Genomic DNA, 115,343 nt, shown 5'->3' with positions numbered 1-115,343 from the left:
CATGCAAACCCGTGAGCAACATATCCGCCGAGAAAAGGCCAATTCCAATATCTGTACCGCTCAGGTACTGCTGGCGAATATGTCGAGCTTTTATGCGGTATATCATGGGCCCGAGGGGCTTAAGCGCATTGCTACCCGCGTGCATCGCCTCACCGATATTCTGGCAGAGGGGCTAACTCAGCAGGGCATGACGCTGCGCCACGACACGTGGTTTGACACCATAACGGTGCAAGTCAGCGAACAAGACAAAGACGCTATTATCGCTCGAGCATTAGCACAAGGCGTGAACCTGCGCACCGATGTTAGTGATGCATTAGGCGTGTCATTGTCGGAAACTACCACTCGTGACGATGTGTCTGAGCTGTTCGATATTTTCTTAGAGCAAGGCCATGGCCTTGACGTAGAGCAGTTGGATATTAAGGCAACACAAAGCAGTCATTCTATTCCTCAAGAGCTAGTGCGAGATAGTGCAGTCTTAAGCCACGAGGTGTTTAACCGCTACCACTCAGAAACTGAGATGCTGCGCTATATCCATAAGCTAGAAATGAAAGACATGGCGCTTAATTACAGCATGATTGCGCTAGGTTCGTGCACCATGAAGCTAAATGCGACTGCCGAAATGATGGCTATTAGTTGGCCCGAGCTGGCACAACTGCATCCCTTTGCTCCATTGAGCCAGACTCAGGGCTACCAGCAAATTATTGCCGAGTTAGAAAGTTGGCTGGTTAAAATTACCGGTTACGATGCCATTTGTATTCAGCCCAACTCGGGCGCGCAAGGTGAATACGCCGGTTTGTTGGCCATTAAGAAGTACCATGAATCCCGTGATGATCATCATCGAGATATTTGCCTGATCCCAAGCTCTGCCCACGGCACTAACCCTGCATCTGCACAAATGGCCAACATGAAAGTGATTGTGGTGGCGTGCGATAAACTGGGCAATATCGACATGGTTGATCTTAAGTCTAAGGCGCAAGAGGCGGGTGATAACTTGTCTTGCGTCATGGTCACTTACCCCTCGACTCACGGCGTGTATGAAGAAAACATTCGAGAAGTGTGTGAAGTCATCCACAGTCACGGCGGCCAAGTGTACATGGATGGTGCCAATATGAATGCGCAGGTGGGGATCACCTCTCCTGGCTTTATTGGCGGAGATGTTTCTCATCTTAATTTACACAAAACCTTTGCTATTCCCCACGGTGGTGGTGGCCCTGGCATGGGACCTATCGGCGTTAAGGCACACTTGGCCCCGTTTGTGGCCGGCCATGCGGTGATAAAAACCGACAAGCCCAGCCGCGATAACGGTGCCGTGTCGGCTGCGCCATTTGGCTCAGCCAGTATCTTGCCCATCAGCTGGATGTATACCGCATTACTGGGAGATGAAGGGCTAAAGCGGGCCAGTCAGGTGGCGATACTTAACGCCAACTATCTGATGAAGAGCTTGGCAGATGACTATCCCATTTTGTATACCGGGCGTAATGGTCGCGTCGCTCACGAATGCATCGTGGACTTGCGGCCATTAAAAGAGAGCAGTGGCATTAGCGAAATGGACATTGCCAAGCGCCTTAATGACTATGGCTTTCATGCGCCGACCATGAGTTTTCCGGTGGCGGGCACTTTAATGATAGAACCCACCGAGTCGGAGTCTAAAGTTGAAATTGACCGCTTTATTGCGGCCATGAAACAGATCCGTGAAGAAATTCGTCATGTAGAAAATGGCATTTGGACACGGGAAGACAACCCACTGGTGCATGCACCCCATACGCAAGATGACATTATGGATGCACAGTGGAACCGCGCCTATAGCCGAGAGCTGGCGGCCTTTCCTACCGCTGAGGTGCGACGCGCTAAATTTTGGCCGACCGTTAATCGAATTGATGATGTTTATGGCGACCGTAATTTATTCTGCAGCTGTTTACCTACCTCAGCCTATGAATAAATAGTACTAAGCGCCCAGCGCCAAGCTAGATATAAAGCAGCTCTTAACTCCTAACACTCGTTAGGAATTAAGGGCTGCTTTTTAGTTTCTGGCAGCGATGAGTTATACCTATCGGAGAACGTAACTGATCTATTTAGCCTCCTGTAAAAGCCGAATAAAGGGGCCACTCCATCGACACGCTGCAAGCACACCCTTGTGGTGCTCAAACACATAGGTCACAACACAAAGCTAAAGATTCTCTTGCCACGGAATACACGGAAGAACACGGCAAAATAGAGAGCAGATCTGAACGGGATCTTGATGGTAACAGCGGAGATTAGACCTAAGAAAAAGTGACAGACGAAAAAGAGGCTGAATATGTAGGTTGCTTTGGGTATTGTCTTTAAATCGGTGAAGAGGAAAGGGGCGGGCGAGCTTATACACACCAATCACTTAACTCATCACCGACAGAAATAGTCTTAACGACGCGTTGTTTTATCGTTGAATGCTGGCCAAAACGGCAGTTAGTAGATATGGTAAATAGGCTATATTCAACATTAAGCGGTTTTACTACTTAATTATCAGGAGGCGCTATGAGCCAGAAATATGAAGCAGAACGAGCGGTACTACTGGAAGATGTAAAGCAGGTACTTAAAGATGCGGAATCGCTCTATAAGGCAGCGGTTGACGATGGCACTAAAGAAGGTAAGGCGTTAAAGGAAAAGCTGAAAGCCCAATTAGGCAAGGCACAGCAGCAGTATGCCGAGTTGGAAGGCACTGTAATAGAGCGCACCCGCCAAGCTGCCGCTAGCACCAACGATCTAGTTCATGAAAAGCCTTATCATGCCATTGGTATTGCTGCCGTGGTTGGCCTGATCTTAGGTGCATTTTTAAGCCGTTGCGGCCGCTAAGGGCGGTGTGTTACCAGAGCACCGCGTTAACGTTGTGGCGCTCTGGGTAATGGTTAACGCGTATTATAAAGCTTTACTCTCTGTCGGGTTGCGGTCACGCCAATGCCCGACAGCACTTTTATGCAAAGGACGGTTTATTAATGAGTAGCCAAATCAATTCGTTGAAGGAGTTGCTGCATACCGTTACCGAGCTGCTATTTGTACGCTTTAAAATGGCCCGTATCGAGTTTGTTGCACAAAAAGAGCGCATGGTGCGGCTGGGCATACTGGCATTTATGGCGGTAATGTTATTTTTAATGTCTTACATTAGTTTGTTGTTTGGTTTGAACGTGGTGTTGTCGCCCGTTGCTAAAGTGTGGGTGTTTTTTACTTTGTCTGCGGTATTGTTATTGCTGATGATATGGGCATTTTGGTCTATTAGTCGCAATTTAGCGGGGCAACGGCGATTTTTGGCGAATACACTACATGAACTGCAAGAAGATGTAGCTTATGTGCAAGGCAAAAAGACCATGGCCGATTGGTCGTTAAAGGAGTAGCCCATGCACAAGTCATTAAAAGAAGAGCAGCAATTATTACAACTACAAGCCGAAGCACTTCGGCTTAAGTTATTGACCAATCAACTACGTCGTCAGCAAGAGAATGCAGGGGCTGGTTTACTGGATCTTGCCAGCCAACTCCCCAAGGCCGGTTTAGTGTGGCGGCTGGCTAACAAGCCGCGTAAGCTTAGAAGTAAGCTACTACTGGGTGCCGGCCTGCTAGCGGTACTATATCTGCGTTTTTAACCGTTAAAAAGTACGTGAAGCGCGATGGGTAAAGGGTGAAGGGTGAAGAGGACAACACAACAGCTAAACACCCTTCACTTAAGTTAGCTTCGATAATCCCCTATATCGGGCCTGCGGCTGGGGCCATTTAGGGCAATATCTACGGGATGGAAGGCTTTAATGGCTTCAAAGCAAAAATCACCAACCGCCCGGTGCAAAGCTTGAGGGTCATGATTGGTGATAATAATGACACTTTTTGCTAAGTTTCGACGCCGACGTAACAAATGCCCCAAAAAGCTCGACTGACTTTCAGGAAGCCGTGCGCGGTTAGCCGCTACTTCATCGATAATAAGTAAGTCCACTTCTTCTAATGCTCGACGATATTGATTACGCGTTTCTTGTTCTTCAAGTACCCCAAAAAACAATCTATCGACTACCGAAGCCCATTGCTGAAAAATAACCGACTTTTGATGTTGGTAAATAAGGTCGTGGGCGATGGCGCCGGCGAGTGTTGACTTACCTGTGCCGAAGTCACCATAAATGAGAATGGCGGCCCCACCTTTTTCTTTCCAATGGTCAAAGGCATTAATAAAATGGTGAGCGGTATCAATATGGTGACCTAACGCTGGGTCGTCCCGGTCCATATTGTCGAACACCCACTCAGAATTAAGATCGGCCTGAGCTAGCAGTCGCTCGGTGCGTTGCTGTTTCGCTTGAGCCTGTGCTTGTTGCACATCAATATTTGCTTGTTGCTCATATTGGCGTTTAAGTTCGAAGTAATCGTACTCGGGCAGGGTTCCACCGGCGCGTAACTTCTGTAGATGGCTAAGCACCTGCTTTACTTCACCACCGGCAGCGGCTGGGGTGGTGTCTTTTTGTGGTTTAGGGCGACGACGGCGACGAGCAATGTCATTTAGGTCGGCGGCAATTTCTTCAGCTGTCTTTTTCATCAGATCCGCAGTCCTCTTGCTTATTAACGTGTGGAGTGTCGGCGTTAAGGCGCAAGGCCTCCGCCATCATTTGTTGAGCCCGCTTACTGGGGCCTGAGTCGGTTTTGACTGGCAACTGTTGGTAACCTGCATCCGGTTGAGGGGCAGAAACTCGCTTGATGCTGCGTTGGTTCTTTAGCTTGCGAACTAATTTCAACATCCATTGATGCTGGTTTTCAAACACTTCGGGCCGGCCCAGCCAATAAGCAATAAACTCACCTAATTCGGTTTCGTCTATATGGCTATCCAGTAAACCACATAATCGCGCCAAGCCGTCGAACTGTTCATCTGGTCGCCATTGCGGGTGCATAGCAAACTGGCGAGAAGGCAGTGCAACTAAGCCCTGAAGTCGTTTTAGCGGCAATGAAAATACGGCACCATGGTAATGCTGAGGGTGCGGGTTTTCTAGCAAACTTAACAAACCGACTGCCAGCAACTCATCAATGAGCTCGGTCAGTGTAGCGGGCGTGACACGATAACGATATCCCCCATCACCTTGCACCGCCAATGCTTTACCTAACACCGGGTAATCTAGTGCTTGAGTTTGGTCACCACGGGCCTGATGTTGTAGATACAACTGATACAGGCTGCGCGCTGGGTGCGATAACTTAGGGGAGGTCAGCGCCTGATATTCTGCCGGTGTCATTGTATGTTACGACTCCAATAGTAAACGACTGCCACTGCTCTGTTACGTCTTTGTTGTTTAATGGAGCTATTAATAGCTAAGCTGCTTTAAATAGCTGCGAAAACTTTCGCCTAGCTCGGGATGGCGTAAGCCAAACTCAACATTTGCCATCATCAGACCCAGCTTATTGCCACAGTCATGGCTTTTACCCGTAATGTGATGGGCGGCTACCGATTGTTGCTCCATCAACATAGCGATGGTGTCCGTTAACTGAACCTCATCGCCTTTGCCTTGTGGAGTTTTGCTTAATAGTGGCCATATATCTGCAGATAATACATAACGACCCACTACCGCTAAGTTAGAGGGCGCCTCTTCGCGTAGTGGCTTTTCTACCATGGCTTTAATGGACGCTGATTCGCCTTGCGCCAAGGTGCGAGCGCCAATATCTACGATACCAAACTGGTCGACTTGTTCTTCGGCCACCGGCTCCACTAAAATTTGGCTGTGACCGCTGTTCTTAAAAGCGTCGATCATGGCGGCAAGGTTGTCCTGTTGTAAATTACAACTGGCATCATCAATCAGTACGTCGGGCAGCAGAATGGCAAACGGCTCATCGCCGACTAGCGGGCGGGCACACAAAATAGCATGACCGAGGCCTTTGGCTTCCCCTTGACGCACATGCATGATGGTTACGTCGGGTGGACAGATGCGCTTTACCTCATCAAGTAATTGGCGCTTTACCCGCTTTTCTAGGGTGGCTTCTAATTCAAAGCTGGTATCAAAATGGTTTTCAATCGAGTTTTTACTGGCATGAGTAACTAGCACAATTTCTTTGATGCCGGCTTTTACCGCTTCGTTAACCACATATTGGATTAATGGCTTATCAACTACCGGTAACATTTCTTTAGGAATGGCCTTGGTGGCCGGCAGCATACGAGTACCTAATCCCGCAACCGGGATCACGGCTTTACGGATCAAAGGCAATGCTGTGGTCGTTTTCTGAAAGCTGTCATCAGTGAGATTTGCAGAGGTAGCTGAAGGCTTGGTCGAGGGCATAATAGTCATCACAATAAACAAGAATGGCTTATGATAACCAATAGCGACCCTCCCGACTATATTGGGAGGGTCAGATTGGCCGATCTGTTTAGTTTGACGAGCTACTCTGTGAGTAAGTGTCGGTTTTTTTCTACCGTAGCGGGGCCAATACCACTGACCTTCGCTAAGTCATCTACCGAGTCAAAAGGGCCATTCTCCTCGCGATATTCAACAATGGCCTTGGCTTTAGCCGCACCCACACCTGTTAACATAGCGAGTTGTTCTACATTGGCATCATTAATGTTAATGCTGGTAATAACTGCATCTTGAGCGGGTGGGGAGGTAGTTTCTTGAGCCAAGGTTGGCGTTGAAACGGCTAATAGTGCGACCAACATGGTCGACAGTAATGTCCTATTCATACCATCACTCCTTAATGAGAATGTGCTTATTTTTTGTCCAGTGGACACTGTTAAGCCTTGACCATAAGTAGCATTACCGCTAGTGATTGTTTAAAAAACAACCAGTGAAGGTAGGGGCAGAGCAGGGAAGGGGTAGAAAGGGGGGATAAAAAAACCGGCCGCAGCCGGTTAAATTAAGGTAAGACTTTTTTGAAAGGTTTAACGATAACAGACTCATATACGCCAGCTGCCACATAAGGGTCAGCATCTGCCCACGCTTGGGCGGCACTTAAAGAGCTAAACTCAGCAATCACAGTGCTGCCACTAAAACCCGCCTCGCCCGGATCTTCGGCATCAATGGCAGGGTTTGGGCCTGCTACTAATAAACGACCTTCTTCAGCTAATGCCTGCAAACGGCCTAAGTGAGCGGGGCGCGCCTCTTTACGTAACGGCAAGCTGTTTGCTTTATCCTGAGCAAAAATAACATACCACATGATGTGTTTTCCTTGTTGTGGGGTGAAAAAACGGGTTAACAATAAAAATAGAAGGTCACTTAAGTAACCTTCTATTGATTGCAACACCAATAAACGTGAGCAGAGTTATTTCTCTATAGTTTGCTGGTGGCGATACAGATAAATGACGGTGGCAAAGGTGAACAGCAGCGTCAAGCCCAACAAGCCAAACACTTTAAAGTTAACCCACACCTCTTGCGACAGGCTGAAAGCCACATACACATTGAGTGCACCGCATACGGCAAAAAACAGCGCCCAAGCAACGTTGGCTTTATCCCAGATATTGTCGGGCAGCGTCATTTCTTTGCCCAACATTTGCTTGATCAAATTTCTGCCAAAACCGTAACGGCTTACTAACAGCCCGATGGCAAACAGGCCATTAACGGCGGTTACCTTCCATTTAATAAAGGCATCGTTTTGGAAGAACATGGTCAGGCCGCCAAAAAATATCACCAGCACTAAAGTAATCAGGTGCATTTTTTCGAGCTTTTTATGCTTAAACCAAAAAAACAGCATCTGAATGCAAGTAGTGGCCATTAGAGCACCGGTTGCGGCATAGATATCTACGGTTTTATAAACCGCGAAAAAAATGATCAGGGGGATAAATTCGACAAGCTGTTTCATTAGAGGTAATCCAAGCCAAGCTACAAATATAACGACAGTTTACCTATCGCACACACTGCTGGCAAAGCATTGCTTGTTTAGAGCTAAGGAGAAGCACACTGCACAGCTGAAGGCTTGTCCGCTACCCGGTGTGGCCGTCGAGCCTTACCTGTTACAGATAAAGTGTTAAAAATATATGCTCGAAGCGTCAACCCAATTGGTACTATCTGTAGTGTCAGCTTTTTTTAAGGTTTTATAATGGATATTTACCCTGTATTTTGCCGAAATATGAGTGAGTTACCACCCAAGGCGTCGCTGGTGGTGGGGTTTAGCGGCGGGCTAGACTCTACCGTACTGCTGGCGTTGGCTGCTCGTTTAGCAAAAGACGGGGGCATAGCTGTTAGGGCGCTGCACATTGCTCATGGCTTGCAGTCGGCTGCAACAGCTTGGCCGGCGCACTGTATTCAAGTAGCCGAGCGGCTTGGCATCGCCTGCCAAACAATTAGGGTTCAGGTGAAGTTAGGGCCAAGAGTGAGTGTGGAGGCGGCCGCTCGGGATGCACGCTACCTCGCACTGGCTGATGCGATGCAGCCCAACGAGATATTATTAACGGGGCACCACCAAGATGATCAGGCCGAAACATTATTGCTGGCGCTAAAGCGGGGGGCTGGCATAGCAGGGCTTGCTGCCATGCCAAAACAAAAGCCCTTTGGGCCAGGTCAGCAATGGCGGCCATTATTAAGCTGCTCGCGCTTATCATTGGAGGCGTACGCGCAAGAACAAAATTTGAGCTGGGTAGAAGACCCCAGTAATAGCGATAATGCGTTTGATCGTAATTTTTTGCGTAATTGCGTTTTGCCCCGTTTGTTGGCGCAATGGCCCTCATTTAATGAAACGCTGTCTCGTAGTACAGAGTTATGTGCCGAGCAAATGAGTTTGGCGCAAGAGGTAGCGGAGCAAGACTTACCCGCGTTGCTGAATACGGCGGGCGGCCTCGTTATTAACGGCTTACAAGCATTAAGCTCGGCGCGGCGCGCAAACGTGTTACGCCACTGGTTACAGTTGCATCATGTTCATCCGAGTCGTAGCCAGTTGCAGGCCATCTGGCAAGAAGTTGCGCAGGCACGGATTGACGCCAATCCTGAAGTCCGTTTGGGAGAGTCTAAAATATGCCGTTATCAAGGTGCTCTTTATGTACCTATGCCAATGGCTGAGCCTCAGCCCTTAGCTAGCCTTATGGCTGACCAGTGGCAGTCTTGCGGTGTTGGTCAACTAAAGTTGAGTGCCGTTAGTCAGGGGGCCGATTTAAATGCTGAGTTGGATCCGGGGCATATGCGCATTGAGTTTCAGATACCTGGTCTGCGCGCCCAGCCGGTTGGCCGCGTGGGCTCTCGGCCACTAAAAAAACTCTGGCAAGAGTACGGCGTTCCGCCTTGGCAACGTGCCCACATTCCGCTGCTGATGCAGGGGGATGCACTGGTGGCAGCCCTCGGCCTGTTTGTGTGCCAAGAGTACAGCACCAGCCCTGCAGAAGCCGGCTGGCGGATGGAATGGAAAGAAAGCCGTAGGCTTTAAGCCAGAAGCTGTAAGTTAAAAGCTAACCTCGAACCTAGAACCTGCAGAATCGATGCTCTGACCGTCATCCAGACAGACTCTGTGAAGGGTAAAGAGTTAAGGATGAAGCGAACAAGCCACCGAGCCAAACAAAGGGCCCCAAGACTTTTTCGCCACGGAATCCACGGATCCCACGGAAAAATAGAGACAAATCTGAAAAACACTTTATTAGTAAGATCTTATAAAATCCAAGTCTCTTAATCGTTTTTCGATCTTATCTCATCTTGATTTTTCCGTGTTCTTCCGTAGATTCCGTGGCAAATATATAGTTTTGGTGTTTATGCCGTTCTCTTCACACTTTCCGCTTCACCCTTCACTGGGTTTTATTTAAACGTCGCCCAAATTGGCGCGTGATCGGACGGTTTTTCAATACCGCGTAGCTCATAATCGATGCCCGTTTCAACTAACTGCTCGACTAACGGCTGGGTGGCCAGCACTAAGTCGATACGCAGGCCGCGATTGTCGTCGAAACCGCGGCTGCGATAATCAAACCACGAATATTGAGCTGTGGTGTCGGGGTTTTGTAAGCGCCAAGTGTCGGTTAAGCCCCAGCTAAGCAGGCGTTCCATCCATTCCCGCTCTTCTGGCAAGAATGAACACTTACCATCGCGTAACCAACGCTTGCGGTTTGGCTCGCCAATGCCGATATCGAGATCGGTGTGCGAAATATTCACATCCCCCATCACAATGACCGCTTCATCGGGCTGATGATATTCGGTGAGATACGCTTGTAGATCTTCATAAAAACGCGCTTTAGCGGGAAATTTAGTCTCGTGCTTGCGGTTTTCACCTTGTGGAAAATAGCCGTTTAATATGGTGACTTCGCTGCCGTCAGGCCGAGCAAAGCGACCCATGATCATGCGTCGTTGGGCATCTTCTTCATCACCAGGAAAGCCCTTACGAATTTCTAGCGGTGTCTGTTTGCTCAGTAAGGCCACACCATAGTGGGCTTTTTGACCATGAAAGTGCACCTGATAACCCATGGCTTCTACCGCTTCCACCGGAAACACTTCGTCGTGCACTTTGATTTCTTGCAGGCCGATGACATCCGGCTGATGTTTATCGATAATCGCCTGCAACTGATGCAAACGAGCTCTAAGTCCATTGATATTAAAGGAGATAACTTTCATAGCGACACCTGATACAAAAATATGGCGCTATGCTAGCAAAAAACAGCGTCTTCAGCGAAACATTGGCGGTGAAGGGTGAAGTCATTTTGTAGGCGCTGCTTCAGCTGCGCAATGCCGCGCAGCGGTATCTTTGCTCCGGTATTTCATATATCGCCATATCACTTTTAATCCGAGCACCAGATCCTGCTGCGCAGGATTTAGCAGCTAAAGCAGCTAAAGCAGCTACTACAGGGGGCTTTTCTTTTGACTGGGCGCCGGGCGCTGGGTTTCAGCCACACTTTGTTACATTTAGCGGCTTGCTGACATAGTCTGGCGTGGGGAAACAGGTAAACTAAGCCAAGCTTAGGGTCTGTTGACCCTTTGAGACGCGAAAGGTCAACAGACCCTGGTATAAGGAATAAAAAAAACATGCTTGATAACAAATTTTCTGGATGGCTAGGAGCGGGTCTATTGGCGTTGGTAGTGCTGGCACCGGCCACCGCATTGGCGCAGCGTAGCTCTGTGGTGACCACGGTACGGGTGACTGAACAACCGATTTCCGCAAATATAGAACTGATAGGTACCTTGAAGGCAAACCAGCAGGTGGCCATTGCTCCGCAGGTGAGTGCGCGAGTGACACAAGTGCACTTTGTGCCGGGCCAGGTGGTTAAGAAAGATCAGCTGTTATTAAGCCTGGACGACCGGGCGGCACAGGCGGCGGTGCGTGAAGCCCGCTCCGTGCTCATGGATGCACAACGTATTTCCAAAAACTATCAAACCCTGTTCAAGCGCAAGGCGGTTACCCAAACCGAGGTGGACGGCCAACAGGCCGCCGTCGCCATGGCCGAAGCCAAGCTGGCCGCCGCCCGAGTAGCAGCGGATTATTTAACGCTGCGTGCCCCTTTTGCCGGCGTGATGGGGTTAACCGATGTGGCGCCCGGCATGTTGCTGGCGGCTAATACGCCTGTGGCCGAGTTGCTGGATATCAGTAGCCTGAAGCTCGATCTGGCGGTGCCCGAAAAATACTTTGGCAAGCTGAGCGTGGGCGAACAACTGACCGCTTACACCCAGGCCTATGGCGAGCAGGTATTTATTGGTGAACTGGCGGTGATTGCCCCCAGCGTGAACAGCGATACCCTGAATGCCGAGGTGCGACTGGTGTTTGATAACAGCGACGGGCTCTTGGTGCCCGGCATGTTAATGCGGGTGCAATTGGTCATTGCCAATAACACTCAGATGGCGATACCTGCCCAGAGCCTGCTGTATGCCGGCCAGCAGCGTTATGTGTACGTGGTGGATGATCAAGGTAAAGTCAGCCGCCGTAACGTGAGCACTGGCCTTAATTTAGGAGACATGGTTACCATTGCCAATGGGCTTGAAGTGGGCGAGCAGGTGATCCGCGAAGGCACGGTTAAGGTGCGCGAAGGCAGCCAGGTAGAGGTGATCAATGAAGCTCTCTGATCTGTCTATTGCGCGGCCGGTGCTGGCCACCGTATTCAGCTTGATGCTGTGTGTGTTTGGCATTATTTCCTTTTTCGAATTGCCGCTGCGAGAAATGCCCGACACCACCTCGCCGGTGGTGACGGTACGCACCAACTATACCGGTGCCAGCGCCAGCGTATTAGAAACCCAGGTGACCAAACGCCTGGAAGACGAGCTGTCGGGCATTAGCGATGTTAAATATATCAGCTCCAGCACCAGCGATGGTAGCTCCAGCATCACCATTGAATTCGATCCATCCCGCAACCTGGATAATGCCGCCAGCGACGTGCGTGAAGCAGTCGCCCGAGCCTCTCGTAGCCTGCCTGACGAGGCCGACGCCCCCATAGTGACCAAAGACACGGGCCGCAACGACGTGATCTTGTGGGTGACGCTGCGCTCGACGGGCATGTCGCCGCTGGCGCTGGGCGATTATGCCCAAAACGTGCTGGCCGATCGTTTCAGCTTGCTCGACGGTGTCAGCTCGGTATGGGTGGGCGGGCGCAAAGAGCGGGTGATGAATGTTCGGCTGGATCCCATCGCCATGGCGGCGCGTGGCGTTACCGTGGCGGATATTCGTGCCGCGCTTCACTTGCAAAACGTTGAGCTGCCAGCCGGCACCCTGGAGAACAGCCAGCAGAATTTTGCCGCCCGCATTCAGCGGGGCTATGACCAGTCCGCCGATTTTAACAGCCTGAGTATTCGTCGTATCGACTCGGGCAGCCGCGTTTATCTAAGTGATGTGGCCGATATATGGGAGGGTGAAAAACCCGAAGACACCCTGTTTCGCTCTAATGGTCAAAACGTGGTGGGGCTGGGCATCGTAAAGCAAACCCAGGCCAATACCTTGGAAGTGGTGGAAAAGGTCAAGCAGGCCATAGTGGCGCAACAGCCTTTCTTGCCCGAAGGTGCCGAGCTGACCTGGACGTACGACAGCTCGGTATTTATCGACAGCGCCATTAGTGAGGTGTATCAAACCTTGCTGATCACCGTGGGACTGGTGGTATTGGTAATTTACATCTTTCTGGGGCAGGTGCGCGCTACCCTGATCCCCGCCGTGACCGTCCCCGTCTCGCTGATCAGCGCCTTTATACTGGCCTATGCGCTGGGTTATTCGGTCAATCTGATCACTCTGATGGCGCTCATTATGGCCATCGGCCTAGTGGTCGATGATGCCATAGTGGTGCTCGAGAATATTTACCATCATCTGGAGCGGGGGCGCTCGCCGCTGGCGGCGGCTTATCATGGCGCCCGTGAAGTGGGGTTTGCGGTGATTGCCACCACCTTGACGCTGGTGGCAGTATTCTTACCCATCGTCTTTATGGGCGGCATTATTGGCCGAATATTTACCGAATTTGCGGTGCTATTGGCAGGCGCCGTTATTTTTTCCTCTTTGGTGGCATTAACGCTCACCCCGGTAATGAGCAGCAAGATATTAACGGCCAACCAAGCGCCCAGCTGGCTGGCCACGCGTTTTAATGCGGGTTTTGCCCGGTTGGAGCAAAGCTATCGCCGTCTGTTGGGCGCTAACCTGAAGCGACCCTGGTGGGCACCATTAATCATGGTGCTGGCGCTGGGCGGGATGACACTACTGTTTAAGGAAGTGCCACAAAGTCTGACCCCCAAAGAAGACAGAGGCGTGGTGTTTGTCATGGTCAAGGGCGCCGAAGGGGCCAGCTTCGAGCGCATGAGTCGTGTCATGGGTGAAGTGGAGCAAAGACTCATCCCCTTGCAGGAAGAAGGCCTTGTTACCAGTTTAACGGTGCGCACCCCCGGCTTTGGCGGTGGCGTGAACAGCGGCATGGTCATTGCCAGCCTGGAAACCTGGAGTGAACGCGAACAGTCGGCCGAGACCATAGTCGGGCGTATTCGCGGCCTGACCAAAGACGTGGCCGATGTGTTGGTGATCCCTATTTTACCTTCGTCCATTCGAGGCGGATCCAGCTCGCCGGTGGAGTTTGTGCTGGGCGGTGCCGATTTTGATGAGCTGTACGACTGGGCCGAGCAATTACGCGTGATTGCCCGAGACAACCCGGGCCTGAGCGATCTGGACCTGGATTATGCGCAAACCAAACCCGAGCTGTTGGTGGAAGTGGATCAGCAACGCGCCGGCCTGCTGGGCATTTCGGTGACCGATGTGGCCGATAGCCTGAACGTGATGCTGGGCGGGCAGGCGATTACCACCTACGAGCGGCAGGGAGAGGAATACGATGTGTACCTGAAAGGGCAACAAGATGCCTTTCGCCAGCTGAGTGATATCAGCAGCATTTATCTGCGCGGTGGCAATGGTGACCTGATCTCGCTGGATAACCTCGTCACTTTGAACGAGCAGGGCGCCTCGCCTTCTCTTAACCACTACAACCGTAAAAAAGCCATTACCCTGAGCGCCAACCTAGTCGGCAGTTATAGCCTGGGCGAGGCGCTGGATTATCTGGATCAGCAGGTCCGCGATAATCTGCCCGATTATGCCATTGTCGACTATAAGGGCGAGTCACTGGAATACAAGAGCAACCAAAGTGATGTAGCCTTTGTTTTTGGGCTGGCGCTGGTGGTGGTGTTCCTGATTTTGGCGGCACAGTTTGAAAGCTTTATTCATCCCTTTATCGTGTTGTTGACCGTGCCTCTGGGATTGGTAGGCGGCTTGCTGGGGCTGTATTTTGCGGGCATGACGCTGAATGCCTATAGCCAGATTGCTATGGTAATGTTGATAGGGCTGGTGACCAAAAACGGCATCTTGATTGTGGAGTTTTCCAACCAGCTGCGCGATCGCGGTTACGCCTTTAACGAGGCCGTAGTAGAAGCGGCGGTACGTCGCTTACGGCCGATTTTAATGACCGCCTTTACCACTATTATTGGTTCTATCCCGCTGATTTTAGCCAGCGGCGCAGGTGCCGAAAGCCGCCAAGCAGTCGGTATAGTGGTGTTTGCCGGAGTGTCGTTAGCGACACTCCTGACGCTGTTTATTGTGCCCGCCATGTATCGACTGTTGGCCCGTGGCACTAAATCGCCCGAGCACCAGCAACGGTTACTGCAAGCCGCGCTTGAAGAGCAGACGGAAGCGCCTAGCGCCTAGCGCCGAGCACCAAGCTAAACACAAACATGCCCACATCCATGCATCTGCGTGGATGTGTTTTTTGGTTTATGCCGTCATCCTGACGAAAGTCAGAATCTCGCTTTAGGTTTAGAGCCTTCAAAAGACAAAGCTAGATACCGGAGCAAGTCCGGTATGACGGTATAAGAGCGGCGTGTCTTGTGGTTTGGTCGTCATCCTGATGAACATCAGGATCTCGCTTCGGTTTATAGCCTTCAAAAGACAAAGCTAGATACTGAAGCAGGTCCGGTATGACGGTATAAGGACAGGGGCGGTGTTGTTCGCGAGTTTTGGTGTCTTGCCGTTCCCTTCACACGTTACGCTTCACTCATCACAGATTTCAGGAGGCATAAAAAAAGCCAGTGCTATGCACTGGCTTTTAAATAGATGGTGGAGGAGGCTGGATTCGAACCAGCGAAGGCTGAGCCGTCAGATTTACAGTCTGATCCCTTTAGCCACTCGGGAACTCCTCCACAAATTAACTTTTAATCGGTTTAGCTTTAAGTGTGTAATTAACACTCCAACCGTGTACTGCTTACTTAATGTTGTAATTAGAATATTTATTAATTTACAATTAACAAATATTCTAATTACTAACACCAAGTTACAAATAGATGGTGGAGGAGGCTGGATTCGAACCAGCGAAGGCTGAGCCGTCAGATTTACAGTCTGATCCCTTTAGCCACTCGGGAACTCCTCCACACTTTGTGCTGCGCATATTACCAAAAAGATCTGACTTGTGAACCCCTAAAGTGTAATTATTTTCTAATTAAATAGGGTTTGCTGCCGATAACTAATCAAACGCCTACTTTTTACACTTTTATATGCTGACAGAACTCAATAACACACTGCTCGTTAACGACAGCCAACTTGGAGACCACCTTAATCAGGCGGTCCAGGAAGGCCGTCGTAGCGATTTTGGTTTGTTGTTGGCGTTGCTGTCAGAAGATGCCCGTGACTTACCACGCATTGAAGAAACAAAAAATGAGCAGGGTCAGACTGATTGGCGCGAATACTTTGCATTGCCCGAACAAAACCCGCTGTATGCCGAACAGCAAGACGAAATACGTGCCCCACAGTTATCGGCTTTGGCGAGCGGTTTACATCAAGATAGCCTGCGCATGATGCTCGCCATGCGTGCAGAGCCACTGCGGGTGAGCAATGATATGTTACCAAATGACGTAAGCAGTAACCTTGATCCCCGTACTAAAGCGAGATTGGCCGGTGCGTATATGGCCAGCCACATCCCCCAAGATCCCAGCCGCATCCTCTCGGTGTTAGAAGCGTTGAAAGTCTAAAAAAAGCCGGAAGCTTGAAGCTGAGAGCTGGAAGAAAGACACCAGGTTTGTAGATGCGTTGTTTGGTTTAACTTCCAGCTTATCGCTTATCGCTTCAAGCTTTCTTGGCAGCCTTTTATGGCTGGGGCCAACAGCTCTAGTGCCGTGTGTTCACAAGGGGGCAGGGTGGCATTGGACTGTTTAAGCGGTGTTACGCGCTCGCCCCAGCGAATAACGGCGGCACCCCAAGTGAGCCCTGCACCAAAAGCGGCGGTTAATAGTAAATCACCGGGTTTTACGCGGCCTTGCTCAAGAGCCTCGCACAAAGCAATGGGCACGGTGGCGGCCGAGGTATTACCGTATTGTTCAATGTTGATCATCACCTTATCGATGGGTAAATCCATCTTTTTGGCTAAGGTCTCAATGATGCGAATATTGGCTTGATGGGGCAGCAAAAGGTTGATGTCTTGTTTAGTTAAGCTGGCTTGTTCTAGCACATTGGCGGCGGCTTCACCCATGCCTTTTACGGCGCGCTTAAAAATTTCTTTACCGTCAAAGTTTACTTCAAACAAGCCATCGGTATGGGCAAAGCGTTCGCGGCTCGTACCCGAATTAGGCACCGCCAAAATACCGTTAGCCTCGGCGTCACAGCCCAGTTTATCGGCAATTAATCCCAATGGCTGCTCGCAAGCTTCTAATACTACGGCACCTGCACCATCGCCAAATAATACGGCGGTATCGCGTTTGGTCCAGTCTAAATAATGGGTTAAACGCTCGGCACCAATCACCAACACTCGATTCATGGTGCCGGCTTTAATTAAGGCACTGCCGACACTTAAACCATAAATAAAACCCGTGCAGGCGGCGTTAATATCAAACACGGCGGCACTGCCTGCCCCTAAATTGCGCTGTACGGCAGAGGCGGCGCTGGGCACTAAGGTGTCGGGGCTGGCCGTGGCTAAAATAATACAGTCGATATCACAGGCCTCAAGTCCTGCGGCAGCCAGAGCGTGCTGTGCGGCAACGGTAGCTAGTTCGGAGGTGTTTACATGGGCGATACGACGAAAACGAATACCCGTACGGCTGTGGATCCAGTCGTCGGAGGTTTCTAAAAAGGTACTCAGGTCATCATTACTTAATGCGGCGGGGGGTAAGCATTTTCCCCAACCGGTAATATTGGCGTAGCGCATAAATAAGCCCTGCTAGTGTCAAAGTCTGTTATTGGTTATGCCCCAGCCATGTTTTGGTGTCAAATTTAAGTCATTCTGTGCAGAGTGAAGGGTAAAGAGTGAAGAGAGCGGTAAAGTAGCTAGAAGCGTGAAGCTGAGTGCTGGAAGACAGCCCAAAAACCAGTGATAGGGAGTCATGTTTTGTATAAAGATCATTCGACCGTTTTCAAGCCGTTCCGCTGTTTTGGTCCAATGAATTGGACCCTACAAAACATCAAAACCAACATCCTAAAGCGGCACCCTACAAAAAACGCCCTATGCCGTCATGTCGAGCTAGCCCCGGTATCTTGTTTTGTCTTTTGTAAACACTAAAACCAAGATCCTGACATGCGTCAGGATGACGGCAAGACATCCATTATGCGAACTCGGGTGGCTTGTTCGCTTTACTCTTCACTCTTGTACTTAAATTCGGCCTTGTCGTTGCAGGCGCCGCTCTACCCAAGTGCGATATATCCAAGATAAACAAGGCCGCACTATCGGCAGGCCAATAAACCAAGCCAACAATTTAAGCCTAGGCACACGGCGCATTAATAAGATGTAAGCGTCGATTTCTGACAGCACTTCACCGTCACTTGTTTGTACGTGCAACTCGCGCAATACCTTATGTGGCGTTAGGCCAAGGCTTAATAGTGTGTCTTCTTGGCCGGTAATGTCGAACCAGTAAATGTCGTTGCCACCTTCGCCAGCCCAACGTTCGTAGTTGGCGCGATCTTTAATGCAGCCTTCGCAGCTACCATCATAAAACACCACCAGCTGATGGTGAGCTTCTTTGTTATCCATCTAACCCTCCTAACCAAACCCCTTCGGGTAGCGGTAAGCGATCAGCTAAGGATAAAACTAGAGCTTAAAACCTAAACTTACAGATTAAAGACTTTTTTGCCACGGAATCCACAGAATCCACGGAAAAATAGAGCGGGGCATCTGAAAAGCCTTTTATTCGTAAGATCTAAGAGACAGCTCTCAGTTGCCCGAAGTGTTTGCTCTTACCAATAAGATCCCTTAGCACTTTTCGCTTTTATCTCATGTTAATTTTTCCGTGCGTTCTGTGTTCTTCCGTGGCAAAAGTAGTTTTAAGCTTTTTCTTTTAGCTCTCAGCTTCCAGCAGTGTCTTATCCCAAATACCGTTGCTGTAAGTGCTGTTTAAAGGCGCTTTCGTTTAATGGCTGGCCGCAGGCTTGTTCTATAAGAGTGTCTGTGTCGAGTAAGCTTGCGTGCTGCCAAATATTGTGTTGCAGCCAGTCGAAAATGCTGGGTAATTGTTGTTCAATAAGTTGCTCTAACGACCCTTGTTGTTGCTGCATCGCCGACGCTTGTTGGGCGGCATACATAGCACCCAGAGTATAGCTAGGGAAATAACCAAAGCTACCGTCAGTCCAATGAATGTCTTGCATGCAACCGTCTTTATAGTTGCCTTGAGTGCTTAAGCCTAAATAGCGCTGCATCAGTTGGTCCCAACGCTCGGGCAAGTCTTTGGCTTCTAGCTTACCTTCAATGAGATCCCGTTCAATTTCGTAGCGCAGCATAATGTGCGCCGGATAAGTGACTTCATCGGCATCGACTCGAATAAAGCCAGGCTTAACGCGGGTGTAAAGTTTGGCCAAATTGTCGGGGGCAAACGCGGGCTGAGTACCAAAATGACGCTCCAATAAGGGACTAAGTTGGGCAATAAAGGCGGGGTGTCTTGCTAGCTGCATTTCAAAAAATAGGCTTTGTGATTCATGTACGCCCATTGAACGAGCTTGGCCTACTGGCAGCTTGCGCCATTGTGCGGGTAGCCCTTGTTCGTAGCGAGCATGACCGGTTTCATGGATGACGCCCATTAATGCCTGCGCCACATCGTGTTCGTCATAACGAGTGGTTAGGCGCACGTCTTCGCTAACGCCGCCACAAAAAGGATGCACGCTTACATCTAATCGACCGTGATTAAAATCAAACCCCAATAACGCCATTACGTCTAATCCTAAAGCGCGTTGTTGCTCGATGGCAAACGGGCCTTGAGGTTGTAATACTATTTCGCTGCCTTGTTTATCTTGTACTTCTTTAATCAGTGCGGGCAGCCATTGTTTTACGCCGTTAAATACGCTGTCGAGGGTGGCGCTACGCATTCCGGGTTCAAACTGCTCGAGCAAGCTGTCGTAGCGAGACAAACCCAATACATCGGCGCGGGCTGCTGCAACTTGGCGTGATAAGTTTAAGACTTCTGCAAATAGCGGTAAAAAGCCAGCCCAGTCGTTAGCGGGGCGTAAGCTGCGCCATGCGTGCTCACAACGCGATCCCGCAAGGGATAGTGCTCCTACTAAGTCACTGGGTAACATGGTGGCATCTCGCCACTGGCGGTGCATCTCGGCCAGACTTACTTTTTGATCAGACGCTAATGAAGCTTGGTTTGCAGAGGCAAACCAATCTGCGAGCTTAGGGTCTTGTAATTGTTGATGGCTTAATACCGCCAGTGCACTCATGGCTTCGGCACGAGCTTGGTTGCCGCCTGATGGCATCATGGTCGCTTGATCCCACCCACAAATAGCCCCTAAATGCTGTAAATGGTGCTGCTGTTCAAAATGATGAGTTAGGGCAGAATAAGACATAGGTGGCTCCATAACGTTGAAATATGTTACGCCGCCAATAACTTAAAGCTCGAGTGAGCAAAGAAATAAGAATAAACAGAGCGGGCGGCGCGATAGTGTTGTTGGCCGCAGTATAAGCAAGTTAATGAGCAAGAGGAAACGCCAAGCCCCGGGGAGGAGGAGTAAGGGCGTGGCGTTTTAAACAGTGAGGGATTATTCGTTTGGCTGAGAGGTGCGCACTTTATAAACAAAGTAGCAGCCCAAAAAGCTGATAATAATTGTGGTACAAATAATCACCATCATCGACATAAAACCAACGTCGCTACCAAACATTAAATCAAGCCAAAAAGCCATAGTCGTCTCCCTTCGTGTGCGCTATGGAAGTATCTTAGCGATTGGAGACAATGCAATGCTGATCTCGATCAATAAAGCGACGTTCAACACATTTATCGGCTTTTAAGTAACTTTACGTAGCCTCTTGTAAAGGGTGAAGAGCAAAGAGTGAAGGGTGAAGAAAAAGAATACGACATGACACCGAGCCTGTGAATTCGGTGTTATTTTAACCATTTAACCGGGCTCGTCACGGTATTAATACTCATGGTTGTATTCTCGAGCCTGATAATTACAATCTATTACGTTATAGTTGGCAACAGTACGCTAAATTATTTAACGCTAAAGTAACGTTGTCGGGTGCTTACATTTCTACAGGCAGCCATAATTTGGCCGTTTACTCGATACGTTCAACAATTATCCGCGCTGACTCAATCGAAGAGATTGGGAGTGCATCAACCTGGTTCTTGCTTTTTTTAATCTTAGTGGCCGACTAACAAGTGGCTGATGGTAGCTGTTACCTTTATGTTCTAAGCACGCTGTTTATAGCAACACTGAGCTTTGTTGCGCTTTTTAGCATGGTAGGAGCGTATCTTCAGTCGCTGAAAACGCCACTTGGCTGCCAACGCGAGTGCCAATAACAACATTCAGGAACTATCGATGCAGAAACGCTCAAAACTCGATCCTTATGTCTTCTGGCCCGCCATCGCCGTATTACTGGTTGTTACGGCGCTACTGGTTAGCTTTCAAGACACCGTCGCGCCCCTGATTACGCAGGCGCTGAGCCTCATCACCTACCAAATGGACTGGGTCTTCGAATTTCTGACTTTTGGTATCTTTATCATGCTGCTGTGGTTTGCCGCGGGACGCTATGGAAATATCCGGTTTGGCAATCAGGATGAACTTCCGGCATTCGGAAATTTCAGCTATGGTGCCATGCTATTCTGCGCCGGGATGGGGACCAGTATCATGTTCTGGTCCATCATCGAGCCAATGTATTATTACCAGTACCCGCCTTTTCAGATCGAGGGACAAAGTGCCGCTGCCGCTGAGTGGGCACTAACCTACGGGCTTTTCCATTGGGGCGTTTCTGCCTGGAGCATTTATACGATGCCGACCATAGTGATTGCCTATTCGCTTTATAACAAAGGCAACCGGTCACTCAAAATTTCCCAGGCCTGCAAGGGCGTGCTCGGCAGCAAGGCAGATGGCTGGCTCGGCCGCGTTATTGATATTTTTGTGATCTGGTCGCTAGTTGGCGGGTTGGGCACGTCGCTGGGACTCGGCGTGCCGATGCTCGCCGCTGGCATTGGGGATCTGTTCGGTATTGAACAGTCAACACAGCTCAGTATCGGCATCATCTTTATTTGGTCGGTTATCTACCTGACAAGCGCCACACTAGGGCTAGAAAAGGGCATCAGTAAGCTCAGTAATATCAACGTTTATCTGGCGATTACGCTGGCGTTGTTTGTACTGGTTGTTGGGCCAACGAGCTTTCTGTTTTCCTATTTCACCGACAGCTTCGGTAATATGGCGCAGAATTTTATGCGCATGAGCTTCTACACAGATCCGATTCATAAAAGCGGTTTCCCGCAAGACTGGACCGTTTTCTACTGGGTCTGGTTTGCCTGCACGGCGCCTTTTCTTGGTCTATTTGTGGCGAGAATTTCCAAAGGACGCACGATCAAGTCCGTCATCGTTAACATGCTCGCCTGGGGAACCCTCGGCGGCTGGCTGTATTTCGCCGTTATGGGCGGCTATGCCATGCACCTGCAGCTCACCGATGTGTTCAATGTGGTGCAAAGCATGACGGATAATGGCAATGCCCAAACCATTATTAACGTGCTCAACACACTGCCAATGGGTAAGATTGTGGTCTTATTCTTCGTTATTCTCGGCTTTATCTTCCTGGCCACCTCGCTGGATTCGGCATCCTTCGTGCTTGCCTCTACGGCGTCCAAAAGTGCGGGTGACGGCGAAGAGCCGGCGGTTTGGCATACGATTATCTGGGGGCTCATCATGGCAGTGCTGGCGATATCCCTGTTATTGATTGGGGGATTGAAGGTGGTACAGTCATCCACCGTCATCGTTGCGGTTCCGGTACTCATCATCTATTTACTGCTGATCATTTCCATTCTGCGCTGGCTGCGCCAAGATCACGATTTAAAGGAGCAACATTAATGGGTGTTTTCGATGTGGATTACAGCATGATCCGCGAACGTACAGATCTGCCTTATACGGTCAGGACTATCGAGCATACGCCAATACCGCTGGCAGACGGCACTGTGCTTTCAGCCAAACTGTGGTTGCCCGAAGGCCTTGCCACAGCGCGGGGCGTGATACTGGAATATCTGCCCTATCGCAAAGATGAGTTTACCGCCTTGCGTGATGAAATTCGCCATGGCTACTTTGCGGGTTGCGGCTATGCCTCCGTGCGGGTAGATATCCGCGGCACCGGCGACTCCGGTGGGATCATCCAGGATGAATATCCCCTTGAGGAGCAAAAAGATTGTCTGGAAGTATTCGACTGGATTGTTGCACAGGAATGGTCAGCAGGTAATATTGCCATGATCGGCAAGTCTTGGGGCGGCTTCAATGGCCTGCAGATGGCTACGCACCATCATCCAGCGCTAAAGACCATTATCAGCCTGTGCTCCACAGACGATCGCTACGCCGACGATGTTCACTATCGTGGCGGCACGCTGATGGGCTCAGACATGTTGTGGTGGGCCTCAACCATGTTTGCCTACAACGCTCGCCCACCTTTCCCACGTTTCGTGGGAGATAAGTGGCGTGACATGTGGCTGGAACGCCTGGAAAAAACGCCCCCCTTTGTCGAGGCTTGGCTTGAACACCAAGAGCGCGATGCCTACTGGGAGCAGGGCTCAATTTGTGAGGACTACAGCGCCGTGCGTATTCCGGTGCTGACCATGAGCGGCTGGGCGGATGGCTACACCGACGCTGTATTTCGGCTGATGGACAATCTCGATGTGCCCAAGCGCGCCATCATAGGCCCTTGGGCCCATGAATTTCCCGATCTTGCCATTCCGGGCCCGCAGATTGGTTATTTGCAGGAGTGCGTCAGCTGGTTCGATCGTTGGCTAGCCACGGATGCCACCAGCGAACCCCATGAAGACAGTTTTGTGGTTTATTTGCAGGACAGCGTAGAACCGCAGACAACCTACGATTATCGGGAGGGTCAGTGGGTGGATTTGCTGGCGACGGATATCTCTAGCATTGATGTGATGGCCCCTCTTTCTGGGCAGCATGCGCTTATCAACCGTCAGCATCACGGCATGTATTCTGGGGTGTTTTGTCCCTTCGGCCAAGAGGGCGATCTGCCCGATGACCAGACCATCGACAATGCCCTGGCTACCACCTGGACGTTGCCAGTGGCGGAAGAACCGCTCAATTTTCTCGGCAATCCTCGGGTCAGCCTGCGCCTGAAAAGCGATCAACCTACGGGCAACGTGCATGCGCGTTTAACGGACGTATCACCCGCAGGTGAGAAAACATATATCACCGCCGGTCAGTTTAACCTGACCCATCGTCATTCCCACGCTCATCCCCAGGCACTACCGCTGGATGAATGGTTCGACGTCAGCTTCACATTGGATGCCATCGGCTACCAACTGCCGGTAGGACACCGGTTGGAAATCAGCCTGAGCCCAACCTATTGGCCACAAATATGGCCCTCAGTTACTCTGGCCAAACTCGTGGTGGATCTCGATCATAGCCAGATTTTGGTGCCCCAGTCAGCCACACCCGTGCCCACCGAACTGCCGTTTACCCAGGCGGAAACCGCTAAACCGTTGGCCAAGACCATTCTTCGCGAAGGCAGCCGTACTCGTCAGGTGATCAAATCACTGACCACTCACGAGTGGGTACTGGATGACTTCTCTGATGAAGGGTTGCGCCGACTGGATCACAACGGTATTACCTACGGCACCAAGAACCACAATATCTGGCGCATCCGTGAGAACGATCCACTGAGCGCCGTGACGGAGTCGAACTGGGAAGTTGATCTGAGCGATGCAGATATCAGCATTCACGTGGAGACACAGAGTCGCATGTCTTGCGATGCGGAAAACTTCTACGTGGTGAACAGTTTGCAGGCCTACGAGGAAGGCAAAGAAATCTATCGCAATAGCTGGAAGAAAACGATCGCTCGTCGTTTCTGTTAAGCCAGAACTATCCGACCCCGGCGTATATTGCGCCGGGGTCGGTGTCTAATCAAACCCGCCTTGAGTAAGGTTTTATATTTCCCTTCGCTATTTACGCTTTCCCCCCCGCATGACCTTTTTGGAGCTAAAATAGTTCTTAATAATACCAATCTGGAAAACTAACGGATCAGATTTTTATGCCCTCAGTAGATACTCTGTTGGGTGTCAAGGTCCCACGTTAGTTTTGTAGGTTGGTCTCTTTTAGGGCGTGCCACCATTATTGTGCGAATAAATTCGCCCCTACAAAAAACAAGGAGCCATCCTGATCGTAGGGTCGATTTCAATCGACCAAAAACCATAGCACGGCCTAAAGAGGTCGAGTACTCCTTGCCTAAATAAGGCGACCTTCCGCTCGGGGTAGATTGGTATAACCGCGGCTTCAATGCAGCTCTCATCGGCCTATCCCCGACGAATGTCGGGATCTAGGTTTGTATTTTTTTAGCGTGCCGCTTCAGCTGGCACTCCCGTCTCAGCGGGACTTTTATTCATGTGACGACAGATGCGTACGAATAAGATCGGCTAACTGGCGCGCTGGTTCGGAAGGCCTGCCCACCGAGCGGTGCAGCGCGATTTCAACCGACTGCAAGGCGGGCATACCACTGCGTTCGTCAATGACCCGTAACTGGCTGGTCAGCATGTTACGGGTGACCACGACCACCGCTAAACCTGCCACGACTATCGGCATTAGCCCCGTCATCGACTGGCTGGAGTAAGCTATTCTCCAGTCGCGGCCGGCACTGGCTAGCGCCTGCTCTGCAACGTCGCGAAACACATCGGCACCGGGAGAATAAAGCGCCAAAGGGATCGGGTCGGCAAGAGATGGTTGTGCTTTAGCCCCTACTGCCCAAACTAGTGGCTCGCGACGGATCACTTCACCACCGGGGGAGCGGACCTGGCGGGTGACCACCGCCAAATCCAGGCTGCTGTCCTGCACTTGATTGATCAGTTTGTCGCTGGAACGACACACGACCTGCAGTTTTATGGCCGGAAACAGTTGGCTGAAATGCGACAGCACCGAGGTCAGCAAAAATGCATAATCCTCCGGAATTCCCAAGCTCAGTTCACCCGAAACCTGTCGTTGCTGCAGATCGTTAATCGCCTCCGTATTAATGGCCAGCATTTTTCTGGCATAACCGACCAGCTTTTGTCCCTCGGCGGTAAAGCGCATGCGGCGGCCATCACGTTCATGTAAGACCACACCCAGTGACGACTCAAGGCGGCTTAATTGCATGCTCACAGTGGATTGAGTGTAAGCAAGGCGCTCTGCTGCACCTGTGACCGTACCGGTATCAGCTACCACCACTAAAGTGTGCAGCGTGTTTAGATCAAGTATTTGGCGCCTCAATTCATCAATCCTTGTGATTATAAACATCAAGTAATGTTGATTTTGTGATGTTTTTAAAGTGTATAGAGTAGACGCTTAACTCGCAATACACCCACAAAAGGAGTAACGACGATGAGCAGCTTGACGATCCCATCACAGCATTCGATTTTTATCAGCGTATTTTCGGCACTGGTCGCCGTTATTCTATGGGCCATCGCACCTTTGCTGGTGGATGCAGCTGGCGTGGTTCCCCCTCTGCGGCTAGCAACCATAGCGTTGTTCAGTGGGGCAATGGCTGCACTGCCCGTGGCGTTGCGCCGTCGCCGTGAGCATAAAGAGTTAGCAGGCATTTCTGCCAAATGGAAGCTGGTTATTTATGGTCTGGTGCCGGCGTTAATGTTTGGTGCCGTCGGTAGTTATCTGGCGGGTATTGGTAAAGCACCGACGGCCGAGGCGGCATTAATTAGCTACACTTGGCCGGTGATATTTATTGTGATCAGTCACTGGATGCTCTACCGCCGCATATCCTTACCGGTGGTGCTGGGGGCGCTGACGGCTTTCTCTGGTGCGGCTGTTTTACTGTCGCCGGAATCATTGAGCTCAGGACTTTCTGGCCACGGTGCAGGCTACGCATTGGCGCTGCTGGCTGCTTGTTGCTGGGCGTTGTATTCCTGGGTATGCCAGGTTGCGCCGGTGCCGATAGCTCCCATGATGCCGACCTTGTTTCTGATTGCTACCGGCGGCGCCGCTTTGGCCGATACGCTGTCGGGCAATGCCTCAGGAATGCCGTCTGGTACCGCGTTAGCCGCGGGTGTCGCTTTGGGGCTTGGTCCTTACGGACTTGCCATGGTGGCGTGGGATCTGGCGCTGCGCAGCGGGCCGGCGGCATTAGTTGGCAGTCTGGCCTACGCGGTGCCTGTACTGGCGGCAGCATTTCTGGTGGTGGCGGGCATAGCCGCGCCCGATTGGAGGTTACCGGTGGCAGCATTACTGGTGGTGGTTGGAGCGGTTATTGCCTCGATGAAATGGAGCAATAAAGGCACCCCCGTTATCGTATGACTAGTGCGAGTGGTCATCTTTGCTCTGATACAGGAAACCAGGTCTCCTAACATCCCTGGTTTCTGTTCGTGGTTTTCAATAACTATCAGCGCTAGACTGAACGCAACTTAATTAATAAGGAACGTCAACATGATACAGCAAGGCCAAACCTTACCCTCTGCCACCTTGGGTCAGCTCACAACAGATGGGATGGTGAATCACCAAACAGACGAGTTGTTCGCTAATAAGAAAGTCGTATTGTTTGCTGTGCCCGGAGCTTTTACACCTACCTGCTCGGCATCTCATTTGCCCGGTTTCATTGTTCTTGCAGACCAAATCAAGGCAAAAGGCGTAGACATTATCGCCTGCGTTTCAGTTAACGATGCATTTGTAATGAAAGCATGGGGTGAAGCACAAAATGCTTGTGAGATCATGATGTTGGCTGATGGAGACGCCAGTTTTACAAAAGCGCTGGGATTAGAGATGGATACCGCTACTTTTGGCGGCATTCGCTCAAAAAGGTACGCTATGATTATTGAAAATGGCGTCGTTAAACAACTAAACGTAGAAGCGCCTAAACAATTTGAAGTCAGCTCTGCTGAAGCCATTCTAGCTAGTTTGTAATCAAGCTTTCTATAGATGAAACCGGAAGTTGGACTTCCGGTTTATTACTTAGCAGTCGATATAATACCAAACTGAGTAAGTCACAGGTCTATTTGGCTGATCTGTAAATGCCGAACTATTTAAGGGTTAATCTTATTAACCTCGTACCCCGCTTGCTGTAAGAGCTCAAGTAATCCGTATTCCCCGTATAAATGCAACGCGCCTACCACGATTAATGCGTGTTGTGGGGCCTGGTGCTTTAGGTTTTTTAGCCACAGTTGATTGCGCGCTAACAGTAATTCTTGCTCGATAAAGGCGCTTAACTCTGGCGACTGTTCGTCATGCAATAACGCCAACAGGGCTTGTTCATCACCACTTTGCCAAGTGCTCAATAATAATTCGAGCTGCTGGGCCAAATCATCCTGCTCAGCTAAGGTATGGCGAACAAAGTCTTGCTCAAGCTGGCGCTCAGAGAGTGAAGCCAACAGCTTAAATACTAATGTGGGTGGCTCTAAACCTCTCACGGGTATGTGTTGCTGCTGTGCTAAATGTAGCAGCTGCATATCGACGCCTTGGTGACTTGAAAAGCCCAAACGCTGCGCATTAACTTGGCTCAGTTGCATGACGGCAAACCAGGGGGGCAATGGTTTTAACTGTGGTAGTCCCATCTCATCAATCAGTTGCTCCAGTTGGGTGGTGAGAGATTCACCTAACCGGTCTTGCCAAGTCTCGTTAGCCGGTAGCGCTAAATAAGGAGCCAGCACTGCTGGAGTGACAGTGTCGGGATCCACTTCCAAATACAGCAGCTCACTTTGCGCCAATTGGCGCAATAACGGCTCGGGCAAGGTAGCCAGACGACTATCAGCGACGTGAATAGAGCCATACAACCATAATTTTTGCTCGCCTTTGGTGGCAGACCATAAGGCGGGAGCGGCTAGGCTGTAGCTGCTGTAACCCCACAGTAATAGCAAAGAGAAAAGTTTGAACACGGGCGATCAGCCTCCGGCTTTAGGGTCTGTTGACCTTTCGCGGTTAAATTTTGTTCGAGTTAAACGCGTTTTTATCGAGGCGAGCGGGTTGTAGCCTAGTCATTCTAAGCAAAGCCCGCTCAACGAAGAGAAAAACGCGTTTAGCCGAACCCAAAGGGCAGCGCTTGTGGCGCCTTTCTACTGTGTTAGCGCTTATTGATGGAGAATAGCTACATGGCATAAGCACTGCCTTGTATAAAGACGCCACAAACTGCTGCAAAAATCATCTCGAAAGGTCAATAGACCCTAAGTAGTAGTTTGTCTAATGCCCGCGCACTTAGCAGGCGACGCAGCCAGCTCATCATGATAGTAGGGCGGGTAATGGGGTAGCGAATTTTGGGCTTAGTACTAGTAAGGGCATGTAGCAACGGCGCCATACAGGCTTCGGGCTCCAGGCTATAACGCGAGCTGGGGCCGGGTCGTTGCAGTCGGTCTAGCGTTTGCTGATAACCCGCGTGATGGCGACTGGCATCAGTATTAATATGGCGTAAGAAAGCGATTTTTGAGTTTTCTCTAAAGCGCGTTTCAATGGGGCCCGGCTCTATCAGACTAACCGCAACACCAGTGCCATTCAGCTCTAAACGAAGTGTGTCGGTGTAGCCTTCTAGCGCAAACTTAGAGGCGTTATAGGCACCGCGAAAGGGTAAGGCTACCAAGCCTAAAATAGAGCTGTTTTGTACAATACGACCTTCACCTGCGGCCAACATAGTTGGCAATATTAGGCGAGTGAGATGGTGGAGACCAAATAGATTACTTTCAAACTGCTCACGCAATGCCTGAGTCGGTAAATCTTCTAGCGCTCCCGGCTGGCCGTAAGCCCCGTTATTAAATAAACCATAAAGACGACCGCCAGTGAGTTGCAGTGTGTAAGCAACCGCAGCCTCAATGCTGCCCTCATCGGCTAAGTCTAATAATACCGCAGTTAAACCCGCTTGCTGCAAGGCATCTACATCTTCTTGCCGCCTAGCCGAGGCAATCACTTGAAAGCCTTGTTGCCGTAAAAAATGCGCGGAACATAAGCCTATGCCCGATGAGCAGCCGGTAATTAACACACTTTTCGCAGCCGGATCAGATTTATTCATAGACATCGCCATAGAGAGTTATAAGCCCTGAGTCAGCTAAAACCCAAATCAGTTGAGAATAGATACTTACTCTGCCTGTTGTTGCGTAGTACGGCAAGCTGACAATGAACTGGTGTTGTATTATCAGCCCAAACTGGTGGCTCCGGCTGGGCCACTGACGGGAATGGAAGCCTTAATACGCTGGCAAAGTCCCAAACACGGCTTTTTAACACCGGACCGCTTCTTGCCGTAGGCCGAAAAATCTGGCTTGATAGTCCCTATTGGTAACTGGGTCATTAATGAGGCTTGCCGGCAGATGAAGGTCTGGGTCGAACAGGGGCATAGCGACTGGAGTGTCGCCGTGAATTTATCTGCCGTGCAGCTGGAGCATATCAGCTTGGTGGATGTGGTTCGCACCGCGTTAGAGACACATGAATTGTCGCCCACGCATCTGGTGCTTGAAGTGACCGAATCGACTGCCATGCACGATGCCGAGGCCAGCCTCAAAGTGCTGAATAAGCTGTCTGCTTTGGGCCTGTCCATTTCCATTGATGACTTTGGTACGGGTTATTCCAGCTTGCTCTATCTCAAGCACTTACCGGCCAATGAGCTAAAAATCGACCGCGGCTTTATTACCGAACTGGCGCAGGGTAATGATGATGAAGCCATTATTCAGGCGATTATTGCGCTGGGCAAAACATTGGGCATGAAAATTGTGGCTGAAGGTGTAGAAACGCCAGAGCAGCAAGAGCTATTAACCCGACTGGGCTGCGACACCTTACAGGGATACCTGCTGGGCAGACCTGGCCCTGCAGATGCTCAGACTAAGAAGGTGGAGCATCCTGAGAAAAAACCGGAATTAGCGCCGGCTTTTCAGTAAGATTTTCTTTCTAACCGCCTCTGAGCCCTTAATCGGGCTCAGGGGCGGTTTTGTATTTGCTGCAGATTCAAGCTGAAATAACACGATTTTTACCATTTCGCTTTGCTTCATACAAAGCCCCATCTGCACGTTTCAGAGTATCTTCATATGAGCGATCTGTTGGCGCCATCGTTGCTACGCCAATACTGACGGTCACGGCAATGCCATCAACAGAACAATGACTCAGTGCCAGATTGAAACGCGCACGCAGCCGTTCGGCAAATTGCGCCGCATGCACCAAATTAGTATTAGGCAATACAATCACAAATTCATCCCCTCCAAAGCGGCAGGCAACATCCGTTTTTCTAAGCTCAGCTCGACAAATATCGGCTACCGTTAAGATGGCTTTATCACCGGCGTGATGACCTTGAGTGTCATTAATCTGCTTTAGATGATCAAGATCGAATATCAGCATTGATATTGGCATGGCATGTCGCTCAAAAGTTTCATAATGAACGGCAAGATCGGCCTCAAGCTTTCTGCGATTGAATAACTTAGTTAGTTGGTCAGTATCACTGAGCTCGCGTAGTTTTACTTCTAGTTCGTGTCGCTGGGTAATATTGCTTGCGACCCAAAGCACCACTTCTTCATCGTCAACCAAAAAGTCTAGAGCTTGAATACGACCTTCGAACCAGATGGGTTGGTCGGGGCCTTCATCGGATAAGCCTTTTACATCTTTGTTGCTCAGCTCATACTCTTTGATCAACAAAGCCCCAGATTCCAGCGCCAATTCGATCTGTTCAATAAACCAGTTAGCTTTTTCGGTTTTTACTATGTCGCTAATATATAAACCAATCAGCCCATTACCGTCGTGATAATAGCGAGCATCGCGACCACCAAACACCGCCGAATATTTTCCACTGCGTGACAGGATAAAGGCAGGATCAGGCAATGCTCTCAGCACGGAGGCCATTTTTTCAATATTGATCATAAAAGCGCTCTATATAGTGGTTCTAGACATTCGATTGGTAGCCATTAGCTCAGCGCAATTTTCAGTCTAGCTGAGTTTCATCTGTCTCTCACCTAAAACGTCAGAGCGGCGAGATAGGGTCTATAAACGTAGCAACAGAGTCGTAGACTATAGGGAATTCGCGTATTTTTCAGATCTTTGTAGGCTAAATATGGCTCATTTAAGGAAGCATATAGAGGGAGGGCACTGCTAAAGTTGGCTGTAAGATTTTGATTTTAAAGGGAAATGGCGCTCCCACCAGGACTCGAACCTGGATCGACCGCTTAGGAGGCAGCTGTTCTATCCTGTTGAACTATGGGAGCACGGGGCGATTATATATAATTCGGCGTCTATTGAGAACCCATAGTCCATGTAAGTGGATATAAAAGCGGCTGTTGCTGGATCAGGCTACTTGCTCAGGTGTTTTATTAAAACGCTCGAGTCCATTTTTGATAAGCATAACGGCAATCACAATAGCGCCGCCCACTAAGGCTTGTTGGCTTGGGTGTTCGCTTAAGAACAACCAGACTAAGAGAGTGCCGAACAGGGTTTCTAACAACAGCAGCAGGCTGACTTCTGCCGAGGGCAAGTACTGCGGCCCTTGCTGAATGAGGGTAAAACCGACGGGCAGCACCACTAGGCACAATAACACTAACCATCCCATATCTGTCGCATCGGGTAGGGCGATGGTACCACTCCAGGCTAATGCCAGACCCGCGGTGATTATGCCACTCAGGGCGAGCATGGGGCTCATGTCGATATGGGGTTGGCTGCGCGCTAGGGTGAAATTGCCGGCTAACCCCAGTGCCGCTATCAAGGCAAAGGCGCTGCCTAGCCAAGAGCCTGAACCCAGATCATCCAGCACAATCAGGCTGATGCCGAACATACAACCGCCAATGGCAAGCCAGGTGCGCAGGGGAAGGCGTTCTTGCAAAAAGAAGCGACTCAGCAGGGCGGCGATTAGGGGAGCGGTGGCTAAAATAACCAGCACGTTACCGGCTTTGGTAAAGTGGTTGCCTAGTATAAAACCTATGGTGCTCAGACTGAATAGTAGGGCACAGCCGATTCCGGCGCGGCCACAGACCAGATAAGCCCGCCACCATTGACTGCGATAACGCAGGATCACGATCAGCAAGAAGCCGACTATATTAAGTAGGCCACGCCACAGCACGACTTGCTCTGCTGGTAGGGTGATCAAGCGCAATAATAAAGCATCAGGAGCAATTATTAGCACGCCTAACCCAGTAAGCAAGAGTCCTTTCTTGTGATTATCCATGACAGTTCATTTGGTGAAGTGTTATCCCATGCTAGCACACAAGCGCCAGGAGCCAAGTCGTGAAGGGGGGAGGTAGCGCCCGGCGCCAAGCACCCAGCTAAACAAAGATCGATGTTTGGTTTAATGCTGTTATCCTGACGAATGTCAGGATCTAGGTTTTGTTTTTGAGTGCCAAGAGCGAGATACCGGAACATATAAAGCGGTAAGCTTGTAGCTGAGAGCTGGAAGAAAAACACCGGACTTATAGGTATTTTAACATCCGGCTTCTAGCCTATCACTTAGTCACAACTCTGTTCTGTGTTCAGAGACAGCTGGGTAGCCTCATCCGACACGCTGCAAGCACATCCTTGTGGCGCTCAGCACATGACATCCCTGTCATGTGATGGTCGGTTGAGGCAATCCCAGCAGTCTCTTCCTTGGTATCGGAGTCATGTCGACCACATTGACAGGCGGCTTCGTGTTCATGGGAGGGTAGAGGACGTCTGCTCCGTCGACCCTCCGCGCCAGGGAGGGCGCGGCGGAGCCCCCAAGGATGGGTTTACGGCGAGTCGAGCGGAGTAGTGGCCTCTGCCCGACTTACACCATCAACGTCAACAAAAACTTGTGACTAAGTGTTCCTGCTTCAGGCTTATGGTTTTGTTAGCGCTTGGCTACTGTCTCTGATCACCAGTTCGGGGGTGAGGGTGAGTACGCACCGTGGGCTGTCTGGGTTTTTAATGCGGGTGAGCAGGGTATCTACGGCCAGCGCCCCCATACCTGCCTTGGGTTGTTCGACACTAGTCAGTGCCGGCACCAGATAATGCGCAAGTTCGATATTGTCGTAGCCGACAATCGACATTTGCTCTGGCACCGCAACGTTGGCATCGGCCAAGGCGCGTAAAGCCCCCATAGCCATCATATCGTTGGCAATAAATACCGCCGAGGGGCGCTCGGGTAAGGACAGCAAGGCACTCATGGCGCTGTTGCCACCGGCTAGCTCAAAATCACCTTCACAGATCCATTCATTTCGCACCGTTAAACCGGCCTGGCTCATGGCCGTTTTAAAGCCCGCCAGTCGTTCGTCTGCAGCCCGCTGGCCCACCGGCCCAGTAATACAGCCAATATGGCGATGCCCCAAGCTAACTAAATGCTCGGTGGCCAATTGACCACCAAGCTGACCACCATCCTGAATAATATCGGCGGCCATATCTTGTGGGCCCCAGTCGGCCAACACCAGAGGGACGTTAGGGTAGCGGTCAAAGATACCGGCACCTAACTCAAGCTGAGTGCACATTAAAATAATGCCGTCGACACGCTTTTGCAGCAGCATTTCCATGTTGCTGTTTAAGCGCGATTTATCACCTTGGGTGTTACACAAGGCCAAGCTGTAGCCCTGCTCGAAACAGCGTTGCTCTACCCCCTGTACTACTTCGGCAAAAAAGGGATTAGCACTACTGGTCACCAGCATGCCTAAAGTGCGGGTTTCTTTAACCTTTAGGCTACGCGCCAGAGCAGAGGGCGCGTAGTGCAGATCTTTAATGACTTGCTCTACCCGCAAGGTAATCTCTGGACTAACAAAGCGGGTTTTATTCAGCACATGACTCACCGTTGAGGTAGACACCTGAGCCGCACGGGCGACATCTTTAATGGTGGCCATTAATTGGATTCCGGCATTAGTTAGCGTCCAATAATGCCTGAATTTCGGCGTGATACGGAATTGAGGTTTGAGCACCCGTTCGGGTCACCGACAAGGCCGCCGCCGCTTGTGCAAACCGTACTGCGGTCATTAATGGCTGGCCTTGTTGCAAGGCCGCCAGCAAGGCGCCGTTGAAGGTGTCGCCTGCCGCCGTAGTATCAATGGCGTTCACCTTAAAGCCCGGTATTAATTGGCCGGCCTTGCCGCGTTCGCTTAGCCAGACGCCTCTGGCTCCCAAGGTGATAATAACGGTGGCGATGCCCTTGGCGTGCAGTGCTGCTGCCGCCTGCGCGGCACCTAGGTCATTATTTACCGCCATACCGGTTAGCCGTTCGGCTTCGGTTTCATTGGGGGTAATCATATCCACTAACGACAAAAACGCATCGGGCAAGGCTTGCGCCGGGGCTGGGTTGAGCACGACTTTTGCCCCCTGTGCCTTGGCTTGAGTAGCGGCGGCAATATTAGTATCAAGCGGAATTTCCAGCTGCAGCAGCAGTTGTTTGCAGGCAAGCCCTGCACTATGGCGTTGCAATTGCTCGGGCGTTAACCGGCCGTTGGCGCCGGCGGCCAGTGCAATGGTGTTTTCACCCTCACTATTTACCTGAATGAGCGCTACGCCAGTATTCACGCCGCGTATCGACTCAATGGCCTCGGTATTCATGCCATCGGTGGCAAAGCCCTCGACCAAGGTGCTAGCCAGAGCATCGTCACCTACGCAGGCAATAAAACGCGTGCGGGCACCGGCACGCACCGCTGCCACCGCCTGATTAGCCCCTTTGCCGCCGGGCACAATTTGATAATCACTACCGGTTAGGGTTTCGCCTGGACGCGGAAACTGCGCCAGGCGAATAACGTGATCGATATTAATACTGCCTACTACGGTTAATGTCATGGTGTGAACCTTACTTGCTGATCACTTGCAGTGGCACGGGAATATGCTGTTCTACAGTTTCGCCTTTAAGGATCTTGTCGGCGGTTTCTACTGCAATGGCGCCAATGGCGTCAGGCTGCTGGGCGATGGTGGCCGACAAGCGTCCGCCCTGTACCGCTTTTATGCCGTCTTGAGTGCCATCAAAACCGACAATGAGCACGTCTTTTTTATTGGCGGCTTGCAGGGCACGCAGGGCACCCAGTGCCATTTCGTCGTTTTGGGCAAATACCGCTTGCACGCCTGCATTACCGGCCAACAGGTTTTCCATTACGTTTAAACCTTTGGTGCGATCAAAGTCTGCGGGCTGGCTGGCCAATAGTTCAAAACCATGCTTAGCAATCGACTGTTTAAAGCCTTCGCCACGCTCACGGGCAGCACTGGTGCCGGCAATGCCTTCCAGTTGGATTACCTTGGCGTTTTCACCGACTTGCTGGGCAATAAAATCACCGGCCATCAGGCCGCCGGCTACGTTGTCGGAGGCAATGTGTGAAACTACGTCACCGCGGCTGGCAGCCCGATCCAAGGTTATCACCGGCAGCTTGGCGCGATTGGCCAGACGAATAGCATTAGTCACCGCATCCGAGTCGGTAGGGTTGATCAGCAACACTTTGGCGCCGCGTACACTTAAGTCTTCTACGTTCGACAGCTCTTTGGCGGGATCATTTTGTGAGTCCAGCACGATCAGGTTGTAACCCAGCTCGGCGGCTTTTTTCTCGGCACCTTCTTTCATGGTGACAAAGAACGGGTTATTTAGAGTAGAAATAACCAGTGCTAAGGTATCTTTGGCATAGGCGCCGCTACTCATGGTGGCGCCAAGCAGAGCAACAGAAAGCAGTGTGGTCAGTTTTTTCATGATGCGTTTCCTTAATAATAACGGCTTAAAGTGAGCCTGAATGTTACTTGTGTTTGTTGTCGACCAATACGGCCAGCAAAATAACGGTCGCCTTGGCAATCATCTGGTAATAAGACGATACGTCCAGCAGGTTAAGGGCATTATTCAAAAATCCGATAATCAGGGCGCCAATCAAGGTGCCCATAATGGCTCCTTTACCGCCAGCTAGGCTGGTGCCACCTAATACAACGGCAGCGATGGCGTCTAGTTCATAGGTGGTACCGGCGGTAGGCTGGGCCGAAGACAAGCGGCTGGTCACAATAATGGCAGCCAGTGCCGACAGCATGCCACAAATGGCATACACGCCAATTTTTACCCGAGCCACGTTAATGCCCGACAAGCGAGCGGCGGCTTCGTTACCGCCCACCGCATAAATATAGCGGCCAAAACGAGTATGGTTTAGCAGATACCAAGCACCGAGAAAGGTCATGGCCATCAACCACACCGGCACCGGTATGCCAAATACATAGCCGGTACCAAACCAAGCAAAAATATCGCCGGCATCGGTAAAGCCTGTCGAAATAGGGCGGCCTTCGGTATACACCATGGTTACACCGCGCAGCAGCGTCATGGTCACCAAAGTAGCAATAAATGCCTGCACCCGGCCTTTGGCCACAATTAGGCCACTTAAACTACCCAGGGCAAAGCCTGCCAGTAATATTGCCGGCAGAGTGATGAAAATAGACAACTCCATCGACACCATACTGGCGGCAAAAGCACCACACAACGCCAACACCGAGCCGACACTTAAGTCTATGCCGGCGGTGAGAATGACCAAGGTCATGCCTACGGCAATAATGGCGTTAACCGACGTTTGGCGCAAAATGTTGAGCAGATTGTCGACGGTAAAAAAATACGGATTTAATGCCGACACCACGGCAATCAGCACGATAAGTGCAATCAGTGATTTTTGGGCAATCAGCCACTCTTTGCTGAACCAACGGCGGTTATTGGCGGTCGTCATCATGCTTGTTCCTTTTGGTGGGTATTACCGACGGCCGCGGCCAGCAGTTGTTCTTGAGTAGCGGTGGTGGCGTTAAATTCACCGTTAATACGCCCTTGGTGCATGACCATAATGCGATCACTCATGCCTAATACTTCTGGCATGTCGGATGACACTAAAATAATGGCCATGCCTTCTTGTTTAAAGCGGTTGATCAGCTGATAGATTTCTTTTTTAGCACCCACATCGACACCGCGAGTGGGCTCGTCGAGGATCAGCACCTTGGGGCGGGTCATCAGGCCTTTGGCAATGGCCACTTTTTGCTGATTGCCCCCCGATAAATTACCAATCAGTTGCTCGCGACCCGGGGTTCTAATCTTAAACAGATCAATGAAGTCGTCTACGGCGCTGCGTTCGGCTGCGTGATCCAGCTGGGGGCCACTGCTAAACTCGGCCAATGCCGACAGACTCATGTTAATTTTGACCGATAAGCCTAAGATTAGACCATCACCTTTGCGGTCTTCTGAAATATAAGCAATGCCGGCGGCCAAGCCCTGTTGCGGATGATTGGCGGCATAGGGTTTGCCCGATAACCACACCTGACCTTTGGTGCGTGGCTCGGCACCATACAGTGCTTTAACCAGTTCGGTACGACCCGCCCCCATTAGGCCGGAAAACCCGAGTATTTCACCCTGATGCAAACTAAAGCTCACATCACGAATGCCCGGCGCACTCAGGTGGTCTACTTTAAGTACTTCTAAGCCCTGAGGCACCTGCATCCGCGGGTATTGCTCGTCTAATTTGCGACCGACCATCATCTCAATGAGTTGATCTTCATCGATGTCGCTTACGGCGGCTTCGGCGATCCATTTGCCATCGCGCAACACGGTAACACGGTCGCAAATATCAAAAATTTCCTGCAGCCGGTGCGAGATATACACCATGGCGCAACCGTCGGCCCGTAGCTCTTCAATAACGCGGAATAATGCTTGGGTTTCGGTGTCGGTTAGCGCATCGGTCGGTTCATCCATAATGATGACATCGGCCTTAAACGACAGCGCCTTAGCAATTTCCACCATTTGTTGGGCACCAATACTCAAATTGCCCAAGCGGGTGTTAGGAGATTGGCGAATTTGCAGTCGGTCGAGCAACACCTGAGCATCCGCATACAGCTGAGTCCAGTTGATTTTGCCAAAGGCATTCACTGGCTCTCTGCCGAGAAAAATATTTTCGGCGATGGTCAGCTCATCCAGCAGATTCAGCTCTTGGTGAATAATACCAATGCCCGCTTGCTGCGAATCTCGTGGGCCTTTAAAACGACAAGGCTGGCCACGGTAGACAATGCTGCCTGCGTCCGGCTGATAAATACCGGTGAGTACCTTCATCATGGTGGACTTACCGGCGCCGTTTTCGCCCATTAGTGCCATCACTTGGCCTGGATACACGTTCAGGCCGGCTTGATCTAGCGCCTTAACGCCAGGAAATGCCTTTTCTATGCCAGTTAGGGACAGTATAGGTTCCATGTTCACCTCAAAAAGGCACGCCGCAGCGCAAGATCAGGTTGGCGTAGGGAGTGCATTCGCCGGTGCGTACTACTGCCTTGGCCTGAGTAGTATCTTGTTTGAATTGCTCATGGTTAATGTAGCTCACCGTAATCTCTTTGCCTTGATCGATGGCGGCCTCGGCTATTTTAGCCAATAGCTGTTGATGCAATTCGGGACTTGCGGTGATGATTTCTTGTGCCAAGGTAACGCTTTCTAGCTGCAGCTCGGTTAATAAGGCGCTTAATACCGCCAACAACCCCGGCAATCCTGGGCTAACGGCCAAGTCGATACGCTGGGGGCCACCAGGTATGGGCAAGCCTGCATCGGCTAGAACTATGCCATCAGTATGGCCGACACTGGCGACCAGCGCCGATAAATGGCTGTTAAGTAAGGTGGTTTTTTTCACAAGATTCGCCTTGTTCTGGGGCGCTGAGGCCCGAGCGGTTTAACCAGATACGACAAGCGAAACGGTTACGCAATCGATTCGATTGGCGATTGTAGACAAAAAATATATTTATTGTGCGTTTGTAATGATAAAAATGAGATCTGGATCAACAAAGTGCTCAGCAATTTTAGAGTAAGAGAAGCCAGCCGCAGTTAATGATAAAATAGCGCACAACATCGATTTTGCCACTAGTCTCATATAGGTATTTATGCTGCATTCACACTCTTTGCCGCCAGAGTTTGGCGCTTTGCTGGCTCCCATCTATGCATTTTTGCGTTGTGAGACCCCCGACGCTTGGCTCGAAGAAGCACAGAAGCCGGAAAACTTATCCATTATTTTACGGGATCATTTGCTCTGTGAGTTAAAAGCCGCGCAAAGTGCCATGTTTTTGCTTAAACGCTATGCCCTAACAGAAGAGGGCATTAGTGACATATCAAAGATGATTGAGCCTTATGAACAATTTGCTTATACAAGAGTGGGTAGTCTTAGCACCTTAAAAGGTAAGAACGTCTTGTCTAAGTTAATTAAAGCGCGTCCTGACTGCGCTTATGGGCAAGATATGATTGATAAGATGGTACTGCTGATCAGGGAAGAGCTGCACCACTTCTATCAAGTGCTAGAAATTCTCGAAGACAACCAGATCAAGTACGACCCCATACCGGCTTCACGATATGCCAAGATGATGCTGAAAAAAGTTCGAACCTTTGAACCAGAGGCGCTAGTAGATAAACTTATTATTTGTGCATTTATAGAAGCGCGTTCTTGTGAGCGGTTTGCCAAGTTGGCACCCCATCTACCGCCTAAAATCGGCAAATTCTATGTGTCGTTGCTGCGATCTGAAGCTCGTCATTACCAAGATTACTTGGCGTTGGCTGAACAGATAACTGGCGAAGATATCTCCGATAGAGTGGCGCTTTTTCGAGAAATTGAAGCAGACTTGATCCTATCACCGGATGCTAACTTTAAGTTCCATTCGGGAAGCCCTAGCCCTTTCGGGCAGCTTTAAGCCGCCAGTTATACGTTTTACGCCATACGTGTTACGCCTTACGTTAAAGACAAACACCGTCCTTCTTTAACGTATAGCGTAAGGCGTACAGCGTATAACTGCCTTTACCTTTTATTGTGATGCCACCGATATTCGTTATTGTAGTTTTGTAGTAGGCGTAAGCCTTGTTCGCTTTGCGGAGTGGTTAGCACCTTGTGGGTGGGGCCGGCTTCTACTATGTGGCCGTCGTGCATTAAAATTACGTGGTCGCTGATGTGGCGTACCACGCCAAGATCGTTGGCGACTAATACGTAAGATAATCCCAGCCGGGTTTGTAGGCTCAGCAGCAGGTTAATAATTTGCGAGCGCACCGAAATATCCAGATTAGAAATAGCCTCATCGGCGACAATTATATTGGGTGATAAAATTAACGCTCGGGCCAGCGCTACTCGCTGCTTTTGGCCGGTTGAGATCATTTGCGGATAAAAGTGATAATGATCAGGTAGCAAACCCACCATGCGCAAGGTTTCCAACACCAGCTCGTGGCGTTGCGTGGCATCTAGGCTGGTGTTTAAGCTGAGCGGCATTTCTAGAATCTTACCAATACTACTGCGTGGATTAAGCGCGGTGTTGGGGTCTTGAAAAATCATGCGCAGTAGCTGGCAGCGTTTTTTATCATCTCCTGGCTCAATTTTCTCGCCGTTGATATAAATATTGCCCTGAGTGGGTGGCATCACGCCGGCCAGCACCTTCGCCAAGGTGCTTTTCCCCGATCCCGAGTCGCCCATAATGGCCAGCGTTTGGCCGCGCTCAAGAGTAAAAGATAACGGATGAAACGCGGTTTTGGTTACCTTGCGAAAAAATCGCGTATGGGTGACAAACCCTTTGCTGAGATTATCGACCTTAAGTAGCGGCACCTGACTCATGACTTAGGCTTACCTTTTGGCATATTAAGCGGAAAGTGACAGTAATAGCTTTGCCCCTTGTACTTGGCCAACGGTGGGGTGATGACACACTGTTTTTGGGCGTTAGGGCAACGTGGTCCTAACCGGCAGCCAATGGGCAGGCTTTGTAGGGGCGGTATGGCACCGGGCAGTATATTCAGTCGCGATTTATGAGGCAGACTGCCATCTAAATCCGGCATCATCTGTAATAAAGCAGCGGTATAAGGGTGATGTGGTTTGGTGAGCAATTGCTCGCGGGTGCCTGACTCTACCGCCTGACCGCAATACATCACGGTAATATTGTCCGTTAACTGCGCAAACGTTGTTAAGTCGTTGCTGATCAGCAAAATGGTGGTGCCGGAGAGTTTATTTACCTTCTCGAGTAGGCGTAATATTTGTGCCTGATTAGAGGCCTCCATCGCATTAGTAGGCTCATCGGCCACCAATAACTTGGGCTGATTGGCAATGGCCATGGCGATCATCACCTTTTGGCATACTCCCTCCGACAGCTCAAAGGGATAGGAACTCATCACCGCTTTCGAATTGCGAATACCCACGCGGTGTAACAGAGATACTGCCTGAGTGTAGCGCCAGTTCCAGTGCTGCCACCATGCACCTTTTATTTTTTGTGCTGGCATGGCTTCTTTTAACTGAGCGCCAATGGTTTCTGACGGGTCTAGGCAGCTAGAGGGCTCTTGAAATACCATGGCAATGTCTCGACCCATGATGCGCCGGCGCTCTTTAGGCGATAGGGCAAGCAAGTCGATATTGTCGAAGTGCATGCGGTCGGCCGTTACATGCCAAGTATCTTTGGCAATGCCGACGATGGTTTCGGCGACCAGACTTTTTCCTGACCCCGACTCGCCTACCAAGCCGCGAATTTCGCCATCGGCGAGTGTGAGACTAAATTTATCGACCGCCTTCACGAGTCCTTGAGGGGTCTCAATTTCGATGGTGAGGTTGCGAATGTCCAGCTGTGGCATTAGTCCATTACCTCATTAATTGCTTGGAGTAGTCCTTCTCCGACCATATTGATCACCAATACAGATAACAGAATTGCCAGCCCAGGTAATGCCACTGTCCACGGAGCAAGAAACACTAACTCCATGGCATCCGCCAGCATGGTGCCCCATTCAGGCTTAGGGGGTTGAGCGCCTAACCCTAAAAAACCCACGGCGGTAATGTCCAAAATGGCGGACGATAAACCACGGGTTGTTTGGCTTACTATGGCGTCACTTAAGTTAGGCAGCACGCCATAACGCAGCATGTGCCAGCGGGTGCCGCCATCCAGACGCAGGGCGGTCAGGTACTCTTTTTGCATCTCATCTGACACCGCGTTATAGATGGCGCGGGTAAACTGTGGCGTTAGCGCTAGCGTAATGGCAATCAGTGTATTAAAAAGACCGGGTCCCAGTATGGCGACAAAGATAATGGCCAATAGCAAAGAGGGAATGGACAGCAGCGTATCTAAAAAATGATTAAGAATACTGGCCTTAAAGCCTTTGCTCATGCCACCAATAATACCAATACCGCCGCCTACCAGTAGTGCAATTAACACCGCCAGTACGCCATTACCAAAGGTAAGGCGTGCGCCAAATATTAGCCGCGACAGCATATCGCGCCCTAAGTCATCGGTGCCAAAAAAGAAGTCGACATTACCATCGTCAGCCCAAGAGGGCGGCATCAGCAAGAGGTGAGAAAATTGCTCATTAGCGGCATAAGGTGCCAGCCACGGCGCGAGCAGTGTTAATAGTGACAACAACCCTAAGCCCCATAAGCCTGTCATGGCCAGCATATTACGCCTAAATACTATCCAGGTTTGTTCGCGTGGCGAACGCACATGCACTTCTGGATAAATATTACCCCTGCTTGGCATAAATGGCCTTCCTTCTGGCTGGGTAAATTAAGGTGGACATCACTTCTACTGCGGCACTAGCTACTATGGTGAAGGTGGCAATGGCCAACGTGCCGCCTTTAATCGCGGCATAGTCTTGCAAGGCAATGCTGGTTACCAACCAGCGACCTAGGCCTGGCCAGTCGAAGACAATTTCGGTCATAATTGCTGAGGTCAGCACGGTGCCAAACTGTAACCCTAGGGTAGGAATAGCCATGGGAAAGGCGTTGCGCAGGCCGTGGCGTAAAATGACATGTCTGTCGCTTAACCCTTTGGTGAGAACGGCGCGAATGTAGTTTTGCTTAAGTACGTCGAGCAGAGCGCTGCGAATTTGGCGGATAACCTCGGTGGTGGGCACGATGGCTAGCACCAGAGCAGGCAACACCAAATGACGCAATGCGTCTAAAAAGGCCGGCCATCGATACTGATTATCGGTAAGCAGGGTGTCTATGGTCATAATGCCGGTGACTTGTTTCACTTCATATAGCAGGCTGAGTTGTCCTGACACCGGTAGCCAGCCTAAATTAAGCGAGAAAAACATCACCAGTAATAATCCTAACCAAAACACCGGCACCGAATAACCAATGAGGGTACCGGTGAGGATCACGGTGTCTTGCCAGCGGCCTAATCGTAAGGCCGCTAAGGTGCCTGCGGGTATCCCCACTACTAGCGACACAATAAACGCGGCGAGGCACAGCTCTAAGGTGGCGGGAAAATACTGGCTGAGTGCGCCCAGCACTGGCAGACCTGAGACGCTAGATATCCCAAAATCACCGGCCAGCAGTTGATGCGTAAAGGCGAGATAACCGCTAAAAAAATCAGGCGAATGGTCGCTCATTAGCTGAAATTCCAGCACATAAGCGATAAGCGTGAGCATAATGAGCGTACTGAGCAATAGCGTGAGGCGGCGCAACAAATAAAGCAGCATGATTACTCCTTGTAGGCCCGATGAAAGGCAACTCCGCCATAAGGCAGCAATTGTAGCCCCTTTACTTGACGACGATAAGACAACAATCGCTGACTGTGTATTAGAGGGATCACGGCCATATCCTGATAAGCCAGCATTTGGCCGAGTTGATAATGCTTACGACGCTTGTCTTGTGAAGACTCTGTGAGCGCTAAATCTAATTGCTGTTCGAATAAAGGCTGGCACCAGCGGCTGGCATTAGTGCCAGCGGCAATGGCCCGACAACTCAACAGGTTGCGTAATATATTATCTGGATTAGGGGTGTCGGCAGACCAGCCAGTGAGCACCGCATCGTGGCTGCCGGCCAGTAGCTTGCGGCGTAATAACTGCTCATCCAGAGGTTGTAGGCTGACCTTAATGCCAAGCTTAGCCAAGCGCTGCTGAATAATTTGCCCGGTTTTCAATCCGTCTGGATTATAACTTCGCTCGCCAGCTGGCATAAGTAAGGTGATGCTCATGCCCTCGCCCTCGCTTATGCCAGCTTGTTTGAGCAACCAGCGAGCGCGATCTAAATTCGCCGGTGGCATAACCAGTGTGGAGTCATACGTCCAAGAGGTGGGGGGCAGCAAAGACTCGGCCAGCTCACCGGCATTAAAGTATACGGCCCGAAGAATATCTTGTCGTTCTAGCGCCAGACTAAAAGCCTTGCGTACGCGAATATCATTAAAGGGTGCTTTCTGTGTGTTTAGTGCCAGCACCGACACGTTCATGCCGGCGGTCTCGCTTAATAACAGGTCGGGATGGCGCTCGATCACCGCCAGTTGGCTGGCCGCCGGGTTGGCCATCGCATCACATTCACCCGACAATAGCTTGGCTAAGCGCTTAGACGACTTAGGGGTAATGTCGAACACCAATTGCTTTAATATCGGTTGACCGCGCCAGTAATCAGGGTGGCGATAATAGCGGATAAACTCATCGGGACGATAAAATTCGAGCTTAAAAGGCCCGGTGCCTATCGGTTTTCTGTCCAATTGCTTAGGGGTGCCCGCAGCCAGTAACTGTTCGCCATATTCTGCCGACAGGATCACTGCATAATCGGTAGCCAAATAACTAAGAAAATCGGCATCTGGGCGCGTTAATATAAATTCGACTTGGTGTGCGTCAATCACGCGCACTTGGCTGACTAACTCTGACCAGTTAACCCCGCTGAAAAACGGATAGCGACCGCCACCCACCTCATGATAGGGGTGCTGTTTATCTAAAATGCGGTTAAAGGTAAATGCTACATCGTCTGCCGTTAGCGGACGGCTGGGACTAAACCAAGGAGTTGTGTGAAATTGCACCGCCTTGCGCAAGGTAAAACGATAGCGCAGGCCATCGTCATCGCGCTGCCATTGGGTGGCAAGCGAAGGCATGAGTTGCTGGTTGCTTGGGTCGAGACTCAACAGATGGTTATATAGTTGATGCGCGGTGGCATCGAGCGTTTCGGTAGACATCACCAGTTGTGGATTAAAACTCAGTGGCGCGTTGGCGATACAATACAATAAGCTTTCTTGTGCCAGTTGTCGGTGGCCGTTGCTCTCACCGTCACATCCTGCCAGTAATAGGCTGCTTAGCAGCCCCCAAAGCCATACACGCATTGCTTAATCCTTGAGTTATTCTTGCCCGCCGAGGGGAAGCTGTGCGGCATGTTTACGCAACAGGCCACGTAGTTGATGATAACTTAACCCCAGTTGTTCGGCTGCTTGGCGCTGATGATAATGAGTGTGCACTAGTGCCGCTTTTAGCAAGCGCACTTCTTGTTGCGCTAAGTGCGTTTTTAAATCGGTTGGCAAGACAACGCTTTCATCTGCTTTAATTCGGCTGTTTGTATCCGGTCGCCACGGTGAGGCAAAGGGATCTAAATATAACGCCTTTAGCGTTACTTCTGGCTGACCGTGGCGATATAAACTGCGCTCAATCACATTCTTGAGTTCTCGCACATTGCCAGGCCAGGAGTGAGCCAGCAACTGCTGTTGCACCGCATTACTGAAGCCTGCAAACAACGGCCAGCCCAGCTCCACGCATAAATTAACAGCAAAATGTGCTGCCAGACGAATAATATCGTCTTCACGTGCGCGCAAGGGCGGCAATGTAATCACATCAAAGGCCAATCTATCAAGCAGATCGGCACGAAAGTCTCCCTTTTGTGCCAATGAGGGCAAATCCTGATTGGTGGCGCACACTAGTCGCACATCTATCCGTACCGCCTCGCTGCCGCCCACTCGTTCAAATTCACCGTATTCAATCACCCGCAGCAACTTTTCTTGTACTCTCGGGCTGGTGCTGGCGAGCTCATCCAAAAACAGAGTGCCGCCATTCGCGCGCTCAAAGCGACCTAAATGACGTTTTTGTGCACCAGTAAAGGCGCCCACTTCGTGGCCGAATAACTCAGTTTCTAACAGGGTTTCGGCGAGGGTGGCACAGTTAAGAGAAATAAAGGGCTGTTGCCAGCGCGGCGATAAGTAATGCAAGCGATGGGCAATCAACTCTTTGCCTGTGCCGCGCTCGCCCACCACCAGCACCGGCTTGTGCAGTGGAGCCAATAATGAAGTGTGCTCTAACACGGACAGTAATGCATTGGATTGACCAATTAATTCATCATGTTGCATAAGTGCCTCACGAACTTAAAAAAGCGGTACGCCTTACGCTAAAGATAAACATCGAAAGAGCAGTGAAGGGTGAAGCGTAAAGGGCTAAGGGGTAGACCTAACCCACATTAATCTTAAAACCCCGAGACTTTTGCAACACTTCTTTGCGTTATGCCGTCTTACTGGCTCCTGATTGAGTCCGTCATGACAGCCCAGTATCTGCTCTTTCTCTATGCCGTCTTGCCGGGCTTGCCCCGGTATCTCTCTTTTAAGTCGATTGAAATCGACCTACATTACTCCAAGTTCCTGACCCACATCAGGAAGACGGTTTAGTGGTTAAATTTACCACATAGTGGTTATTTTTGCCTGCAGCTCTTTCTTTAATGTAAGGGTGAAATCAATAATTTCTTTAATTTCAAGTGTTTAAATTTATCTCTTGAGTTGGCACATAAATTGTAAGTATAGGGTGTAGAGGGATCTAGCACACTGCTAGTTAACCATGGTCATTTTATATAAAGGGTACCTTATATGAGTATTTTTTCTCGTTTAGCAGACATTATTAACGCCAACTTAAACTCGTTGCTGGATAAGGCCGAAGACCCGGCGAAAATGGTGCGGCTTATTATTCAGGAAATGGAAGACGAGCTGGTACGTGAGCGTTCAAACCTAGCGCGTTTTCTGGCGGAAAAGAAAGACGTATTACGTCAAATAGAGCGCCACCAACAGCGGGTCACCGAATGGCAAGGTAAGGCAGAGCTGGCGCTAAGCCGAGATCGTGAAGATTTGGCGCGGGCGGCCTTACTAGAAAAAAGTAAACAGCTAGATTTGCTGAACGCGCTGGATCACGAGCAGCAGGTGGTGGGTGAGGGTATCGATAAATTATCGCAAGCCATAGGTGCGTTGGAAGACAAGTTAATAGATGCCAGATCGCGACAGCAAGCCATGCAGCTGCGTGAGCGCAGTGCGCAAAGCCGTATTAAAGTGCAAGAGCGAGTGCGCCACAGTGAAACGGCCTCGTCGATAGATAAGTTTGATCGCATGGAGCGAAAAGTAGATGAGTTAGAAGCAAAGGCGGATATTTACAGCCAAAGTAAGGGCTTGGATCAGTCGTTTGCCGAGTTGGCAGTGGATGACGTCATTAGCCAAGAGCTAGATAAGCTAAAGGCAAAGTTGAATAAACACGAGGAGCACTAATGTCAGAGCTGGCTTGGGCCTTAGTGGCCCCATTAAATATCTTTTTGTTTCTGGTGGTGCCCATTTGGCTGGTGTTGCATTATCGCAGCAAGCGTCGGCTAGATGAAGGGCTGGGCGAAACCGCCCGAGTACGATTAGAGCAAAGTCTTACACAAACCGAACAACTGGCCGAGCGGGTAGATATCCTAGAGCGGCTATTAGATCAGGAGGTTCCCGGATGGCGTCAACCTTAATCAACCTATATCGTGACAAACGCAACGGCAAGCTGGGGGGCGTGTGTGCAGGTATTGCGCGCAAGGTAGGAGTTGAGCCTTGGTTAGTACGAGTGCTGGCAGTGACTGCTTTGGTGTTTACCAGCTTTTTAACACTGGTGCTCTACATTGCCGCCTGGCTATTGCTGGACGATCGGCCACAAGTAGCAGAAGCGGGGCCGAGTCATGTAAAAAGCGCCGGCTGGCAGTCGGGGTTGTCACCGAATGATGCGCTAACGCGCCTCGAAACTCGCCTGCAAGGGCTGAACGGCCGCGTGGCCAAAATGGAGCGCTTGCTCACCTCGCAAGAGTTTCGAGTGCGCCGAGAGTTCAATGATCTGGATAAACATTAAGAAAGGCATGATCAGTGCAGACAAGGCAGATGGGTATATTGATACTAATGAGCGGGTATATCTTGAGGCGTTGGCGCACAAGCTAAATTTGCCAACCGAGTTGGTGGCGCATCTTGAGCAGCAGATATTACAGGGAATAATACAACAGGGAGTAATGCACTAAATGGGGTGACCGACGGGGCTCGAACCCGCGACAACCGGAATCACAATCCGGGACTCTACCAACTGAGCTACGATCACCATAGATGGCGCGCCCTGCAGGACTTGAACCTGCGACCACCCGCTTAGAAGGCGGGTGCTCTATCCGGCTGAGCTAAGGGCGCTTTGTTGCTACATCATACTACCTTTATGTCAGGTAATACTCTGCGCTAACGGGGCGGGATAATACCCATTTGCCCTGCAGTGGTCAACGGCTTTGTCTTGTGCCGTGGGTCGAATAGCCTTAATCATGGGTTATGAGTAAAAATACAGCAAAAGCAAGAGTGAAAGCCGTTGGTGCTTGCTTATCAAAGCGGTGAAAAAATGCGACAATCGGCGCAGGTTTATAAAGGTGAGAATCAACGCAGATGTCAGCTCAAATAATCGATGGAAAAGCGATTGCACAAGCGGTACGTAACCAAGTGGCCGAGCAAGTGGCCGAACGAACCCGCGCCGGAAAACGCGCGCCTGGTTTGGCGGTTATATTAGTGGGGGCAAATCCAGCCTCACAGGTGTATGTGGGCAGTAAACGCCGCGCCTGTGAAGAGGTGGGGTTTGTCTCTAAGTCTTACGACCTGCCCAAAGAGGCAACAGAACAGCAACTGTTGGAGTTAATCGACGAGCTGAATCAAGATAACACCATAGACGGCATTTTGGTGCAGTTGCCGCTGCCTAATCATATTGATAGCACACCGGTTATTGAGCGAATTCATCCGCACAAAGACGTAGACGGCTTTCATCCCTACAATATAGGTCGACTGGCTCAACGGATTCCTGCGCTGCGCCCCTGTACTCCTAAAGGCATTATTACTTTGCTTGAGCGCAGTCACATTAAAACCCATGGTCTTAATGCGGTAGTGGTTGGAGCCTCTAACATTGTGGGCCGCCCGATGACGCTAGAGCTGCTGCTGGCTGGTTGCACCACTACTACTTGCCATCGCTTTACTGAGGGTTTGCAGGCTAAGGTAGAGGGAGCCGACTTATTGGTAGTGGCGGTGGGTAAGCCTAACTTTATTCCAGGTCATTGGATAAAGCCCGGTGCAGTAGTTATTGATGTGGGTATTAATCGAAAGGAAGATGGTGGCTTGGTAGGGGATGTCGAATATGTGGTCGCCGCCGAGCGAGCTGCTTATATTACGCCGGTGCCCGGTGGCGTCGGCCCGATGACGGTTGCTTCGTTAATAGAAAATACCCTTATTGCCTGTGAGCGTTATCACCAAGATAACTAACATTACAACACTCGGAGCTAGGGATTAAATAATGTTTGCCACGCCTCTTGGTTACGAGAGGCACGCAAGTGCACGGACGAAGAGCAAAAGCATAAAATGTTATATTATAAGGTCTTAACCTAATAAGGTCCTTGTTTTCTCTTGATTTTTCCGTGCAGTTCCGTGGCGAAGAAATTTTTAGTTCAGGGTGTTAGGTTTACCCCTTCGCTCTTTACGCTTCACTCTTTACTCTTTACCTTCATTTAATAAGGACAGCGTATGCAGTGGCCCAGCAAGGATGTGCTTTACACGGTAATCTTTGGCACCGAGACACCTGCGGGCCGCCGCTTCGACTTAGCACTCATTGTCGCTATTTTATTGTCGATAGTGGTGCTGTTTTTAGATTCAATGAGCTCGGCTCGTGCCCATATTGGCGGTACGCTGTATGTTCTTGAATGGACCTTTACCCTGTTATTTACCTTAGAATATGGGGTTAGGGTGTATTGTGCCCATAATCGACTGGCCTATATTCGCAGTTTTTACGGTATTATCGACGTACTAGCTGTTATGCCAACATACTTGTCAGTGTTTATTCCTGGCCTCAGTTTTCTACTGATGGTGCGGCTACTTCGTGTGCTGCGAATTTTTCGTATTTTAAAGCTGTTTCGCTATGCCAATGAAGCCAATGTGTTATTGCGATCTTTGAATCACAGTCGCCGTAAAATAATGGTCTTCTTTAGCAGTCTGTTTATATTGGTAACGCTGTTTGGCTCGTTATTATATGTAGTGGAAGGGCCGGAAAACGGTTTTACCAGTATTCCACTTAGTATTTATTGGGCCATTGTCACCATTACTACGGTAGGGTTTGGTGATATTACGCCACAAACGCCGCTAGGGCAGGGTATTGCTGCGGTGACTATGCTGATGGGCTACGCCATTATTGCGGTACCAACCGGTATATTGAGTGCTGAGCTGGGGCGAGAAATGCGCCGAGAATACGATATGCGCCATTGCCCGCTATGTGACAAGACCGGCCATGATAAAGACGCCAGTTACTGTAAGTACTGCGGAGGCGAAATGGAGCCAAAACAAGATCCAGAAGCTGCAGCAGCAGTAGCCGCAGAGAAAGATTAAAGGCTAAAACTATTTATGCCACGGAAAAGAGTATGAAGGGTAAAGAGTGAAGGGGCAAATCTCAGCCCTTACCATTAAAGATCCCTTTTCGCCCTTATCTCATCTTAATTTTTCCGTGTATTCAGTGTATTCCGTGGCAAAAATACTCTTTGGCTCTTTATGCTTTTAATCTGTGGCTTAAATAATAGCGGACAAAAAAATACCGAACCTAGTAGGTTCGGTATTTTTTAGTGAGTAGAGTAGTAAGTAACAAGTTGGGCTATCTATTTACCCTCCAGCTTCACTCTTTAGCTACGAGTTTAGTTATTCGCGTCGTTATCTTCCATTATTTCATCAATTTTACGGTCGGCAGCATCGGCAGCATCGTCTATTGCTTTGCCGGCTTTATCTAGCTGCTCATTGGCTCCGTCTTTAATATTGGTGGCGGTTTCATCCATCGACTCACCCATTTTTTCCATGGTGCCTTTTTCTTTCAGGCCCAGATTTTCTTGGGTGTCATCGGTCAATTCTTGGCTTTTTTCTTGTACCTGTTCAATTGACTCATCTAAGTTTTCACCGGCTTGTTCTGCTGGGCCTTTATTATCACAGGCAGCAAGACCAAAGGCAGCAACAGAGCTCAATAGTAATACATTAATCCATGATTTTTTCATTTCATACTCCTCGTTGAATATCTATTACGACTCAGGGTCGTGTGTCTACCCTTCTATTAATAGCTCAAAGATGAACATGAGAACAAGTGCTTTAATATTTAAAAACACCAAGCTATTTATAAAAAATGATACTAATCAACGGGTAACGAGTTATAGCGAAGCAAGCTGTCGTGATTAAACCTAAAAATAGCGCTCACATATGACGAAGTCTGTCATTTGCGATAGATAAATATGGCGAGGAGTAAGGGGAAGAGGACAACATTACACTAAATCTAAAAGGTAGCGCCCGGCGCCTAGCACCAAGCGCCCAGCTAACAAAAAACACAGCCTTTGGTTTCCTGGGGGCTAGGCGCTTTATTTTCTTATGGCTCGATAGTGCTTTCTAGAATTTCATTGAGCCGCTGCTCTGCCTCTTGTGAGGCTTCTTGAGTGGCCGTTTCTAGTTCTTCTTTTTGCTGTTCTATCACTTTTTGATCGGGTGCGCTGTTGTTAAGGGGATCAGCTGTCGCAGTGTTGCTATCAAATTCTTGGGTATCTGATGGAACCTGGTTATCCATAACTTGATCTATGTTATCGCCAATGTCGGCAGCAGGGCCTTTAGGCTCGCAGGCAGTCAGACCTAGCAGGGCCGTCAGTAAAAAAGTAGATAGTAAGGCGCGCATAATAAATTTCCTTAACTGAAAGATAAGACACTGGGACAGTTACACACAGAGCCGTTAAATGGATAAAAAAAGAGGGCACCAATTATGGTGCCCTGAGTATTTTTTTCAATATGGATGTGTAACTGCGGCCAGTTACTTACGACGCCAGCGAGTACCCTCGGGGCTATCTTCTAACACGATCCCCATGGCGGTGAGCTGATCTCGAGCCGCATCGGCTGCTGCCCAGTTCTTGCTTTGGCGGGCATCTAAACGCGCCTGAATCAGTCGCTCTATTTCTGCCACTTCGTCGTCGTCGCCTGTGGTGCCGCGTAAAAACGCCTCAGGGTCTTGATTCAATAATCCCAGTACGTTGGCCAGCTCACGTAAACGAGCCGCCAATCCGGCGGCGGCGGTGTCGTCTTTGCCTTTTAGACGGTTAATTTCACGGGTGAGATCAAACAAGGCTGAATAGGCTTCGGGGGTATTAAAGTCATCGTTCATTGCGGCTTTAAAGCGTGCAACAAACTCATCACCACCGGCCGCTGGTACGATTGGCAGATCGCGCAGGGCGGTATAAAAGCGCTCTAGTGCACTGTGGGCTTTGTTGAGGTTGTCGTCTGAGTAGTTAAGCTGGCTACGATAATGGCCAGACAGCAGAAAGTAACGGATGGTTTCACCGTCGAAGTGTTCTAGCACGTCACGAATGGTAAAGAAGTTGCCTAACGATTTAGACATTTTTTCTTGATCTACCATCACCATGCCCGAATGCATCCAGGTGTTTACATAGGGGCTGTGGTTGGCGCAGCAGCTTTGAGCTATTTCGTTTTCGTGGTGCGGAAACTGTAAGTCGGAGCCGCCACCGTGAATGTCGAAGTGCTTACCCAAGTGCTTACCGTTCATGGCGGAGCACTCAATATGCCAGCCTGGGCGGCCGAGGCCCCAAGGAGATTCCCAGCTGGGTTCGCCGGGTTTAGATTGCTTCCACAATACAAAGTCGAGCGGGCTGCGCTTGCTTTGCTCTACTTCTACGCGAGAACCGGCCTGTAGTTGCTCTAAATCTTGGCCCGACAGCTTGCCGTAGTCAGCAAAGCTGCTGACTTCAAACAATACATCACCGTTGTCGGCAACATAGGCATGACCGTCTGCAATCAGGCGTTGCACCATGGCGATGATCTCAGGAATATGGTGAGTAGCCTTGGGCTCTATATCGGGGCGGGCAATGTGTAAGGCATCAAAGTCTCGGTGCATTTCAGTCGTTAAGCGCTCGGTAAGCGCCTCGCAGCTTTCGCCATTTTCGGCGGCGCGTTTAATAATTTTGTCGTCAATGTCGGTGATATTGCGCACAAAGGTGAGATCAAGCCCGAGGTAACGCAGATAACGCGTAACCACATCGAAGGCCACGAAAGTGCGACCATGACCAATATGACACAGGTCATAAACGGTGACACCGCAAGCGTACATGCCGACCTTGCCGGGCGTTAAAGGGATAAATTCTTCTTTTTGTCGGGTCAGGGTGTTATAGATTTTCAGCATGGTTCCGCATCTTGGTCAGGGTGTGAAGGGATAATTACACCACTATTGAACCTTTAATGGCAATTTGGTGCAAGCCTTGCCGCTCTTGGGGGTTCGCTAATAGGGCTGCTTGCGTTAAAATCAAAGCCTAAATCGATTTAATCTGGATATTGGATAACAATTATGGTCACTCTACACACCAATCACGGCGACATCACTCTGAATTTGTTTGCCGACAAAGCGCCGAATACCGTTGCTAACTTTTTGCAATATTGTCGCGATGGTCATTATGACGGCGTGCTGTTCCACCGTGTTATTGACGGCTTCATGATACAGGGCGGCGGTTTTAGTGCCGACTTCAAAGAAAAAGCGACTCGCGAGCCGGTTAAAAACGAAGCCGATAACGGCTTATCTAACAAGATAGGCACTGTTGCTATGGCGCGCACCTCGGAGCCGCATTCTGCCTCAGCTCAGTTTTTCATTAACGTGGGCGACAACGACTTCTTGAATTTTAAGTCTGCGACTAGCCAAGGTTATGGCTACTGCGTGTTTGCTGAAGTAGTAGAAGGTATGGATGTGGTCAATAAGATCAAAGACGTGGCTACCGGTACTCGCGGTTATGTACACCAAGATGTGCCAGTAGAAGACGTAGTGATCACCAGCGTGACCGTTAGCGAATAAGCTTGGTTGCTGCACACACTGTGTTATCAATAATATATGCCCGCCGTTGAGCGGGCTTTTTTAACCCCTCACCCATGAGCCTGCCCTTGAATCAGACCACTCTGTTTATTGCCGACCTACACCTCAGCGCCGGACGGCCAGACATTACTGCTGCCTTTTTGCGCTTTATGCAACAAGAAGCCGTGCACGCCGAGGCCTTGTATGTGCTGGGTGACTTGTTTGAGTTCTCTATAGGGGATGATGAACCCAGCCCCCTGAACGATGAAGTAGCCGCAGCCTTTAAGGCCTGTGTTGAGCAGGGCACCCCCGTTTATTTTATTCACGGTAATCGTGATTTTATGGTGGGGCGACGCTTTGCTCGGCAAGCTGGTGTTATCTTATTGCCCGAGCATAAGGTGATTGATTTATACGGTGAGCGAACATTGATTATGCACGGCGATACCTTATGTATTGACGATGCGGGCTATCAGCGTTATCGACGAGTGACGCGTTGGGGTTGGCTACAATGGCTTTTTTTACGGCTACCGCTCACCTTTCGCATGAACATTGCCGACGGCATTCGTAGTAAAAGCGCCCAGTCAAAAGAAGTGAAGGTCATGCAGGTGATGGATGTGAATCAGGCCGAGGTAGAGCGGCAAATGCAGCGCTACAAAGTACGCTCGCTTATTCACGGCCATACTCATAGACCCGACATGCATACACTGTATATAAAAGAACAAGCAGCCCAGCGCGTCGTTCTTGGCGATTGGTATACCCAAGGCAGCGTGTTGGTGGTTAGCCCGCAAGGGATGGAATTGCAAAACCGCGTATTACCAGCAAGCTGAGGAGCCCCCATGCGGATACTGGTTGTGGAAGATAATCCGGATATTCTGGTGAATATCGTCGATTACCTTACTTTGAAACACTGCGTGGTAGATGCCCTATATAACGGCGCCGCGGCCTTAAACCAGCTCCGGCAGCAGGAATATGATTTGCTGGTGCTGGACTTATCGCTGCCGGGACTAGACGGCTTGGCGCTGTGTGCTCAGTTGCGCGCCGAGCAAAACCCACTGCCGGTGGTGATGCTAACCGCCCGCGATACCCTGAACGACAAGCTCGGCGGCTTTGCGGTGGGGGCCGACGATTATCTGGTTAAACCCTTTGCTCTGCCCGAATTGTGGTCGCGCATTCAGGCGGTGCTTAAACGTAGCCAAAAACAGCAAGTCAGGCAGCTTAAGGTGGCCGACCTAACGCTGGATCTCGATCTACGCCAAGCCAGCCGTGACGGACACGCCGTTAGCCTTAATCCCAAATGTTTAAAGCTGCTCGAAATCTTGATGCGCCATTCGCCCCATGTGGTGAGTCGTGACACCTTGATTGATCAGCTGTGGGCCGATGATCCCCCAGACAGCGACGGTCTTAAGTCGCACATTTATCTACTGCGCAGCCAGCTCGATAAACCCTTTGATTGTACCTTGCTGCATACGGTGCACGGTCAGGGTTATCGGCTAGCCGTTGAGGATAAATAAAATGTCGATGACCATTAAATCTCGACTGCAACTGGCGTTGAATTTGGTGATAGTAGCCACCAGCTCGCTGGCGGCGGTGGGCATGGTGTTGCTGATCTTCTGGTTTGAAGACACCCTATTTTACAACCATCTGCAAAGTGATTTAAGCGATCAAATTCGCAATCATCAGCGCGTGACCACGCCGTTGGTGCTGCCGATGACGGACACTACCTACTACAAGTTGCCGCGATCCGAGCAACAACTGTTGCCCGAGATGTTTCGTGGCTACCCTCAGGGCGGGCACGAAGTGCTATCTGCCAACAAAGCCTACAACTTGCTGGTGCGCCACGATGGCGACTGGGTACATGTGCTGGTGCAGGATCAGAGCGAGTTTGAGCGTTATGAACTGTTGGTATTTGTGGGGGTAGGGTTTGGCGTTTTGCTGGTGTGGGGGCTGGGCTTTGTGCTATCTCGGCGTTTGAGCCGGCAGATCTTGCAACCGATATCGCGCCTCGCCGCCGCCGTCGCCAGTTTGCCACAACAGCTGGGCAGTCGGCTCGAAATGGATTACCCCCACGACGAAACCGGCCAGCTGGCGCGTAGCTTCGATCACTACGTATTACGCGTGAACGAACTTTTGCTGCGTGAGCAGCAGTTTTCTGCCAATGCCAGTCATGAACTACGTACCCCCATGATGGTGATCCGTGGTGCGGTAGACATGCTAAAAGAAGGCGAACCACCCGCCGCCGAGCTGCGTCAGTTGCAACGTATCGACGGGGCCTTGCTACAAATGCAGCAACAAACCGAGTTGTTTTTACAGCTATCCCGCACCCCCGACTCTTTGTCGGGCAAAAACGAGCAGCAACCATTAGCCGATATCGCCGCTCGGCAATTGGCGCATTGGCAGCCGCTGGCCGATGCCAGAGGATTGACGCTGCAACTTGAGGTAAACGGTGAGGTGGGACAGCGGCCCGCTACCATGATGGTCGCAGTGCTGAATAATCTGCTACGTAATGCCATGCAGCACACCTTGGAGGGAGAAATACGGCTGGAGCTAGATGCGCACTATTTGCGGGTGCTGGATACCGGCAGTGGCATTGCTCTGGCGGCACAACAGCAAGTTCGTGAGCGTGGGGTGAGTGCTGCCAACCCCGAAGGCTTTGGGCTGGGGTTGGCGATAGTCGAGCGTATTTGCGAACATCAGGGCTGGCGGTTGGCGTTATCCAGCCCCGACGGCACCGGCACTCAGGCGACGGTTTATTTTGACGAGGCCTGATTGAGAGCGATCCGGCCTTGGCCACGACAGCCGTTGAAGACATCCAGCTGTGCTTGGTAAAGGTCGGTCGACACATTCATCAAGCCTAAAATAGAGTCAAACAGGTTGTCGTGGGAATAGACGCTGTTCTTGGCGTCCTGTCGCAGGCATTGCTCGTCCAGTTGCTTGTCGGCCACAAAGGCGTCGGAGAACCAGGTTAGCATAGGCACATGGGTCTGCTCTGTGGGTGCCAGTGAATAGGGCATACCATGCAGATACAGCCCAGACTCACCCAAAGACTCGCCGTGATCCGATACATACAGCATGCCGGTGCTTAGATTTTGGCGCTGCTTCAATAAGGTGATCACCTTACTCATGATGTAATCGGAGTAATACAGGGTATTGTCATAGGTATTGTTCAGCTGACGGGCGTCACAATTTTGAATATCACTACGCTGACAATCGGGCTGAAAGTGAGAAAACTCGGCGGGATAACGCTTGTAGTAGGTCGGCCCGTGGCTGCCCACCATGTGCAGCACTATCATGTTATTTTGCTCACTCAACTGGTCGAGCTGGGCGCTTAAGCCATCCAGTAACACCTGATCCTGACAATAGTCGCCGTCACACACCGGCGTGTTGGCGTCGGGCTTGAATTCAATGGTCTTAATGCGCTCGCACACGCCTTTACACCCGCCGTCGTTCTCCAACCACAGTGTATTAATGCCAGCTCTTTGTACTATGTCCATCAGATTATCTTGGTTGGCGGCCTGAGTATCAGAAAAATCCGACTTGGACAGGCGTGAAAACATGCAAGGCACCGACACGGCAGTGGCGGTGCCGCAGGATGACACTTGCTGAAAATAGGTTACCCCAAGCGGCTGGGTAAAGGCATTGGTGTCTCGCTCATAACCGCCGTACTGAAAATTATCGGCACGGGCAGTTTCACCCACCATTAGCACCAGTAGCTGCTTGCGGCTATCCGGTGATTGGGCGGATAGGGTGGCGTCTTCACCTAGCGGGCGATAGGGGATGTCTTCCTTGAAATAGGTATCTTGCACATAGCCATACAGGCTGTGGGTGAAGTGGGTGGGAATGATCATCTTATTCAGGTAGGCGTTGTTTCTGCCAACCGAGGCGTAGTCTTTGTAGTAAAAAGTCGCGATCAGTAAAATTACCAGCGCCGATACTATGATGGAGACTAATTTCATCAACAGCTCTCGCACCACAGTGCTGCGCTTGATGTGCAGTTTCAGGATTAAGGCGGCTGGTAATACGCCGGTGAACACAAACCAGAGACCGGCGGTCAGGTTTAAGTAAGATTTGGCTTCGCCGGCGTTGGTTTCCAGAATATTGACGATCATGTCTCTATCGACGATGGTGCCGTAGTTGTACATGGCATAGCTAAGTAAGGATGAGAGCAGAATAAAGAATATTAATACCGGCTTTTCGCAACGAAAAACGGTGAACAAGCTGAATATGGCGTTGAAACAGGCGACAAAAAACAGCGGTATGGTTAACACAAAGCCGGGGCTCACCTGGTCCAGCGCATTGATAATACCAAGCAGCTTGGCCAGCAGGGCAACATTGAGCACCAGAAAAAAATAGCCGGCGCTGAACAACACCAGCCGGGCGGGTGTTAAGCCGAATGCGGGCCTAGATTGAGCGGACTTATGTTGTGTCGGCGCATGTGATGCCGACACAGCAGAAGGGGGTGTGAATATGGACATTGTTAGACTCCAGTCAGAAACGAAATGAGGTTACTCATTTCATGCTAAGCCCAGAGAGGTAAAAAAAAGGTCAAATATAGCGCCATGCTTCGACCTTTTTTTCACCTATTGCAGTGCAAACTAACGGTGTCAGATTACTCCTCATATAACTAACCGAGTGCAACGGCTAACTGCAGACAAAGCAGGTCATCCTTAAGATGGGATATTGATAGGAAATCGACGCTGCTAAAGGGTAGTGACGCTGGCCGTTGATGACGGGCCTGACATATAATCATGCGTCTTGCGGCTGAAAAAGTATCATGTTCGACTTATCGCAGGGCACACCAGACACATAATAGAAAAACGGAATCGCTTGTTATGAAACCAGGAAAAATAGGGCTGGCGCGTATTGTGGCTGCATTCGGCTATTCATTACGGGGCCTAAAGGCGGCCTATCGACACGAGGCGGCTTTTCGTCAAGAATGTTGGTTGGTGGCGGTGTTGTTGCCCATCGCCCTTATCTGGAACGTAGGGTTGCTGGCAAAAGCGCTGCTAATTGGCAGTCTGTTGCTGATATTGATTATCGAGTTGTTAAATTCAGCCATTGAGGCGGTGGTGGATCGTATTGGACCGGAATATCACGAACTATCGGGCCGAGCCAAAGACATAGGGTCGGCAACCGTACTACTGGCGCTACTAGTGGCTGCGATAACGTGGGGTCTGGTGTGGCTCGACAGCCTCGGGTAACATCATAATTGCCTTACTGCACCAACACGGTGTAAACATTGGGTTAACGCACCATTAACAACTCTAATGAGGTTATTTAAAGTATTCATTTCTATTATGACAAGAACGAATCTAGTATGAGGTTATGCGCTTAGTCCGGTTACTCATTAAGCGGCACAATAACCCTTAGTTACGGTCATATAGGAAGGATCTCTTACCATGCAAATGCCAAGAACTCTGAATATTCCCAACGGTGAAAAAGTCCAGGGTATGTTTTCCAAGCAAGAAATGGCTTCACGTCAGACTAAACTGCGCGGCTACATGGCCAGCAACGACGTAGACGCTGTGTTGTTTACTTCTTATCACAACATTAACTATTTCAGTGATTTTGTGTACTGCCGCTTTGGCCGTGACTACGGTTTGGCCGTGACCCAACACATTCATACCACCATTACTGCCAACATTGATGGTGGTCAGCCATACCGTCGTAATGCATTGGGCGACAATCTGGTGTATACCGACTGGCAGCAAGACAGCTTCTTTTATGCGGTCAAGTCGCTGATTGGCGGCGCGCGTCGCATCGGTGTTGAATTCGACCACCTTAACTTGCAAAATCTCGATAAACTAAAAGTAGCCTTCCCAGAAGCTGAATTTGTCGATATTGGCGTGCCCACCATGAAAATGCGCATGATCAAGTCGGCGGAAGAAATCGCTGTGATCAAGCACGGTGCCCGCGTGGCCGATGTAGGCGGCGCCGCTATTCGTGACGCTATTGGTGTGGGTGTGCCAGAATACGAAGTTGCATTGGCCGGTACTCAAGCCATGGTGCGTGAAATTGCTAAAACCTTCCCTCATGGCGAGCTCATGGACACTTGGGTGTGGTTCCAGTCGGGCATTAATACCGACGGTGCTCACAACCCAGTGACTAGCCGTAAAATTGAAGCCGGTGACATTCTCAGCCTGAACACCTTCCCGATGATTGGTGGTTACTACACGGCGTTAGAACGTACTCTGTTCAGCGAGCATGTATCCGACCGTCACCTAGAGCTGTGGGAGCTGAACTGTAAAGTACACCGCCGTGGCATAGAGTTGATTCAAGCCGGTACTCGCTGCTGCGATATCGCTCACGAGCTGAACGAAATCTTTGCCGAGCAGGATGCGTTGCAATACCGCACCTTCGGTTACGGTCACTCTTTCGGTACCCTGAGCCACTACTACGGCCGCGAAGCCGGACTGGAACTGCGCGAAGATATCGAAACAGTACTGGAGCCGGGCATGGTAGTGTCTATGGAGCCGATGATCATGCTGCCAGAAGGCATGCCGGGTGCCGGTGGTTATCGTGAGCACGACATTCTCGTGATTAGCGAAACCGGCGTTGAAAATATCACAGGTTTCCCATTCGGGCCTGAACACAATATTATCAAGGGTTAATACACAGAGGCTCGCCAGTTTGGCGAGCCTCTTTTATTTATGAAGATAAACCATCATTTATTATGATGAAATTGACTTAATTGTCATAGATTTAACAGTTATTGGTAATAACAGAGACTCGTTATTGCCAAGCTACTTCTGGTGAGGCCGGTTACTACCGGTGGAATCAGGGATTGTGCAACCAGCGTGAATACACGTCGCTCAGAGAGGTAGAAATTATGTTGTCTCACTCATGGACCATGGGTAGTTTTGTTTATTTAAATGTCGGCATTCTGGTATGGGTCGTACTGGCCTATTGTTATCGACAGTTCATCTACAAGCCGCGTCATGAAGACTAAATAATCAGGCTTGTTGCTCGAGTTAATCAGAGTTAAAGGGAATGTATGATGGATAATTATGACTTGTTAAACTGGGGGCTGTTACTGGGCTCCTTTGGCATCTTGATATTGATCGGCTACCTGTCGAGCCGCGCGATCAAAGACAGTGACGCCTCCGGCTTTCTGGTGGCAGGGCGCAGTTTAGGTCCATTTGTGGGTGCTGGTACTATAGTCGCCACTGGGTTTAGTGGCTGGGGCTTTATGGGATCCCCTGGTGTTGCTTACGAGTTTGGCTCGATAGAAGTGCTAGGTAACTTCTTTTTTGCGCCGGCCATGGTCATTGCCGTGTTGTACTTTGCGCACTTTTTGCGCCGTCGTGCCGAAGAGTTGGGCAGCTGTACCATACCCGAGTATGTATCTCAGGTGCACGGCGGTGGCTCAGGCATTGAGCGTTGGGTCAAGGGCGTTGCCGCGGCTATTACCATAGTGCTGCTGCTGGTGTTTCTGACCAGTCAAATTAAGGCCGTGGGTCTGTTGGGAGCCTCTTGGTTGGGCATCAGCCTGACGGAAAGTGCACTGTTGATGATTGGCGTGATTATACTCTACACCATGCTGGGTGGCTTGGCTGCTGTGGCCTGGACCGATACCTTGATGGTAGTGGGTATGTGCGTCGGTGCCGTGGTGATGATGGTACAGATTTTTACCGATGTGAATCTGACCGAGTTTATCGAACGGCTGAATGCGGTTGATCCTGAGCTGCTCAATCCGACGACTGCGGCGCCTTATGGCGAGAGCAAGAGCTCTGTGTTCCTGGTATTACCTTATGCCTTCCTGTTTACTGCTGTGTTGCCTTATATGGCGGTACGCTTCCTGGCATTCAAACCGTCGGTGAAGATGCATCATGTGGCAATTTGGGTAGCTCCCTTGGGCATTTTGTTGAGCTTGGTGCCGATTATTGGTATGTATGTGCGTATCGCTCATCCGCCACTGGCCGACTCGGATCAGGCGATGCCGGTATATTTGGCTACGTTCTTGCATCCAGCACTAGCAGGGATCATTACCTTGTTTATTCTGTTTGCCATGAAGTCAACGGCTAACTCGCTACTGCATACAGTATCGAGTGCGGCTTCTCACGACATGCGCACCGCTCTGTTTCCCAATAGCACCGCGAGTAACCAGCGTATCTTATGGATCAACCGTAGCTGGGTGGCTATTCTTGGCTTAGTCGGATTTGTGATGATGCTGTTTGCACCGCCCTTCATGTTATCTTGGTTGGGCATTCTCGGTTCAGGTACCTTGCTGGCAGTGATGATTGGGCCGGTGTTTATCTCTACTTTCTGGCAAGGCAATGCTTACGGCGCCTTGGCCGCCATGTTCACCGGTCTGTTCACCAGCGGCACTTTCCTGCTGTTCACCGATGTGGGCTGGGTAGAAGGACCGCTATACGGTTGTGCCGCTTCCAGTGTGGTGTATATAACCGTTAGTATGATGACGAAAAAAGTAAGCTCTGCCGCTATGGCTCGCAGCTACTGATATCATCGGCTTGCTTGTAGAATAAAAGTAGTCGAATAAAAAAAAGCCCGGATCTTCCGGGCTTTTTCATGCCGTTCTGACAGAGATAATCGGGCGCTACATAAAGCGGTGTCGGTTATAAGTGGTCCGCCACAAGGCACTTTGGGTAAGTTCAACTAAAGTATTGATATCGAAGATAGGAACTTGTACATCTTCCTGAATGGCAGCAGAAAAAGCGGATAAGTCAGTACACTCCAGAATAAGTACATCAATATCATGCTGTTTTTTTAATTCTCTAGCTGACTCACGTATTTCCTGCTCCATAATCTTGATATCAAAATTGTGCCGCTCTCCTTCCACGATACATGTCCAGAAATGTTCTTTACTTTCCATCCCTTTGATAAACAAGCTGTCTTGGTGAACAATTCCTACACCTTCAAGGTGTTTGGGTGTTAGTGCCTGTTTACTCGCGGTAAGAATACCAATACGGACCTTCGGAGAATACATCATCTGTAGCAATGGAACCTGCAGCAAACTTGAGAGCAAAACCGGAATGTTAACTGCAGCTGCAATATCCCTTTGATATAGAGCCAGAAATCCACAGCTGCCTGATTGCTTCAACTCCACTCAGTTCCAGCTCCTTAGCCGCCTGAATAAAGGGCTCTATTAAGTCTGGTGTCGGCTCGAATAATAAACGTCTTACATCTACACCTTTAACAACATGTTGAACGGTGGGGAATTTAAATGTTGTCGGATTTCTAATGTGACCACTGGGTTTGGGGAATTTTGAATCCAAACAGATAATGCCAATCGGAGTGTCGTAATGAGCAATCCCACCTTGAATCAACATGAGTCATCTCCATTATTTTTAATATAGTTAGATTGTTTTTTATTGTAAGGGTTAAGGGTACATCTGAACTAATGCTTAAAGAAAACGTGCCGGTGATAGCGCCGTCGCCAGTTCATTTGGTTGAAGGTTGGACAGACAGTCAGCCACTAATTGACCTGTTAAGGCTGCTAATGTCATGCCGAGGTGGCCATGACCAAAAGCCAGTATGACGCGTTTATTGTCAGGAAGGGGACCGATAACGGGCAATGAATCGGGAGTGCTATGACGTACTCCCATCCAGCGCGAAGCTACCGAGACCGGACGTCCAAATAGGCTTTCTGCCCACTCCTGCATATGCAGGTATCTGTCTTGTGCTGCTGGCGCTGTCGGCCGAGCAAATTGCGTGGTACCAGCAATGCGGATGCCGTGATTCATTGGGGTCGCATAAAAATAACGTTCGAGCCAGCCGACGGGCCGGTTCAGCACCAAATCATTATCGTTCAACATCAGGTGATAGCCTCGCTCACTCACTACTGGGAGTTTTACTTTCAAAGAGGCGAGTAGCTGCTGATTCCCCATGCCTGCACAAAGTACTACGGTGTCGGCGACCAATTCCTGTTTGCTCGTTCGGACCAGCACTTTGTCACCTGATTGTTTGATGGCATCTACTGATAGTTGTTGATAGCTCAATCCCTGCTTCAACAGTTGCTCATAGAGTTGTGTGCTGAGTTGCTGGGGATTGCGCAATGACCAAGTGTCAGGATACCAAAGGCCTCCTTCCAAGCCTTGAGGATTCAACCCGGGCTCTAGTTTCAGCAGTGCATCTCGATCTAATGCTTCACACTGCACCCCGTCTAGTTGTTTTGCGGCGGCCAGTTTTTCCAGCTGTGAGCCAATGGTGGAGTCTTGACGATAAATTTGCAGGCAACCTTTGGTCTGGTAAAGTTTATTCGATCCTATATTTTTTAGTAACTGCTGCTGCAATAAGCTTCCTCTAGCGACTAATTCGACTAAAATTTTCTTGTTTTTGGTAAAAGCTTCGTTGCCGGTTGCACGCAAAAAAGTATGACTAAAGCTGGTCAATTCCGGCAGATAATGAGGAGCAATCGATAATGCACGTTTTTTGCGGAGCATCTCCTTGAGCATAGAACACAGGCTGTCAGAATTAGATAATGGAGTGGTGGCATAATTGGCAATAAGACCAGCATTTCCTGACGAGGTACCCGAACCAGGCTGATTTTCATCTAGTAAAGTTACTTGGTAGCCTTTGTCCAATAGTGCTTTCGATACGGACAGGCCGACAATTCCTGCACCGATAACTATGACATTTTTCATATTAAGACAACCACCTTATTGGTGTAATGATAGCTAAGATATATATTATAAAAGCATGCGTTATGATAATTAATGACAAGTACGTCTTTAAAGGGGGGGCTCTGCACCCCCCTTTTTCTTTTTACTCTTAGTTTTTTTTATAAAAATTATAGGACATAACGCCTATAGCTAATGCCGTAATAATGCAGGTAGCGGATACTGCATAAATAACAAATTCGAACCAATGCATATCTGAACTCCCAATTATTAATTATTTCGAACAGCGGGTGAGCTAACTCGATTATCTTTAAATGCTTGATAAATTATGGTAAAGACCGTCAGATTAGCTAATACACCGGCGACTAGAGCGGACAGCCCCGTCAGGCCGATTAGATCCCAAGGGCCCCATTTCCACAAAATAGTAATCAGAGCACCGGCAATGATTGCACTTATAGCTGACTTACTGCACTTAAGATCAAAGAGAACTCCGAGAATGAAAGGAATTAGTATAGTCGGCGCCCATAGTGAATAACTGATCAGCAGAGCATCAATGATAGAGGTCGCATATAAGGCGAATATAACTGCTCCACAACCTATTAACAGATTTACTAAGCGTTCCATCCATAGTTTTTGCTTCTCGCTGATGTCGGGGTTGATAAATGGCTGGTAGATATCCTTAACAAAGATGACCGACGCCGAATTAAGATAAGAGTCGGCAGTCGACATTACTACAGCTAGTAGAGAGGCAAGAACCAGGCCGGTGATGCCTAGAGGTAGAGCGGTTTTAATCAGTTCGGGCATTGCTAGGTCTGGGCTGATATCTGGGTACAGGATTAGAGCGATTAGACCAATGGTTGAGCTGACAAAATAGAACAGAAAACCAAATAATCCTGAAATCGTATAGCCGATCTTTGCATTGCGAGCGTCGGGTGCTGCCAGTGCACGTTGGGTATAAGGAGGGACTAGAGTTTCACCGAGCAGAAAAGCAATAAACAGGCTGATAAACATACCAGGACCGTAATCGCCCATAATACTAAAATGACTATCAGGTAATTGGGCAATCAGCTGTTCAGCCCCACCCATTTCATTGATACCTATTAATAATGTAATTGGCATGAAAATGGCAAGCATCAAAAACTGAACTACATCGGTCTGTATTACCGCCCACATGCCGCCTACGGTGGAGTACAGTACTACTACTCCCATGCCGATCAAAATGCCGGTGGTAATATTGATGCCCATAATTGCATTGAATACGGTTCCAACTGCCAATGCTTGGGCTCCCAAGATCCCTATACAAAATATTAGTGAAAAGATACCTGTGATCAGTCGAGCATAACGGCCGAACTGTTGTTCCATTATGTCGCCTACCGTATGAGCGCCGATATACCGCTTCAGTTTTGGTGCAATGAAGATACCTGTTAAAACGGTGGCAATGGGAAAGGCACTGGCTGCAAACATAAAGGCGTAGCCGTGATCAAATGCCTGTCCGGCGCGGCCCATAGAGGCCCCTCCCCCGAGAAAGGAGGCTGCCAAAGTCGCAAACAGGATGGGCCAAGTAATTCTGTTGCCGGCAACAGCAAAGTCGGCACTGGAGTTTACTTTTTTGGCACTTCTAAAACCTATGTAACCCAGCAGTATGAAGTAGGCCAACAGGCCCATTACATCTAAGTGGTGCATAACACTCTCCTACGTCCATTGTTTGTTGTGAGAATGTATTCATTATGTTAATTGTCGTGGTATAAAATCAAATAATACTTTTTAATAGAAACATAAAATAAATCTATACCATTTTGACTAATAAAATACTTTATTCGAGACCGATCATGAACCCTAAAATAAATGCAAAACAATTATATATATTTCAAGAGGTTATAAGTAGCGGTAGTATCAGCAAGGCGGCAAGACGCTTAGGTCTGACACAACCGGCGGTGAGCACTGCGATTGCCAACTTGGAGAGTGATATAGGATTTATGCTATTTAAACGAAACCACTATGGTACCGAAATGACCATAGAGGCTAAGTCCTTTTCCGAAGGGGCTGAACGAGTGCTAAGGGCATTAAGTGATTTGGGGGAGCTGGCTGAAAATCTGAAGAATGGTAGGGTTGGGAAATTACAAATAGGTTGCATGCCGGGACTGTCAACTCTGGCACCTAAAATTGTTGCTAGTTTTATGCGCAGTAATCCCGATGTGAAGCTATCTTTGCAGACATTTCCATCTAGAAAGGTAGAAGAATGGGTTGCGGGTGGCCATTTTGATCTTGGAATAGTGGAGAAACCGCAAGAAAAAAAGGAGTTGGAGGTCTTTCCCTATAGTTTCAGGATGATTTGTGCCTTGCCACCAGGTTCACCATTGGTCGATAAAAAGGAGATCACCATCGAGGATCTGGAGGGCAGGCCGCTCATTACTCTGGGTGATGCGCATCAAAGTACCATGCGGTTGCGTAGCCTTGCTTATAAGCACAACTGTTCTCTTAATGTAGTTGCAGAAACGCAGCTGTTTCCCTCGGCTATGGCCCTAGTCAATGAGGGAGTCGGCTATGCGCTGATCGATCCGATTACAGCCATGGAATATGGTAGAAGAAATGATAACACAGTTGTATTACGGCCTTTTACGCCACAAATCGACTTCGAGGTGGCTATTATCTTACCGAGTTTTCACTTGGTCTCTCGGCTCTGTCATCAGTTTCAGAGTGCTTTAAAAGAGGAACTCGATAAGATGGCCGTATCTTTAAATAGATAGGTTGGTGCGATAAGTGCTTCTTGGGTTAATGTTACAGGCTGTGGAGGCCTTGCTTTAAGTAGTCGAGCAGCATGTGTGAGGCGGACGTTAGCTTATTTGGCTCGTAACAGAAACCGATAGACAGATTACCGAGGGATGGGCAGGGCGCAAAGGTAACTGAGGCTTCCAGCCCTTCAGGTACCGTACTTTTGGACAAAGCGCTAATACCCAAACCCGCCTTAATAGCAGCATGAATACCCAACAGACTAGAGGTACTGTAAACTATGCGCCAGGGCAGATTGGCTTGGTTAAGGGCGTTGATAATGGTCTTGCGATATAGACAGCCCTTGGGGTAGAGGATTAGCGGCAGGGGCTCGCCGGGTTCTAGCATCAGGTTATTACCGCGTAACCATACCAGTGGCTCTGTGATGTAGTCTGTCAGGCGCGGTTGGAGCTGGCCATTTTCTTCTATTGCCATAACCAGATCGTATTCGCCCTTGCCGTAATCCTGCAATAGATTGGTGCTGATGTCGCTGCTTACATCCAGAGTCACGTTGGGGTAGGCTTGAGCAAAACGACCTATGGCTGTGGCCAGAAAGGAGACTTCAAAATCGTTGGGGATCCCTAACCGCACCGAGCCGCTAACCTTGGGTGCACTCAATCGCGAGACTATGGCATCGTTTAAATCTAGCATCTTCTGCGCATAGCCCAGTAGCAGCTGGCCTTCTTCGGTTAACTGTATACCGCTGGATCGATGGAACAGCCGGATATCGAGCAGCTCTTCTAACCGCTTCACTTGCAGGCTTATCGCCGGTTGCGAACGCCCCAGCCGCTCACCCGCAGGAGTGAAGCCCCCCAGCTGATTAATAGTGACAAAAGTACGTAACAAGTCCGTGGGAAGATTCTTCATCCTGAAATGCCATCATTTTAGAGATTAATGTTTGTATTATTAGCATTAATTTCATAAATGGGGAAGGGAGCAGTAACAGTTAAGCGCAAAGGTACATATTAAAACAGCCAGACTCGATAACCGTCGTCTTCTAATCCGAGAATATCAATCTGACCATAACTGCATTCTGGGCCTTTAACCAAGGGCACCACTTGGCCAGTACTTTGTTCATGGCCAAAGGCAATCACGCAGCTTTCACAGGCGCCCTGTACCACACCCAAATCCAGCAGTTTGCTAAACAATGGGTTTAGTTGATGCTTGCAGTTGGCCAGTAAACCCGGCCAGGCGGAACCTTCGGCGGCAAAATATAGCTCACTGGTATTACCGCGTTCATGAGCCTGCAGCGCATGGGTTAATGCATGAAAGACGCGGCCTTGTTCTTGTTCACCGGCATAAACGACAAAGGCATGCTTCTTATTCATATTCGCTCCTGGGTTACGTGTATTGAGTACGTATATGTAAGTCATGCCGTTAGGCCGCGGTACGCCATACGCTGTAAGTCAAAGCAAGACGGTGCTTATCTTTACGTAAGGCGTCCGCGTGTAGCTATCTTTAACAGGTCTGTTATTCAGACGTGTTATCAGTTGGCTTCTTGCGCTTAGGCGGAGCCATACCGTCATTGGAGCCTAAACCTGTGCCGGGAGTGAGTCGGTCACTGCGATCTTTAAGTGCTTTTTCTGGTTTTGCTGGTCTTTTAGCCGGTTTATACGCGTTGGGGCCGCCTTTGCCTTTATAGCCATTACCTCTGGCTTTGGCCGGGGCGGTTTGTTTCTTACTGGGCATGATGCCTTTAAATTTGCCTTCGAAACCTTCAAAAGTCATAAAGCTAATATCTTGCTGCAAGAAGCTCTCAACGCGTTTGAAGGCATCCCAATCTTTAGGGCCAACCAGTGACATGGCTACGCCTTTAGCGCCCGCGCGGCCAGTACGGCCAATACGGTGGACATATTCTTCGGCTTGCTTGGGCATATCGAAGTTAACCACCAAGGATACCTGCAATAAATCTAAGCCGCGTGAGGCCACATCGGTGGTGATCAGCACTTTTTGCTGGCCACGACTGAAGCGATCCATAATGCGATTGCGTTCCGACTGGCTCATGTCGCCACTAAGTGCCGCCGTAGTCAGTCCAGTTTGTTGCAGCAAGGTTGCCAAGCGCTCGGTGTCGGGGCGAGTGGCGGTAAAAATAATGGCCTGCTGATAAGTTTGGCTGGTTAAAATATGCTGCAATAAGGCTTGCTTGTGATCGAGGTGATCACATAAGTAAAAGCGTTTTTCAATATCCGCATGCTCGGCATTAGCCGCGCCTACCGCGATACGCTTCGGTGCTTTCAGCAGTTTTTCTGCCATCTCATTGACTTCGGCATGATCGAGGGTGGCCGAGAACATCAAGGTTTGACGGTGGCGATGATCGGCGGCGTCATTAATCTGATTTAGTTCTTTAGAAAAACCCAAATCCAACATGCGATCCGCTTCATCCATGATCAACAGCTCTAGGCCGTTGAGCATTAATGAGCGCTCATTGAGATGATTGGCTAGACGACCCGGAGTCGCCACTATGATATGGGGTTGCCTACGTAACAGCTTGATTTGATCGTTGAAGTTTTCGCCACCCAGCAACAGGGCAATATTGAATGAGGTGCCACTGGTGACTGAGCGCAGCTGTTCATATACCTGCTTGGCTAGCTCACGGGTGGGCGCCAAAATCAGCGCCCTAGGGTCGCGTTTGCTTAGAGCCTTGGTTTTGATTAGTCGTTGTAGCGAGGGCAGCAAAAAAGCCAGCGTTTTGCCCGATCCAGTTTTAGAAGAGGCGATCAGGTCGTAGCCGTTGAGAATAACGGGAATGGCTCGGTCTTGGATCTCGGTAAGGGTGTGAAGCCCCTGGTGCTCCAAGGCGGCTAGAAGACGGGTGTCTAAACCAAGATCTTTAAACTGTTCGGGTTGTTGCGCCAAAGTACTGCTCCGATTGAAGATAAAAATAACAAAGAAAACGGCCGCCATTGTATAAGAGTTTTACCCATATGTATTGAAAAGAGCATGGGAAGAGCAAGGGGCATATAAACAAGCCAAAAGCTTGAAGCTTAGAGCTGAAAGAAAGACAGCGGATTTGGTTTTAGCTTTAGGCTTGCAGCCTGTCACTAGCTTTCTTTGCGACTTATCGCAGCTGACTGTCTTTACTGGCGCGGCGATTGATGCCCTCGGAGCCTGTGCGCTCTTTTTCTAGTTCTGTCTGGCATGCAATGCACAGTCGTACGCCGGGTATGGCTTTGCGGCGCGCCTCGGGAATGAGGGCATCACATTCCTCGCAATGTCTTAAGCTGTCGCCGGCGTTAAGATGGCTTCTGGCATCTTTTACTGCATCTTCTACGCTGGCATCAATTTGATCTTGTACGGCGCCATCGCGCGACCATCCACCTGCCATGTTATGTTCCCTCCGAATGATGATGTTAGTTCAGTGCTTATTACCGAAGACAGTAGCAAGCACCAGACTCTTAGCTAAACAAATGGGCTAAAGATTTTTTGTCACGGAATCCACGGAACGCACAGAAAAATTAAGTTAAGTAGAGATAAGATCGAAAAGTACCAAGTGATTTTATTAGTAAGAGCCAGCCCTTCGGGCAGCGATAAGCTTGAAGCTGTAAGCCATCAGCTAAGACTTTAACCCAGCGTAGCAGGATGGTTTGGCTTTTAGGTCTCATGTTGTTCTCTTCACTCTTTATGCTTCACCCTTAACAGGTTTTTATTCAGATTTGATCTCTATTTTTCTGTGGGTTCCGTGGATTCCGTGGCAAATATGGTTTTAGGTTTGATGTTATATCGTCTTCTTCACCCATCACCCTGCACAGATTTCACTTATTTACCTAGAAACTCCCCTAAGGGCCTTAAGTTGGCCACGTGATCACACAGCGATTTGATGACCATTAGTAACGGAGTGGCAATAATGAGCCCCACAGGGCCCCAGATCCAACCCCAAAATAGCAGGCCAACGAAAATGGCTACCGGGTTAAGGCTAGACAAATGACTGGTGAGCCAAGGGGTCAGCACGTTGCCTTGAACACTGGTAATGGCCAAAGACGTGCCCGCTACAATGAAGGCCATGTCTAGGGTGCCAAACTGCAAAAACGCCGCCATGCCGGTACCAAAAAAAATCAATATCGGACCCAGATAAGGAATACCACTGGCGACTCCTGCCAGTACGCCCCAAAGTCCCGCTTGTTCTACATCTAAAAACCAGAACGCCAGCCAGGTTAATCCCCCGACGAACACGGAGCTTAATAGCATAACAAACAAAAATCGGCGTACCTGATGATGAAAGTCATCCATAATATGCGTCGCTTTGCGCATTCGCTCAAACGACGGGCCCGAAATACGGATTATTTTCCGTCGGTATAGCTTGCCCACAGCTAATAAAAAATACACTAACAGCAGGGCGGAAAGGCTTTGTGACACCATGACGAGCGCGGCTGAAGCTCCCCCCATTAAAAATTCTTGCACATTAAATGGCTTTTCAACAATACGCACTGAGGTCACCCCCGGAGTGCGGACTTTTTTCTCGCTGGTGCTGTCTTCAATTTTTTTGGCGGCCTCTTGTGCTTTTTCTATTATGTTCGCTTCTTTAGGTGGGCCACTGGCGGATGAGCGTTGAAATTTGCTGACGGCTACGGGAACTTTGTCGAGCATGGCAATCGCTTCACGCTGCAAGGGAATGCTGGCGCTGACCATAATCGCGAGTAACAGGGTCACGATGGCTGCGGCGCTAATAGGGCGAGGAATGTTTATCTTATCGAACGGCGATAATAAAGGGTCCAGTGCGTAACTAATAAACACCGCCACAATCAAGGGTAGTAACACCGATTGTGCCCAGTCGATAAAAAAGATACAGGCAAGCGTTGCCAGTATGATGACTGACGCATTGCGGGCATTAAACGCATCAATTAGAGGCGGTTGATTGTTGTCAGTTCTTCTGCGATTAAATGGGCCTTCCTGATGGTCTGTCATTAATGCTACGTCCAGTGTGTGGGTTTAATCAGTGTAATCTTATTTTGACCGTCGCGCTCGGCACGCCGACCGATTACCTTTGCTTTGATCATAGCCGAAACATAGCCTGAGCATAAAGCCACAGCCGCCATCGAGTCATTGCTCGAATCAAACGGTGCTTTTGGCTAGTATCCCTAGGGTCTGTTGACCTTTCGAGATGATTTTTGCAGCGGTTTGTGGGGGCTTTATACAAGGCATCGCTTGTGCCATGGAGTTATTCTCCATCAATAAGCGATAACGCCGTAGAAAGGCGCCACAAATGCTGCCCTTCGGGTTTACAAAATTTAACCACGAAAGGTCAACAGGCTCTTGAGTCTGTTGAGCTGCGAGCGTGCCAAGGAGGCATTAGTATGACTACACCGTTTGAATCTCACTCAGGCCCGGGGCGCGGCCTCACCAGAGAGTTGATTGAAATTGTCTTCCCTATGTTCGAACAGGCGAGTGCTGGCGCGATTGCGGTCGATAAAGATAGTCGTATCACCTGGATTAACAGCCGTTATGCCAAATTGCTGGGGCTGACCGATACCCATGGTGTAATAGGTCGACCCGTGTTGAGTGTGATCCCTCACAGCCGTATGCCCGAGGTGGTCGACAGTGGTCGCCCCTTATTACTGGATATCATGGAATATCATAGCCAGCAGCTGGTGGTCACTCGCTTACCTTTTTTTAATGATGAAGGGCAGATCAGTGGTGCCGTGGCTTTTGTTTTGTTTGATGACTTACAGCCGCTCACGCCCTTGGTCAGCAAGTATCGCAGTTTGCATAAAGACTTGCTGGCGGCCAAACGAGCCTTGGCTAAAACAGGGCGCAGCACCCGCTACCAACTCGGTGACTTTATTGGCGCCAGCCCCTCCGTACTGGAGGTTAAGCGCCGTACTCGGTTAGCGGCAGGGCGAGAGATTCCGGTGTTGCTATTAGGCGAAACCGGCACCGGTAAAGAGGTATTAGCGCAGTCACTGCATGCGTTATCGGCTCGCATGGAAGGCCCCTTCGTGGGGGTGAATGTGGCGGCGATTCCCGAAAACCTGTTGGAGGCCGAGTTTTTTGGCGTGGCACCGGGTGCTTTTACCGGTGCCGACAAACGAATGCGCGAAGGTAAGTTTCAGCGAGCTCAGGGGGGCACGCTGTTTTTGGATGAAGTGGGAGACATGCCACTGGGTTTGCAGGCTAAATTGCTGCGCGCGCTGCAAGAGCGAGAGATAGAGCCGCTGGGATCAAATCAGATAATACCGATAGATGTGCGGGTGATTGCCGCCACCAGTCGAGATTTAACCGCCATGGTGGCGGACGGGAGCTTTCGTTCGGATCTTTATTATCGTCTTAACGTATTGGAAATTCAGATACCGCCGCTGCGTGAACGGCCCGCCGATATTGGCATTTTGTGTGAGTTTTTGTTGGAAGATATTTGCAGCGGTCACGAACGTACCGAAATTACCGACGCGGCGGTGAAGTTGCTGAGCCAACACAGCTGGCCCGGTAACGTGCGAGAACTGCGCAACGTGCTAGAGCGGGCTTTTACCATGAGCGAGGGCGCCGAAGTGCTGGATATTGCCACCTTACACCGGGTGTTACCCGAAGCTGTGTTACCTATAGCGCAGGGCGTTGAGCCACAGAGAGCTGACGTTGAGCATCTTCTGCCGGTCTCGCCTAGCAATGACACCCTACCCACGCAAGGTGTGGTTCGCCCCTTGGCAGAGGTGCTGGCTCAGGCTGAAGCCGAGGCAATTAGAGCGGCCTTGGCGCAGTGCCAGAATAATCGCAGTCAGGCGGCGCGCTTGTTGGGTATTTCGCGATCGGTGTTTTACGACAAGTTAGCCAGACTGACTTGCCTGTCTTGAATGTCACACAGGTGTCCGAATTTCAGGATGCCGTTTTCAATATTACTCCTTTTACTGTCTGTTAAGTCAGACAGTTCATTATACAGTCTCATTTGAATTTTTCGTTAAACCCGCATGTAACATGGTGTTTACATAGTTGGCACATTTAGTGCTTGGTAATATAGGCAAGCACTTGGTAACAGCGAGTGAAGATGAGTAGCGTGTATCGCCATGTTCGGCGATGCCAAAGGACTGAATAAAGAAAAAGGAAATATCTATGACCATCAAGCATCAGTTGTCTACGTTAACGCGAGCCATGGCCGGCGCCGCTCTGTGTGCCACGGTAATTAGTGCCCCAGTGGCGGCCAGCGAAAAAGTTCGCTGGCAGGTTCCCCTGGCGTTTCCTTCGCATTTAATTGGGCTGACCACACCAGTTAAGCACTTGTCTGAATCCTTGTCGGCGGTGTCGGGTGGTGACGTCAAGCTGCGTTATTACGAGCCCGGTGAGTTAGTACCTCCCTTCGAAATCATGGATGCAGTCAGCTCGGGCAAGTATCCTGCCGGTTATACCTGGGTAGGATACGATCAGGGCACCATTCCCGCGTTGCCACTGTATTCTGGCGCACCTTTCAATATGGAGCCACCGGCTTATCTGGCCTGGTATTACGAAGGCGATGGCAAGACGCTGCTAGAAGAAATTTATGCCGAGCGCAATATTCATCCCATGCTGTGCAGCATCATAGGCCCAGAGGGTGCCGGTTGGTTTAAAAAGCAAATTACCAGCCTAGAAGACTTCGAGGGACTGCGCATTCGCTTTGCCGGTATTGGCGGCAAGGTGCTAGAAAACTTAGGCGCCTCGGTCACCATGGTGCCCGGTGCCGAAATATTTCAGGCACTAGAGCGTAACACCATAGATGCCACCGAGTTTTCTCAGCCAGCCATCGACAAGATGCTAGGCCTAGATCAAATAGTAAAAAACTACATTATGCCCGGCTGGCACCAAACCCTGACCACCTCGCACCTGCTGGTTAACCAAGATGTATGGCAGAAACTAAAGCCAGAAACCCGCGCGTTAATCGAAATGGGTTGTGAGTCGGCCACGCTCAAAGGCTTTGCCCAAAGCGAGTGGGCGCAACCGACTGCATTGCGCGATTACGAGAAAGAAGGTGTGAATGCTCAGGTGTTGCCCGAGCCGGTATTACGTGAGCTAGAAAAAGTCACTAATAAGGTGATGGATGACATGGCGGCCGAAGATGAAATGTTCAATCGTGTGCTTACCAGTCAGCGTGACTTTATGAAACATCACTCCATCTGGCACGGCAAGGGTTACCTGCCGCGCGACTTCTACCAATACGATTAATCCTGACTGACGGCGGCGGGCCTGTGGCCCGCCATGTTGATGACTGTTTTATCAGGAGGTCTTATGTCTCAGGTTCCAACGCAACCGAGTTCGTCATCCCCATCTCATACCCCGGCCCTCCATGCTCAAACCGCAGAATTGCCTAGCAATTGGTTATCGCACCGGCTAGACGCTTTTGTGTTGGCCATCGGTCGGCTGAGCTCTTGGCTGTGGCTGGCGGTATTGGTGGTGGTGTTAACCAATGTGTTCAGCCGCTTCGTGCTGTCGGCAGGCTCCATTGCCCTAGAGGAATTGTCTTGGCATCTGTTTGGCATCGCCATGATGCTGACGTTGGGGTTTGCGGTAGTAAAGGACGATCACGTGCGGGTAGATGTACTGCGCGAAAAGTTCTCGCTGCGCACCCAGTCCATTATCGAATTGCTGGGCATAGTGCTGCTGGCTCTGCCGATTATTACTTTGATGATTGATGCGCTCTTGCCTTATGCCTGGAAGGCCTATGTGTATAACGAACGCTCTCAGGCCCCCAGCGGGCTGCCGTATCGGTTTATTTTTAAAAGTATGCTGCCTATTGGTCTGATACTGGTGGCCACAGCGCTATTCTCACGCGGTTTACGCTGCATGACCTTATTGTTTGCCTTTCCCAGAGCGTTAGCGCCCACGGCGAAGTCGTCTTCACATATGAAATAAAGAGGTTGTTATGGAGCTGGAAACCTTATTGGTGATCGCCATGTTCGCCTCCTTTATGGGCCTGTTGCTACTGGGCTTCCCCGTGGCGTGGGTGCTGGCCGGAACCGGATTGTTGTTCGCCATGGTGGGGCACGTACTGGTAGAACAGTTTGACGCTAATCTCTGGTTTACCTGGAACGGCACCATAGGGGTATTGGATGCCCGTATCTTTGGCATTGTGGCCAACGAACTCATGGTGGCGTTACCGCTGTTTATTTTTATGGGCATTATGCTCGACCGCTCAGGCATTGCCGAAAAACTGATGCACAGTTTAGTGCGTTTATTGGGCCCGCTACGTGGCGGTTATGCCGTTACCGTGGTTATCGTCGGCATGCTGCTGGCAGCGTCCACCGGCATTGTCGGTGCCTCTGTAGTATTGCTGGGCATGTTGTCGCTTGGGCCCATGATGCAGGCCAATTACAGCAAAAGCCTAGCGGTGGGCACTGCCTGCTCGGTGGGTACCTTAGGCATTCTGGTGCCGCCGAGCATCATGCTGGTGTTAATGGCCGACCGCTTGGGTACGCCGGCGGCTTCGGTGGGTAAGTTGTTTATGGGCGCGTTGATCCCCGGTGTGATGCTGGGGCTGATGTATATTCTTTATATCGTGCTACTAGCCTGGTGGAAAAAAGACGCGGCACCTGCGCCTACTTATAGCGAACGTATGGATGCCAAAGCCTGGCTGGACGTATTTCGTGCGGTTGTGCCTCCAATGGTGCTTATCGTCGCGGTACTGGGCTCGATCTTTATGGGTATAGCCACCACGACCGAAGCCTCGGCGGTGGGCGCCGCGGGTGCGCTGCTAATGGCGCTGCTAAGCAAGCGTCTGACCATGGAGGTACTTAAAGAGTCTTTATATCAAACCAGCCGTACCACGGCCTTTATCTTTGGTATTTTTATTGGTGCCACCGTGTTTGCGGCGGTGCTGCGTGGGCTAGGCGGTGACGATGTGATCCGCGATGCCATTACCGGACTGCCGTTCGGTACCACCGGCATCATGATCACCATCTTGTTTATCACCTTTTTGCTGGGCTTTTTTCTCGACTGGGTGGAAATAACCCTGATTATCTTGCCACTGGTCGCGCCTGTGGTGTTTTCACTGGGCGTGGAGCCGGTATGGTTTGCGGTGCTGTTTGCCTTGTGTTTACAAACCTCGTTTTTAACTCCACCGGTCGGTTTTGCCCTGTTTTACATTAAAGGGGTGTGCCCTCCGGGCATCACCACTCGTCATATCTATCTGGGCGTATTGCCATTTATTGCCCTGCAATTACTGGGCTTGGTATTGGTGTTCTGTTTTGAACCGTTGGCCACCTGGCTACCTACGCGAGTTTACGGCGGTCAGTAAATGATCCTGTACATGATTAAGTTATTAAAAGGAGAAACACCGATGCGCCTAACTAATAAAGTGGCTTTGATCACCGGAGCTGGCCAGGGAATAGGGCGGGCCATTGCCGAACATTATGCCAAAGAAGGGGCCAAGGTGGCGGTGGCCGATCTGGATCTGGCTCGCGCCGAGCAAGTTGCGTTGGCCATAGTGGCGGCGGGGGGCAGTGCCATCGCTCTAGAGATGGACGTGACCGACGAAGCGGCGGTAGAGCAGGGCATGGCCCAGCTGGTTCGCCACTGGGGGCGATTGGACATTGCGCTGGCTAACGCGGGTATTCAGCACATAGCCCCGCTGCACAAGCTAGCCTTTGCCGATTGGAATCGCGTACTCAATGTCCATCTGGGCGGCGCATTTTTGGTCACCCGAGCAGCCCTACTACAGATGTATAAAAATGGTGGTGGCAGCATGTTGTTTATGGGGTCGGTGCACTCAATGGAGGCCTCGCCGCTAAAGGCGCCTTATGTGACGGCCAAGCACGGCATGCTGGGCTTATGCCGCTCGGTAGCCCGCGAAGGCGCAGAGCATGGCGTGCGCAGCAATATTATTTGCCCGGGCTTTGTACGCACACCCTTGGTCGACAAGCAAATTCCCGAGCAGGCCAAAGAGCTGGGTATTAGCGAAGAAGAAGTGATCCGCAATGTGATGCTCAAACATACCGTGGACGGTGAGTTTACTACCTTAGCCGATGTGTCCGAGGTAGCAGTGCACCTAGCGGCGTTTCCCTCGGCGGCTCTAACCGGACAGGCGGTAGTGGTTAGCCACGGCTGGCACATGCAGTGATAACGATGTGAAGAGAGGAGGATAGGTGAGGCGTGATAAGTAACGAATAAATGCACGAAGGCATCACCAGTGGGTGATGCCTTCGTGCCAGAGAAAACAGAGGGTGACTGTTTATCTTCTGACAAGGCCGCGAGAAGAGTGCGCCTCGTCAGAAGACAAATATGTTGCTGTTCAATCTTCTATCTGCAACACCGGCTGTCTGCCCAGCACATATTTCAGGATGCACAGGTAAACCACCCCAATCGCTATCCAGGCAAGGCCCAGGGTCTGTGCTTCTTGCCCCATGCTGAATAGCACGTAACCGATGATCAGCAGACCGAGAACAGGACAGATCAAGTGACGAATAACCTGCCCGGAACGCTGGCGCACAAAATAGTGGTTGATCACCGACAGGTGCAACAGCAAGAAACCGGTCAGGGCACCAAAGTTCACCAGAGAGGTCAGCACATCTGGGCTGTCCAGGAACAGGATGCCAATCACCAGCGATAATACAGTCACCAGATAGATGCTGATATGAGGGGTCTTGAATTTGGGGTGTACCTTGGCCAGTACCGCCGGCAACTTCTTGTCTCGCGCCATGGAGAACAGCAAGCGGGATACCGCCGCCTGAGAGGTGATCGATACCGCAATCCCCCAGGCCAGGGCCGTGGCCACCGCCGCCAGGGTCGCCAACCAGCTGCCGCCAGCCATACCAGCAATCTCGTAGAAGGCGGTATCGGGCGACTCGAAGGTCATGCCTACCGACAGATCGGCCGCAATCCAGGTTTGTAGCACAAACAGGCTGCCCATGATAAACAGGGTGGCCAATGCCGCCTGACCGATTTTCTTGGCTGGATTGTCTTCCACTTCTTCGGCCAAGGTAGAGATGGCATCAAAACCGAGGAAAGACAAAACCGCGATGGACACTGCCTTCATGATCAGTTCAGGCTCAAAGGTATCCATATTAAACAGGGGGCGCAGGGTCAGGCCGCCAGAGCCCATGCCTTGGTAATAAAGGGCATAGAGACCAAAACCGACAAACAATGCCAGTACGATCAGCTCACCAACCAGAAAATACTTGTTCAACTTGGCGGTGAACTTGATACCCACTAGATTGCCGATAGTAGCGGTTACCAGAAAGAAGACCACCCAGACAAGCTTAGGGATAAACGGGAACAGGTGCGACAGTGCCAGGGCGCTGAACACATACAGCAGTGGCGGGATCAGCAGATAATCCAGCAACAGCACCCAGCCGGCAATAAAGCCTACCTGTTCATGAATGCCACGCTGTGCATAAGAATAAACAGAGCCGGCTATGGGAAAGGCCTTGGCCATTGACTGATAGCTGAGCGCAGTAAACAGCATGGCCACCATACCAACCAGATAGGCAGCCGGCACCATGCCGCCGGAATCGGCGGATACCCAGCCATACACACCGAAGGGCGCGATGGGGATCATGAAAATCATCCCGTAGATGATCAGATCCGTCAGGCTGAGGGAGCGTTTAAGCTCCTGTTTATAGCCAAATTCATTGACTGACATAACTCCTCCTTGATGTATTAATTGTCAGATAGATAATAAAGGCGCCAAGCGGGTCGCCCATTGTGCAATTTGCTGTTCGTTGCGAAGCAGATCATTGCGGATCTCGAGCAAGACTGCGGGCAGCCCCCTGGCGTCGCCATGCACCGGTACTGTCATGTCCTCATTTGGGTGAATATTGTAGGGTTGATTGTCACCCACCGTCAGGGGGTGGCTCGACAGTCCCTCGATCAGCAAGTGGGCGTAGTCAGACGCTTCACCGTAGAGAATGCCTATCTCCCAGGGGCGACTCTGGCCATGGTAAACGGGGGTAAAGGAATGCACGCCCACCACACGGGTCGCTTTACCGGCCTGCAGGCGTGCATCCAGTAACCTGGATACCTGCAGATGGAAGGGGAGGTAATATTGCTCGGTCCGCCACTCCCGCTCGGTGGCCGTCAACGTCTGGTTACCGGGAATATCGTGGTGTTCGCTGCGTAGCGGAATACAGTCCTCGGCCTGCAAGGGCCGGTTCAAATCAATCAGCAACCGGGAATAATTACCCAGGATCAGCGGCGCGTTCAGTTTCAACGCCAGCGCCCGGGCCAGCTCGGCCGCGCCCGGGTCCCAGCTGATATGCTCTTCCAGTAGCTGCGGAGTCAGCCCGAGCCGTTGATAGCGGGCCGGTATATAGTTGGAGGCATGCTCGCAAAGTAGCAGGACCTCGCTGTCTCCGTTGGCATTGAAAATGGTAAACGCGCTTGGCTCTGTATTATTAATAACTGAAATATCGGGATTCATCATCAGTACACCTGACTGTAACGTTGACACAGCTGCTCGGGATTCAGTCCGTCACAGATCCTAATTTCTTCTTCTTTCATGCACAAATAGGTGTCAACCAGGGCGGTCGGCAGCTGTTCGAGTAGCCGGGTGTCATCGCGCAGCACGGACAATGCCTGGGATAGCGACGAGGGCAGTCGGTGGATACCCAGGCGGGCACTTTCCGCACTGGATAATGTTTCCGGATCGGCATCACTTATCTCAGGAGTAGCAAGTTGCTCCCGTATGCCAATCAGTCCGGCCAGCAGCACGGTCGCCAGTGCCAGGTGAGGAGACGCAGTGGCGTCCATCGCGCGGTATTCCAGATTATACTGTCTGGCCGGATCTCCTCCGCCCATGGTCACCAGCGGACAAATCCGCAGAGATGTCTCCCGGTTTCTGTCGCCCAGACTGGTGTAGGCTGCGCTCCAGCGATGGGGCTGTAAACGCAGATAAGAAACCGCGGTCGGCGCCGTAAAGGCACATAAGGCTGGCATGTGACGCAGCACGCCCGCAGCCCAGGAACCCGTAATCGGCGCCAGGCCATGGGGACGCTCGGGATCATACATCTGCGGTTTGCCCTGCAGATCCTTGAAGCTGACATGAAGATGTACGCCGTTGCCCACTCCGTCCGGCTGCTGGATGGGCGAATAGGAAATGCCATATCCCAGGTTACTGGCCACTTCACGGCTGATCTCCCGAATATTCACTGCCCGATCGGCGGCTTGTACCGGGCTGCAGGGGCGACAGGTTACTTCGTATTGGTGCTGCCCGTATTCCGGCAGGAAGGTTTCCGGCTCGGCGCCAGCTTCTTCCAATACCCTCATCAGCACGGAGCCGAAAGGATCAATCTTGCGCAAGCTTCGCAGTGAAAAAGAGGGCGTGGTGGTGGATTGTTCGGTGGTCAAGGTGAACTCATGCTCGAATGCCACCATCAACTCGATACCGAACTCTTCCCGGTACTGGCGTTGAACGTCCTTGAGCAAGGTGCGCGGGCAGGTTGGCCAGGGCGCACCATCGGTCTGAACCAGATCGCTGTGGTAATAAGCCAGTGGCGTCATCTGACTGTCGGGCAAGGTATTGACCTTGACAAGGCTGGCCGGATCGGGCTTTAGCCGAAGGTCACCCAGGCTACCCCAGGGATTGGGATCGGCAATAATATCAAAGGGGGTCAGGGCACTGTTGGCCGGCACCCAGCCGCAGCCTTTTTCAAGCTGTTGCTCTGCTTCTGTTTCTAGCATGGCCCGGCCACGGGTAATGCCGGACAGATCGGTGGTAACAAAACTGGTGAGGGTCGGTTGCTGGGGTAATGACCCGTTGGACTGTGTCATGAATAACTCCACTATTTCTTCAAGGTATTAAGACGGGATACCACGGTGGCTGTGTCGGTGATCCAGCAATAACCCTTGATGGCATTCAGGCAGGCGGCATGGCGCTCCGGGCTCAGGGTGGCGCAGGCATCTTCCACCAGCGTCACGATATAGCCGCGATCGGCGGCATCGCGAACCGCCATGTCCACACACTGATCGGTGACGATACCGGCGATGATCAGATATTTGGTATTGAGGTTGCGCAGCACATAATCGATAGCGGTGGAGTTGAACACGCCGGATGAGGTTTTGGGCAGCACGACTTCATTGGGCATAGGGGTCAGTTCGGCAATCACCTGGCCTTCGGGCGCCCCCCGGGGGATATGCATATCGGATAACTTGTGATCCAGGGAACGATCCCGTCCGTCCTGGGTCAGGCTCTCGATGATGGTATGCAGCACATTCTGTTCGGCACCGCGGGCTGCCGCCAACAGTTTCTGCTGGTTGGGGATCACCTGTTGCTGCAGACGAGTGTAATAATAATCCGCCTGGGCTGGATCTAGGTGGGGGTCCAGCCCCGGCTCGACCCAGATCCGTTGCATATCAACGAATAACATCGAGGTCTCATCTTGTTGATAAGTCAGCGCGCGGGGAGAATTTGCAAAAGTACTTGATGGCATCATGTTGTCCTTATTGGTCATCTTGTAACAGGTGGCTGCCGAATTGCTGACGGATGTGATCGATTTCTTCCACCCGGGTCGTCATGGTGGAGTCCAATCTGGCGGTCAATTCGGCAATCAAGGCTTCAACCTGTGCCATGGCGGGCACCAGGGAGTCGAAAGGCGAGGGGACTTCCACCGGGGCGGCAATCACAATGTCAGCCAGCTGACGCAGTGGAGAGTCATAAATGTCGGTAAACAGCACTATCTTGGCCTGGCGACGACGGGCCGTCTCTGTCGCCAGAGCGGCTGTTTTCTGATAGCGGCGATAATCAAATTGAATAAAAATGTCACCGGGCCGCAGGTCGATTAATTGCTCCGGCAGTTGGGAAGGGGTTGCTATCCAGCTGCAGCCGGCACGCAGCAGGTGCAGGTGGTTGTACAGGTAGCCAGCCAGAAAGCCGCTGAAGCGCCCGCCATGACAACATATGCCTCTGCGCGGATCGCTGAGCCAGGTAAGCAGCTGTTCGGTATCTTGGCGTACTTGCAATTGTCTGCATTCACTTAGCTTCTCGATGGTGGCATCGATGAAATCGTCCCATTTATCCCCGCCCGCAGACCCTTGCCGGCTTTTGGGCAGCATGCTTAATGGCGAACGCATCCGTTCATCGATGTTCTGTACCAGAGCAGACTGGAACTCGGGATAACCAGAAAACCCCAGCTTTTTAACCAACCGGAGTACGCTGGGGTCACTGACCCCGCAACGTTTGGCCAGTTGTGACACCGTGGTCAGGCCTGACATGGGAAAATCGGCAAGTAACACCCGCACCAGCTTGCGTTCGGCCGGGGTAAAGGGTTTTGGCGGAGCCTCCAACAGGGCTCTGATGTCCTTGTGCATATTTAACGTTCATCCGTGAATTATTATTCGTATTATCTATTTCATTTACAAACTGTCAAAGTAATTTTGTAATAAAAATTACATTTAGGTTCCCACCGGGCTGGCAAATGGTGGTCAGCCACGGCTTGCACGTGCAGTGTTAGCAAAAACACCTTATTTCCGCGCAGTCGATAATCCAGCGCTGGTGGTACTGAACTGTGAGCCTAGGGGAGTTTGCAGGAGACACTGGACCCCCGCCTACGCGAGGATGACGGCGATGTATGTCATTCCTGCGGTTTCCTGCCGTCGTTCCCGCGAAGGAGCGACATTCTCGTGTAGACGGGGGCGGGAACTCTGAGCAGATGGCACTGAACAATCAGTTTTGGAGCCGTTTGCAGAAAGTCCCTGAACCCCACCTTCGTGATGTGACGGCAACACAGGTCATTCCCTAGAGTTTCTTATCTGTAGCAAGCTGTGTGCGATAGTTCCTGAACAGGCGTCACGAATAACTCGGTCATTGGTCATTGGTCGTGGGTCATTGTCTTTGTATAGCTGAGTGGACTGAAATGATTATTGCATTTGTGTTATCAATTGCACCAAAAAGTGAATTGGATGTTAATTATTTGGGTTGTTAATGTTATTTCACCGAAAGGGGAAGCGCTAGGCAAGGGGCCAAAGTGTACCCGTTTTTATAGTGAAATCAGGAGAGTGACCATGTCCCAGGATTTACAAAAAATGCTCGATCAGGCCTTCGATGCAGCGACTAGTTTATACCAGAAAAACGGCTTTCAGCGCCGGGTCGGTTTTGGTAAAAAGCCGGCACTGATCAGTGTCGATTTGGCTAACGCCTGGACACAGCCCGGTAATCCTTTTACCTGCGACAAGATTGACGATGAGATCATCCCCGGCATGCAACGTCTGCTGGAAGCCTTCCGCGCCAAGAACCTGCCGATTGTGCACGTTACTACCTGCTATCAGGTGACCGATCGCAACAACCCCCACACCGACATGGGGCTGTGGCATAACAAGATCCCGGTCGACTTTTGCGCTCAGGATAACGAAGAGCTGTGGGCCATCGACGATCGCATTGCCCCACTGGAAGGTGAACAGGTGCTTATCAAGAAGCACGCCAGTTCGTTTCAGGGCACTTATCTGGCCGGCTTTTTGCGCGCAGCTGGGGTAGATACCGTACTGGTGACCGGTGTGACCGCCTCAGCCTGTGTACGCACTACCGTGTGTGACGCCATGGCCGAAGGTTTTCGCCCAATCGCAGTGAAAGAATGTATCGGTGACCGCATTCCGGGCGCCGTGGCCTGGAACCTGTTCGACATCGACGCCAAGTTCGGCGACGTGGAAACAGTCGACACCTGTGTGGAATATCTGAACAAACTGGAAGCGCAAAGATAATACGAGAACAAACGATTCGGTGAGGGGCTGAAGCGGTAAATCATAGCCTATCACCGTCTCCTCTAATGGATTGAAGGAGAAGCAAATGGCACGTATCGGCGTAGATGTAGGCGGCACTAATACCGACCTTATATTGGAAACCACAGATAAAGATTCGATCGGCAAGGGAGTATTTGAACACAAGGTGGCCAGTACCCCCGAAGATCAGTCCATCGGCGTAATGCGGGGTATTTTGGAAATATGTGAAAAGGCAAAGCTGGACAAGAAGGAGATAGAACTGATAGTGCATGGCACTACGGTGGCCACTAATATCTCTATCGAGGGAAACGGCGCCGAGGTGGGCATGCTGACCACCAAAGGCTTTAGAGACATACTCCACATCGGCAGACACAAACGACCGCACAACTTCTCACTGCACTTCGATGTTCCCTGGCAATCCGCGCCCATGGTCAAACGTCGCAACCGTATTCCTATTAACGAACGAATTTTACCCCCACACGGCGAGATAGAACGCCCCCTTGACGAGCAGGAAGTTCGTGCCGCGGTGGCGACGCTAAAAGAGCGTGGCGTGCAAGCGGTGATTATCGGTTTCCTCTTTTCCTTCCTTAACCGGTCACACGAACAGAGAGCCAAGGAAATCGTTCAGGAAATGATGCCCGGCGCCTTCGTCTGCTGCTCGAGCGAAGTCGTTGACGTGATGCGCGAGTACGAACGCTTCTCCACCACCGCCATGAATGCCTATGTAGGCCCTGCCACATACAACTATCTTACCCACCTGTCTAGCGAGTTACGTGAAAGCGGCATTGGTGCGGATCTGCGTATCATGCAGTCCAACGGCGGCGTGGCGACAGTAGAAAGCTGCTGCGAACGGCCGGTCAACATACTTATGTCAGGCCCCGCAGGGGGAGTTATCGGTGGACATCATTTTGCTCAGCTCGACGGCGAGCAGAATATCATCACCGTCGATATCGGTGGTACCTCGGCGGATATATCCACCTTATCCGAGGGCGAGATCCAGATCATGAACCCGCGGGACTCCTATGTTGGCGGTTATCCGGTGATGGTACCGATGATAGACATGATCACCATAGGTGCGGGCGGGGGGTCCATTGCCTATGTGGATGAGGCCGGTGGCTTTCATGTAGGTCCTCGCTCTGCGGGTTCAGTTCCTGGCCCTGCCTGTTACAACCGAGGCGGCACCGAACCGACGGTAACCGATGCCAACGTCGTGCTTGGTCGGCTCGATCCCGATGAGATGCTGGGGGGCGATCTCAATCTGGACCCAGAACTTTCAGCCTGGGCGATCAAAGAAAAAATAGCTGACCCACTAGGATTGACCGTCAAGGAAGCCGCGTTGGGCATCCTCAAGATTGTTAATAACAACATGGCGCTGGCCATTCGATCGAACTCGGTAGCTAGAGGGGTAGATCCACGGGATTTCGTGTTGATGCCCTTCGGGGGCGCAGGTCCGGTACACGGGCCTGCACTGGCCGAAGAGGTTAATGCCAAGGCGGTATTTGTGCCACCGGCACCGGGTATTACCGCAGCAGCCGGCTTGCTGACCACCAACCTGCAATATGAAACGACCCGTTCGCTGTTGTGTGATCTGGACACCATATCCGACGAAAACATGACTCGGATGCATGACTATCTCGAGCTGCTGGAAGAAGAAATTATTGGCAAGCTGCGGGACGATGGCGTTGAGCCGGAAAACATGAGACTGACCCGCCTTGCTGAGTGTCGCTACTACGGGCAGGGATTCGAGTTGAGGGCGGATATTCCCGCGGGTGAGCTGACTCGAGAAGGGGTTAAGGAAGTCATTAAATCCTTCCATCAGGCCCACGAAACTGACTATGGGTACTGCTTTGAAAATGCGGTGGTGGAACTAGTTACCCTGCGAGTGATTGGCAATGCCGAGTCTAGAAAGCTGGCGTGGCCGTTGTCGGAAGAAGCAGGTCCCGATGACTTAGCCAAGGCTTTCATGTATGAACGGCCGACGGTATGTGATGACGGCCAGGAACACATGACTCCGCGTTATCGCCGCAAGAGCTTGAAAGCGGGGCAGCGAATAGTCGGGCCGGCGTTGTTGATGCAGCATGACTCCACTTCCTTCGTACCGCCGGGCTGGAGTGCCAAGATCACGAAACACGGTAACTTATTTATTTCCAAGGATCAGTGAGAGGATGATTGACATGAACCAGACACCGGTAAATCCCATTACGCTGCAGGTCATCAATGGCGCTCTTAAAACCATCGCGGAAGAGATGGGCCACATTCTCTATCGTATGTCCTTTTCATCCATTATCCGCGAATCCCAGGATCTTGGGGCGGGACTGTTTGATATCAACTTTCAGACTATTTGTGAGTCAGAATCCACCCCCATGCATATAGGCTCCATCCCTGCTTATCTGCGCGGGATACAAGAAACCTTACAGGGCGGAGAATGGCATGAAGGGGATGTCGTTATTCATAACCACCCCTATTATGGTTCCAGCCACTCGCCGGATCTGGCGATCATCATCCCTATTTTCTACGAGGGTGAATTGGTCGGTTTTTCCGGCAATACGGCTCACCATATCGACATCGGTGCCGCTACGCCGGGGCTGATTATCGATGTAGGTGATGTTTACGCCGAGGGCATGCTAATGGCTGGGCTCAAACTCTATGAAAAAGGAGTGCGTAACGAAGGGCTAGCGCAGATGATCATCCACAATAGTCGAGCGTCGATTCAGCTGCTCAGGGATATCGAAGCCCAGGTCGCCTCTGCCCAGCTTGGGGTCAAACGATTCAAGGAGTTGCTTGATCGCTATGGTAAAGAAACAGCCTTTAATGCAGTAGATCAGCTAATCGATTATTCCGAGAGCATACTCCGACAGCGTATCAAGGAAGTGCCTAACGGGGTATACCGAGCAGAAGGCTTTCTCGACGATGATGGCCGCAACCGCGACAATCGCCTGCCGGTTGTGGTGACAGTCACGATAGAAGACGAAGACATCACGGTGGATCTGACCGGCTCTGCACCGCAGACCCCCACTGCCTACAACGTACCGTTTGAAGGTTCCTGTAAGGTAGCCGCCTACGCTGCCTTTCGCAAGCTGTTGCTGGATACCCATATCAGCGGCACCCCCGTGCCCTCTAACGAAGGCTCGTTCCGGCCCATTAAGGTGATAGCGCCCAAAGGCTCTATCTTCAATCCGATTTTTCCGGCGGCGGCCGAGGCTCGCTTTACTCAGTGTAACCGTATGATTGATCTGATCATTAAGGCGCTGGCGCCTGTCTTGCCGGACAAGGTGATTGCCGGTAGCTCGGCATCCATTTCCTTCGCATCCTATTCGGGTATCAAGGATGATGGCGATTACTGGGTATTTCTAGAGGTGAACGAAGGTGCTTACGGCGGCCGGCCGCAATCCGATGGGCCCGATAGCATAGATAACCTGATGGCTAATACTCGCAACAACCCAATTGAAGATCTGGGCATGCATCTGCCGATGATCTGTGATCGCTACGAGTTACGAGATGATGTCATGCCCGGCGCCGGCAAGTACCGCGGCGGCATAGGAGTGGTCAAGTCTCAGCGGATGCTGACGCCTGGCTCCATTACGCATGAGAGTGAGCGGCATTTCGATGTGCCTTGGGGGATCTTCGGCGGGGCCGACGGCGCTGTAGGAAAGACCGAAATCTACAACTATGCCAGTCAGGATAACATTAGACAGATGCCGTCCAAGTTTTCCGGCCACCCCACTCAAGCCGGCGATGTAATGGCCTATTACTCCCCCTGTGGTGGAGGCTATGGTAACCCGCTGGAGCGACCGGCAGAGCAGGTCAGGGATGACGTGCTGGATGACTTCTGCAGTCTGGAGCATGCCTTTGAGATATATGGCGTGGTGCTGGATAAACAATTGGACATTGATATGGTGGCGACCCTTGATCGGAGGGAAATATTGAGTCGCATCACCAGCGAATAATCGACATTAATGTTATTTATTCATTCATGTTATTTATCTGTAGTAAGGGGCGGAATAATCTGCCCCTTATTCTTGCCACGTCTAATAGTACTAAGGACGGTATTATGAGTGTCAATGAACAATTGGCTAATAACACCCGTAGCCTAACGAATGTAAAAACCAATCATCTTCTTGAAAAATCTATTCTTCCTATTGAATCTAAACAAAGGCCTATAACTGCTTGGGGTTTTGTCTGGATATGGGTGGGTATTGCGGTGATTATCGCCACATTTCAGCTGGGCGCTAACGGAGTGTCTGGCCTGCCATTATTACACGTAATCGCAACCATACTGATCGCCAACGTGATTCTGGCGTTGTTAATGACTCTGACCGCCGATATCGGTACCGAACATGGTTTATCGTTTTCTGTTTATTTAAGGGCGCCGTTTGGTATATATGGTACTCACATACCGTCTATTTTTCGGGGACTAATCGCGGCGGTGTGGTTTGGTATTCAGACCTATCTGGGAGCTTTGGCTCTGAACGGTATTATTGAGTACCTGACCGGATTTTCGAACTGGCCGATCTGGTATCTGGTATTTGCCCTGTTGCAAATAGCGAATACGTCGCTGGGCATTAAGTCGGTAGAGCGCCTTGCCGCCATCGCGGCCCCGGCGATACTGGCTATTTCAGTGTGGATGTACTTCACTCTCGACGTATTGGCGCAAACCAAGGGCATCAATATCTGGACCTTCGCCGGCACCATGGATGTGTCTATTCTTACCTTGTTTCTGGCTAATGTGGCGTTCTGGTCGACCCTAGCCATCGATATTCCCAATATTACCCGTTACGTCAAAACCCAGCCTGGTGCCAAGGGCTTTATCGCCAGAAACCGCAATATATTTCTGGCCCAGCTGGTGGCGCTGCCCATTACTCAGGCCTGGATTGCGTTGATCGGCGCCGTGTCCTTTATTGCCGCCGGCGATTGGAATCCGATTACCGTTATTCAGGGCCAGAGCGAGGGAATACGGCTAGTGGTGTTGTTGGTGTTGGTGATACTGGCTCAGTGGTCGACCAATAATGCCGCCAACCTGATCCCGGCCTCTCTGGCTTTTGTCAACGCTGGCGCACCCTATATCAAGTATCCGATGGCGGTCTTTATCGCGGGTGTGGTGGGCACCCTGTCCATGCCCTGGGCGATACTGGACAACCTGTTTGCGTTCTTGTTTTCGTATGGGTCATTTCTTTCGGCTATCGGTGGCATCATGATTGCCGATTACTTCCTGATCCGTAAGCGTCGGCTGAACGTGCCCGAGCTTTACTCCGTCAGCGGTCAGTTCCGTTATTATAAGGGCGTAAATCCGGCCGGTTTGATTGCTTGGCTTTGTGCCGGTAGTCTGGCGTTCTATTCTGCAGAGTGGGCCTTTGTGGTTGGTTTATTATTTAGTATGGCGATGTATTTCGTTCTCATGAAATACTGGATTATGCGCATATATCCACAAAAAGAAATAACTGAAAAGAATAAAGATAATTATCTAGCTACCAGCGCAGGAATGGACTGGAGTTATAATGAACAATCGGGTTTATTTCAGCAAACTAGAGTCGATAAAGATGAGTAACGATAAAAAATAGCCTGGCTTTTAATGATGCAAGTGAATGCTTTACCTGATGAACAGCATGGTTTGCTCATCAGGTTTTTATTGTTTCTTTTTCGGCTCTGATTGATGTTCACATTCAATCAATAACACCACGGTAGCGTGATAAGTTAAAAGCGACTTTCAGTATTGTACAGACTGATCAAATTCCAAATATATTGCAGAGGTGATGAGCATGCGTCGAGTTGTTGTTACAGGAATAGGTATCGTCTCGAGTCTTGGTAATACACTGGACGAGGTGACATCGTCATTGCAAAGCGGATACTCCGGTATCGACATCAATCCGGCCTATCGGGAGGCGGGGTTGCGTTCACATGTGTCGGGTATGCTCGATGCAGATTTTAGCCGGATAGATCGCAAGCACCGGCGTTTTATGGGAGATGCTTCTGCGTATGCCTACCTAGCCATGGAAGATGCCATTGCCGACGCCAAACTTGCCCACGAACTGGTATCTCATCCTAGAACTGGCTGCGTGATGGGATCGGGCGGTGGATCCAGCAAAGATATCGTGGAGGCCAACCAGCTACTGGCCAGTGGAGGGGTGAGAAAGGTCGGGCCCTATCGGGTGCCAAGAACCATGACCAGCACGGTGTCGGCCTGTATTTCCAGCTTCTTCAATATCAAGGGGCTAAACTATTCCATTGCCTCGGCGTGCGCCACCAGTGCCCACTGCATCGGCCATGCCTTCGAGCAGATCCAGTTTGGTAAACAGGATATCGTCTTTGCCGGTGGTGCCGAGGCGGAAGATGTCAGCCAGAGTTGTATGTTTGATGCTATGGGGGCCTTTTCCACCGGCTACAACGAGAACCCTACTCATGCGAGTCGCCCTTACGACAGAGACAGAGACGGTTTCGTAATCAGCGGCGGTGCCGGTGTGCTGGTGTTGGAAGAGCTGGAGCATGCGTTGAGTCGCGGGGCGAAAATTTACGGTGAGGTAGTGGGTTACGGAACTTCTTCAGATGGACAGGATATGGTATCACCTTCCGGAGAGGGAGCCTTTCGGGCAATGCAGATGGCACTAGAGACCTGCTCTCTGCCTGTGGATTATCTCAACACCCACGGTACTAGCACTCAGGCGGGCGATCTGGTGGAAATCGAGGCGGCAAAAGATGCCTTTGCTGGAAAACTGCCAGCCTTCAGCTCCACCAAGGCCTTGAGTGGCCATGCGCTAGGGGCCGCAGGAGTGCACGAGGCTATTTATTCGCTGCTGATGATGCGGGACGGCTTTTTAGCGGCGTCGCACCATATCGAAAATCTTGATGAATCACTGGTGGATCAGCCGATTGTGATGAAGACTCGTCATGATGAGAAAGTGCGCTGTGTGATGTCGAATAGCTTCGGCTTCGGTGGTGCCAATGCCTGCTTGGTTTTTGCCCAGCAGGCATAAGCATCGGTCTGCAGTAGTACTAGGCGGGCAGGGGGAGTGATTCTTCCTGCAAATGGCGGATGAAGTAGGCGAAACTGGGGCTGATAAAGGAGCTGTTCCAGGCCACCACCGTTTCAACCTGATGCTCGTCACCTTCCAGCGGGATCAGGTGAATGTCTCTGCGGGTGAACTTTCTGACGCATTCGGTGTAAACGGAAATTCCCATGTTGGCCGCCACCAGTCCGAAAATACCGGTGCTGGTGCTGGCTTCCTGAACGATAGTAGGAGTAAACCCCGCTTTTTGGCAGCTCTTTATAAAACGAGTCCGGAAGGCCTTCCAGCTGTTTTCCGCCCCCAGAACAAACTTCTCATTTTTCAAATCCTCTAGGCGTAGGCTGCTGCGGTGAGCAAAAGGATGTCGCAACGGCAGCACCACCAATAATCCTTCGACGGCGCAAGAGAGCGTTTCTATACCGGGCATGTTCAGTGGACCTATCATGAAACCCGCGTCGATGCGGCAGTCCTGCAAGGCTCGGTGCTGTAAGTGAGAAGGCATATGCGTGAGTTCAATCGAGATATTGGGGTGTTTTTCCTTGAATCGCTCGATAATGTCCGGGAGTACGCCGTTAATAGAGAAGTCGTTGTAGGCCACGCAAATATGACCAATATCGCCCTGTGAGGCGCTTTGGGCTAAATGAACGCCCCGATCTAGGACTCTGAAGCTAGCCTTACATTCGGCCAGAAACAGCCTGCCGGCTTCGGTCAGTGCTACTTGGCGGGTTGTACGAGTGAGCAATTCCACCCCTATCGCTTCCTCTAGTCCCTTTATCAGTCGACTCAGAGCCGGCTGGGTAATAAATAATTTTTCGGCTGCCTTCTTGAAATGCAATGACTCGGCTACGGCAACAAATGCCTTGATGTGTCGTAGATCAAATCTGAAATTCATGTTTACCACTATATCAATCCTTTGAATATGGTTGTAAACAAACAATAAAGGTTAAAAAATAGCCTGTAAAGAAAGAGGAGCTATCGGATGTCGAGCCAGCTCACAATTACGGGCATTGATAACGTCTGCAGAAAAAAAACTGGCCCCCGCCTGCGCGAGGGTGATGGCAACATACGTCATTGCCACGAACTTCCAATCCTCATTCCCGATATTTTCTTCCGTCATTCTCGCGAAGACGGGAATCCAGAGCATATGGTACTGAACAGCCAGTCTTGGAGTCGTTAGCAGAGATAGACCTGGCCCCGTATTCGCGAGGGTGACGGTGAGCGACGAGGTGGTGTATGGCGGAGCAGACTAGACAACGAAAAGGGCCCAATTAGGGCCCTTTTTAAGAATGTTACCAGTCAGAGGTTATCTGGCCTGCATGTGATTATTCGGCCATGGCCGGTTTGGCGAGCATTGCCTCCTCGGCTTGGTGTCGGGCGGCTTCTTCTGGGCTGAGTTTGGGCGAGAACCAGCCCAGGTGGGCGTAGATAATGCCAATCAGCGGCGACAACCAGCAGGCGAAGGCCAGCGGAATATACAGCAGGTTCTCGGTCTGTCCTTCGGCAATGCCCAAACCTAAGGCGGTGATCACCACGGCACCACCGGCGTTCCAGGGAATAAGCGGTGATATCAAAGTACCGCCTTCCTCAACTGCCCGCGACAGGTTCAGTGCCGAATAGCCTTTGGCACGGTAGGCGGGAGCAAACATGCGCCCAGGCAGCGCAATAGACAGGTAGGGGTCACCGCCAATCACGTTGGTCATGGCCGAGGTGGCGATGGCGGAAGTCTGGATGGCGCCAAAGCTTTTAGCGCGAGTCAGAATTTTTTCCATTATCACTCCTAGGCAGCCGGTACGTTCCAGTACGCCGCCGAAGGCCAAGGCCACCAGCATCAGGGTGATCACCCAAGTCATGCTCTGTATGCCACCGCGGTTGAGCAGGGCATCGATTTCACTCACGCCGGTATCAATCTGATAACCGCTGAACATAAAGTTAAAAGCCTGCTGCAGGCCCACGTCCTGAGTCAACATGGCAGTGGCCAAGCCCAACATGGCGCCGGCAAATAAAGTTGGCAGGGCGGGCATTTTCTTCAGGGCCAGCAACACGGTCACGCCTAAGGGCAGTAGCAAAGGCCACGACAGGTTGAAGTGCTGATCTAGGCCGCTGATGATGTTTTCGATACGACCGAAGTCCACGGCTTGATCGCCAATCATGCTGAAGCCGGCGAACAAGTAAATGACCAAGGAAATCAACATGGCCGGAACGGTAGTGGGCAGCATGTTGCGAATATGGTCGAACAAGTTCACGCCGGTTACCGCTGGGGCGAGGTTGGTGGTGTCTGACAGCGGTGACATTTTGTCACCGAAGAAGGCGCCCGATACCACTGCGCCGGCAGTCCAGTACATAGGAATATCGAAACCGTTGCCGATGCCCATCAGCGCTAGGCCCACAGTGCCGGTGGTGCCCCACGAGGTACCTAGCGATACCGATACCACGGCGCAGATCAGCACGCTGGCGGCTAGAAATAGTTCAGGAGAGATCAGGCTCAAACCCAGCTTAATCAGATAAGGCACGGTACCGCTGGCAATCCAGATGCCGACAATCATGCCCACGATAATCAGAATGCCTACCGACTGCAGACCTAAACGCACCACGTGCATGATACCGTCTTCCATCTCGGGCCAGCGGTAGCCACGCAGCCAGCCGATAAGGGCGGTGATAGCCACGCCGATGGCGAGCGGAATATGGGGGGTGAAGTTGCCGAAATAAAATAGCTGCACGCCTAGCACGACAAAGGTCAGTACGATAGGCAGGCAGGCCAGCCAGAAGCTGGGTTTGCGAGGGGGTGATGTGGTCATGGTTCTCTCCTTGAGCCTGTGAGGCGGACCGGTTTGTGCAACCGACCTGTGCCATATATCCCGGGGGATGCAGTCAGACTAAGGCAGTCATGTATAAGAGTTATGTGATAAATGTAAAGAATTGTAACAAGGTTGTATCAGAGGTCGCGACCAAGGCGAGCGATGAGCGACGAAAGCTCTTTTTGTGTCTCTATTATCGCCTGGTCCAGCTCGATGGCGAGGTTGTGTGTCACTAGGTTCTGCTCCTCCGCCATCTGCTCCAGTCGTTCCAGCACCTCGGCTAACGGGGTCTGATCCAGCATGCGGGCAGTACCGGCCAGCCGGTGTGCCAGCTGGCCCAGTTCCAGGTGATCTTCATCCGCCAGCACCTGTTCAAGGGCCGCTTGGCCTGCGGGTAACTCGTCGGCGAAGCGACTGAGCATGGCTTGCAGCCGAGGTCGGCCCAGTACTCGCAGGTGTTCTTGCAGCAGGGGCTGTTCCAACTCCGGCGTTATGCGGATGCCCAAAGCCAGCCCCAATGCTAGGGTGAGTCTTGGCCATTGCACCGGCTTGGCCACCACAGCCTTGAGCCCGGCGGCCAGATAACGGCGAATGTCGTCGGGGGCCACGCTGGCGGTCAGAGCAATCACCGAGGTGTCTCGGTTCAACCCCTGAGTTTGGTGGCGAATGCTGCGACTGGTTTCCAAGCCATCGATGCCTGGCAGATGCATGTCCATTAGAATAAGGTCAAAGGCCTGATGCCGAGCCATCTCGAGTGCCTGCTCGCCGCTTTCTGCCTGACTCACTAGGTGGCCGTGCTGTTCCAGCATGGCTGCAAGAATAGCCCGGTTGATGGACACATCTTCCACTAGCAGCAGGCTGAGGCTGGGCAGGGCGGTCAGCTCGGTTTCTTGCTCCGGGGCTGGGGTATCGATACGCGTCAGCGGTAGAAAGAAGCCAAAGCGGCTGCCCAGGCCGGGGGTGCTATGCAGGGTCATGCTGCCGCCCATGGCTTCGATCAGCCGTTTAGAGATGGCCAGCCCCAATCCGGTGCCACCATAGCGGCGACCTATGCTTTCGTCCGCCTGAGTAAAGCGTTGAAAAATGCGGTCCTGTTGCTCGGGGGCAATGCCAATGCCGTTGTCTGCTACGTTGAACTGCCAGCCGCCGTCCACCGCTCGGGCGTCGAGCGTCACTTGGCCGCCGGTATCGGTGAACTTGGTGGCGTTAGACAACAGGTTGATCAGCACTTGGCGCAGCCGTCCGGCGTGGCCCGAGAGCCAAAGCTCGGCGCCGGTCGCGTCCAGTTGCAATTGGATCTGCTTGGCTTCGGCGTAGCCCTGCATCATGGCAACACTGTTCTCTAGCAGCTCATTTAGGGCGAAGGGAGCCGGCTCTTCTGGCAGCGGGCCTTGCTCTAGCGCCGCATAATCGAGCACGTCGTTAAGCAGCATCAATAGATGCTCGGCCGAGTGCTGCAGTACGTCGAGCATGCCTTGCTCTGGGCTGTCTTTTAGCGCGGGTCTGAGCAGGGTGAGGGTGCCCAGAATACCGCTCATGGGGGTTCGCAATTCGTGGGTCATGTTGGCGATAAAGCGGCTTTTTGCCATGTCGGCTGCCTCGGCCGACTCCTTGGCTTGGCGTAGGTGGCGGGTGCGTCTATCTACCAAGGCTTCTAGCCGATCTTTGTCGTGTTGTAACTCGCTCTGACGGCGCTCGACTGAGCGGCGCATGGTGTTGATGGCGCCTACTAGGGTGTCCAGTTCGTCGGGCAGCTGGCTGGGGGAGCGATCGAGGGCTAGCTGCGGGCTGCCCGGCTGGCCTTCGCCAATCTGCGCGACATGACGGGCCATGCGTTCTAGATGTCGGGTGACGCGGCGCTGAAATACCAGCATCAGGCAGAGGGCGATAGCCAATATGGTCAGGGTTTGGCCCAGCAGTATGGTCTGGGCACGATCAATCAGTTGCTGGTTAATGCTCTGCTGGCTGAAGGCAACCTCGAGCCGGCCTACTTGCTGGGGCCCCAGCGCCGAGCTGGGATAGATTAAATTGAAGCCATGCTCATGCACGGACTCACCGCTATCGTTGTGGGACAGCAATAGCGGTTTACTAAGGGCGTCACCGGTTACAGTCAGTCGAGCCATGTGCGGCATGTCGAGCATGCTTGCCAGCTGCAAGCGGGCTTGGGGCAGGTTCAGATCCCACAAGCTCTGGGTCAGGCTATCGAGATAGCTTTGCTCGATGAGAGTAAGACGGTCGTCCAGATCCTGCTTTATCTGGCGATGATCAAGCCAGAGCTGTAGGCCGGTGGACAGCAGCGAAAGGGTCAGGCTGACGCCCAGCACCAGCCAAAACAAGCGAAAACTCAGCGGATGCCGGCGCCGGTAACGTGGCAGCAGGGTTAACAGGGAATTCATTCAAGGGGCGTCCAGGTAATGGCGTTCAAAAAAGAAGGTAATGCGTTGAATATAATGATCGTCGGTAAGCGCTTGTAGCCGTGCCGACAAGGCCGGCAATAGTGGTTCTAGGCGCGAGCTTTTGGGTAAGGCCAGATGATAATATTCCAAGGTGAGCAGTTCGGGCAGGGGAAATATTTGGCCGGTCAGTCCGAGCTTTTGTGCCTGCAGTTTACCAGTGGACAGACCGATGGGCATGTAGTCGATGCGACCCAGTGCTAGCTTACGAAAATTCTGCTCGCCGGTAGATACCCGCTCAACATGAAGGCGCCGAGCGGAGGCTTGGTCGAAATCGTCCCCAAAGCTGTCGCCAAATAGCAGGCCCCAGGTCTTGCCGTCCAAACTCCAAGGTGACACGCTACCATTGCCGAAGTGGGTAAAGATCCCTACGGGATCCGCGACGATGGGCGTGTCGCTGAACAGAAAATACTGCTCACGCTGACGAGTTTTGTAGGCGGCAACAATTAAATCCACTTTGCCTTGGCGTGCCGCCAGCTGACATCGCTCCCAGTTGCCGAATACCTGCATGTTTACCGTATAGCCGTGCTCGGCCAGCAGCTTGTGGACCAGATGAGGAGCAATGCCGACTAGCTCGCCATCTTGTTCCCAAGACAGTGGCGGATACATGGGGTGGCCGCAGGCAGTAAGAGTCTTGCTTGAACTTGGAGCTGGCGCAGAAGTTGGCGTTTGAGCGTAAGACGACAGCGACGGCAGCAGGGCCAGCAGTAGCGTGAATATCAGTGGCATGGCACCGACCTTGGTGTAAATACGTAACCGGCACCATGTACGGTAAGGATAATTCTAGGATTGGCCGGGTCGTCTTGCAGCTTACGTCGCAGCCGACCCACCAGCACGTCTATGGTTCTATCGTTGGGGGCCCACTCGCGGTTTTTTATCTGATCCAACAGCTGATCCCGTGACAAGGTCTGCCCCGAGTGACGTAAAAAAGCCCTCAATAGCTGGTATTCGCCGTGGGTCAGCGGGGTTTGCTGGTCGTGTTTATCGAGCAGTACCCGACGGTCCAAGTCGATGCGCCAGTCGTCAAACTGATGAATGTTGGTCGTGTGCGCGGCGTTGCTTGTAGCGGCGGTGGCTCTTACTCTGCGGACCAGATTCTTGGCTCGGGCCAGCAGTTCGCGGGGGTTAAAGGGTTTGCACACATAGTCGTCGGCGCCGCACTCTAGTCCGACAATGCGTTCTATCTCGTCCTGACGGCCGGTCACCAGAATAATGCCCACCTCGGAATTGGCGCGTAACTCGCGGGTCAGGGTCAGGCCATCCTTGCCCGGCAGTCGAATGTCCAACAGAACGAGATCAATGTCTTGTTCTCTCAGTATCTGCTCGGCTTCTTCTGCACTGCGGGCTGCAAACACCTGATGCTGCTCTACCCTAAAGTACTCTACCAGACACTCTCGCGTGGTTTCGTCGTCTTCCACAATCAAGATGCGGATATCCATATCGTTTGTTCTCGTTTTTCTTGGGGGGAGTGTAGAACAGTGTCCACAGGTCAATTTTTAACATCGCCAAAGCACCGTTTGCGCCTATTTACCCAGCAGTTCGTCCAATCAGCCCTGATAAAGGTTCATTTTTTGCTATTCGTTAAAGTTTAACCGTCTTTTGTCAAAGGGTACATGGCCATGAGGGCGGATAAATAGCGGGCAACAGCAACGAAATGGAGGGCGTCCGAGTTCCTGATACTGTTATGTAGAGCAGAGCCGTCTCTCGATGTCTCGTTTTGGCATGTGGGTGTCTTAATCAGCAATGCTGCCAGAGTGTAACGGATGTTTACTGTCGTTACCCGAGCAGAGGTACCGATATGGCTGCCTGTTGCGGTTTTATAACGACCGGACCAAGTGCCGGCGTTGACTCCCGTTAAGCAAAAGGATGCTGATTTATGTGCGCAATTCATGGAAACAGAGGTGTTGTCTATACCGGTCCGGGCAAGGTCGAGGTGCAAGCCATTGCCTTCCCCGAGCTGGCCATCGGTAATCGAGCCTGTCATCACGGGGTGATCCTCAAGGTGGTATCGACCAACATCTGTGGCAGTGACCAGCATATGGTGCGCGGGCGAACCACCGCCGAAGCCGGTCTGGTGCTGGGCCACGAAATCACCGGGCAAATCATTGAATGCGGCCGTGATGTCGAGTTCCTCAAAGTGGGCGATATCGTATCTGTGCCGTTCAACATCGCTTGTGGCCGTTGCCGTAGCTGTAAAGAAGGCAAGACCGGTATCTGCCTGAACGTCAACCCGGCTCGTCCTGGCGCCGCCTACGGTTATGTAGACATGGGTGGCTGGGTCGGTGGCCAGTCCGAGTATGTGATGGTGCCTTATGCAGACTTTAACCTGCTCAAGTTTCCGGACTCGGATCAGGCAATGGAAAAAATACGCGACCTGACCCTGTTGTCCGACATTTTACCCACCGGCTTCCACGGTTGCGTTACCGCCGGCGTGGGCCCCGGCTCCACCGTCTATATCGCCGGTGCCGGCCCGGTCGGTCTGGCCGCTGCCGCAGCAGCCCAGTTGCTGGGGGCGGCCTGCGTCATCGTCGGTGACATGATCTCGGAGCGTCTGGCACAGGCCCGCAGCTTCGGCTGCGAAACCATAGATCTGCGCGAAGAAGGGTCGATGGAAGACAAGATTGAACAGATCCTGGGCGAGCGCGAAGTGGATGCTTTCGTCGACTGTGTCGGCTTCGAAGCCCACGGTTGCGGCTGTGATCATGGCAAAGAGCAGCCGGCAGCCGTGCTGAACTCGGCCATGGCTCTGACTCGTGCCGGCGGCCAGATTGGTATTCCCGGCCTGTATGTGACCGAAGATCCGGGTGCCATGGACGAGGCTGCCCGCCAAGGAGCCCTAAGCATGCGCTTTGGACTGGGCTGGGCCAAGTCGCATTCCTTCCATACCGGTCAGTGTCCGGTGATGAAGTATCACAGACCCCTGATGCAGGCGATTTTGTTCGACAAGATAAAAATCGCCGATGCAGTCAACGTGCAGGTGATTACACTGGATCAGGCCGTTCAGGGCTACGCCGACTTTGACGGTGGGGTATCGAAGAAGTTTGTGATTGACCCCCATGGCATGGTGCCGGCATAAAGGATAGAGTTGACTGGTTCATGCCTTCCATCTTGCGGTGGAGGGCATGTTTTGGTTGAAAAAATATACCCGGCCAGGAGCGGCCGGCAGGACAGTACTGTTCATGGTGATTGCTACAGACCAACCGCCATGACCGTTTTTACAAGGTTGATGATATGGATGAGACTCAAGCAGGCGTTCTAGACACTATCGAAGAGATAGTGACGTCGAAAAAACACAAACCCGGCGCGCTGTTGCCCATCCTGCATCGAATTCAGGACCAGTTCGGCTATATTCCCGATACCGCCATCGCGGTGATAGCAACCCATTTACGTAGCACCGCGGCCGATGTGCACGGTGTGATCAGCTTCTATCATTTCTTTCGCAGCGAAAAGCCAGGCCGGCATGTGGTCGAGGTCTGTCGGGCCGAAGCTTGTCAGGCCCAGGGAGGCCGTGAGTTCGAACGCCATGTGCGGGAAACGCTGAACATCGGCTTCGACCAGACCACCCCGAATCAGGATATCAGCCTCAAGGCGGTCTATTGCCTGGGCAACTGCGCCACCGGCCCTTCCATCAGAGTGGGGGACAAGATTAAGGGGCGCATGAATCCGGCCAAATTCGATCGTCTGGTAGACGAGCTGACCACCTTTAAACTGGAGCTGAAATAATGACGCTGCGAGTTTATGTTCCCTATGAAACCACCGCCCTGTCGTTGGGTGCTGACGAGGTAGCTACCCTGATCCGGCGTGAAGCCGAACGGCGCGGCATGGATATTGAATTGATCCGTAATGGCTCTCGGGGCCTGTTCTGGCTGGAGCCGCTGGTGGAGATAGCCACCGATGAAGGTCGCTATGCCTTTGGTCCGGTCGAGCTGGACGACGTGGCCTCCCTGTTCGACGCCGGCTTTGAGCGCGGTGCCGTCAAACATCCGCTGGCTCTGGGCCTGACCGACCAGATCCCCTATCTGAAAAATCAGCAGCGAGTGACTTTCTCGCGTATCGGCATCACGGATCCGGTGTCGCTGGACGACTACCGAGAGCTGGACGGTTTCAAAGGCCTGGAAAAAGCGGTGACGCTGTCGCCTCAGGAGCTGGTCGACTACGTGAAAGAGTCCGGCCTGCGTGGCCGAGGCGGGGCGGCCTTTCCCACCGGTATCAAGTGGCAGACCGTGCTGGATGCGCCGGGTGAACAGAAATACATCGTCTGCAATGCCGATGAAGGAGACTCGGGCTCGTTTGCCGATCGCATGGTGATGGAATCCGATCCCTACATGCTGATTGAAGGCATGAGCATCAGCGGCCTGGCGGTGGGCGCGACCCAGGGCTACATCTACCTGCGGGAAGAATACCCGCTGGCCCATGAATTGTTGAATGTCGCCATCGAGCGGGCCTACGTCGCCGGCATGCTGGGCGATAATGTCGCCGGCAGTGGCCGCCGTTTCGATCTGGAAGTGCGACTGGGCGCCGGCGCCTACATCTGCGGCGAAGAAACCTCGTTGCTGGAAAGTCTCGAAGGCAAGCGCGGCGTGGTGCGAGCCAAGCCACCGCTGCCGGCCATTGTCGGCCTGTTTGGTCAGCCGACCGTGGTCAACAATGTGCTCTCTTTAGCCGCTATTCCCGCCATCCTCAGCGAAGGCGCCGACCATTACGCCAGTTACGGTTATGAGCGCTCCAAGGGCACACTGCCGTTTCAGCTGGCCGGTAACCTAGAGCGGGGCGGCTTGGTCGAACTGGCGTTCGGCCAGCGTCTGCATGATTTGATTTATGAATTTGGCGGCGGTACACGCAGCGGCAGACCGGTACGCGCGGTGCAGGTGGGCGGCCCGTTAGGTGCCTATCTGTCGCCGGAGCAGTTTGATGTGCTGCTGGATTACGAGTCCTTCACCAAAATCGGCGCCGTGCTTGGTCACGGGGGCGTGGTGGTGTTTGACGACACGGTCAACATGGCCGAGCAGGCGCGATTCTCGATGGAGTTTTGCGTCGCAGAGTCCTGCGGCAAGTGTACCCCCTGCCGGATTGGCTCGGTGCGCGGCGTCGAGGTGATCGACAAAATCATCGCCAACGATAACAGAGCCGCTAATATCGAACTGCTGGAAGACCTGTGCGAGACCATGATTCAGGGTTCCCTGTGCGCCATGGGCGGCATGACGCCGTTCCCGGTGCAGAGCGCACTCCAGTATTTTCCCGAAGATTTCAACGACTCGAAGGGGGCGTAAAAGATGATTGAACATTTTTATCCCGAGAAGGATTACGGGACGCCAGCCCGGCTGTCGGAAAACCTGGTCACCCTGAACATAGACGGTGTTGACATCACAGTGCCCGAAGGCACTTCCGTGATGCACGCCGCCGCTCGGGCAGACATCAATATTCCCAAACTGTGTGCCACCGACAACATGGAAGCCTTTGGCTCCTGCCGGTTGTGCACGGTAGAAATTGAAGGGCGGCGTGGTTATCCCGCCTCCTGCACCACGCCGGTCGAGCCGGGAATGGTGGTACTCAGTCAGACCCAGGCGTTGGCCAAACTGCGGCGCAATGTGATGGAGCTGTATATCTCCGATCACCCTCTCGACTGCCTGACCTGCCCGGCCAACGGTGACTGCGAACTGCAAGACATGGCTGGCGCCGTGGGCCTGCGCGAAGTGCGTTACGGCTTCGACGGCGAGAACCACCTGGATGCGGCCAAGGACGAGAGCAACCCCTATTTCAGCTTCGACCCCAGCAAGTGCATCGCCTGCTCCCGTTGTGTGCGGGCCTGCGGCGAAGTGCAGGGCACTTTCGCCCTGACCATCGAAGGCCGGGGGTTCGACTCCAAGGTCTCCGCCGGCAAGAACACCAATTTCGTTGAATCGGACTGCGTATCCTGCGGCGCCTGCGTGCAGGCCTGCCCGACCTCGACGCTGATGGAAAAGTCGGTTATCGATCATGGTCAGCCCGAGCACAGCGTGATCACCACCTGCGCCTATTGTGGCGTGGGCTGCTCGTTCAAGGCGGAAATGAAAGGCACTCAGGTTATTCGCATGACCCCTTGGAAGGGCGGCAGCGCCAACCATGGCCATTCCTGCGTCAAGGGCCGCTTCGCCTTCGGCTATGCCACTCACAAAGACCGACTGACCAAACCGATGATCCGGGAATCTATCGACGAGCCCTGGAACGAAGTCAGCTGGGAAGAAGCCATCGCCTTTTCCGCTCGCCGTTTGCGCGAGGTGCAGGAGAAGTATGGTCGCAAGAGCGTGGGCGGTATTACCTCGTCCCGTTGCACCAACGAAGAAACCTATCTGGTGCAGAAGCTGATCCGTGCGGCGCTGGGCAACAATAACACCGACACCTGTGCCCGGGTCTGCCACAGCCCCACCGGCTATGGCCTGAAGATGACCCTAGGCGAGTCGGCGGGCACCCAGGACTTCGATTCTGTGATGGAAGCCGATTGCATCATGGTGATTGGCGCCAACCCCACCGACGCCCACCCAGTATTCGGCTCTATGATGCGCAAACGTCTGCGCGAAGGGGCCAGCCTGATCGTAGCCGACCCTCGTGAGATTGATTTGCTAGACACTCCCCATGCTGGAGAAGGGATTCACCTGCCTCTATTACCCGGAACCAACGTGGCCCTGATCAACGCCCTAGCACACGTCATCGTCACCGAAGGGCTGGAAGACGAAGCCTTTGTGGCCGAGCGCTGTGAGCCGGAAGATTACCGCGCCTGGCGCGAATTTGTTGCCGAAGAGCGTCATGCTCCCGAGCAAATGGCGGACGTGATCGGCGTGCCGGCCGAGGCTCTTCGCCGAGCCGCGCGTCAGTATGCTAACGCCGGCAATGGTGCCATCTATTATGGTCTGGGCGTGACCGAGCACAGTCAGGGTTCGACCATGGTGATGGGCATCGCCAACCTGGCCATGGCCACTGGCAACATCGGCCGGCCTGGGGTTGGGGTTAACCCGTTGCGGGGCCAGAACAACGTGCAGGGCTCTTGCGACATGGGTTCTTTCCCCCACGAACTACCCGGTTATCAGCCGGTTAACAACGACCAGATCCGTGGCCGGTTTGAGGCGGCGTGGGGCGTCAGCCTGGACGCCGAGCCGGGGCTGCGTATTCCCCACATGTTCGATGCCGCCATTGCCGGTGAATTCAAGGCCATGTATGTGCAGGGTGAAGACATCGCCCAGTCGGATCCCAACACTCATCATGTGGAGGCGGCGCTGCGCTCACTGGAGCTGCTGATTGTGCAGGATCTCTTCCTTAACGAGACCGCCAAGTTCGCTCATGTGATTTTGCCCGGCTCCACCTTTTTGGAAAAGAACGGCACCTTCACCAACGCCGAGCGCCGCATCAACCGGGTGCGCAAGGTGATGCCGCCACTGGCGGGCAAGGAAGACTGGGAAGTCACCATGGCACTGGCCAATGCCCTTGGCTACCCGATGCACTACGATCATCCTTCCGAGATCATGGATGAAATTGCCAGCCTGACGCCCTCGTTCACCAACGTCAGTTTCGACAAGCTGGACGAGCTGGGCAGCATACAGTGGCCCTGCAACGACGAGCACCCAGAAGGGATGCCGATCATGCACGGCGACAGCTTCCCCATCGGCCTGGGCCGCATGGTGGTGACCGAGTTTATCCCTACCACAGAGAAGGTGTCGGAAAGCTATCCGTTGCTGCTGACCACGGGCCGTATTCTCAGTCAGTACAACGTGGGGGCCCAAACCCGGCGCACCGACAACAACGTCTGGCACAGCGAGGACGAGCTGGAAATCCACCCGCATGACGCCCAGTTACGGCAGATTGCGGACGGTCAGCCGGTGACCATCGCTAGCCGTACCGGCAATACGGTGCTGAAGGCCAAGTTGAGCAAGCGCATGCAACCGGGGGTGGTGTATACCACCTTCCACTTCCCGCACAGCGGTGCCAACGTGATCACCACCGACAATTCCGACTGGGCCACTAACTGTCCGGAATACAAGGTGACGGCGGTGCAGGTTCTGGGCACAGATGCCAATGCCCTGTCTAACTGGCAGCAGAAGTTCTATGCCTTTACCCGCGAGCAGCTGGACCACCTTGAGGCCGGGAGTGAGCAGGGCAGTCGGTAAGTCTCCGTTATAGTGTGAACGGACATCAGTATAGGGGCGGCTGCCAGACAGCCGCCCCTTTTTTATGCCGTGATTTCGCCAATTATTTCGTCATTCTCGTGTAGGAACATCATCCTCGCGCTCCCTTTCGTCATTCCCGCGCAGGCGGGAATCCAGGGCCTGTGGCGCAAATTTTTCAGCCTGCGCTTCTCCTGCAAAGACACTGGACCCCGCCTTCGCGAGGGTGACGACAAAACGAGTGTCATTCTCGCGAAGGAACATCATCCTCGCGCTCCCTTTCGTCATTCCCGCGAAGGCGGAAATCCAGGGCCTGTGGCGCAGATTTTTCAGCCTGCGCTTCTCCTGCAAAGACACTGGACCCCCGCCTTCGCGAGGGTGACGACAAAACGAGTGTCATTCCCGCGAAGGAACGTCATCCTCGCGTAGGTGGGGATGGGAACCCAGCATCCTTTGCCGTGAATTTTCGTTCCCACTCGTCATTCTCGCGAAGGCGGGAATCCAGGGCCTGTGGCGCAGATTTGTCAGCCTGCGCTTCTCCTGCAAAGACACTGGCCCCCCGCCTTCGCGAGGGTGACGACAAAACGAATGTCATTCCCGAGAAGGATCGTCATTCTCGCTCTCCCTTTCGTCATTCTCGCGAAGGCGGGAATCCAGGGCCTGTGGCGCAAATTTTTCAACCTGCGCTTCTCCTGCAAAGACACTGGACCCCCGCCTTCGTGAGGGTGACGACAAAACGAGTGTCATTTCCGAGAAGGAACGTCATCCTCGCACAGGTATCATCCCCACATGAATCCTTCGGCTCGCAGTTAGCCTTTTAAATGTCGCATCTGGGTAAGAAAAGGGCGCATCCAGTGCCTGTAAGTTGGGCTATGTTATCTAAAGTTATATTAATTGATCGTTCAATCAATGTTCGGTGGCTGCCGCCAGGCAAGCCGGATCATGTTCGCAACGGAGTACATAGACCAGAAAGACCAATGGAAGATACAAGCTAAATTAACGATGTATCATGGAATCGACACAAGAGGATGTTACTCATGGAAGTGCTGTTATCTGTTGCTATTATGTTTACCCTGCTGGCGACGGCGGTGATCCTGCTGCGCTACGGGAATCTGCGTTGCAAGGGCGATATGCCTACCTCCTTGTTCACTTTTATCGCCATCTTGTTTACCTCGGGCCTAGACGTGGGCCTGATCATGTTTCCGCTGACCGAGTTTCCGGTTTATGCCAGCGAAGCCGAATACGGGTTCACCAATCCCCTTGCCATCGAGTTCGGCTTTTGGGGCTTTTTGGTATGGGGCTTTTATTTTCTGACCACCTTTTACTTTGTGCTAATCGAGCCCAGAGTCCGACTGTTCGAGCTGCCCCTGGTCAAGATTGTCAATAACATGGTGATCATCGGCACCTGCGCCTTCACCGGCTTCTTGTTTCTCAGCTATCTGCCCACTTATATCGAAGGCATAACGCCGGCCATGACCTACGGCTTGGTGGCACTGGTAGTACTGGCGGCGGTCTGGTCCAGCTCGGATGTGCGCTATGTGAAATTGCTAAGTGTGGCCTCTACTTGGCTGTTTATCGCCCTGATTGCCGCCATGTGGCTGAATACCGGAGCGGATGTGCAGGAGTTTGGCAGCACTGTGGCCGGCATTGGTGGATATTTTGTCAATATTCATGAATTTGTGACGCCCATTACCGACTACCACGCCTTTTACCTGTTCTGGTGGTTCTCGTGGAGCATCATGATTGGTCAGTTCGTGGCTCGTTTCTCCGGCGGACTCAAAGCTTGGCAGCTATTTATCTCCATGTTAGTGGTGCCGTCCATTCCCATCGGCATCTGGTTTTCGGTGCTCTATCTGCACTTTGAACAGAGTCTCGCCATCAATGGGGTGCTGAACATGGCGATGGTGGTAGTCGGCGTTATCTTCGTTATCAACTCTCTGGACTCGCTGATCCGTCTCTATACCACCAATCTGCGAATCGAAGCGGAAAAGCTGGGGCCGGTGCGCTATGTGGCTTTTAACTGGACGCTGATGTTCGGCTTGGTGCTGTTGTTTCAGTTCACGCCGCTGAAGATAGAATGGGTAGGGCTGGTGGTGATAGGTCTCTATGCTTCGATTACCTTGCTGCTTTGGCGTCGTCGTCGCCAGCTCGGTGACTTGGGGCAGCAGTCTTCTTCATTGAACGCTGCCACCGACAAGGCTTAATCGCCACACTTGTCGCGATATTCCCATCTGAAACAGGCCGCCAAATGGCGGCCTTTACCTTCGTCTTCGCGAGGGTGACGGCATATGCGTCGTTCCCGCATCTTAACTAAAATATCGAGTCATCACTCACCGAGTAGAGTCCATAAAAAAGCTGGCCTAGGCAATACGCCCAGACCAGCAAAAGTGGACCGACCTTCAATAACGCATTAACTCAACATCTTCGCCTGATCGGATTAAAACGCAACTTCCACATTGCCCTGAGGCACGCTGCAGCAGCTCAGTACATAACCGTCAGCGATGTCTTCATCTGTAATGCCGCCGTTATGATCCATGGTGACTTCGCCTTTTATCAGGTGCACCTTGCAGGTACCGCAGATCCCCATACCACAGGCCTTGGGAATATGCAGTCCTACTTGAGCTGCGGCGCTGTGCAGGGTTTCGCCCGGCATAATATCTACCTGTAAATCGCTGTTCTGGAACGATACGGTCAATCGGTCTTCTGTACGCTCCAGTTCTTCGGCCTGCTCGACCGCTTCTCGAACTTGCTCTTCAACATCATCTGCAACGTCGTCCGGAGTGGCGCCGAAGCTTTCCTCATGGTAGCGCTCCATCGGAAAACCGCTGTTTTCCAACAAGGTGCGTACTGCACGCATGTAAGGGGTGGGCCCACAGCAGAACACTTCCCGTTCCATGAAGTCTGGGGCGATTAGCGCGAGCATGGAGCCGTTAAGGTAACCCTTGAAGCCGCTCCAAGTTTCGCCAATGTCGGTACGTTCACAGATCAGGCTGAGGTGAATATTGTTCAGCCGGGAGTCCATGTGCTGCAGTTCTCGGTAGAACACCAGATCCTTGGGCGTGCGGGCGCTGTGCACGAAGTGGATGTCCACGTCGGCATTGGTGTCGAACCACCAGCGGGCCATGGACATCACCGGGGTGATGCCGACGCCGCCGGAGAGCAGCAACACCTTGTCATTGGGGAAGTCGATACAGTTGAAGTTGCCGACCGGACCATGCACCGCCAGCGCATCTCCTTCATTGAGATTGTCGTGCAGCCAATTGGATACCTCGCCACCGGGTACCCGCTTGACGGTAATAGAAAAGCTGTAGGGCACGGAAGGAGCAGAAGCGATGGTGTAGCTGCGCATCACCATTTGTCCTGCTATTTCCAGTTCCAGGGTAACAAATTGACCGGGCTTGAAGAAAAACAGCAGCGGGCTCTCTGCCGTAAAACAGAAAGTCCTGACATCCCAGGTTTCCTGTATGACTCTGACGCAACGCACCGGATGGCGTCCGTTACTCCATGTCTGGGTATTAATGGGTGAGATAAAATCCTGATTCATCGCGGTTCTCCGACTGGCTTAGCCTGATTGTCCTTACATACGGCATTCTTGTGCACTTCGGCCGTTGGTAGTTGCTCAAAAGCGACATGCTGTGATCTGCCAGCCCCATTTTTAAATATAAGTCGGTGCATATTGGGCGGGGCGGCGACAGATAGGTCGGAAACCATCTATAGGAGGGTCGCTTTCAGACAACCATTTGGGGATGATCTTGGTGAGAATGAAGTTAACGATAGGGTTCCAGCTTTGGTGGCAGGGACGCACTGTTCAATCTCAATAGCAAAGGAAGCACACATGGAGCAGATCAACACCGCATTGTTAGGCACAGCCCCCAGCTTGGGTGATGCAGTGCAGATGTTGCAGCAGCGTCGTCCCGGGTATTCACTCCCGCAGGCGTTTTATAGCAGCCCCGAGGTCTTTACCGCCGACATGGAGCAGATCTATTGCAAAGAATGGCTTTTTGTTGGCCTGACCTGCGAGATCCCCAAAGAAGGTAACTTCATGACCCTGGAAGTGGGCAACAACCCCATTACCATAGTGCGCAACAAGCAGGGAGTTCAGGCGTTTCATAATGTCTGTCGCCACCGAGGCTCACGGCTTTGTACCGAGAAAAAAGGCAAGGTCGCCAAGCTGGTCTGCCCTTACCACCAGTGGACCTATGAGCTAGACGGCAATCTGCTTTATGCCGGCAATGACATGGGAGAGAGCTTCAACAAGGCCGACTTTCCGCTAAAGAAGGTGCACACCAAGATTGGCGGCGGTTATATCTTCATTAGCCTGGCCGACAATCCGCCCGAGATAGATGATTTTCTGGCTGAGCTGGAGCGTTATCTTGAACCTTATGATCTGGAAAACGCCAAGGTGGCGGTACAGTCCGAAATTATCGAGGATGCCAACTGGAAGCTGGTGCTCGAGAACAACCGCGAGTGTTACCACTGCAACGGCTCTCATCCCGAATTGCTCAATACCCTGTTGGAATTTGATGACACCACGGATCCTCGAGCTACCGACAGCTTCAAGGCTCATGTGGCACGTATGGGCGAGCAGTGGGATGCGGAGAATATACCCCATCACCATGTATCGTTCGGACTGCGTAACCGCATGGTGCGGATGCCGTTGGCCGAAGGCAAGATGGCCATGACCATAGACGGCAGCCAAGCCTGCGAGAAGACATTGGGCCGGGTAAAAAACCGAGAGCTGGGCTCGCTGCGTATTTTACATCTGCCTAATTCCTGGAATCATGGCCAGAGCGATCATCTGGTTACCTTCCAGGTAGTGCCGCTGGGTCCGCAGAAGACCAAGGTGATCACCAAGTGGGTGGTACACAAAGACGCGGTGGAAGGAGTCGACTACAACGTGGAAAAGCTGCGCCGCGTGTGGGATGCCACCAATGCTCAGGACAGAACCCTGGCCGAAAATAACCAGCGCGGCATCAATTCCCTCGCCTACGAGCCAGGCCCTTATTCACCCACCTATGAATTCGGGGTGGTGAATTTTGTCGACTGGTACGCAGAGACCTTTATTGACCACGCTGGTGGTCAGACCCTGCGCGTCGAGTTATCCGAGTAACAGTGGTAGGAGGGGAGCAGACGGCTCCCCTCGTCATGTCCGCTGACGTTCTACGTCATGCCAGTGCCTCCCTTCGTCACTCCCGTCTTCTTCGTCATTCCCGCGAAGGAACGTCATCCTCGCGTAGGCGGGGACGAGAGCCCAGTGCCCAGTTCGTTCTTGCCGCCTTAGCCTTCTTTCTCTGCAGAATAATATCGTTATCGAGAGCTGTGCTTCTTGTCCTGGATCCCCGACTTCGCGAGGATGACGGCAAACACAGTGCCTTCTTATTCCTGGTCACTCCGAGCCTTGCTTCGTCACTCCCGCCTTCTTCGTCACTCCCGCGCAGGCGGGAGCCCAGTGACCTTTGCCGTGGTTTCTCGCCCGTCACTCCCGTGCCTTGCTTCGTCACTCCCGCGAAGGCGGGAGCCCAGTGACCTTTTCCGTGGTTTCTCGCCCGTTATGCTCGCGCAAGCGGCGCTCATTTCATGCAGGCGTCCAGAATGGCTTGTACCTCTGGATGCAACAGATCCCGCTTGACCAGCAAAGAAGCCAGCCGCTCCTGCCAGACCTCCCTATTTGGGCCTGACAGTGCCTCGCTCAGTCTGTTACTGCACTCCGCCAGCGACAGCTGCTTTGTATCCTCAAGCCCCCATATCTGCAACTGGGCACGTAAATCGTCCTGATCGATCAGCTCGGTAATCATCATGGTATTTTCTCTCTGGTTCATGCATATCACCATAGCCTATGCGGTCATATTTTAGCTCGCAACAGATCAAGGTACTGGTGTCGCTTTTTGGATAGTCACTGGGTGATAGGGCGCATAAACATAACAGGGTGTCGTATTGAGAAAGCTGTACTGGGGGGATAGCTGTTGTTATAGAGGCCGGTTTTTGCCCATAACGACGGCTTTCGCCGTTATGGGCAAACTCTGCACCGGAAGCAGGGCCTTCAGGATCTTAGGCCCTTGCTGCCGTTAGATGTTTATTAACCCGACGGAGACCTTGTCCTATGTTAGCCAAAGATGGACTTTTGAAAGGAATGAGCCCGGCGGCGACGATCAGTTCCTTGATTATCGTTACCTTGTTTGTGGTGGGAGGTGCCTTATTACCCGATGCGGCAGCCACCCTGTTTGACAGCGTATCGGGATATCTCATCAACAATTTCAAATGGTATTACATTGCCATTTTGGCGTTGATGCTGGTGTTCTGTGTGGTATTGGCCTTCAGCCGGTTTGGCAGCTTGCGCTTGGGAGACGATGACTCCCGCCCGGAATACAGCCTGTTTTCCTGGTTTGCCATGCTGTTCAGCGCAGGTATGGGCATCGGTTTAGTGTTCTGGTCTATTGCCGAGCCTATTTACCATTTTCAGAGTAACCCCTTCATTGGCGAAGGCATGACGCCGGAAGCGGCCGAAGTAGCCATGCGGTTGACCTTCTTTCACTGGGGCCTACATCCATGGGCTATTTATGTGGTGGTGGGGCTGACTCTTGCCTATTTCTCCTACCGCAAGGGGTTGCCACTGACCATCCGCTCTGCGCTCTATCCGCTGATTGGCCAACGTATCTACGGCTGGATGGGGCACACGGTGGATACTCTGGCGGTATTCGGCACCATTTTCGGGGTGGCGACCTCTCTCGGTCTTGGGGTTACCCAGATCAACACCGGCATGAACGATCTCTTCGGGCTGGAAGTCAGCACCAGCAACCAATTGATCCTAATAGTGGTGATTTCTCTGATTGCGACCCTGTCGGTGTTGTCCGGGTTGGGCCGGGGAGTGAAATGGCTGTCGGTGATTAACATGTGGTTTACCGCCGCCATCCTGTTATTCCTGTTGTGCTATGGCCCCACCCGTTATCTGTTGCTTAGCTATGTGCAGGGCATCGGTGATTACCTGACCCATGTGGTGGCTCTTAGCACGTGGACCGATGCCAGCAAAGACAGCCAGTGGCAGTCTTGGTGGACGGTGTTCTATTGGGCCTGGTGGATGTCTTGGTCACCCTTCGTCGGCATGTTTATCGCCCGTATATCCAAGGGGCGTACCGTGCGCGAATTTATCTGTGGCGTGCTACTGGTGCCGACCCTGCTGGGTATGCTCTGGCTGACCATGTTCGGTAGTACCGCCCTTTATCTGGAGCTAAATCATACGGTGACCAATGCAGCCGGAGAAGTGATAGCGGCCGTGGGTCAGGCGGGTATTGTCACCGCCGTAGATGAGAATGTTACTTCGGCTCTGTATACGACCCTGTCTTTGCTGGATGGCGGCGTTATGGGTACTTTAGCCTCGATATTGGCGACAGTGCTGGTGGCGTTGTATTTCATCACTTCAGCGGACTCTGGCACTCTGGTGGTAACCACCATACTCTCTCTGGGTAACGAACATCCGCCGCGATTTCAGCGGGTGCTGTGGAGTATGGCGGTGGCGGCGGTGGCGTCCATACTGATGCTGGCCGGGGGTCTTAAGGCGCTGCAGACGGCGGCCATCATTGCGGCTTTTCCCTTTTCATTCGTTATCCTGATCATGATGTGGGGTTTGTACCGAGCCCTGCACGAGGAGGTGCCCGTCACGCAGCCGGTGACGGTCGACGTACCGGTCACCATAGACTCGCCGGTAAAGGTGCCGCCGGCATCTTGACGGTCACTTTTTATTAAAATGTTTACTGTGATTTTTAAGCGAAACACATGGGGGTCGGCGAAAGCCTTCCCCTTTTTTCGTGTGTTTTTGCAGATGGCAGCCCCCTCTGGCTCTGCGCCAGCTCGTCTTACCTACCTGTCTGTTAATAGATAACTATTTATATGTTTTTTGGGGGGGAAGGGAAAAGCAGGTCTTTCATTAAGTATTTAACTTTAAGTTTTTGTATTTTAAGTTTTTTATAGTGATTTATAGGATTTAGATGAGTTTTTAAAATCAACTGTAATAACGGAGTTAACAGCGGTTGATTACAATTTATCACTGGGTCACGAAAAATTAGCAGTTATCGGGTTTCTTAAATTTCATTTGTAGTATATGTTTCGCATATGTGATTATTTGTAGCGTAAATGTTTACATATCGTTATCGGGCCGGCGTTGTATCAACAGGAACCCCGGCTGCAGTTGTCCAGGGATCAGGAGCAAGTGAAATGAGTCAAACACAACGAGTCGGTTTCCTACTAATAGATAACTTCACCATGATTTCTCTTGCCTCTGCCATCGAGCCGCTGCGCATGGCTAATCAACTGTCGGGTCAGCCCCTCTATGAATGGGTAATGCTGACCGAAACTGGAGCACCGGTACGGGCCAGCGACCAGATACTGGTCACCCCAGATCACAGCATTCAGGATTGCGGTAAACTGGACATGGTGATTCTCTGCGGGGGGGTTGGGGTGGTTAATGCTCGCAGCCGAGCTTTGCGTATCTGGGTGCAGCAGCTGGCCAAGCGTCGTATCAAGCTCGGAGCCGTCTGTACCGGCAGTTATCTGCTGGCCGATGCGGGTGTTTTAACCGGTTATCGCTGTACCCTGCATTGGGAATACATGGCCTCGTTTAAAGAAGCCTTTCCTCAACTGGAAACCAGTAATGCTCTCTATTGTATCGACCGAGATCGCCTGACCAGCAGCGGCGGTACCGTGCCAATGGACATGATGCTACACCTGATCGAGAAGGAGCATTCTAGCGCCCTGAGCATCGCCATTTGCGACATGTTTCTGTGTGAGCGTATTCGTGAAGGGCAAGAAGAGCAGCGAGTGCCGCTGCGCCATATGGTGGGCACGGCCCAGCCCAAGCTGGCCGAAGTGGTGGCGCTGATGGAAGCCAATCTGGAAGAGCCACTTACCCTAGACGAGCTGGCCTGTTATGTGGCTTTGTCTCGGCGTCAGGTCGAGCGATTGTTTCAGCGGCATGTAAAATGCTCACCGTCCCGTTACTACCTCAACCTGCGGTTGAAACGAGCCCGACAGCTGTTGCGCCAAACTTCACTGTCCATTATCGACATCGCCACCGCTTGCGGATTTGTGTCTACTCCCCATTTTAGTAAATGTTACCGAGAAAATTTCGGTATGCCACCGCGGGATGATCGCTGTAGTCGCTCTGCTCCTAAGCCGCTCGCCCCAGTGCTAACCGACTTGCTTATGCATATTCAGCTGGATTCGGCCAAGAGCGAACCCACCTTTGCCTCGGTAACACTGTAACTTTCCCCTTTCTTTTAAAGGCTCCTGAAGGAGCCTTTTCTATGCCTGCCAAGTCGTGAACCCATGACCTCTTTTGTTGAAACTGTAAAGCGCCTGCGGAATCGCACTGTATTTTTGCCGTCATCCTCGCGAAGGCGGGGACGGGGCTCCAGAGCAGGGAGCACCATTCTCGATAATGGTTGCTGGCTTGCCAAGGTCACTGGGCTCCCGTCCCCGCCTACGTGTAGTGGTCAAGTAAAAGTGGCCACGGTTTTAGAGTTTTTCCAAAACAATCGTTCAGACTCGTTT

General features: G+C 51.5%; 99 protein-coding genes, 5 tRNA genes and 1 pseudogene (1 of these 105 running past the window's edge). 46 read left to right on the top strand and 59 right to left on the bottom strand.

Translation table 11 applies throughout. From position 1 onward, the window contains the following. From gcvP to ACFQ1C_RS12930, 4 genes are all read left to right on the top strand, one after another. Window positions 1–1,939, top strand: the 3' portion of a protein-coding gene (gene gcvP, locus ACFQ1C_RS12945) for an aminomethyl-transferring glycine dehydrogenase (RefSeq protein WP_379559033.1). The gene continues 947 nt to the left of window position 1, outside the view; the window shows 1,939 of its 2,886 coding nt (coding positions 948–2,886); its start codon lies beyond the left edge, outside the window; it ends in the stop codon at window positions 1,937–1,939. A gap of 572 nt (window positions 1,940–2,511) precedes the next feature. Then, window positions 2,512–2,829 carry a DUF883 family protein gene (locus ACFQ1C_RS12940; protein WP_379559032.1) on the top strand — a complete coding sequence of 106 codons (318 nt, stop codon included), beginning with the start codon at window positions 2,512–2,514 and terminating at the stop codon, window positions 2,827–2,829. 140 nt (window positions 2,830–2,969) lie between these two features. Beyond that, entirely contained in the window at window positions 2,970–3,365 is a 396-nt protein-coding gene (locus ACFQ1C_RS12935; protein WP_379559031.1) for a phage holin family protein, read from the top strand. A gap of 3 nt (window positions 3,366–3,368) precedes the next feature. Then, complete coding sequence (locus tag ACFQ1C_RS12930; protein WP_379559030.1) at window positions 3,369–3,611, top strand: hypothetical protein; 243 nt, start codon at window positions 3,369–3,371, stop codon at window positions 3,609–3,611. Between the two features lie 83 nt (window positions 3,612–3,694). On the opposite strand, the gene ACFQ1C_RS12925 is transcribed toward ACFQ1C_RS12930, so the two are convergent. From ACFQ1C_RS12925 to ACFQ1C_RS12900, 6 genes are all read right to left on the bottom strand, one after another. Then, window positions 3,695–4,540: a DnaA ATPase domain-containing protein gene (locus tag ACFQ1C_RS12925; RefSeq protein WP_379559029.1), complete on the bottom strand. Its 846-nt coding sequence runs from the start codon at window positions 4,538–4,540 to the stop codon at window positions 3,695–3,697. Then, on the bottom strand, window positions 4,524–5,225 hold the full coding sequence (locus ACFQ1C_RS12920) for a DnaT-like ssDNA-binding domain-containing protein (protein ID WP_379559028.1): 702 nt from the start codon (window positions 5,223–5,225) through the stop codon (window positions 4,524–4,526). Before ACFQ1C_RS12920 ends, ACFQ1C_RS12925 begins: the two co-directional genes overlap by 17 nt. A 69-nt stretch (window positions 5,226–5,294) precedes the next feature. Further along, entirely contained in the window at window positions 5,295–6,182 is an 888-nt protein-coding gene (gene galU, locus ACFQ1C_RS12915) for a UTP--glucose-1-phosphate uridylyltransferase GalU (RefSeq protein ID WP_379559039.1), read from the bottom strand. A 179-nt stretch (window positions 6,183–6,361) separates the two neighbouring features. Continuing rightward, the gene (locus ACFQ1C_RS12910) at window positions 6,362–6,658 is read right to left on the bottom strand and encodes a ComEA family DNA-binding protein (RefSeq protein ID WP_379559027.1); all 297 of its coding nucleotides are present in this window, start codon (window positions 6,656–6,658) and stop codon (window positions 6,362–6,364) included. 173 nt (window positions 6,659–6,831) lie between these two features. Then, a complete protein-coding gene (locus tag ACFQ1C_RS12905) occupies window positions 6,832–7,131 on the bottom strand; it encodes a YciI family protein (protein ID WP_379559026.1) in 300 nt (99 codons plus the stop codon). A gap of 105 nt (window positions 7,132–7,236) precedes the next feature. Next, on the bottom strand, window positions 7,237–7,773 hold the full coding sequence (locus tag ACFQ1C_RS12900) for a septation protein A (protein WP_379559025.1): 537 nt from the start codon (window positions 7,771–7,773) through the stop codon (window positions 7,237–7,239). 237 nt (window positions 7,774–8,010) lie between these two features. Between ACFQ1C_RS12900 and tilS the strand changes: the two genes are divergently transcribed. Further along, window positions 8,011–9,327 carry a tRNA lysidine(34) synthetase TilS gene (gene tilS, locus ACFQ1C_RS12895; protein ID WP_379559024.1) on the top strand — a complete coding sequence of 439 codons (1,317 nt, stop codon included), beginning with the start codon at window positions 8,011–8,013 and terminating at the stop codon, window positions 9,325–9,327. Between the two features lie 362 nt (window positions 9,328–9,689). Here the strand turns inward: tilS and xthA are convergent, their stop codons facing one another. Further along, the gene (xthA, locus tag ACFQ1C_RS12890) at window positions 9,690–10,496 is read right to left on the bottom strand and encodes an exodeoxyribonuclease III (RefSeq protein ID WP_379559023.1); all 807 of its coding nucleotides are present in this window, start codon (window positions 10,494–10,496) and stop codon (window positions 9,690–9,692) included. Between the two features lie 408 nt (window positions 10,497–10,904). Between xthA and ACFQ1C_RS12885 the strand changes: the two genes are divergently transcribed. Together ACFQ1C_RS12885 and ACFQ1C_RS12880 are read left to right on the top strand one after the other, a co-directional pair. Continuing rightward, window positions 10,905–11,936, top strand: a complete 1,032-nt coding sequence (locus tag ACFQ1C_RS12885) for an efflux RND transporter periplasmic adaptor subunit (RefSeq protein WP_379559022.1) — start codon at window positions 10,905–10,907, stop codon at window positions 11,934–11,936. Next, the gene (locus ACFQ1C_RS12880) at window positions 11,923–15,027 is read left to right on the top strand and encodes an efflux RND transporter permease subunit (protein ID WP_379559021.1); all 3,105 of its coding nucleotides are present in this window, start codon (window positions 11,923–11,925) and stop codon (window positions 15,025–15,027) included. Before ACFQ1C_RS12885 ends, ACFQ1C_RS12880 begins: the two co-directional genes overlap by 14 nt. A 406-nt stretch (window positions 15,028–15,433) precedes the next feature. On the opposite strand, the gene ACFQ1C_RS12875 is transcribed toward ACFQ1C_RS12880, so the two are convergent. Together ACFQ1C_RS12875 and ACFQ1C_RS12870 are read right to left on the bottom strand one after the other, a co-directional pair. Continuing rightward, a tRNA-Tyr gene (locus tag ACFQ1C_RS12875) sits at window positions 15,434–15,518 on the bottom strand. A 142-nt stretch (window positions 15,519–15,660) separates the two neighbouring features. Next, a tRNA-Tyr gene (locus ACFQ1C_RS12870) sits at window positions 15,661–15,745 on the bottom strand. A 124-nt stretch (window positions 15,746–15,869) separates the two neighbouring features. Between ACFQ1C_RS12870 and ACFQ1C_RS12865 the strand changes: the two genes are divergently transcribed. Continuing rightward, window positions 15,870–16,343 carry a VC2046/SO_2500 family protein gene (locus tag ACFQ1C_RS12865; RefSeq protein ID WP_379559020.1) on the top strand — a complete coding sequence of 158 codons (474 nt, stop codon included), beginning with the start codon at window positions 15,870–15,872 and terminating at the stop codon, window positions 16,341–16,343. An 86-nt stretch (window positions 16,344–16,429) separates the two neighbouring features. Here the strand turns inward: ACFQ1C_RS12865 and ACFQ1C_RS12860 are convergent, their stop codons facing one another. From ACFQ1C_RS12860 to ACFQ1C_RS12845, 4 genes are all read right to left on the bottom strand, one after another. Further along, a complete protein-coding gene (locus ACFQ1C_RS12860) occupies window positions 16,430–17,512 on the bottom strand; it encodes a ketoacyl-ACP synthase III (RefSeq protein ID WP_379559019.1) in 1,083 nt (360 codons plus the stop codon). A gap of 441 nt (window positions 17,513–17,953) precedes the next feature. Next, window positions 17,954–18,331 (bottom strand): thiol-disulfide oxidoreductase DCC family protein, encoded by a 378-nt coding sequence (locus ACFQ1C_RS12855; protein ID WP_379559018.1) that lies wholly within the window; start codon window positions 18,329–18,331, stop codon window positions 17,954–17,956. 329 nt (window positions 18,332–18,660) lie between these two features. Beyond that, window positions 18,661–20,136, bottom strand: coding sequence for a carboxypeptidase M32 (locus ACFQ1C_RS12850; protein ID WP_379559017.1), 1,476 nt, complete (start codon window positions 20,134–20,136; stop codon window positions 18,661–18,663). A 192-nt stretch (window positions 20,137–20,328) separates the two neighbouring features. Beyond that, window positions 20,329–20,469 carry a DUF3149 domain-containing protein gene (locus tag ACFQ1C_RS12845; RefSeq protein WP_379559016.1) on the bottom strand — a complete coding sequence of 47 codons (141 nt, stop codon included), beginning with the start codon at window positions 20,467–20,469 and terminating at the stop codon, window positions 20,329–20,331. Window positions 20,470–21,105: 636 nt separating this feature from the next. Between ACFQ1C_RS12845 and ACFQ1C_RS12840 the strand changes: the two genes are divergently transcribed. Both ACFQ1C_RS12840 and ACFQ1C_RS12835 read left to right on the top strand, forming a co-directional pair. Beyond that, window positions 21,106–22,626, top strand: coding sequence for a BCCT family transporter (locus ACFQ1C_RS12840; RefSeq protein ID WP_379559015.1), 1,521 nt, complete (start codon window positions 21,106–21,108; stop codon window positions 22,624–22,626). Next, the gene (locus ACFQ1C_RS12835; protein WP_379559014.1) at window positions 22,626–24,629 is read left to right on the top strand and encodes a CocE/NonD family hydrolase; all 2,004 of its coding nucleotides are present in this window, start codon (window positions 22,626–22,628) and stop codon (window positions 24,627–24,629) included. The genes ACFQ1C_RS12840 and ACFQ1C_RS12835 overlap by 1 nt, the downstream gene beginning before the upstream one ends. Before the next feature lie 520 nt (window positions 24,630–25,149). Here ACFQ1C_RS12835 and ACFQ1C_RS12830 read toward each other — a convergent pair. Further along, the gene (locus ACFQ1C_RS12830) at window positions 25,150–26,013 is read right to left on the bottom strand and encodes a LysR substrate-binding domain-containing protein (protein WP_379559013.1); all 864 of its coding nucleotides are present in this window, start codon (window positions 26,011–26,013) and stop codon (window positions 25,150–25,152) included. 111 nt (window positions 26,014–26,124) lie between these two features. Here ACFQ1C_RS12830 and ACFQ1C_RS12825 point away from each other — a divergent pair, with 111 nt between their 5' ends. Together ACFQ1C_RS12825 and ACFQ1C_RS12820 are read left to right on the top strand one after the other, a co-directional pair. Next, window positions 26,125–27,051 carry a DMT family transporter gene (locus ACFQ1C_RS12825; RefSeq protein ID WP_379559012.1) on the top strand — a complete coding sequence of 309 codons (927 nt, stop codon included), beginning with the start codon at window positions 26,125–26,127 and terminating at the stop codon, window positions 27,049–27,051. A gap of 129 nt (window positions 27,052–27,180) precedes the next feature. After that, a complete protein-coding gene (locus ACFQ1C_RS12820; RefSeq protein ID WP_379559011.1) occupies window positions 27,181–27,654 on the top strand; it encodes a peroxiredoxin in 474 nt (157 codons plus the stop codon). A 119-nt stretch (window positions 27,655–27,773) separates the two neighbouring features. On the opposite strand, the gene ACFQ1C_RS12815 is transcribed toward ACFQ1C_RS12820, so the two are convergent. Both ACFQ1C_RS12815 and ACFQ1C_RS12810 read right to left on the bottom strand, forming a co-directional pair. Beyond that, a complete protein-coding gene (locus ACFQ1C_RS12815) occupies window positions 27,774–28,622 on the bottom strand; it encodes a TraB/GumN family protein (protein WP_379559010.1) in 849 nt (282 codons plus the stop codon). Between the two features lie 275 nt (window positions 28,623–28,897). Next, window positions 28,898–29,743 carry an SDR family oxidoreductase gene (locus ACFQ1C_RS12810; protein WP_379559009.1) on the bottom strand — a complete coding sequence of 282 codons (846 nt, stop codon included), beginning with the start codon at window positions 29,741–29,743 and terminating at the stop codon, window positions 28,898–28,900. A gap of 52 nt (window positions 29,744–29,795) precedes the next feature. Between ACFQ1C_RS12810 and ACFQ1C_RS12805 the strand changes: the two are divergent. Next, a pseudogene (locus ACFQ1C_RS12805) lies at window positions 29,796–30,602 on the top strand (putative bifunctional diguanylate cyclase/phosphodiesterase). A 67-nt stretch (window positions 30,603–30,669) separates the two neighbouring features. Here the strand turns inward: ACFQ1C_RS12805 and ACFQ1C_RS12800 are convergent. From ACFQ1C_RS12800 to rbsD, 9 genes are all read right to left on the bottom strand, one after another. Further along, window positions 30,670–31,572, bottom strand: a complete 903-nt coding sequence (locus ACFQ1C_RS12800; protein ID WP_379559008.1) for a GGDEF domain-containing protein — start codon at window positions 31,570–31,572, stop codon at window positions 30,670–30,672. A 265-nt stretch (window positions 31,573–31,837) separates the two neighbouring features. Further along, a tRNA-Arg gene (locus tag ACFQ1C_RS12795) sits at window positions 31,838–31,913 on the bottom strand. Between the two features lie 80 nt (window positions 31,914–31,993). Next, window positions 31,994–32,866 carry a DMT family transporter gene (locus ACFQ1C_RS12790; protein WP_379559007.1) on the bottom strand — a complete coding sequence of 291 codons (873 nt, stop codon included), beginning with the start codon at window positions 32,864–32,866 and terminating at the stop codon, window positions 31,994–31,996. Between the two features lie 628 nt (window positions 32,867–33,494). Beyond that, window positions 33,495–34,502 carry a substrate-binding domain-containing protein gene (locus ACFQ1C_RS12785; protein ID WP_379559006.1) on the bottom strand — a complete coding sequence of 336 codons (1,008 nt, stop codon included), beginning with the start codon at window positions 34,500–34,502 and terminating at the stop codon, window positions 33,495–33,497. 16 nt (window positions 34,503–34,518) lie between these two features. Beyond that, window positions 34,519–35,433: a ribokinase gene (gene rbsK / locus ACFQ1C_RS12780; protein WP_379559005.1), complete on the bottom strand. Its 915-nt coding sequence runs from the start codon at window positions 35,431–35,433 to the stop codon at window positions 34,519–34,521. Window positions 35,434–35,443: 10 nt separating this feature from the next. Beyond that, window positions 35,444–36,325: a ribose ABC transporter substrate-binding protein RbsB gene (gene rbsB, locus ACFQ1C_RS12775; protein WP_379559004.1), complete on the bottom strand. Its 882-nt coding sequence runs from the start codon at window positions 36,323–36,325 to the stop codon at window positions 35,444–35,446. A 43-nt stretch (window positions 36,326–36,368) separates the two neighbouring features. Continuing rightward, entirely contained in the window at window positions 36,369–37,328 is a 960-nt protein-coding gene (gene rbsC / locus ACFQ1C_RS12770; protein ID WP_379559038.1) for a ribose ABC transporter permease, read from the bottom strand. Further along, the gene (gene rbsA, locus ACFQ1C_RS12765) at window positions 37,328–38,830 is read right to left on the bottom strand and encodes a ribose ABC transporter ATP-binding protein RbsA (protein ID WP_379559003.1); all 1,503 of its coding nucleotides are present in this window, start codon (window positions 38,828–38,830) and stop codon (window positions 37,328–37,330) included. The genes rbsC and rbsA overlap by 1 nt, the downstream gene beginning before the upstream one ends. 7 nt (window positions 38,831–38,837) lie before the next feature. Continuing rightward, window positions 38,838–39,257 (bottom strand): D-ribose pyranase, encoded by a 420-nt coding sequence (gene rbsD, locus ACFQ1C_RS12760; RefSeq protein WP_379559002.1) that lies wholly within the window; start codon window positions 39,255–39,257, stop codon window positions 38,838–38,840. Between the two features lie 247 nt (window positions 39,258–39,504). Between rbsD and miaE the strand changes: the two genes are divergently transcribed. Next, window positions 39,505–40,302, top strand: coding sequence for a tRNA isopentenyl-2-thiomethyl-A-37 hydroxylase MiaE (miaE, locus tag ACFQ1C_RS12755; RefSeq protein WP_379559001.1), 798 nt, complete (start codon window positions 39,505–39,507; stop codon window positions 40,300–40,302). 104 nt (window positions 40,303–40,406) lie between these two features. Here the strand turns inward: miaE and ACFQ1C_RS12750 are convergent, their stop codons facing one another. The 6 genes from ACFQ1C_RS12750 to pspF are packed head-to-tail and all read right to left on the bottom strand — an operon-like array spanning window position 40,407 to window position 46,677. Further along, complete coding sequence (locus ACFQ1C_RS12750; RefSeq protein ID WP_379559000.1) at window positions 40,407–41,207, bottom strand: peptide ABC transporter ATP-binding protein; 801 nt, start codon at window positions 41,205–41,207, stop codon at window positions 40,407–40,409. Then, complete coding sequence (locus ACFQ1C_RS12745) at window positions 41,204–42,208, bottom strand: peptide ABC transporter ATP-binding protein (protein WP_379558999.1); 1,005 nt, start codon at window positions 42,206–42,208, stop codon at window positions 41,204–41,206. Before ACFQ1C_RS12745 ends, ACFQ1C_RS12750 begins: the two co-directional genes overlap by 4 nt. Next, complete coding sequence (locus ACFQ1C_RS12740) at window positions 42,208–43,101, bottom strand: ABC transporter permease subunit (protein WP_379558998.1); 894 nt, start codon at window positions 43,099–43,101, stop codon at window positions 42,208–42,210. The genes ACFQ1C_RS12745 and ACFQ1C_RS12740 overlap by 1 nt, the downstream gene beginning before the upstream one ends. Further along, window positions 43,085–44,047, bottom strand: a complete 963-nt coding sequence (locus ACFQ1C_RS12735) for an ABC transporter permease (RefSeq protein WP_379558997.1) — start codon at window positions 44,045–44,047, stop codon at window positions 43,085–43,087. The genes ACFQ1C_RS12740 and ACFQ1C_RS12735 overlap by 17 nt, the downstream gene beginning before the upstream one ends. A gap of 2 nt (window positions 44,048–44,049) precedes the next feature. Next, window positions 44,050–45,666 carry an ABC transporter substrate-binding protein gene (locus ACFQ1C_RS12730; RefSeq protein ID WP_379558996.1) on the bottom strand — a complete coding sequence of 539 codons (1,617 nt, stop codon included), beginning with the start codon at window positions 45,664–45,666 and terminating at the stop codon, window positions 44,050–44,052. A 15-nt stretch (window positions 45,667–45,681) separates the two neighbouring features. Further along, complete coding sequence (gene pspF, locus ACFQ1C_RS12725; protein WP_379558995.1) at window positions 45,682–46,677, bottom strand: phage shock protein operon transcriptional activator; 996 nt, start codon at window positions 46,675–46,677, stop codon at window positions 45,682–45,684. A 507-nt stretch (window positions 46,678–47,184) separates the two neighbouring features. Between pspF and pspA the strand changes: the two genes are divergently transcribed. The 4 genes from pspA to ACFQ1C_RS12705 are packed head-to-tail and all read left to right on the top strand — an operon-like array spanning window position 47,185 to window position 48,617. After that, window positions 47,185–47,850, top strand: coding sequence for a phage shock protein PspA (gene pspA / locus ACFQ1C_RS12720; RefSeq protein WP_379558994.1), 666 nt, complete (start codon window positions 47,185–47,187; stop codon window positions 47,848–47,850). Next, window positions 47,850–48,083: an envelope stress response membrane protein PspB gene (gene pspB, locus ACFQ1C_RS12715; RefSeq protein WP_379558993.1), complete on the top strand. Its 234-nt coding sequence runs from the start codon at window positions 47,850–47,852 to the stop codon at window positions 48,081–48,083. The genes pspA and pspB overlap by 1 nt, the downstream gene beginning before the upstream one ends. Further along, window positions 48,068–48,454 carry an envelope stress response membrane protein PspC gene (gene pspC, locus ACFQ1C_RS12710; RefSeq protein WP_379558992.1) on the top strand — a complete coding sequence of 129 codons (387 nt, stop codon included), beginning with the start codon at window positions 48,068–48,070 and terminating at the stop codon, window positions 48,452–48,454. Before pspB ends, pspC begins: the two co-directional genes overlap by 16 nt. Further along, entirely contained in the window at window positions 48,435–48,617 is a 183-nt protein-coding gene (locus ACFQ1C_RS12705; RefSeq protein WP_379558991.1) for a hypothetical protein, read from the top strand. Before pspC ends, ACFQ1C_RS12705 begins: the two co-directional genes overlap by 20 nt. Before the next feature lies 1 nt (window position 48,618). On the opposite strand, the gene ACFQ1C_RS12700 is transcribed toward ACFQ1C_RS12705, so the two are convergent. After that, window positions 48,619–48,694: transfer RNA gene (locus tag ACFQ1C_RS12700), tRNA-His, on the bottom strand. 6 nt (window positions 48,695–48,700) lie between these two features. After that, a tRNA-Arg gene (locus ACFQ1C_RS12695) sits at window positions 48,701–48,777 on the bottom strand. Window positions 48,778–49,020: 243 nt separating this feature from the next. Between ACFQ1C_RS12695 and folD the strand changes: the two genes are divergently transcribed. After that, window positions 49,021–49,881 (top strand): bifunctional methylenetetrahydrofolate dehydrogenase/methenyltetrahydrofolate cyclohydrolase FolD, encoded by an 861-nt coding sequence (folD, locus tag ACFQ1C_RS12690; RefSeq protein ID WP_379558989.1) that lies wholly within the window; start codon window positions 49,021–49,023, stop codon window positions 49,879–49,881. A 258-nt stretch (window positions 49,882–50,139) separates the two neighbouring features. Beyond that, window positions 50,140–50,994: an ion transporter gene (locus tag ACFQ1C_RS12685; protein WP_379558988.1), complete on the top strand. Its 855-nt coding sequence runs from the start codon at window positions 50,140–50,142 to the stop codon at window positions 50,992–50,994. Window positions 50,995–51,293: 299 nt separating this feature from the next. Here ACFQ1C_RS12685 and ACFQ1C_RS12680 read toward each other — a convergent pair whose 3' ends face one another. The 3 genes from ACFQ1C_RS12680 to cysS all read right to left on the bottom strand — a co-directional run bounded on the left by ACFQ1C_RS12680 (window position 51,294) and on the right by cysS (window position 53,818). Further along, window positions 51,294–51,644: a hypothetical protein gene (locus ACFQ1C_RS12680; protein ID WP_379558987.1), complete on the bottom strand. Its 351-nt coding sequence runs from the start codon at window positions 51,642–51,644 to the stop codon at window positions 51,294–51,296. A 362-nt stretch (window positions 51,645–52,006) separates the two neighbouring features. After that, complete coding sequence (locus tag ACFQ1C_RS12675; RefSeq protein WP_379558986.1) at window positions 52,007–52,306, bottom strand: hypothetical protein; 300 nt, start codon at window positions 52,304–52,306, stop codon at window positions 52,007–52,009. A gap of 132 nt (window positions 52,307–52,438) precedes the next feature. Continuing rightward, window positions 52,439–53,818 carry a cysteine--tRNA ligase gene (gene cysS, locus ACFQ1C_RS12670; protein ID WP_379558985.1) on the bottom strand — a complete coding sequence of 460 codons (1,380 nt, stop codon included), beginning with the start codon at window positions 53,816–53,818 and terminating at the stop codon, window positions 52,439–52,441. A gap of 162 nt (window positions 53,819–53,980) precedes the next feature. Between cysS and ACFQ1C_RS12665 the strand changes: the two genes are divergently transcribed. The 4 genes from ACFQ1C_RS12665 to ACFQ1C_RS12650 all read left to right on the top strand — a co-directional run bounded on the left by ACFQ1C_RS12665 (window position 53,981) and on the right by ACFQ1C_RS12650 (window position 57,241). Beyond that, window positions 53,981–54,478: a peptidylprolyl isomerase gene (locus ACFQ1C_RS12665; RefSeq protein WP_379558984.1), complete on the top strand. Its 498-nt coding sequence runs from the start codon at window positions 53,981–53,983 to the stop codon at window positions 54,476–54,478. Window positions 54,479–54,564: 86 nt separating this feature from the next. Further along, window positions 54,565–55,302, top strand: a complete 738-nt coding sequence (lpxH, locus tag ACFQ1C_RS12660) for a UDP-2,3-diacylglucosamine diphosphatase (protein WP_379558983.1) — start codon at window positions 54,565–54,567, stop codon at window positions 55,300–55,302. Between the two features lie 9 nt (window positions 55,303–55,311). Beyond that, window positions 55,312–55,986 (top strand): response regulator transcription factor, encoded by a 675-nt coding sequence (locus ACFQ1C_RS12655; RefSeq protein WP_379558982.1) that lies wholly within the window; start codon window positions 55,312–55,314, stop codon window positions 55,984–55,986. A gap of 1 nt (window position 55,987) precedes the next feature. Then, entirely contained in the window at window positions 55,988–57,241 is a 1,254-nt protein-coding gene (locus tag ACFQ1C_RS12650; RefSeq protein WP_379558981.1) for a sensor histidine kinase, read from the top strand. Here the strand turns inward: ACFQ1C_RS12650 and ACFQ1C_RS12645 are convergent. Next, window positions 57,223–58,947, bottom strand: coding sequence for a phosphoethanolamine transferase (locus ACFQ1C_RS12645; RefSeq protein ID WP_379558980.1), 1,725 nt, complete (start codon window positions 58,945–58,947; stop codon window positions 57,223–57,225). The two genes, ACFQ1C_RS12650 and ACFQ1C_RS12645, sit on opposite strands and share 19 nt — an antisense overlap. Before the next feature lie 357 nt (window positions 58,948–59,304). Between ACFQ1C_RS12645 and ACFQ1C_RS12640 the strand changes: the two genes are divergently transcribed. The 3 genes from ACFQ1C_RS12640 (at window position 59,305) to ACFQ1C_RS12630 (ending at window position 62,933) form a co-directional block, all read left to right on the top strand. Beyond that, window positions 59,305–59,673: a diacylglycerol kinase gene (locus ACFQ1C_RS12640; RefSeq protein WP_379558979.1), complete on the top strand. Its 369-nt coding sequence runs from the start codon at window positions 59,305–59,307 to the stop codon at window positions 59,671–59,673. A gap of 198 nt (window positions 59,674–59,871) precedes the next feature. After that, window positions 59,872–61,083 carry a M24 family metallopeptidase gene (locus tag ACFQ1C_RS12635; RefSeq protein WP_379558978.1) on the top strand — a complete coding sequence of 404 codons (1,212 nt, stop codon included), beginning with the start codon at window positions 59,872–59,874 and terminating at the stop codon, window positions 61,081–61,083. A 383-nt stretch (window positions 61,084–61,466) separates the two neighbouring features. After that, entirely contained in the window at window positions 61,467–62,933 is a 1,467-nt protein-coding gene (locus ACFQ1C_RS12630) for a sodium:solute symporter family protein (RefSeq protein ID WP_379558977.1), read from the top strand. Between the two features lie 96 nt (window positions 62,934–63,029). Here ACFQ1C_RS12630 and ACFQ1C_RS12625 read toward each other — a convergent pair whose 3' ends face one another. The 4 genes from ACFQ1C_RS12625 to ACFQ1C_RS12610 all read right to left on the bottom strand — a co-directional run bounded on the left by ACFQ1C_RS12625 (window position 63,030) and on the right by ACFQ1C_RS12610 (window position 66,735). After that, on the bottom strand, window positions 63,030–63,539 hold the full coding sequence (locus ACFQ1C_RS12625) for a hypothetical protein (protein WP_379558976.1): 510 nt from the start codon (window positions 63,537–63,539) through the stop codon (window positions 63,030–63,032). Continuing rightward, window positions 63,469–63,762: a hypothetical protein gene (locus tag ACFQ1C_RS12620; protein ID WP_379558975.1), complete on the bottom strand. Its 294-nt coding sequence runs from the start codon at window positions 63,760–63,762 to the stop codon at window positions 63,469–63,471. Before ACFQ1C_RS12620 ends, ACFQ1C_RS12625 begins: the two co-directional genes overlap by 71 nt. Window positions 63,763–63,837: 75 nt before the next feature. Beyond that, window positions 63,838–65,076, bottom strand: coding sequence for an NAD(P)/FAD-dependent oxidoreductase (locus ACFQ1C_RS12615; RefSeq protein ID WP_379558974.1), 1,239 nt, complete (start codon window positions 65,074–65,076; stop codon window positions 63,838–63,840). Between the two features lie 246 nt (window positions 65,077–65,322). Next, window positions 65,323–66,735, bottom strand: coding sequence for a sodium:solute symporter family protein (locus tag ACFQ1C_RS12610; protein ID WP_379558972.1), 1,413 nt, complete (start codon window positions 66,733–66,735; stop codon window positions 65,323–65,325). A 146-nt stretch (window positions 66,736–66,881) separates the two neighbouring features. Here ACFQ1C_RS12610 and ACFQ1C_RS12605 point away from each other — a divergent pair, with 146 nt between their 5' ends. Then, window positions 66,882–67,799, top strand: a complete 918-nt coding sequence (locus ACFQ1C_RS12605) for a LysR family transcriptional regulator (RefSeq protein ID WP_379558971.1) — start codon at window positions 66,882–66,884, stop codon at window positions 67,797–67,799. Window positions 67,800–67,830: 31 nt separating this feature from the next. Here ACFQ1C_RS12605 and ACFQ1C_RS12600 read toward each other — a convergent pair whose 3' ends face one another. The 5 genes from ACFQ1C_RS12600 to ACFQ1C_RS12580 all read right to left on the bottom strand — a co-directional run bounded on the left by ACFQ1C_RS12600 (window position 67,831) and on the right by ACFQ1C_RS12580 (window position 72,723). Next, window positions 67,831–68,688: a LysR substrate-binding domain-containing protein gene (locus ACFQ1C_RS12600; protein ID WP_379558969.1), complete on the bottom strand. Its 858-nt coding sequence runs from the start codon at window positions 68,686–68,688 to the stop codon at window positions 67,831–67,833. Window positions 68,689–68,786: 98 nt separating this feature from the next. Continuing rightward, window positions 68,787–69,149, bottom strand: a complete 363-nt coding sequence (locus tag ACFQ1C_RS12595) for a hypothetical protein (RefSeq protein ID WP_379558968.1) — start codon at window positions 69,147–69,149, stop codon at window positions 68,787–68,789. Window positions 69,150–69,291: 142 nt separating this feature from the next. After that, window positions 69,292–70,677 (bottom strand): DEAD/DEAH box helicase, encoded by a 1,386-nt coding sequence (locus ACFQ1C_RS12590; RefSeq protein ID WP_379558967.1) that lies wholly within the window; start codon window positions 70,675–70,677, stop codon window positions 69,292–69,294. Window positions 70,678–70,879: 202 nt separating this feature from the next. After that, window positions 70,880–71,146, bottom strand: a complete 267-nt coding sequence (locus ACFQ1C_RS12585) for a DksA/TraR family C4-type zinc finger protein (protein WP_379558965.1) — start codon at window positions 71,144–71,146, stop codon at window positions 70,880–70,882. A 431-nt stretch (window positions 71,147–71,577) separates the two neighbouring features. Next, window positions 71,578–72,723, bottom strand: a complete 1,146-nt coding sequence (locus ACFQ1C_RS12580) for an AI-2E family transporter (RefSeq protein WP_379558964.1) — start codon at window positions 72,721–72,723, stop codon at window positions 71,578–71,580. Between the two features lie 389 nt (window positions 72,724–73,112). On the opposite strand from ACFQ1C_RS12580, the gene ACFQ1C_RS12575 reads away from it, so the two are divergent. From ACFQ1C_RS12575 to ACFQ1C_RS12555, 5 genes are all read left to right on the top strand, one after another. Further along, window positions 73,113–74,600, top strand: a complete 1,488-nt coding sequence (locus ACFQ1C_RS12575) for a sigma-54 interaction domain-containing protein (RefSeq protein ID WP_379558963.1) — start codon at window positions 73,113–73,115, stop codon at window positions 74,598–74,600. 256 nt (window positions 74,601–74,856) lie between these two features. Next, on the top strand, window positions 74,857–75,939 hold the full coding sequence (locus ACFQ1C_RS12570; protein WP_379558962.1) for a TRAP transporter substrate-binding protein: 1,083 nt from the start codon (window positions 74,857–74,859) through the stop codon (window positions 75,937–75,939). Window positions 75,940–76,002: 63 nt separating this feature from the next. Then, window positions 76,003–76,626, top strand: a complete 624-nt coding sequence (locus ACFQ1C_RS12565) for a TRAP transporter small permease subunit (RefSeq protein ID WP_379558961.1) — start codon at window positions 76,003–76,005, stop codon at window positions 76,624–76,626. A 10-nt stretch (window positions 76,627–76,636) separates the two neighbouring features. Next, window positions 76,637–78,007, top strand: a complete 1,371-nt coding sequence (locus ACFQ1C_RS12560) for a TRAP transporter large permease (protein WP_379558960.1) — start codon at window positions 76,637–76,639, stop codon at window positions 78,005–78,007. Between the two features lie 12 nt (window positions 78,008–78,019). After that, window positions 78,020–78,829 (top strand): 3-hydroxybutyrate dehydrogenase, encoded by an 810-nt coding sequence (locus ACFQ1C_RS12555; RefSeq protein ID WP_379558959.1) that lies wholly within the window; start codon window positions 78,020–78,022, stop codon window positions 78,827–78,829. A 171-nt stretch (window positions 78,830–79,000) separates the two neighbouring features. On the opposite strand, the gene ACFQ1C_RS12550 is transcribed toward ACFQ1C_RS12555, so the two are convergent. From ACFQ1C_RS12550 to ACFQ1C_RS12530, 5 genes are read right to left on the bottom strand one after another with little or no spacing between them, the layout of a single operon-like run. Beyond that, window positions 79,001–80,350, bottom strand: a complete 1,350-nt coding sequence (locus ACFQ1C_RS12550; protein WP_379558958.1) for an APC family permease — start codon at window positions 80,348–80,350, stop codon at window positions 79,001–79,003. A 24-nt stretch (window positions 80,351–80,374) separates the two neighbouring features. Beyond that, on the bottom strand, window positions 80,375–81,130 hold the full coding sequence (locus ACFQ1C_RS12545; RefSeq protein ID WP_379558957.1) for an N-formylglutamate amidohydrolase: 756 nt from the start codon (window positions 81,128–81,130) through the stop codon (window positions 80,375–80,377). Next, entirely contained in the window at window positions 81,130–82,476 is a 1,347-nt protein-coding gene (locus ACFQ1C_RS12540) for a hypothetical protein (RefSeq protein ID WP_379558956.1), read from the bottom strand. Before ACFQ1C_RS12540 ends, ACFQ1C_RS12545 begins: the two co-directional genes overlap by 1 nt. 11 nt (window positions 82,477–82,487) lie before the next feature. Beyond that, the gene (locus ACFQ1C_RS12535; protein ID WP_379558955.1) at window positions 82,488–83,138 is read right to left on the bottom strand and encodes a cysteine hydrolase family protein; all 651 of its coding nucleotides are present in this window, start codon (window positions 83,136–83,138) and stop codon (window positions 82,488–82,490) included. Window positions 83,139–83,145: 7 nt separating this feature from the next. Further along, complete coding sequence (locus tag ACFQ1C_RS12530; protein ID WP_379558954.1) at window positions 83,146–84,012, bottom strand: MurR/RpiR family transcriptional regulator; 867 nt, start codon at window positions 84,010–84,012, stop codon at window positions 83,146–83,148. A gap of 693 nt (window positions 84,013–84,705) precedes the next feature. Between ACFQ1C_RS12530 and ACFQ1C_RS12525 the strand changes: the two genes are divergently transcribed. The 5 genes from ACFQ1C_RS12525 to ACFQ1C_RS12505 all read left to right on the top strand — a co-directional run bounded on the left by ACFQ1C_RS12525 (window position 84,706) and on the right by ACFQ1C_RS12505 (window position 92,384). Then, window positions 84,706–85,398 carry an isochorismatase family protein gene (locus tag ACFQ1C_RS12525; RefSeq protein ID WP_379558953.1) on the top strand — a complete coding sequence of 231 codons (693 nt, stop codon included), beginning with the start codon at window positions 84,706–84,708 and terminating at the stop codon, window positions 85,396–85,398. Between the two features lie 85 nt (window positions 85,399–85,483). Further along, window positions 85,484–87,577, top strand: coding sequence for a hydantoinase/oxoprolinase family protein (locus tag ACFQ1C_RS12520; RefSeq protein WP_379558952.1), 2,094 nt, complete (start codon window positions 85,484–85,486; stop codon window positions 87,575–87,577). A gap of 13 nt (window positions 87,578–87,590) precedes the next feature. After that, the gene (locus tag ACFQ1C_RS12515; protein ID WP_379558951.1) at window positions 87,591–89,363 is read left to right on the top strand and encodes a hydantoinase B/oxoprolinase family protein; all 1,773 of its coding nucleotides are present in this window, start codon (window positions 87,591–87,593) and stop codon (window positions 89,361–89,363) included. A gap of 104 nt (window positions 89,364–89,467) precedes the next feature. Then, window positions 89,468–90,961 carry an NCS1 family transporter gene (locus ACFQ1C_RS12510; protein ID WP_379558950.1) on the top strand — a complete coding sequence of 498 codons (1,494 nt, stop codon included), beginning with the start codon at window positions 89,468–89,470 and terminating at the stop codon, window positions 90,959–90,961. Window positions 90,962–91,172: 211 nt separating this feature from the next. After that, window positions 91,173–92,384: a beta-ketoacyl synthase N-terminal-like domain-containing protein gene (locus tag ACFQ1C_RS12505; RefSeq protein ID WP_379558949.1), complete on the top strand. Its 1,212-nt coding sequence runs from the start codon at window positions 91,173–91,175 to the stop codon at window positions 92,382–92,384. A gap of 19 nt (window positions 92,385–92,403) precedes the next feature. Here the strand turns inward: ACFQ1C_RS12505 and ACFQ1C_RS12500 are convergent, their stop codons facing one another. The 5 genes from ACFQ1C_RS12500 to ACFQ1C_RS12480 form a co-directional block, all read right to left on the bottom strand. Next, a complete protein-coding gene (locus ACFQ1C_RS12500; protein WP_379559037.1) occupies window positions 92,404–93,309 on the bottom strand; it encodes a LysR family transcriptional regulator in 906 nt (301 codons plus the stop codon). Window positions 93,310–93,739: 430 nt separating this feature from the next. After that, window positions 93,740–95,212, bottom strand: coding sequence for a Na+/H+ antiporter NhaC (gene nhaC / locus ACFQ1C_RS12495; RefSeq protein WP_379558948.1), 1,473 nt, complete (start codon window positions 95,210–95,212; stop codon window positions 93,740–93,742). A 137-nt stretch (window positions 95,213–95,349) separates the two neighbouring features. Next, a complete protein-coding gene (locus ACFQ1C_RS12490) occupies window positions 95,350–97,608 on the bottom strand; it encodes an ATP-binding protein (RefSeq protein WP_379558947.1) in 2,259 nt (752 codons plus the stop codon). Next, window positions 97,609–98,394: a substrate-binding periplasmic protein gene (locus ACFQ1C_RS12485; protein ID WP_379558946.1), complete on the bottom strand. Its 786-nt coding sequence runs from the start codon at window positions 98,392–98,394 to the stop codon at window positions 97,609–97,611. Beyond that, entirely contained in the window at window positions 98,385–99,104 is a 720-nt protein-coding gene (locus tag ACFQ1C_RS12480) for a response regulator (protein ID WP_379558945.1), read from the bottom strand. Before ACFQ1C_RS12480 ends, ACFQ1C_RS12485 begins: the two co-directional genes overlap by 10 nt. A 437-nt stretch (window positions 99,105–99,541) precedes the next feature. On the opposite strand from ACFQ1C_RS12480, the gene fdhA reads away from it, so the two are divergent. The 4 genes from fdhA (at window position 99,542) to fdhF (ending at window position 105,803) form a co-directional block, all read left to right on the top strand. After that, a complete protein-coding gene (gene fdhA, locus ACFQ1C_RS12475; RefSeq protein WP_449290069.1) occupies window positions 99,542–100,741 on the top strand; it encodes a formaldehyde dehydrogenase, glutathione-independent in 1,200 nt (399 codons plus the stop codon). Window positions 100,742–100,896: 155 nt separating this feature from the next. Beyond that, entirely contained in the window at window positions 100,897–101,388 is a 492-nt protein-coding gene (locus ACFQ1C_RS12470; protein ID WP_379558944.1) for a formate dehydrogenase subunit gamma, read from the top strand. Next, a complete protein-coding gene (locus tag ACFQ1C_RS12465) occupies window positions 101,388–102,935 on the top strand; it encodes a formate dehydrogenase beta subunit (RefSeq protein ID WP_379558943.1) in 1,548 nt (515 codons plus the stop codon). Before ACFQ1C_RS12470 ends, ACFQ1C_RS12465 begins: the two co-directional genes overlap by 1 nt. 3 nt (window positions 102,936–102,938) lie before the next feature. Further along, window positions 102,939–105,803 (top strand): formate dehydrogenase subunit alpha, encoded by a 2,865-nt coding sequence (gene fdhF, locus ACFQ1C_RS12460; protein ID WP_379558942.1) that lies wholly within the window; start codon window positions 102,939–102,941, stop codon window positions 105,801–105,803. A gap of 90 nt (window positions 105,804–105,893) precedes the next feature. Here the strand turns inward: fdhF and ACFQ1C_RS12455 are convergent, their stop codons facing one another. Next, complete coding sequence (locus ACFQ1C_RS12455) at window positions 105,894–106,157, bottom strand: hypothetical protein (RefSeq protein ID WP_379558941.1); 264 nt, start codon at window positions 106,155–106,157, stop codon at window positions 105,894–105,896. Between the two features lie 680 nt (window positions 106,158–106,837). On the opposite strand from ACFQ1C_RS12455, the gene ACFQ1C_RS12450 reads away from it, so the two are divergent. Then, complete coding sequence (locus tag ACFQ1C_RS12450; protein WP_379558940.1) at window positions 106,838–108,004, top strand: BCCT family transporter; 1,167 nt, start codon at window positions 106,838–106,840, stop codon at window positions 108,002–108,004. Between the two features lie 233 nt (window positions 108,005–108,237). Here ACFQ1C_RS12450 and ACFQ1C_RS12445 read toward each other — a convergent pair whose 3' ends face one another. After that, a complete protein-coding gene (locus ACFQ1C_RS12445) occupies window positions 108,238–109,344 on the bottom strand; it encodes an FAD-binding oxidoreductase (protein ID WP_379558939.1) in 1,107 nt (368 codons plus the stop codon). 291 nt (window positions 109,345–109,635) lie between these two features. On the opposite strand from ACFQ1C_RS12445, the gene ACFQ1C_RS12440 reads away from it, so the two are divergent. Next, window positions 109,636–110,910 carry an aromatic ring-hydroxylating oxygenase subunit alpha gene (locus ACFQ1C_RS12440; RefSeq protein WP_379558938.1) on the top strand — a complete coding sequence of 425 codons (1,275 nt, stop codon included), beginning with the start codon at window positions 109,636–109,638 and terminating at the stop codon, window positions 110,908–110,910. Between the two features lie 460 nt (window positions 110,911–111,370). Here the strand turns inward: ACFQ1C_RS12440 and ACFQ1C_RS12435 are convergent, their stop codons facing one another. Then, window positions 111,371–111,619, bottom strand: a complete 249-nt coding sequence (locus ACFQ1C_RS12435) for a hypothetical protein (RefSeq protein WP_379558937.1) — start codon at window positions 111,617–111,619, stop codon at window positions 111,371–111,373. 281 nt (window positions 111,620–111,900) lie between these two features. Between ACFQ1C_RS12435 and ACFQ1C_RS12430 the strand changes: the two genes are divergently transcribed. After that, complete coding sequence (locus ACFQ1C_RS12430; protein WP_379558936.1) at window positions 111,901–113,523, top strand: BCCT family transporter; 1,623 nt, start codon at window positions 111,901–111,903, stop codon at window positions 113,521–113,523. A gap of 485 nt (window positions 113,524–114,008) precedes the next feature. Next, window positions 114,009–115,055 (top strand): choline metabolism transcriptional regulator GbdR, encoded by a 1,047-nt coding sequence (gene gbdR, locus ACFQ1C_RS12425; protein ID WP_379558935.1) that lies wholly within the window; start codon window positions 114,009–114,011, stop codon window positions 115,053–115,055. Window positions 115,056–115,343 lie beyond the last annotated feature (288 nt).

It is taken from the genome of Oceanisphaera ostreae (assembly GCF_042676125.1).
In the GTDB taxonomy this organism is placed as follows: domain Bacteria; phylum Pseudomonadota; class Gammaproteobacteria; order Enterobacterales; family Aeromonadaceae; genus Oceanimonas; species Oceanimonas ostreae.
This window is presented reverse-complemented; position numbering and strand designations above follow the sequence as displayed.

What these genes read in the sequence shown, in the direction of transcription:
- ACFQ1C_RS12930 (WP_379559030.1), top strand. Translation starts at nt 3,369, where the DNA reads ATGCACAAGTCATTAAAAGAAGAGCAGCAATTATTACAACTACAAGCC.
- tilS (WP_379559024.1), top strand. Translation starts at nt 8,011, where the DNA reads ATGGATATTTACCCTGTATTTTGCCGAAATATGAGTGAGTTACCACCC.
- ACFQ1C_RS12650 (WP_379558981.1), top strand. Translation starts at nt 55,988, where the DNA reads ATGTCGATGACCATTAAATCTCGACTGCAACTGGCGTTGAATTTGGTG.
- ACFQ1C_RS12655 (WP_379558982.1), top strand. Translation starts at nt 55,312, where the DNA reads ATGCGGATACTGGTTGTGGAAGATAATCCGGATATTCTGGTGAATATC.
- ACFQ1C_RS12840 (WP_379559015.1), top strand. Translation starts at nt 21,106, where the DNA reads ATGCAGAAACGCTCAAAACTCGATCCTTATGTCTTCTGGCCCGCCATC.
- ACFQ1C_RS12525 (WP_379558953.1), top strand. Translation starts at nt 84,706, where the DNA reads ATGTCCCAGGATTTACAAAAAATGCTCGATCAGGCCTTCGATGCAGCG.
- ACFQ1C_RS12855 (WP_379559018.1), bottom strand. Translation starts at nt 18,331, where the DNA reads ATGGATAACAAAGAAGCTCACCATCAGCTGGTGGTGTTTTATGATGGT.
- ACFQ1C_RS12820 (WP_379559011.1), top strand. Translation starts at nt 27,181, where the DNA reads ATGATACAGCAAGGCCAAACCTTACCCTCTGCCACCTTGGGTCAGCTC.
- ACFQ1C_RS12935 (WP_379559031.1), top strand. Translation starts at nt 2,970, where the DNA reads ATGAGTAGCCAAATCAATTCGTTGAAGGAGTTGCTGCATACCGTTACC.
- ACFQ1C_RS12785 (WP_379559006.1), bottom strand. Translation starts at nt 34,502, where the DNA reads ATGGCCACCATTAAAGATGTCGCCCGTGCGGCTCAGGTGTCTACCTCA.
- ACFQ1C_RS12905 (WP_379559026.1), bottom strand. Translation starts at nt 7,131, where the DNA reads ATGTGGTATGTTATTTTTGCTCAGGATAAAGCAAACAGCTTGCCGTTA.
- ACFQ1C_RS12430 (WP_379558936.1), top strand. Translation starts at nt 111,901, where the DNA reads ATGTTAGCCAAAGATGGACTTTTGAAAGGAATGAGCCCGGCGGCGACG.
- ACFQ1C_RS12550 (WP_379558958.1), bottom strand. Translation starts at nt 80,350, where the DNA reads ATGTCAGTCAATGAATTTGGCTATAAACAGGAGCTTAAACGCTCCCTC.
- ACFQ1C_RS12800 (WP_379559008.1), bottom strand. Translation starts at nt 31,572, where the DNA reads ATGATCAATATTGAAAAAATGGCCTCCGTGCTGAGAGCATTGCCTGAT.
- ACFQ1C_RS12900 (WP_379559025.1), bottom strand. Translation starts at nt 7,773, where the DNA reads ATGAAACAGCTTGTCGAATTTATCCCCCTGATCATTTTTTTCGCGGTT.
- ACFQ1C_RS12505 (WP_379558949.1), top strand. Translation starts at nt 91,173, where the DNA reads ATGCGTCGAGTTGTTGTTACAGGAATAGGTATCGTCTCGAGTCTTGGT.
- ACFQ1C_RS12445 (WP_379558939.1), bottom strand. Translation starts at nt 109,344, where the DNA reads ATGAATCAGGATTTTATCTCACCCATTAATACCCAGACATGGAGTAAC.
- ACFQ1C_RS12735 (WP_379558997.1), bottom strand. Translation starts at nt 44,047, where the DNA reads ATGCTGCTTTATTTGTTGCGCCGCCTCACGCTATTGCTCAGTACGCTC.
- ACFQ1C_RS12880 (WP_379559021.1), top strand. Translation starts at nt 11,923, where the DNA reads ATGAAGCTCTCTGATCTGTCTATTGCGCGGCCGGTGCTGGCCACCGTA.
- rbsC (WP_379559038.1), bottom strand. Translation starts at nt 37,328, where the DNA reads ATGACGACCGCCAATAACCGCCGTTGGTTCAGCAAAGAGTGGCTGATT.
- ACFQ1C_RS12605 (WP_379558971.1), top strand. Translation starts at nt 66,882, where the DNA reads ATGAACCCTAAAATAAATGCAAAACAATTATATATATTTCAAGAGGTT.
- ACFQ1C_RS12440 (WP_379558938.1), top strand. Translation starts at nt 109,636, where the DNA reads ATGGAGCAGATCAACACCGCATTGTTAGGCACAGCCCCCAGCTTGGGT.
- ACFQ1C_RS12885 (WP_379559022.1), top strand. Translation starts at nt 10,905, where the DNA reads ATGCTTGATAACAAATTTTCTGGATGGCTAGGAGCGGGTCTATTGGCG.
- ACFQ1C_RS12740 (WP_379558998.1), bottom strand. Translation starts at nt 43,101, where the DNA reads ATGCCAAGCAGGGGTAATATTTATCCAGAAGTGCATGTGCGTTCGCCA.
- fdhA (WP_449290069.1), top strand. Translation starts at nt 99,542, where the DNA reads ATGTGCGCAATTCATGGAAACAGAGGTGTTGTCTATACCGGTCCGGGC.
- ACFQ1C_RS12665 (WP_379558984.1), top strand. Translation starts at nt 53,981, where the DNA reads ATGGTCACTCTACACACCAATCACGGCGACATCACTCTGAATTTGTTT.
- ACFQ1C_RS12585 (WP_379558965.1), bottom strand. Translation starts at nt 71,146, where the DNA reads ATGGCAGGTGGATGGTCGCGCGATGGCGCCGTACAAGATCAAATTGAT.
- ACFQ1C_RS12620 (WP_379558975.1), bottom strand. Translation starts at nt 63,762, where the DNA reads ATGTTGATTCAAGGTGGGATTGCTCATTACGACACTCCGATTGGCATT.
- ACFQ1C_RS12745 (WP_379558999.1), bottom strand. Translation starts at nt 42,208, where the DNA reads ATGCCACAGCTGGACATTCGCAACCTCACCATCGAAATTGAGACCCCT.
- ACFQ1C_RS12910 (WP_379559027.1), bottom strand. Translation starts at nt 6,658, where the DNA reads ATGAATAGGACATTACTGTCGACCATGTTGGTCGCACTATTAGCCGTT.
- ACFQ1C_RS12680 (WP_379558987.1), bottom strand. Translation starts at nt 51,644, where the DNA reads ATGAAAAAATCATGGATTAATGTATTACTATTGAGCTCTGTTGCTGCC.
- ACFQ1C_RS12555 (WP_379558959.1), top strand. Translation starts at nt 78,020, where the DNA reads ATGATTAAGTTATTAAAAGGAGAAACACCGATGCGCCTAACTAATAAA.
- rbsA (WP_379559003.1), bottom strand. Translation starts at nt 38,830, where the DNA reads ATGGAACCTATACTGTCCCTAACTGGCATAGAAAAGGCATTTCCTGGC.
- ACFQ1C_RS12545 (WP_379558957.1), bottom strand. Translation starts at nt 81,130, where the DNA reads ATGATGAATCCCGATATTTCAGTTATTAATAATACAGAGCCAAGCGCG.
- ACFQ1C_RS12940 (WP_379559032.1), top strand. Translation starts at nt 2,512, where the DNA reads ATGAGCCAGAAATATGAAGCAGAACGAGCGGTACTACTGGAAGATGTA.
- rbsK (WP_379559005.1), bottom strand. Translation starts at nt 35,433, where the DNA reads ATGACATTAACCGTAGTAGGCAGTATTAATATCGATCACGTTATTCGC.
- ACFQ1C_RS12600 (WP_379558969.1), bottom strand. Translation starts at nt 68,688, where the DNA reads ATGAAGAATCTTCCCACGGACTTGTTACGTACTTTTGTCACTATTAAT.
- fdhF (WP_379558942.1), top strand. Translation starts at nt 102,939, where the DNA reads ATGATTGAACATTTTTATCCCGAGAAGGATTACGGGACGCCAGCCCGG.
- ACFQ1C_RS12540 (WP_379558956.1), bottom strand. Translation starts at nt 82,476, where the DNA reads ATGACACAGTCCAACGGGTCATTACCCCAGCAACCGACCCTCACCAGT.
- ACFQ1C_RS12865 (WP_379559020.1), top strand. Translation starts at nt 15,870, where the DNA reads ATGCTGACAGAACTCAATAACACACTGCTCGTTAACGACAGCCAACTT.
- ACFQ1C_RS12520 (WP_379558952.1), top strand. Translation starts at nt 85,484, where the DNA reads ATGGCACGTATCGGCGTAGATGTAGGCGGCACTAATACCGACCTTATA.
- ACFQ1C_RS12535 (WP_379558955.1), bottom strand. Translation starts at nt 83,138, where the DNA reads ATGATGCCATCAAGTACTTTTGCAAATTCTCCCCGCGCGCTGACTTAT.
- nhaC (WP_379558948.1), bottom strand. Translation starts at nt 95,212, where the DNA reads ATGACCACATCACCCCCTCGCAAACCCAGCTTCTGGCTGGCCTGCCTG.
- ACFQ1C_RS12480 (WP_379558945.1), bottom strand. Translation starts at nt 99,104, where the DNA reads ATGGATATCCGCATCTTGATTGTGGAAGACGACGAAACCACGCGAGAG.
- ACFQ1C_RS12845 (WP_379559016.1), bottom strand. Translation starts at nt 20,469, where the DNA reads ATGGCTTTTTGGCTTGATTTAATGTTTGGTAGCGACGTTGGTTTTATG.
- ACFQ1C_RS12465 (WP_379558943.1), top strand. Translation starts at nt 101,388, where the DNA reads ATGACGCTGCGAGTTTATGTTCCCTATGAAACCACCGCCCTGTCGTTG.
- ACFQ1C_RS12790 (WP_379559007.1), bottom strand. Translation starts at nt 32,866, where the DNA reads ATGGATAATCACAAGAAAGGACTCTTGCTTACTGGGTTAGGCGTGCTA.
- ACFQ1C_RS12565 (WP_379558961.1), top strand. Translation starts at nt 76,003, where the DNA reads ATGTCTCAGGTTCCAACGCAACCGAGTTCGTCATCCCCATCTCATACC.
- pspC (WP_379558992.1), top strand. Translation starts at nt 48,068, where the DNA reads ATGGCGTCAACCTTAATCAACCTATATCGTGACAAACGCAACGGCAAG.
- ACFQ1C_RS12615 (WP_379558974.1), bottom strand. Translation starts at nt 65,076, where the DNA reads ATGAAAAATGTCATAGTTATCGGTGCAGGAATTGTCGGCCTGTCCGTA.
- ACFQ1C_RS12450 (WP_379558940.1), top strand. Translation starts at nt 106,838, where the DNA reads ATGGAAGTGCTGTTATCTGTTGCTATTATGTTTACCCTGCTGGCGACG.
- ACFQ1C_RS12515 (WP_379558951.1), top strand. Translation starts at nt 87,591, where the DNA reads ATGAACCAGACACCGGTAAATCCCATTACGCTGCAGGTCATCAATGGC.
- ACFQ1C_RS12730 (WP_379558996.1), bottom strand. Translation starts at nt 45,666, where the DNA reads ATGCGTGTATGGCTTTGGGGGCTGCTAAGCAGCCTATTACTGGCAGGA.
- ACFQ1C_RS12530 (WP_379558954.1), bottom strand. Translation starts at nt 84,012, where the DNA reads ATGCACAAGGACATCAGAGCCCTGTTGGAGGCTCCGCCAAAACCCTTT.
- folD (WP_379558989.1), top strand. Translation starts at nt 49,021, where the DNA reads ATGTCAGCTCAAATAATCGATGGAAAAGCGATTGCACAAGCGGTACGT.
- gbdR (WP_379558935.1), top strand. Translation starts at nt 114,009, where the DNA reads ATGAGTCAAACACAACGAGTCGGTTTCCTACTAATAGATAACTTCACC.
- ACFQ1C_RS12630 (WP_379558977.1), top strand. Translation starts at nt 61,467, where the DNA reads ATGATGGATAATTATGACTTGTTAAACTGGGGGCTGTTACTGGGCTCC.
- ACFQ1C_RS12485 (WP_379558946.1), bottom strand. Translation starts at nt 98,394, where the DNA reads ATGCCACTGATATTCACGCTACTGCTGGCCCTGCTGCCGTCGCTGTCG.
- ACFQ1C_RS12560 (WP_379558960.1), top strand. Translation starts at nt 76,637, where the DNA reads ATGGAGCTGGAAACCTTATTGGTGATCGCCATGTTCGCCTCCTTTATG.
- ACFQ1C_RS12825 (WP_379559012.1), top strand. Translation starts at nt 26,125, where the DNA reads ATGAGCAGCTTGACGATCCCATCACAGCATTCGATTTTTATCAGCGTA.
- ACFQ1C_RS12580 (WP_379558964.1), bottom strand. Translation starts at nt 72,723, where the DNA reads ATGACAGACCATCAGGAAGGCCCATTTAATCGCAGAAGAACTGACAAC.
- ACFQ1C_RS12835 (WP_379559014.1), top strand. Translation starts at nt 22,626, where the DNA reads ATGGGTGTTTTCGATGTGGATTACAGCATGATCCGCGAACGTACAGAT.
- ACFQ1C_RS12435 (WP_379558937.1), bottom strand. Translation starts at nt 111,619, where the DNA reads ATGAACCAGAGAGAAAATACCATGATGATTACCGAGCTGATCGATCAG.
- ACFQ1C_RS12470 (WP_379558944.1), top strand. Translation starts at nt 100,897, where the DNA reads ATGGATGAGACTCAAGCAGGCGTTCTAGACACTATCGAAGAGATAGTG.
- ACFQ1C_RS12635 (WP_379558978.1), top strand. Translation starts at nt 59,872, where the DNA reads ATGCAAATGCCAAGAACTCTGAATATTCCCAACGGTGAAAAAGTCCAG.
- ACFQ1C_RS12705 (WP_379558991.1), top strand. Translation starts at nt 48,435, where the DNA reads ATGATCTGGATAAACATTAAGAAAGGCATGATCAGTGCAGACAAGGCA.
- ACFQ1C_RS12850 (WP_379559017.1), bottom strand. Translation starts at nt 20,136, where the DNA reads ATGTCTTATTCTGCCCTAACTCATCATTTTGAACAGCAGCACCATTTA.
- ACFQ1C_RS12610 (WP_379558972.1), bottom strand. Translation starts at nt 66,735, where the DNA reads ATGCACCACTTAGATGTAATGGGCCTGTTGGCCTACTTCATACTGCTG.
- ACFQ1C_RS12500 (WP_379559037.1), bottom strand. Translation starts at nt 93,309, where the DNA reads ATGAATTTCAGATTTGATCTACGACACATCAAGGCATTTGTTGCCGTA.
- ACFQ1C_RS12925 (WP_379559029.1), bottom strand. Translation starts at nt 4,540, where the DNA reads ATGAAAAAGACAGCTGAAGAAATTGCCGCCGACCTAAATGACATTGCT.
- ACFQ1C_RS12510 (WP_379558950.1), top strand. Translation starts at nt 89,468, where the DNA reads ATGAGTGTCAATGAACAATTGGCTAATAACACCCGTAGCCTAACGAAT.
- xthA (WP_379559023.1), bottom strand. Translation starts at nt 10,496, where the DNA reads ATGAAAGTTATCTCCTTTAATATCAATGGACTTAGAGCTCGTTTGCAT.
- ACFQ1C_RS12490 (WP_379558947.1), bottom strand. Translation starts at nt 97,608, where the DNA reads ATGAATTCCCTGTTAACCCTGCTGCCACGTTACCGGCGCCGGCATCCG.
- ACFQ1C_RS12570 (WP_379558962.1), top strand. Translation starts at nt 74,857, where the DNA reads ATGACCATCAAGCATCAGTTGTCTACGTTAACGCGAGCCATGGCCGGC.
- cysS (WP_379558985.1), bottom strand. Translation starts at nt 53,818, where the DNA reads ATGCTGAAAATCTATAACACCCTGACCCGACAAAAAGAAGAATTTATC.
- ACFQ1C_RS12920 (WP_379559028.1), bottom strand. Translation starts at nt 5,225, where the DNA reads ATGACACCGGCAGAATATCAGGCGCTGACCTCCCCTAAGTTATCGCAC.
- pspB (WP_379558993.1), top strand. Translation starts at nt 47,850, where the DNA reads ATGTCAGAGCTGGCTTGGGCCTTAGTGGCCCCATTAAATATCTTTTTG.
- ACFQ1C_RS12860 (WP_379559019.1), bottom strand. Translation starts at nt 17,512, where the DNA reads ATGCGCTACGCCAATATTACCGGTTGGGGAAAATGCTTACCCCCCGCC.
- pspA (WP_379558994.1), top strand. Translation starts at nt 47,185, where the DNA reads ATGAGTATTTTTTCTCGTTTAGCAGACATTATTAACGCCAACTTAAAC.
- ACFQ1C_RS12640 (WP_379558979.1), top strand. Translation starts at nt 59,305, where the DNA reads ATGAAACCAGGAAAAATAGGGCTGGCGCGTATTGTGGCTGCATTCGGC.
- pspF (WP_379558995.1), bottom strand. Translation starts at nt 46,677, where the DNA reads ATGCAACATGATGAATTAATTGGTCAATCCAATGCATTACTGTCCGTG.
- rbsB (WP_379559004.1), bottom strand. Translation starts at nt 36,325, where the DNA reads ATGAAAAAACTGACCACACTGCTTTCTGTTGCTCTGCTTGGCGCCACC.
- miaE (WP_379559001.1), top strand. Translation starts at nt 39,505, where the DNA reads ATGCTGCATTCACACTCTTTGCCGCCAGAGTTTGGCGCTTTGCTGGCT.
- ACFQ1C_RS12575 (WP_379558963.1), top strand. Translation starts at nt 73,113, where the DNA reads ATGACTACACCGTTTGAATCTCACTCAGGCCCGGGGCGCGGCCTCACC.
- ACFQ1C_RS12675 (WP_379558986.1), bottom strand. Translation starts at nt 52,306, where the DNA reads ATGCGCGCCTTACTATCTACTTTTTTACTGACGGCCCTGCTAGGTCTG.
- ACFQ1C_RS12810 (WP_379559009.1), bottom strand. Translation starts at nt 29,743, where the DNA reads ATGAATAAATCTGATCCGGCTGCGAAAAGTGTGTTAATTACCGGCTGC.
- ACFQ1C_RS12685 (WP_379558988.1), top strand. Translation starts at nt 50,140, where the DNA reads ATGCAGTGGCCCAGCAAGGATGTGCTTTACACGGTAATCTTTGGCACC.
- ACFQ1C_RS12750 (WP_379559000.1), bottom strand. Translation starts at nt 41,207, where the DNA reads ATGAGTCAGGTGCCGCTACTTAAGGTCGATAATCTCAGCAAAGGGTTT.
- ACFQ1C_RS12595 (WP_379558968.1), bottom strand. Translation starts at nt 69,149, where the DNA reads ATGAATAAGAAGCATGCCTTTGTCGTTTATGCCGGTGAACAAGAACAA.
- ACFQ1C_RS12645 (WP_379558980.1), bottom strand. Translation starts at nt 58,947, where the DNA reads ATGTCCATATTCACACCCCCTTCTGCTGTGTCGGCATCACATGCGCCG.